General features: G+C 62.7%; 107 protein-coding genes, 2 pseudogenes and 1 riboswitch (1 of these 110 running past the window's edge). Of the genes and pseudogenes, 46 read left to right on the top strand and 63 right to left on the bottom strand.

What is annotated here, in order from left to right:
• Together ACEN84_RS29595 and ACEN84_RS29590 are read left to right on the top strand one after the other, a co-directional pair.
• Positions 1–610 carry the 3' portion of a response regulator gene (locus ACEN84_RS29595; RefSeq protein WP_112712141.1) on the top strand. It extends 110 nt beyond the left edge of the window, so 610 of the gene's 720 nt are visible here — the last part of the coding sequence; its start codon lies off the left edge, out of view; its stop codon occupies positions 608–610.
• Between the two features lie 99 nt (positions 611–709).
• Complete coding sequence (locus ACEN84_RS29590; protein WP_413711551.1) at positions 710–1399, top strand: CBS domain-containing protein; 690 nt, start codon at positions 710–712, stop codon at positions 1397–1399.
• A 209-nt stretch (positions 1400–1608) separates the two neighbouring features.
• On the opposite strand, the gene ACEN84_RS29585 is transcribed toward ACEN84_RS29590, so the two are convergent.
• Positions 1609–3261: a tetratricopeptide repeat protein gene (locus tag ACEN84_RS29585; RefSeq protein ID WP_413711550.1), complete on the bottom strand. Its 1653-nt coding sequence runs from the start codon at positions 3259–3261 to the stop codon at positions 1609–1611.
• Positions 3262–3542: 281 nt separating this feature from the next.
• Between ACEN84_RS29585 and ACEN84_RS29580 the strand changes: the two genes are divergently transcribed.
• Together ACEN84_RS29580 and ACEN84_RS29575 are read left to right on the top strand one after the other, a co-directional pair.
• Positions 3543–4478: a hypothetical protein gene (locus ACEN84_RS29580; protein ID WP_413711549.1), complete on the top strand. Its 936-nt coding sequence runs from the start codon at positions 3543–3545 to the stop codon at positions 4476–4478.
• 147 nt (positions 4479–4625) lie between these two features.
• Entirely contained in the window at positions 4626–7457 is a 2832-nt protein-coding gene (locus tag ACEN84_RS29575; protein ID WP_413711548.1) for an autotransporter domain-containing protein, read from the top strand.
• A 102-nt stretch (positions 7458–7559) separates the two neighbouring features.
• Here the strand turns inward: ACEN84_RS29575 and ACEN84_RS29570 are convergent, their stop codons facing one another.
• Complete coding sequence (locus ACEN84_RS29570) at positions 7560–8051, bottom strand: hypothetical protein (protein ID WP_413711547.1); 492 nt, start codon at positions 8049–8051, stop codon at positions 7560–7562.
• Positions 8052–8259: 208 nt separating this feature from the next.
• On the opposite strand from ACEN84_RS29570, the gene ACEN84_RS29565 reads away from it, so the two are divergent.
• From ACEN84_RS29565 to ACEN84_RS29545, 5 genes are all read left to right on the top strand, one after another.
• Positions 8260–9786, top strand: coding sequence for an ABC transporter substrate-binding protein (locus ACEN84_RS29565; protein WP_413711546.1), 1527 nt, complete (start codon positions 8260–8262; stop codon positions 9784–9786).
• 228 nt (positions 9787–10014) lie between these two features.
• Positions 10015–10956 carry an ABC transporter permease gene (locus ACEN84_RS29560; RefSeq protein ID WP_162708614.1) on the top strand — a complete coding sequence of 314 codons (942 nt, stop codon included), beginning with the start codon at positions 10015–10017 and terminating at the stop codon, positions 10954–10956.
• Positions 10956–11825 carry an ABC transporter permease gene (locus tag ACEN84_RS29555; protein ID WP_413711545.1) on the top strand — a complete coding sequence of 290 codons (870 nt, stop codon included), beginning with the start codon at positions 10956–10958 and terminating at the stop codon, positions 11823–11825. Before ACEN84_RS29560 ends, ACEN84_RS29555 begins: the two co-directional genes overlap by 1 nt.
• Positions 11826–13034 (top strand): amidohydrolase/deacetylase family metallohydrolase, encoded by a 1209-nt coding sequence (locus ACEN84_RS29550; protein ID WP_203431007.1) that lies wholly within the window; start codon positions 11826–11828, stop codon positions 13032–13034.
• A gap of 20 nt (positions 13035–13054) precedes the next feature.
• Entirely contained in the window at positions 13055–13567 is a 513-nt protein-coding gene (locus ACEN84_RS29545) for a RidA family protein (protein WP_130283713.1), read from the top strand.
• A 9-nt stretch (positions 13568–13576) separates the two neighbouring features.
• Here the strand turns inward: ACEN84_RS29545 and ACEN84_RS29540 are convergent, their stop codons facing one another.
• A complete protein-coding gene (locus tag ACEN84_RS29540; RefSeq protein WP_130283715.1) occupies positions 13577–14419 on the bottom strand; it encodes an IclR family transcriptional regulator in 843 nt (280 codons plus the stop codon).
• 105 nt (positions 14420–14524) lie between these two features.
• On the opposite strand from ACEN84_RS29540, the gene ACEN84_RS29535 reads away from it, so the two are divergent.
• On the top strand, positions 14525–15721 hold the full coding sequence (locus tag ACEN84_RS29535) for an aminotransferase class V-fold PLP-dependent enzyme (RefSeq protein WP_413711544.1): 1197 nt from the start codon (positions 14525–14527) through the stop codon (positions 15719–15721).
• 123 nt (positions 15722–15844) lie between these two features.
• Positions 15845–17677 carry a dipeptide ABC transporter ATP-binding protein gene (locus ACEN84_RS29530; RefSeq protein ID WP_413711543.1) on the top strand — a complete coding sequence of 611 codons (1833 nt, stop codon included), beginning with the start codon at positions 15845–15847 and terminating at the stop codon, positions 17675–17677.
• A gap of 1 nt (position 17678) precedes the next feature.
• Here ACEN84_RS29530 and ACEN84_RS29525 read toward each other — a convergent pair whose 3' ends face one another.
• Positions 17679–17831: a type II toxin-antitoxin system Phd/YefM family antitoxin gene (locus ACEN84_RS29525; protein WP_413711542.1), complete on the bottom strand. Its 153-nt coding sequence runs from the start codon at positions 17829–17831 to the stop codon at positions 17679–17681.
• A 134-nt stretch (positions 17832–17965) separates the two neighbouring features.
• Positions 17966–18184: a hypothetical protein gene (locus tag ACEN84_RS29520; protein WP_112712111.1), complete on the bottom strand. Its 219-nt coding sequence runs from the start codon at positions 18182–18184 to the stop codon at positions 17966–17968.
• A 128-nt stretch (positions 18185–18312) separates the two neighbouring features.
• On the opposite strand from ACEN84_RS29520, the gene ACEN84_RS29515 reads away from it, so the two are divergent.
• Both ACEN84_RS29515 and ACEN84_RS29510 read left to right on the top strand, forming a co-directional pair.
• Positions 18313–18936 (top strand): TetR/AcrR family transcriptional regulator, encoded by a 624-nt coding sequence (locus ACEN84_RS29515; RefSeq protein ID WP_413711541.1) that lies wholly within the window; start codon positions 18313–18315, stop codon positions 18934–18936.
• Between the two features lie 75 nt (positions 18937–19011).
• Complete coding sequence (locus ACEN84_RS29510) at positions 19012–19200, top strand: hypothetical protein (protein ID WP_112712107.1); 189 nt, start codon at positions 19012–19014, stop codon at positions 19198–19200.
• Here the strand turns inward: ACEN84_RS29510 and ACEN84_RS29505 are convergent.
• Positions 19197–19634 (bottom strand): DUF1810 domain-containing protein, encoded by a 438-nt coding sequence (locus ACEN84_RS29505; RefSeq protein WP_413711540.1) that lies wholly within the window; start codon positions 19632–19634, stop codon positions 19197–19199. The two genes, ACEN84_RS29510 and ACEN84_RS29505, sit on opposite strands and share 4 nt — an antisense overlap.
• 61 nt (positions 19635–19695) lie before the next feature.
• A complete protein-coding gene (locus tag ACEN84_RS29500) occupies positions 19696–19971 on the bottom strand; it encodes a hypothetical protein (RefSeq protein WP_112712103.1) in 276 nt (91 codons plus the stop codon).
• 232 nt (positions 19972–20203) lie between these two features.
• Between ACEN84_RS29500 and ACEN84_RS29495 the strand changes: the two genes are divergently transcribed.
• The 3 genes from ACEN84_RS29495 to ACEN84_RS29485 are packed head-to-tail and all read left to right on the top strand — an operon-like array spanning position 20204 to position 23284.
• Entirely contained in the window at positions 20204–21571 is a 1368-nt protein-coding gene (locus ACEN84_RS29495) for an amidase (protein WP_413711539.1), read from the top strand.
• A gap of 39 nt (positions 21572–21610) precedes the next feature.
• Positions 21611–22468, top strand: a complete 858-nt coding sequence (locus tag ACEN84_RS29490; RefSeq protein ID WP_413711538.1) for a sugar phosphate isomerase/epimerase family protein — start codon at positions 21611–21613, stop codon at positions 22466–22468.
• Between the two features lie 18 nt (positions 22469–22486).
• Entirely contained in the window at positions 22487–23284 is a 798-nt protein-coding gene (locus tag ACEN84_RS29485) for an HpcH/HpaI aldolase family protein (RefSeq protein ID WP_413711537.1), read from the top strand.
• On the opposite strand, the gene ACEN84_RS29480 is transcribed toward ACEN84_RS29485, so the two are convergent.
• The 11 genes from ACEN84_RS29480 to ACEN84_RS29430 form a co-directional block, all read right to left on the bottom strand.
• A complete protein-coding gene (locus ACEN84_RS29480; protein ID WP_413711536.1) occupies positions 23281–23958 on the bottom strand; it encodes a spermidine synthase in 678 nt (225 codons plus the stop codon). The two genes, ACEN84_RS29485 and ACEN84_RS29480, sit on opposite strands and share 4 nt — an antisense overlap.
• 50 nt (positions 23959–24008) lie before the next feature.
• Positions 24009–24908 (bottom strand): ABC transporter ATP-binding protein, encoded by a 900-nt coding sequence (locus tag ACEN84_RS29475; protein WP_413711535.1) that lies wholly within the window; start codon positions 24906–24908, stop codon positions 24009–24011.
• Positions 24905–25708, bottom strand: coding sequence for an ABC transporter ATP-binding protein (locus tag ACEN84_RS29470; RefSeq protein WP_413711534.1), 804 nt, complete (start codon positions 25706–25708; stop codon positions 24905–24907). Before ACEN84_RS29470 ends, ACEN84_RS29475 begins: the two co-directional genes overlap by 4 nt.
• The gene (locus ACEN84_RS29465) at positions 25705–26583 is read right to left on the bottom strand and encodes an ABC transporter permease (RefSeq protein ID WP_413712516.1); all 879 of its coding nucleotides are present in this window, start codon (positions 26581–26583) and stop codon (positions 25705–25707) included. Before ACEN84_RS29465 ends, ACEN84_RS29470 begins: the two co-directional genes overlap by 4 nt.
• Before the next feature lie 13 nt (positions 26584–26596).
• Entirely contained in the window at positions 26597–27574 is a 978-nt protein-coding gene (locus tag ACEN84_RS29460) for an ABC transporter permease (RefSeq protein ID WP_112712088.1), read from the bottom strand.
• A gap of 56 nt (positions 27575–27630) precedes the next feature.
• Complete coding sequence (locus ACEN84_RS29455) at positions 27631–29280, bottom strand: ABC transporter substrate-binding protein (RefSeq protein ID WP_413711533.1); 1650 nt, start codon at positions 29278–29280, stop codon at positions 27631–27633.
• 39 nt (positions 29281–29319) lie between these two features.
• A complete protein-coding gene (locus tag ACEN84_RS29450) occupies positions 29320–30342 on the bottom strand; it encodes a glycoside hydrolase family 3 N-terminal domain-containing protein (RefSeq protein WP_413711532.1) in 1023 nt (340 codons plus the stop codon).
• A gap of 25 nt (positions 30343–30367) precedes the next feature.
• The gene (locus ACEN84_RS29445; RefSeq protein ID WP_112712082.1) at positions 30368–30850 is read right to left on the bottom strand and encodes a GNAT family N-acetyltransferase; all 483 of its coding nucleotides are present in this window, start codon (positions 30848–30850) and stop codon (positions 30368–30370) included.
• 185 nt (positions 30851–31035) lie between these two features.
• Positions 31036–31677, bottom strand: coding sequence for a ThuA domain-containing protein (locus ACEN84_RS29440; RefSeq protein ID WP_413711531.1), 642 nt, complete (start codon positions 31675–31677; stop codon positions 31036–31038).
• Positions 31678–31694: 17 nt separating this feature from the next.
• Complete coding sequence (locus ACEN84_RS29435; RefSeq protein WP_413711530.1) at positions 31695–32795, bottom strand: Gfo/Idh/MocA family protein; 1101 nt, start codon at positions 32793–32795, stop codon at positions 31695–31697.
• Positions 32796–32830: 35 nt separating this feature from the next.
• A complete protein-coding gene (locus ACEN84_RS29430) occupies positions 32831–34030 on the bottom strand; it encodes an ROK family transcriptional regulator (RefSeq protein WP_130283750.1) in 1200 nt (399 codons plus the stop codon).
• A gap of 206 nt (positions 34031–34236) precedes the next feature.
• On the opposite strand from ACEN84_RS29430, the gene ACEN84_RS29425 reads away from it, so the two are divergent.
• The 4 genes from ACEN84_RS29425 to ACEN84_RS29410 all read left to right on the top strand — a co-directional run bounded on the left by ACEN84_RS29425 (position 34237) and on the right by ACEN84_RS29410 (position 38067).
• Positions 34237–35544, top strand: coding sequence for an ABC transporter substrate-binding protein (locus tag ACEN84_RS29425; protein WP_413711529.1), 1308 nt, complete (start codon positions 34237–34239; stop codon positions 35542–35544).
• A 71-nt stretch (positions 35545–35615) separates the two neighbouring features.
• The gene (locus ACEN84_RS29420; RefSeq protein WP_413711528.1) at positions 35616–36554 is read left to right on the top strand and encodes a carbohydrate ABC transporter permease; all 939 of its coding nucleotides are present in this window, start codon (positions 35616–35618) and stop codon (positions 36552–36554) included.
• Positions 36547–37395: a carbohydrate ABC transporter permease gene (locus tag ACEN84_RS29415; RefSeq protein ID WP_413711527.1), complete on the top strand. Its 849-nt coding sequence runs from the start codon at positions 36547–36549 to the stop codon at positions 37393–37395. Before ACEN84_RS29420 ends, ACEN84_RS29415 begins: the two co-directional genes overlap by 8 nt.
• A 63-nt stretch (positions 37396–37458) precedes the next feature.
• Positions 37459–38067, top strand: a complete 609-nt coding sequence (locus ACEN84_RS29410; protein WP_413711526.1) for a YdeI/OmpD-associated family protein — start codon at positions 37459–37461, stop codon at positions 38065–38067.
• A gap of 3 nt (positions 38068–38070) precedes the next feature.
• Here ACEN84_RS29410 and thiD read toward each other — a convergent pair whose 3' ends face one another.
• The 9 genes from thiD to ACEN84_RS29365 all read right to left on the bottom strand — a co-directional run bounded on the left by thiD (position 38071) and on the right by ACEN84_RS29365 (position 46898).
• On the bottom strand, positions 38071–38883 hold the full coding sequence (gene thiD, locus ACEN84_RS29405; protein ID WP_413711525.1) for a bifunctional hydroxymethylpyrimidine kinase/phosphomethylpyrimidine kinase: 813 nt from the start codon (positions 38881–38883) through the stop codon (positions 38071–38073).
• The gene (thiE, locus tag ACEN84_RS29400; protein WP_413711524.1) at positions 38880–39515 is read right to left on the bottom strand and encodes a thiamine phosphate synthase; all 636 of its coding nucleotides are present in this window, start codon (positions 39513–39515) and stop codon (positions 38880–38882) included. Before thiE ends, thiD begins: the two co-directional genes overlap by 4 nt.
• Positions 39512–40315, bottom strand: a complete 804-nt coding sequence (gene thiM, locus ACEN84_RS29395; RefSeq protein ID WP_413711523.1) for a hydroxyethylthiazole kinase — start codon at positions 40313–40315, stop codon at positions 39512–39514. Before thiM ends, thiE begins: the two co-directional genes overlap by 4 nt.
• Positions 40316–40368: 53 nt before the next feature.
• A riboswitch (TPP riboswitch) is annotated at positions 40369–40465 on the bottom strand.
• A gap of 41 nt (positions 40466–40506) precedes the next feature.
• Positions 40507–41568, bottom strand: coding sequence for an ABC transporter ATP-binding protein (locus tag ACEN84_RS29390; protein WP_413711522.1), 1062 nt, complete (start codon positions 41566–41568; stop codon positions 40507–40509).
• 22 nt (positions 41569–41590) lie between these two features.
• A complete protein-coding gene (locus ACEN84_RS29385) occupies positions 41591–42445 on the bottom strand; it encodes a sugar phosphate isomerase/epimerase family protein (protein WP_413711521.1) in 855 nt (284 codons plus the stop codon).
• A 34-nt stretch (positions 42446–42479) separates the two neighbouring features.
• Complete coding sequence (locus ACEN84_RS29380; protein ID WP_112712058.1) at positions 42480–43718, bottom strand: ROK family transcriptional regulator; 1239 nt, start codon at positions 43716–43718, stop codon at positions 42480–42482.
• Positions 43719–43758: 40 nt separating this feature from the next.
• Positions 43759–44604 carry a carbohydrate ABC transporter permease gene (locus tag ACEN84_RS29375; protein ID WP_130283764.1) on the bottom strand — a complete coding sequence of 282 codons (846 nt, stop codon included), beginning with the start codon at positions 44602–44604 and terminating at the stop codon, positions 43759–43761.
• Positions 44601–45530: a carbohydrate ABC transporter permease gene (locus ACEN84_RS29370; protein WP_413711520.1), complete on the bottom strand. Its 930-nt coding sequence runs from the start codon at positions 45528–45530 to the stop codon at positions 44601–44603. Before ACEN84_RS29370 ends, ACEN84_RS29375 begins: the two co-directional genes overlap by 4 nt.
• A gap of 69 nt (positions 45531–45599) precedes the next feature.
• The gene (locus ACEN84_RS29365; protein WP_112712052.1) at positions 45600–46898 is read right to left on the bottom strand and encodes an extracellular solute-binding protein; all 1299 of its coding nucleotides are present in this window, start codon (positions 46896–46898) and stop codon (positions 45600–45602) included.
• A gap of 278 nt (positions 46899–47176) precedes the next feature.
• Between ACEN84_RS29365 and ACEN84_RS29360 the strand changes: the two genes are divergently transcribed.
• Positions 47177–48223, top strand: a complete 1047-nt coding sequence (locus ACEN84_RS29360) for a Gfo/Idh/MocA family protein (RefSeq protein ID WP_112712050.1) — start codon at positions 47177–47179, stop codon at positions 48221–48223.
• 2 nt (positions 48224–48225) lie between these two features.
• On the opposite strand, the gene ACEN84_RS29355 is transcribed toward ACEN84_RS29360, so the two are convergent.
• Positions 48226–49359, bottom strand: coding sequence for an ROK family transcriptional regulator (locus ACEN84_RS29355; protein WP_112712048.1), 1134 nt, complete (start codon positions 49357–49359; stop codon positions 48226–48228).
• A gap of 219 nt (positions 49360–49578) precedes the next feature.
• On the opposite strand from ACEN84_RS29355, the gene ACEN84_RS29350 reads away from it, so the two are divergent.
• From ACEN84_RS29350 to ACEN84_RS29340, 3 genes are read left to right on the top strand one after another with little or no spacing between them, the layout of a single operon-like run.
• A complete protein-coding gene (locus ACEN84_RS29350) occupies positions 49579–50046 on the top strand; it encodes a hypothetical protein (RefSeq protein WP_413712515.1) in 468 nt (155 codons plus the stop codon).
• 12 nt (positions 50047–50058) lie between these two features.
• Positions 50059–50553 (top strand): NUDIX domain-containing protein, encoded by a 495-nt coding sequence (locus ACEN84_RS29345; protein WP_413711519.1) that lies wholly within the window; start codon positions 50059–50061, stop codon positions 50551–50553.
• Positions 50550–50807 carry a hypothetical protein gene (locus ACEN84_RS29340; RefSeq protein ID WP_413711518.1) on the top strand — a complete coding sequence of 86 codons (258 nt, stop codon included), beginning with the start codon at positions 50550–50552 and terminating at the stop codon, positions 50805–50807. The genes ACEN84_RS29345 and ACEN84_RS29340 overlap by 4 nt, the downstream gene beginning before the upstream one ends.
• 21 nt (positions 50808–50828) lie before the next feature.
• Here ACEN84_RS29340 and ACEN84_RS29335 read toward each other — a convergent pair whose 3' ends face one another.
• Complete coding sequence (locus ACEN84_RS29335; RefSeq protein ID WP_413711517.1) at positions 50829–51029, bottom strand: hypothetical protein; 201 nt, start codon at positions 51027–51029, stop codon at positions 50829–50831.
• Positions 51030–51330: 301 nt separating this feature from the next.
• On the opposite strand from ACEN84_RS29335, the gene ACEN84_RS29330 reads away from it, so the two are divergent.
• On the top strand, positions 51331–54357 hold the full coding sequence (locus ACEN84_RS29330) for an alpha-mannosidase (protein WP_413711516.1): 3027 nt from the start codon (positions 51331–51333) through the stop codon (positions 54355–54357).
• A gap of 21 nt (positions 54358–54378) precedes the next feature.
• On the opposite strand, the gene ACEN84_RS29325 is transcribed toward ACEN84_RS29330, so the two are convergent.
• From ACEN84_RS29325 to ACEN84_RS29315, 3 genes and pseudogenes are all read right to left on the bottom strand, one after another.
• Positions 54379–56259 (bottom strand): response regulator, encoded by a 1881-nt coding sequence (locus ACEN84_RS29325; RefSeq protein WP_413712514.1) that lies wholly within the window; start codon positions 56257–56259, stop codon positions 54379–54381.
• A 189-nt stretch (positions 56260–56448) separates the two neighbouring features.
• Positions 56449–57921: pseudogene (locus ACEN84_RS29320) on the bottom strand (PAS domain-containing protein); the annotation flags it as partial.
• 314 nt (positions 57922–58235) lie between these two features.
• Positions 58236–58733, bottom strand: a complete 498-nt coding sequence (locus ACEN84_RS29315) for a cupin domain-containing protein (protein ID WP_413711515.1) — start codon at positions 58731–58733, stop codon at positions 58236–58238.
• A gap of 132 nt (positions 58734–58865) precedes the next feature.
• On the opposite strand from ACEN84_RS29315, the gene ACEN84_RS29310 reads away from it, so the two are divergent.
• From ACEN84_RS29310 to ACEN84_RS29275, 8 genes are all read left to right on the top strand, one after another.
• Positions 58866–59393, top strand: a complete 528-nt coding sequence (locus ACEN84_RS29310; protein ID WP_203430971.1) for a hypothetical protein — start codon at positions 58866–58868, stop codon at positions 59391–59393.
• A gap of 161 nt (positions 59394–59554) precedes the next feature.
• Positions 59555–59875: a hypothetical protein gene (locus tag ACEN84_RS29305; RefSeq protein WP_199625306.1), complete on the top strand. Its 321-nt coding sequence runs from the start codon at positions 59555–59557 to the stop codon at positions 59873–59875.
• A gap of 77 nt (positions 59876–59952) precedes the next feature.
• Positions 59953–61008, top strand: coding sequence for an Ldh family oxidoreductase (locus tag ACEN84_RS29300; protein WP_413711514.1), 1056 nt, complete (start codon positions 59953–59955; stop codon positions 61006–61008).
• A 108-nt stretch (positions 61009–61116) separates the two neighbouring features.
• Positions 61117–61875 (top strand): FadR/GntR family transcriptional regulator, encoded by a 759-nt coding sequence (locus tag ACEN84_RS29295; RefSeq protein ID WP_413711513.1) that lies wholly within the window; start codon positions 61117–61119, stop codon positions 61873–61875.
• A 24-nt stretch (positions 61876–61899) separates the two neighbouring features.
• The gene (locus tag ACEN84_RS29290; protein WP_130283782.1) at positions 61900–62874 is read left to right on the top strand and encodes a sialic acid TRAP transporter substrate-binding protein SiaP; all 975 of its coding nucleotides are present in this window, start codon (positions 61900–61902) and stop codon (positions 62872–62874) included.
• Positions 62875–62937: 63 nt separating this feature from the next.
• Positions 62938–63510, top strand: a complete 573-nt coding sequence (locus ACEN84_RS29285) for a TRAP transporter small permease (protein WP_112712026.1) — start codon at positions 62938–62940, stop codon at positions 63508–63510.
• A gap of 3 nt (positions 63511–63513) precedes the next feature.
• On the top strand, positions 63514–64920 hold the full coding sequence (locus ACEN84_RS29280) for a TRAP transporter large permease (protein WP_112712024.1): 1407 nt from the start codon (positions 63514–63516) through the stop codon (positions 64918–64920).
• Between the two features lie 9 nt (positions 64921–64929).
• The gene (locus ACEN84_RS29275; protein ID WP_413711512.1) at positions 64930–65964 is read left to right on the top strand and encodes an L-idonate 5-dehydrogenase; all 1035 of its coding nucleotides are present in this window, start codon (positions 64930–64932) and stop codon (positions 65962–65964) included.
• Here the strand turns inward: ACEN84_RS29275 and ACEN84_RS29270 are convergent.
• The 6 genes and pseudogenes from ACEN84_RS29270 to ACEN84_RS29245 form a co-directional block, all read right to left on the bottom strand.
• On the bottom strand, positions 65961–67013 hold the full coding sequence (locus ACEN84_RS29270) for an Ldh family oxidoreductase (RefSeq protein ID WP_413711511.1): 1053 nt from the start codon (positions 67011–67013) through the stop codon (positions 65961–65963). The genes ACEN84_RS29275 and ACEN84_RS29270 overlap by 4 nt on opposite strands.
• A 24-nt stretch (positions 67014–67037) precedes the next feature.
• Positions 67038–67998: pseudogene (locus ACEN84_RS29265) on the bottom strand (hydroxyacid dehydrogenase).
• A gap of 54 nt (positions 67999–68052) precedes the next feature.
• Entirely contained in the window at positions 68053–69039 is a 987-nt protein-coding gene (gene pdxA, locus ACEN84_RS29260) for a 4-hydroxythreonine-4-phosphate dehydrogenase PdxA (protein WP_413711510.1), read from the bottom strand.
• A 13-nt stretch (positions 69040–69052) separates the two neighbouring features.
• Positions 69053–70186 carry an iron-containing alcohol dehydrogenase gene (locus tag ACEN84_RS29255; protein WP_413711509.1) on the bottom strand — a complete coding sequence of 378 codons (1134 nt, stop codon included), beginning with the start codon at positions 70184–70186 and terminating at the stop codon, positions 69053–69055.
• 308 nt (positions 70187–70494) lie between these two features.
• Positions 70495–71685, bottom strand: coding sequence for a sialidase family protein (locus ACEN84_RS29250; RefSeq protein WP_413711508.1), 1191 nt, complete (start codon positions 71683–71685; stop codon positions 70495–70497).
• A 10-nt stretch (positions 71686–71695) separates the two neighbouring features.
• A complete protein-coding gene (locus ACEN84_RS29245) occupies positions 71696–72601 on the bottom strand; it encodes a dihydrodipicolinate synthase family protein (RefSeq protein ID WP_413711507.1) in 906 nt (301 codons plus the stop codon).
• A gap of 283 nt (positions 72602–72884) precedes the next feature.
• Here ACEN84_RS29245 and ACEN84_RS29240 point away from each other — a divergent pair, with 283 nt between their 5' ends.
• From ACEN84_RS29240 to ACEN84_RS29210, 7 genes are all read left to right on the top strand, one after another.
• Complete coding sequence (locus ACEN84_RS29240) at positions 72885–74525, top strand: ABC transporter substrate-binding protein (protein ID WP_130283800.1); 1641 nt, start codon at positions 72885–72887, stop codon at positions 74523–74525.
• 138 nt (positions 74526–74663) lie between these two features.
• Positions 74664–75620, top strand: a complete 957-nt coding sequence (locus ACEN84_RS29235) for an ABC transporter permease (RefSeq protein WP_413711506.1) — start codon at positions 74664–74666, stop codon at positions 75618–75620.
• Between the two features lie 2 nt (positions 75621–75622).
• Positions 75623–76582 carry an ABC transporter permease gene (locus ACEN84_RS29230; RefSeq protein ID WP_130283804.1) on the top strand — a complete coding sequence of 320 codons (960 nt, stop codon included), beginning with the start codon at positions 75623–75625 and terminating at the stop codon, positions 76580–76582.
• Positions 76582–77586 carry an ABC transporter ATP-binding protein gene (locus ACEN84_RS29225; RefSeq protein ID WP_413711505.1) on the top strand — a complete coding sequence of 335 codons (1005 nt, stop codon included), beginning with the start codon at positions 76582–76584 and terminating at the stop codon, positions 77584–77586. Before ACEN84_RS29230 ends, ACEN84_RS29225 begins: the two co-directional genes overlap by 1 nt.
• Positions 77586–78578, top strand: a complete 993-nt coding sequence (locus ACEN84_RS29220; RefSeq protein ID WP_130283806.1) for an oligopeptide/dipeptide ABC transporter ATP-binding protein — start codon at positions 77586–77588, stop codon at positions 78576–78578. The genes ACEN84_RS29225 and ACEN84_RS29220 overlap by 1 nt, the downstream gene beginning before the upstream one ends.
• Entirely contained in the window at positions 78575–79636 is a 1062-nt protein-coding gene (locus tag ACEN84_RS29215) for a four-carbon acid sugar kinase family protein (protein WP_413711504.1), read from the top strand. Before ACEN84_RS29220 ends, ACEN84_RS29215 begins: the two co-directional genes overlap by 4 nt.
• A gap of 26 nt (positions 79637–79662) precedes the next feature.
• Entirely contained in the window at positions 79663–80430 is a 768-nt protein-coding gene (locus ACEN84_RS29210; RefSeq protein WP_130283810.1) for a FadR/GntR family transcriptional regulator, read from the top strand.
• Here the strand turns inward: ACEN84_RS29210 and ACEN84_RS29205 are convergent.
• The 5 genes from ACEN84_RS29205 to ACEN84_RS29185 all read right to left on the bottom strand — a co-directional run bounded on the left by ACEN84_RS29205 (position 80423) and on the right by ACEN84_RS29185 (position 85107).
• Positions 80423–80815 (bottom strand): DUF779 domain-containing protein, encoded by a 393-nt coding sequence (locus ACEN84_RS29205; RefSeq protein WP_413711503.1) that lies wholly within the window; start codon positions 80813–80815, stop codon positions 80423–80425. The genes ACEN84_RS29210 and ACEN84_RS29205 overlap by 8 nt on opposite strands.
• Positions 80816–80977: 162 nt before the next feature.
• The gene (gene adh / locus ACEN84_RS29200) at positions 80978–82486 is read right to left on the bottom strand and encodes an aldehyde dehydrogenase (RefSeq protein ID WP_203430960.1); all 1509 of its coding nucleotides are present in this window, start codon (positions 82484–82486) and stop codon (positions 80978–80980) included.
• A gap of 135 nt (positions 82487–82621) precedes the next feature.
• Complete coding sequence (locus ACEN84_RS29195) at positions 82622–83584, bottom strand: helix-turn-helix domain-containing protein (RefSeq protein WP_413711502.1); 963 nt, start codon at positions 83582–83584, stop codon at positions 82622–82624.
• A 125-nt stretch (positions 83585–83709) separates the two neighbouring features.
• Positions 83710–84711: a dicarboxylate transporter/tellurite-resistance protein TehA gene (gene tehA, locus ACEN84_RS29190; protein WP_413711501.1), complete on the bottom strand. Its 1002-nt coding sequence runs from the start codon at positions 84709–84711 to the stop codon at positions 83710–83712.
• A gap of 57 nt (positions 84712–84768) precedes the next feature.
• Positions 84769–85107 (bottom strand): carboxymuconolactone decarboxylase family protein, encoded by a 339-nt coding sequence (locus ACEN84_RS29185; RefSeq protein ID WP_199625288.1) that lies wholly within the window; start codon positions 85105–85107, stop codon positions 84769–84771.
• Between the two features lie 116 nt (positions 85108–85223).
• Here ACEN84_RS29185 and ACEN84_RS29180 point away from each other — a divergent pair, with 116 nt between their 5' ends.
• Entirely contained in the window at positions 85224–86138 is a 915-nt protein-coding gene (locus tag ACEN84_RS29180; protein WP_413711500.1) for an AraC family transcriptional regulator, read from the top strand.
• An 18-nt stretch (positions 86139–86156) separates the two neighbouring features.
• Here the strand turns inward: ACEN84_RS29180 and ACEN84_RS29175 are convergent, their stop codons facing one another.
• From ACEN84_RS29175 to ACEN84_RS29150, 6 genes are all read right to left on the bottom strand, one after another.
• Entirely contained in the window at positions 86157–87878 is a 1722-nt protein-coding gene (locus ACEN84_RS29175) for an ABC transporter ATP-binding protein (RefSeq protein WP_413711499.1), read from the bottom strand.
• A gap of 250 nt (positions 87879–88128) precedes the next feature.
• The gene (locus ACEN84_RS29170) at positions 88129–88986 is read right to left on the bottom strand and encodes a transporter substrate-binding domain-containing protein (RefSeq protein WP_112711982.1); all 858 of its coding nucleotides are present in this window, start codon (positions 88984–88986) and stop codon (positions 88129–88131) included.
• Positions 88987–89020: 34 nt separating this feature from the next.
• The gene (locus ACEN84_RS29165) at positions 89021–89785 is read right to left on the bottom strand and encodes an ABC transporter ATP-binding protein (RefSeq protein WP_413711498.1); all 765 of its coding nucleotides are present in this window, start codon (positions 89783–89785) and stop codon (positions 89021–89023) included.
• A complete protein-coding gene (locus ACEN84_RS29160; protein WP_413711497.1) occupies positions 89782–90522 on the bottom strand; it encodes an ABC transporter permease in 741 nt (246 codons plus the stop codon). The genes ACEN84_RS29165 and ACEN84_RS29160 overlap by 4 nt, the downstream gene beginning before the upstream one ends.
• Positions 90522–91241, bottom strand: a complete 720-nt coding sequence (locus ACEN84_RS29155) for an ABC transporter permease subunit (RefSeq protein WP_130283832.1) — start codon at positions 91239–91241, stop codon at positions 90522–90524. The genes ACEN84_RS29160 and ACEN84_RS29155 overlap by 1 nt, the downstream gene beginning before the upstream one ends.
• Complete coding sequence (locus ACEN84_RS29150; protein WP_413711496.1) at positions 91238–92662, bottom strand: M20 family metallopeptidase; 1425 nt, start codon at positions 92660–92662, stop codon at positions 91238–91240. Before ACEN84_RS29150 ends, ACEN84_RS29155 begins: the two co-directional genes overlap by 4 nt.
• Between ACEN84_RS29150 and ACEN84_RS29145 the strand changes: the two genes are divergently transcribed.
• A complete protein-coding gene (locus ACEN84_RS29145) occupies positions 92661–92843 on the top strand; it encodes a hypothetical protein (RefSeq protein ID WP_413711495.1) in 183 nt (60 codons plus the stop codon). The two genes, ACEN84_RS29150 and ACEN84_RS29145, sit on opposite strands and share 2 nt — an antisense overlap.
• Entirely contained in the window at positions 92836–93471 is a 636-nt protein-coding gene (locus ACEN84_RS29140) for a GntR family transcriptional regulator (RefSeq protein WP_413711494.1), read from the top strand. Before ACEN84_RS29145 ends, ACEN84_RS29140 begins: the two co-directional genes overlap by 8 nt.
• Positions 93472–93518: 47 nt before the next feature.
• Here the strand turns inward: ACEN84_RS29140 and ACEN84_RS29135 are convergent, their stop codons facing one another.
• The 9 genes from ACEN84_RS29135 to ACEN84_RS29095 form a co-directional block, all read right to left on the bottom strand.
• The gene (locus ACEN84_RS29135; protein WP_413711493.1) at positions 93519–95243 is read right to left on the bottom strand and encodes an ABC transporter substrate-binding protein; all 1725 of its coding nucleotides are present in this window, start codon (positions 95241–95243) and stop codon (positions 93519–93521) included.
• A 79-nt stretch (positions 95244–95322) separates the two neighbouring features.
• Entirely contained in the window at positions 95323–95604 is a 282-nt protein-coding gene (locus ACEN84_RS29130) for a DUF2160 domain-containing protein (protein ID WP_112711968.1), read from the bottom strand.
• 13 nt (positions 95605–95617) lie between these two features.
• Positions 95618–96445 (bottom strand): carbohydrate ABC transporter permease, encoded by an 828-nt coding sequence (locus tag ACEN84_RS29125; protein ID WP_413711492.1) that lies wholly within the window; start codon positions 96443–96445, stop codon positions 95618–95620.
• A gap of 14 nt (positions 96446–96459) precedes the next feature.
• Positions 96460–97326, bottom strand: coding sequence for a carbohydrate ABC transporter permease (locus ACEN84_RS29120; protein ID WP_112711964.1), 867 nt, complete (start codon positions 97324–97326; stop codon positions 96460–96462).
• 2 nt (positions 97327–97328) lie between these two features.
• Positions 97329–98399, bottom strand: coding sequence for an ABC transporter ATP-binding protein (locus tag ACEN84_RS29115; protein WP_112711962.1), 1071 nt, complete (start codon positions 98397–98399; stop codon positions 97329–97331).
• A gap of 9 nt (positions 98400–98408) precedes the next feature.
• Positions 98409–99488, bottom strand: a complete 1080-nt coding sequence (locus ACEN84_RS29110) for an ABC transporter ATP-binding protein (protein WP_413711491.1) — start codon at positions 99486–99488, stop codon at positions 98409–98411.
• Positions 99489–99530: 42 nt separating this feature from the next.
• Entirely contained in the window at positions 99531–101060 is a 1530-nt protein-coding gene (gene glpD, locus ACEN84_RS29105) for a glycerol-3-phosphate dehydrogenase (RefSeq protein ID WP_413711490.1), read from the bottom strand.
• A gap of 199 nt (positions 101061–101259) precedes the next feature.
• Positions 101260–102492, bottom strand: coding sequence for a peptidase T (gene pepT / locus ACEN84_RS29100; protein ID WP_413711489.1), 1233 nt, complete (start codon positions 102490–102492; stop codon positions 101260–101262).
• Positions 102493–102569: 77 nt separating this feature from the next.
• On the bottom strand, positions 102570–103463 hold the full coding sequence (locus ACEN84_RS29095; protein ID WP_413711488.1) for a LysR family transcriptional regulator: 894 nt from the start codon (positions 103461–103463) through the stop codon (positions 102570–102572).
• A 128-nt stretch (positions 103464–103591) separates the two neighbouring features.
• Between ACEN84_RS29095 and ACEN84_RS29090 the strand changes: the two genes are divergently transcribed.
• The 3 genes from ACEN84_RS29090 (at position 103592) to ACEN84_RS29080 (ending at position 106734) form a co-directional block, all read left to right on the top strand.
• Positions 103592–104203 (top strand): glutathione S-transferase family protein, encoded by a 612-nt coding sequence (locus ACEN84_RS29090; RefSeq protein ID WP_413711487.1) that lies wholly within the window; start codon positions 103592–103594, stop codon positions 104201–104203.
• A 51-nt stretch (positions 104204–104254) separates the two neighbouring features.
• Positions 104255–106309 carry a pyridoxamine 5'-phosphate oxidase family protein gene (locus ACEN84_RS29085; protein ID WP_413711486.1) on the top strand — a complete coding sequence of 685 codons (2055 nt, stop codon included), beginning with the start codon at positions 104255–104257 and terminating at the stop codon, positions 106307–106309.
• Positions 106310–106386: 77 nt separating this feature from the next.
• Positions 106387–106734 carry a hypothetical protein gene (locus ACEN84_RS29080; RefSeq protein WP_413711485.1) on the top strand — a complete coding sequence of 116 codons (348 nt, stop codon included), beginning with the start codon at positions 106387–106389 and terminating at the stop codon, positions 106732–106734.
• A gap of 671 nt (positions 106735–107405) precedes the next feature.
• Here ACEN84_RS29080 and ACEN84_RS29075 read toward each other — a convergent pair.
• From ACEN84_RS29075 to ACEN84_RS29055, 5 genes are all read right to left on the bottom strand, one after another.
• On the bottom strand, positions 107406–108044 hold the full coding sequence (locus ACEN84_RS29075) for an alpha/beta family hydrolase (protein WP_413711484.1): 639 nt from the start codon (positions 108042–108044) through the stop codon (positions 107406–107408).
• 40 nt (positions 108045–108084) lie between these two features.
• On the bottom strand, positions 108085–108282 hold the full coding sequence (locus ACEN84_RS29070) for a hypothetical protein (protein ID WP_112717644.1): 198 nt from the start codon (positions 108280–108282) through the stop codon (positions 108085–108087).
• A 92-nt stretch (positions 108283–108374) separates the two neighbouring features.
• Complete coding sequence (locus ACEN84_RS29065; RefSeq protein ID WP_413711483.1) at positions 108375–109754, bottom strand: aspartate aminotransferase family protein; 1380 nt, start codon at positions 109752–109754, stop codon at positions 108375–108377.
• 36 nt (positions 109755–109790) lie between these two features.
• Positions 109791–111287, bottom strand: coding sequence for an NAD-dependent succinate-semialdehyde dehydrogenase (locus tag ACEN84_RS29060; RefSeq protein WP_413711482.1), 1497 nt, complete (start codon positions 111285–111287; stop codon positions 109791–109793).
• 119 nt (positions 111288–111406) lie between these two features.
• Complete coding sequence (locus tag ACEN84_RS29055) at positions 111407–111904, bottom strand: Lrp/AsnC family transcriptional regulator (protein ID WP_112717883.1); 498 nt, start codon at positions 111902–111904, stop codon at positions 111407–111409.
• Positions 111905–111971: the final 67 nt, after the last annotated feature.

The following is a 111971-nucleotide window of genomic DNA, read 5'->3' as shown; positions in this document are numbered from 1 at the left end:
CGCGATGCGCTCCGAGCTTGCCAAGGGCAGCTATGCCGCGATCTTCCTCGACCTTGTTCTGCCCAATGGCGAGAACGGGCTGGAGCTGCTGAAGGAGCTGCGCGCCACATCCGATGTGCCCGTGCTGATGCTGACCGGTCAGGACGACGTCACTGACAAGGTGGTCGGCCTCGAGATCGGTGCCGATGATTATATCGCCAAGCCCTTCCACCTGCGCGAACTGTTGGCGCGGCTGCGCACTGTGCTCCGGCGCCGCGTGCCTGCAGATCAGACCGTTCGGCCGGCGGGTGGCGACGAGGAAGTGCTGCAGTTCGACGGCTGGCGGCTCGATGTCGCCCGGCGGCGGCTGACCTCTCCCGGCGGGGACGACGTTGCGCTGACGACGGGCGAATTCGACATGCTGCTCGTGTTCGTGCGCAATCGCGGCCGGGTTCTGTCGCGCGAAACGCTGATGGATCAGACCAGAAACCGCAATCTCGAAGCCTTCGACCGGGCAATCGACGCCCAGATCGTCCGGCTGCGCAAGAAGATCGAAACGGACCCCAAGGAACCGGCGCTGATCCAGTCGGTGCGCGGCGTCGGCTATGTCTTCACCGGCAGGCCGCAATAGCGCGCGGCCAATGCGCGCATTTGACAGAAATCAAAGCGGGGCCTTCCGACGCCCGCTAACCTCGACGCCATCGATATTCAGGGCGAGTGAGGCACCGGCATGCAGGCGAAGGACATTATGACCACAGACGTGGTGTCGATCAGCCCGGCAGTCGGCATCCGCCACGCCGTGGCCGTCATGATGCAGAGGCGGGTCAGCGGTCTTCCTGTCGTCGATGACGAGGGCCGGGTCTGCGGCATGCTGACCGAGGGCGATCTGCTGCTGCGCCGGGAGATCCGCGTTTCGCCGCGCATGGCGCGGACTGCGGAAGTGATGTCCGAGACCGATCTCGAGCGCTATATCGCCAGCCATGGCTGGTCGGTCAGGGATGTGATGTCTGAGGATGTCATCGTTGCCCGCCCCGACAGCGAGGTGGCCGATATCGCCGAAAGCCTGCAGGCGCATCGCATCAAGCGGCTGCCGATCGTTGAAGACGGCAGGTTGGTCGGCATCGTCAGCCGCAGCGATATCCTCGGCATGATCCTCGACGCCTCGACAACGGCGCTGCCGCGCGAGGACGAGGCGATCCGTCTCGCGGTGCGCACGCGGCTGCGTTCCGATCTCGGCCTGACGCCGCAGAAGGTGCAGGTCTCCGTGCGTAGCGGGCAGGTGACGCTGGAGGGACAGGTGGAATCCGAGCTGAAACGCAAGGCCGTCCGCACCCTCGTCGAAGCCCTCGGGCTTGGCGGCTACCGGGATCAGCTGCGCGTGGAAATGCCGAAGGCGGAAGCCGAGCTTGCGATCATGTAGGGCGGTGAAGCAGGCGATTGCGCCGCTTCATCGTTTCCGCGTTGTGCAGCGAAGGAGAGCGGGGACGCGGAGGCTTGCCCGGCGCCATGCCCCTGGACCGGCCAAGCCTCTGTCAAGTTGCCCCACTTGACGCGGGCGCTCCCGGCCCGCGAGACAAACCTAGCTGCTCAGGAACCGGCTTCCTTGATCGAGATCAAAATCCCGCAATTTCAGCCAGGCGGCAGCCCGAGTTCGATGAGGATGTTGCTGATCTCCTGGCGCTTGTCGAGATAGATTTGGCTGACATTTTCCGCAGGAAGCGAGATGTTGCTGGCGGTCGAGCCCGGGCGGAGCTTGAGAGCCTGGGCAAGCGCATTCTTCGCATCCGCCGTCCGGCCGAGCCTCTGATAGGCGACGGCGAGCAGCATATGCGCCCGCCCGGTGCCCGGGGTGATGGCGATGGCGCGCTGCAGCCAGGTCAGGGCTTCCTCGTCGCGCTCGAGCATCACGTTTGCCCAGCCGGCGCCGAGCAGCCAGGTCCAGCGGGAGACATCGGGCGTATTGAATCGGTCGGCCCGCTGGAATGTCGAGAGCGCATCCTCGAAGCGGCCGAGCTGGATCTGCGTCAGCCCCAGATTGAAGAGCGCTCCGCCGTCCCACGGATTGAGGTCCAGGTCACGCGCGCAAGCGACCAATGCCTCGGAAAACGCGTTCGTCGCCGCGAGAAACCGGCAATAGGTGCCGAGCACATTGGCCGACATCGGGCGGCTCTTCAGCGCGTTCTCGATCAGCGCGCGGGCATCCTCTTCCTTTTTTGCCTTCTCTGCCTCGCCGTACCATGAGAGCTGGATGCCGCGCAGATGCAGGGCGGCAAGCGCGACCTGCAGATCGACATTGTCGGGCTGCTGGGCGAGATAGGTTTCTAGGATCGATCGCGCGGTCGCGAACCGCTCCTTGGTCGTCTGGTTGATCGAGCTGATCGCCTGCTCAATGGCCGCGTTCGCGGCGTCAGGGCTCCTTCTGAAAGGAGCTTCCCTCTGCTGGTCGAGCCAGGTGGCGATGGCGTAACCGGCGCTCGCCGCAAGCCGGGTCTGGCCGAGCGCCTCATCGGTAACATCAGCGTCAAGCGCAGCTTCGCTCGAAAAGCGAATTTCGCGGGTCGAGGCATCGATGATCCGCGTTCGGAGCGTCCATGCCTGAGCGCTGCGTTCAAGCTCTTGCTGTAGCTGGAAGCCGGGGTGAGGATTATCGCCGCCGGAGGACGCGGGTTCCGGCGGTCTCACCTGCACGCCGCCGGTGCGGGCGAGCCCGTCCAGCAATTGATTGGTGATGCCGCGGATCATCGGCCCGCTCTGCGGATCGTCGGTCAGATCGGCGATCGGCAGGATGTCGATCACGGGTGGCGACGACGGCTGCGTCTGGTCGCTTGCGATGAAGTGATAGGTCAGTCCTGCCAGCGCCGCTATGACGATGAAGGCGCCTGATAGAAGCTTTGTCCGCGAGACGAAAGGCCTGGAGGCTGCTCTACGCGGGGAGGGGAGCCGATCCGCATCGCCGCGATCGGGTGCTGCTTCCGGCCCATCGAAGATCGCGGTCGCCGAGAGAATATAGCCGCGGCGCGAGACGACCCTCAGCGTCTGCCGCGCTTCGTCTCCGAGTGCCTTGCGGATTTCCCGGATGCATTGAAACAGGCTGTCTTCGGCGACGTGAATGCCAGGCCAGCCCGCTTCCATCAGGTCATGTTTGCTGAGGATGCGCTTGTTGTTGTCGATGAAAAACTGCAGCAGCGCGCTCGCCTGCGGCCGCAGGCGGATCGTCTGTCCGTCGGGGCGCAGGAGCTCGGCGCGATGTGGATCGAAAGCAAATTCAGTAAAACGAAACACCCGATCCTACCGTGAAGCGGCCGCGACATGAGCCCCTACATAGGAAAGGTGGAGCTCAGCCGTCAACTCGTACCGGCGGCCATCATCGGGAGAGTTCCGCTCCTGCGGTGCATTCAGAAAAATTCAGAAGTTTTTCAGAACACCGCCAGTCCTATTCAGGACGTCCCGCAGTGGCTCGCCTATCAACTGCATCGACCCTGCCGGCAGCGAACGCCTTGAACGAAGCGGCGGGTGGCCGCTCGCGCAAATCGCCTGGCGGTTTCAAACGAAGACGCGAAGGGATGACGGGCCTGCATTACAATTCTTCTGCAGCGCGGGCGCTTGAGCCGGACGTCGTCCGGCATGATGGCCAGACGATGGCGGCTCTCGATCCCTTCGATCCGGTCTTTTCCGAGGCGCTGCAGCGCCTGGCGCAGGCTTTCGTCGCAACACATCAGGCGGAGCCGCGCATTGCCGCGCTGTTTGCGACCGAACAGCGCTGGCTGCTCTGCCATGCGGCGCTCGGGGCGCATTTCAGGACGAGTGGCATCGGCCGCGGTCTGACGCGGCCCGTTCTGGTGGAGATGTCGGACCGCTACGCGATCGCCAGCCGCAACACCGTGCATGCCTTCATCGATGAGGCGCTGAAATACGATTTCGTCCGGCTGGTGACGCTGCGCCGGCCCGGCGGCCATCACCGGTTCGTACCGTCGCCGAAAGTCATCGGCATGCTCGCCCATTGGTATGGCCTGCATTTCGAAGCGCTCGATGTCATCGACGGCGGCAGCCGCGCCGGCCTGTTCCGCGCCGATGCGGACAGCCTGCTGTTGCAGATGCAGCCGGATGTGGCCGACGGCCTGCTGGCGGCTCCGGGGATCCGCAACTCGGGCCCGCTCTATGCCACGTTTTCGCGTGTCGATGCCGGTGGCCTGATCATGGACCGGCTCTTCGGCGGCATCGACGTGACGATCCCTGCGACATTCGATCGATACGAGACGGATATCACCTCCATCTCCTCTCTCGCGAGCTTCGCCGGCCTGTCGCGCGCGCATGTCAGCCGCAAGCTTTCGGCGGCCGAGGCTGCGGGAGGCGTCGGCTGGAGCGGTTTGCGCGGGCGCTCGCCTCTCTGGATCTCTCACGATTTCCGCAGCCAGTATGCGCAAGCGCAGGCGACCAAATTATCCATTCTCGACGCGGCCTTTTCCAGGGCTTTAGCGGCCAGGGCGGAGACGCCATGAGGCGCAACCGTCCATTTTTGACGCATGCGTTGTCGAAATCGGGCCGTCATGAGATTTCCGTTTCCACACAAGGCGCTCACCGGAGCGCTGACTCGATTGGGCAAGACTGCGGGCCTTGAATTTCGCCCGTGACAGGGGATTTTGAAAATGAGCAACTCTACTCTGAGCGAAGGCGGCCAGGTAATTCGCGGCGGACGAAATCGCGCTTTGACGGCGGTCTTCCTCGCAGGTGTTTCGTCGGTCGCGCTTTTCGCGACGATGCCGCCGAATAGTGCGATGGCGGCTGATTGCGTTGTATCCGGCAATGTCATTGCCGACCAGACTGACTGTACCGTCGAGAATTCGGGTACGATCTCTTCGCCTGAGGCTGCGGTCCACGTCGCTCCCTCTTCCGACGGTATCTCGATTAGCAATCTGGCTGGCGGCGAGATCTCCGGTAACTGGTCTGGCGTGATGATCGACCGGTCTAGCAACAACACTATCACCAATGCTGCCGGTGCCACGATTTCCGGCACTGATGGCGTATCCGGCTCAGCAGGCATCTCCGTCACGAGCATTCCGGGGGACGGTTCGGAGCCTGATGGGACGGTGATCAACAATGCCGGTACGATCAGCGGCCATGATTTCGGTGTCGGTTTTGGATATGTCTTCGATTTCTCGATCAGCAATAGCGGCACGATTGCCAGTACGGGGGCTGACAATTTCGGTAGCCATTACGCCGGCAGCAGTGCCGGTATCTATGCATATAACACCTTCGATATCGCGATCACCAATAGTGGCACGGTGTCGAGCGTCGCCGGCACAGGCATCGATCTCTATCGCATCGGAGGCGGCGTCATTTCCAACAGCGGTACGATCTCGGGCGCTTACAACGGCCTGAATATCGACTCGGGCGGATGGGATGATTCAACGATCGCCATCACCAATAGCGGCACGATTTCGGGCGAAACGAATTCCGGAATCAACCTTGCCGACATCAACGGGCAAAGCATTTCCATTCAGAACAGCGGAACGATCTCCGGTGCCCAGAACGGGATCTATGCTGAAGACGTACAAGCAGAATTTTCGCTCGAGAACAGCGGCAATATCTACGCAGCCGGCGGCATCGGCTATCTTTATGGCGTAAGCCTTCAACGTGTCGACAACGCCACGATCGTCAACAGCGGCAAGATTTCCGGCGACTATTACGGTCTCTTCCTGAATGGCGACGAGTCTGTTGCGAGGGTGACCAATACCGGGACGATTTCCGGCTACAGCTATGGCATCTGGTCCAGCAACACCAGCCTTGATCTTGTAAACTCCGGCACGATAAGCGGTGGAATCAATGCCTTCGGCGATGACCTCAGGATTGCCAACAGCGGTTCAATAATGGGGGATCAGGCCCTGAATTTAAGTGGTGATCAGATCAGCATGACCAATAGCGGTCGGATTGCCGGTGACGACCACGGCTTGAATGCCGGCTACGGTGGGGACGTCTCGCTGATGAACAGCGGCACGATCTCCGGCGGAGATACCGCGTTGAACTCGTACAACAATACTTCCGTCTCCCTCAATAATGCCGGCACGATTTCGGGAGGTGCTTACGGGATCACATCTTCAGGCGACGGCGCTTTGTCCATTGACAATAGCGGCACGATTTCCGGTGGGCAGCTCGGCATTGTCGCCGATGCTCCCACAACGATCACCAATAGCGGCACGATCTCCGGCGGCGTGAACTCCATCCAGTTCAGCTCCAACGGAAACACGCTTAACCTCCTGCCGGGCTCGGTCATCAAGGGCGCGGTGGATTATAATTCTACCGAGAATAACTCTACGAACTTCGGTTCCGGCAGCTATTCTCTCGCCGTTGACAATTACGAGACGGCGCTCAACCAGATCAGCCTGAGCAACTCTCGCCAATCGCTGATCGTTTCCGTGGATTCGAATAGCAACAACGGCAGGCTCGAGGTCGTCGATCCCGGCGCTTCATCGATGGACGCGGCAGTTCGCGGCTATACGAATTCCGTCGGCAATGTCATCGGCTCGATCCTCAATATCGATGTCGGTTCTTCCGCAGGCGGCGATAGCGGATCGTCGGGCACCAGCGCTCTCGGCTATGCCGAGGAAAAGAAGCCGACGGGTTCGGCAGCCGCCGTTCAGAAGCTTGGCGAGGGCACGGCTGTCGACCGCTTCGGCAACCTGTTCTGGATGCGCGCCTTCGGCGGCCAGACCTTCGACAACGATAGCGACACGCGCTCCAGCAACTACGGCGTGGCTGCCGGTGTCGACCGGCAGTTCGACGATGGCCGCTTCGGCGTGCTCGCCGGCTACGGCCGCATCATCAACCGCGCCGACGACGGCTCCGGCCAGACGGCGGGCAATACCGGCTTCGGCGGCGTCTATATGCGCAACGATTTCAGCGGCGTGACGCTCGATAGCTCGCTGGTGGCCGGTGGCATCGAGAATGACAGCCGCCGCGAGATCTTCGGTTCCGATCCGGCCCGCGGCTCGTTCGCCGGCTGGTACGTCTCGCCGGAGATCGCGATCTCGCAGAAGCATGAAGTCGCTCCGGGCTGGACCTTCACCCCGGCGGCACGGCTGCGCTACACGGCAGGCTTCTATCAGGGTTATTCCGAAACCGGCTCGACGCAGAACATCTCCTACGACGACCGTACTTCACACACGCTCGAAGGCATTCTGGAAGGCAAGCTGACCAACCAGACGAAGCTGACGAACGGCATGGTGGCGAATGTCTCGCTGAGCGCTGCCCTCGTCGACACGCTGAACCTCGGGGCTTCCGGCCTGAACGCCAGCCTGAGCGGCACGGACTTCATGGTCTCCGCCATCAGCGACCGTAATCTCGTCGGCGGCCGTTTCGGACTGTCGGGTGAATTGCAGGTCAACCCGCAGACGACGCTCTACAGCGGCGTCACGCTCGGGACCTATACCAGCGAGGTCAACTCCTGGTCGGCAAATGCGGGCGTGAAGGTCGAATTCTGAGATCGGCCTGAAGCATCTGCATGTTCTCGAAGAGCGGATCGGCAAGATCCGCTCTTCGGTTTTTCTATGCGCTGCGTGGCCGGGCCATCGCGCGCGGGCGTCTCATTTCCATTCCCAGAGCCGCTTCGACGCATAGGGTCTGCTGCTGACGACTCCGCGCGGCTCTCCGCTCGCCGCCACATAGCGCCCGGCATCTTCGGCATCGTCGACGCCGACGAGGATCATCCTGGTGGAGCTCTTCGACGGCGCGCCCTTCGCTCGCAGTTCGACATTGATCACCGCATGCGGATAGTCCTCGTGCAGCTTGATCATCGGCTCGCCCGACAGCGCGATATGGTGTTGCATCGCCAGAAACGACAGGACGCGCTCATAGGCGGCCGCGGGAGAAACCGGTCGGTCGCCATCGGCCGTGCGCGCATAGGCCATCGTATCGACCTGCCCCTTCTGCTTGCGCATTTCATAGACGAGCAGATTCGAGCCCATGGCGAGCTCCGCGTGGAGATCGAAGGTCTGGTAACGGTCTCCGCGCTCGTGAAGATCGGCCAAACGGGCCTTCATGTCCTCGGCAAAATCGGAATATCGGGATGGTGTCATAGCTTGTCCGCCTTCAAATACTGCCGCGCAATCGCATGGCGCTCCCCTCGGCGCAAGAGGGGCGATGCCCGGCATCTCCGTCCATAAGCGGACTCTTTTCATTTCTGCTCATAGAGCCACTTTCCCGGTTGACAGGACCACTTCCGCAGATATTCTATTATAAAACCTGATATAACATAATTGCGGAACAACAAACCGGGAGCATGAAATGAAGACTCTTGTCGCTTTCCTTCTCGGCACTGCGCTGGTCGCTCTGCCGACAACGATGATGGCTCAGGAAAAGGGTGGCGTCATCAACGTCGCGACGATCGGCGAGCCGCCGACGCTCGACCCGATGTCCTCGACCGCCGATCTGGTCGGCATCGTCACGCAGCACATTTTCGAAACGCTCTACACGTTCGACAAGAGCTGGAACATCACGCCGCTGCTGGCCGAAAGCCTGCCGGAAATCAGCGCTGACGGTAAGATCTATACGATCAAGCTGCGCACCGGCATCAAGTTCCACGACAATACGGACATGACCTCCGACGACGTCGTCGCCTCGCTCAATCGCTGGACGAAGATCGCTTCGCGCGGCAAGCAGGTGGCGGGCTTTATCGATTCCATCGCCGCCGTCGATCCAGCGACCGTCAAGATCACGCTGAAACAGCCCTATGCGCCGCTGACCTCGCTGCTCGCCTTCAACAACTCCGCCGCCATCATCATTCCGTCCGAAAAGCAGGACGAGCCGATGAAGGAATTCATCGGTACCGGCCCCTACATGCTCAAGGAGCGCAAGGCGGACCAGTATATCCAGCTGGTGCGCTTCGACGGCTACAAGTCGCGTGATGGCGAGAGCAATGGTTACGGCGGCGCCCGCCACCAGTATCTCGACGAAATCCGCTTCGTGCCGGTTCCGGATGCCAATACCCGCGTTGAGGCTGCCGTCTCCGGACAGTATGATTATGTCGACTCCATCCCGGTCGAATCCTTCGACAAGCTGAAGGGATCGAGCGCCTCGCAGCCGGTCATCCTGAAGCCCTTCGGCTATCCGGTCTTCGTCTTCAACACGAAGGAAGGCATTGCCAAGAATGTCGAGGTCCGCAAGGCGATCCGCCAGGCGCTCAGCATGGAAGACATGCTGGCAGCAGCCTTCGGCAGCACGGATTTCTACACGCTCGACGGCGATATCTATCCGAAGCCCTTCGCATGGAATACCGATGCAGGCGTCGAAGGCAATTACAACGTCGCCGATCCGGAAGGCGCTGCGACGGCCGCCAAGGCGGCCGGCTATAATGGCGAGCCGATCCGCATCCTGACGAGCCGTCAGTACGAGTTCCATTACAAGATGGCGCAGGTTGCCGCCGAATACCTGAAGATGGCGGGCTTCACCGTCGACCTGCAGGTCGTCGACTGGGCAACGCTGACGCAGCGCCGCACCGATCCCAAGCTCTGGGATATCTACATCACCCACAGCCCGTTCCTGCCCGAACCGGCGCTGATCGGCTCGCTCTCGCCGAGCTCGCCCGGCTGGTGGGATACGCCGGCCCGCAAGGCGACCGTCGATGCCTTCACCTCGGAAGTCGATCCGCAGAAGCGCATCGCGCTCTGGGCCGATGTCCAGAAGGCGATGTATGACGAGCTGCCCTACATGAAGATCGGTGATTTCAACGCTGTTTCGGCGAAGTCGAACAAGCTCGAAGGCGTCGATCCGGCTCCGTGGCCGTACTTCTGGAACGCGTCCATCAAGAAGTAAGCTACAGGGTCCGACGATGATCGCGGCGGCAACCTCTCACTCCCTCATCCCTGTGCTTGTCACAGGGATCCAGCCACGGCGCGTCTGCGCCGTGAATGACCTGAATTCTTGCAAGGAGTCTCTTGCGCCCAAGGACTTGGGCGCGCTGGATTCCTGTGACCAGCACAGGAATGAGGGAGAGATTGTTGCCGCCGTCTACTTCCAACCGTGTGCGGGGTTCATGCCTCAATGATACGCTACATCCTCCAGCGCCTTGCGGGCATGATCGTCGTGATGTTCCTCGTCGTCACGATCGTCTTCGTCATCGTGCGCGTCACGCCGGGTGATCCGGCGGCCGTGATGCTCGGTCCCGATGCGACGTCGCAGGATATTGCCGATCTGCGCGCCAGCCTCGGTCTCGACCGGTCTCTCGGCGTCCAATACATCTATTATGTCGGTCAGCTCCTGAGGGGCGATCTCGGCCAGTCGATTTTCCTGAATATGCCTGTCACCTCGGCACTTCTCGATCGCGCCGAGCCGACCTTCTTCCTGACGATCTTCTCGCTTGCCATTGCCAGCATCATCGCCCTGCCGATCGGCATCTACGCCGCCTACCGGCGCGGTTCCTTCGTCGACCAGGCGGCGACGACGCTTGCGATGTTTGCGGCGAGCATTCCGAGCTTCTGGCTCGGCCTGATCCTGATGCAGATCTTCGCCGTCCGTTTCGGCATGTTCCCGGTCTCGGGCTATGGCGGTCCGGGCTCGACATTCCTTGACCGGATGTATCACCTGACGCTGCCCGCCTTCGCGCTCGGCATCGTCTCCTCGGCACTGATCCTGCGCTTTACCCGCGCCTCGATGCTGGATGTGCTCGGCGACGATTACATCCGCACGGCGCGCGCCAAGGGTCTGATCGAGCGCAAGGTGATCCTCAAGCACGCGTTGAAGAACGCGCTGATCCCGATCCTGACCGTGCTCGGCCTGACGGCTGCCGTCCTGATCTCCGGCGCGGTGGTGACCGAGACCGTCTTCGGTCTCCCCGGCGTCGGCAATCTCGTCGTCTCGGCCGTTCTGCGCCGCGACTATCCGGTGATCCAGGGTGCGTTGCTCGTCATAGCCGCGCTCTACGTCTTGATCAATTTTGCAATCGACATGCTCTATTTGCTGGTCGATCCGAGGGTGCGCTACTGATGAGCGATATCGCGATCAAGCCGGCCGAAAGCGAAGGCCGCAAGTTCCTCCGCCGCTTCCTGAAGCGCAAGACGGTCGCCTTCGGCGTCCTCATCCTCGTCGTCTTCGTGCTGCTGGCGATCTTCGCGCCTTGGGTTGCGCCCTATTCGCCCTCGAAGCTCTCGATCGTCAACCGGCTGAAGCCGCCGAGCGGAACTTATTTCTTCGGCACCGACGAGTTCGGTCGCGATGTCCTGTCGCGCACGATCTTTGCCGGGCGGCTGTCGCTGCTGGTCGGTGCCGCCGTCGTGGCGCTCTCTGCGGTCATCGGTGTGACGCTCGGCCTGCTCGCCGGCTTCTTCAAGAAGCTCGACACGCCGATCGCCCGCCTGATTGATGCGATGATGGCATTCCCCGACATTCTTCTGGCAATCGCACTCGTCGCGGCACTCGGCCCATCGCTGACGACCGTCATCGTCGCGCTGTCGATCGTCTATGCGCCGCGTCTTGCCCGCATCGTTCGCGCCTCGACGCTTGTCATCCGCGAGCTGCCCTATGTCGAGGCGGCCCAGGCGCTGGGCATCTCGACCTTCCACATCATGACGCGCCATGTGCTGAGGAACCTCCTGTCGCCGATCCTGGTGCAGGCGACCTTCCTGTTTGCCAGCGCCATGCTCGCCGAGGCCGGGCTCTCCTTCCTCGGCCTCGGCGTCAGCCCGGAAATCCCGACCTGGGGAACCATGATTGCGGCCGGCCGCCAATATATCGGCCAGGCCGACTGGATGACGCTGTTTCCGGGTGTCGCCATCATTCTCTCCGTGCTCTCGCTCCAGATGGTCGGTGACGGTCTGCGCGACATGCTCGATCCCAAACTTCGAAAGGACTTGTAAATGACCGGTGATAAAGCGGCCAAGCCGCTCCTCCTCACCAATGTGAAGCCGATGGCATTCGGCGCCGATACGCCCGCTGGCGCCGTCGATATCCTTGTCGATGGCGAGGGCAAGATCGCCAAGATCGGCCAGCAGCTCGCCGTTGGCGATGACGTGACGCGCGTCGATGGCAAGGGCGCCTGGATTTCGCCCGGCTGGGTCGATCTGCACGTCCATATCTGGCATGGCGGCACCGATATCTCGATCCGCCCGTCCGAATGCGGCGCCGAGCGCGGCGTCACCACCCTCGTCGATGCGGGATCGGCCGGCGAAGCCAATTTTCACGGCTTCCGCGAATACATCATCGAGCCATCCAGGGAGCGCATCAAGGCATTCCTGAACCTCGGGTCCATCGGCCTCGTCGCCTGCAACCGCGTGACCGAACTGCGTGACATCAAGGATATCGATCTCGATCGCATCCTCGAATGCTATGCCGAAAACAGCGAGCATATCGTCGGCCTGAAGGTGCGCGCCAGCCACGTCATCACCGGCTCCTGGGGCGTGACCCCGGTCAAGCTCGGCAAGAAGATCTCGAAGATCCTGAAGATCCCGATGATGGTGCATGTCGGCGAGCCGCCGGCGCTCTATGACGAAGTGCTGGAAATTCTCGGTCCTGGCGACGTCGTCACGCATTGCTTCAACGGCAAGGCGGGTTCGAGCATTATGGAAGACGAGGACCTCTTCAATCTGGCGGAGCGTTGCGCCGGCGAGGGCATCCGCCTCGATATCGGCCATGGCGGCGCCTCCTTCTCCTTCAAGGTGGCGGAAGCAGCGATCAATCGCGGCCTGTTGCCCTTCTCGATCTCGACCGACCTGCACGGCCACTCGATGAACTTCCCGGTCTGGGATCTGGCGACGACGATGTCGAAGCTGCTCTCGGTCGGAATGCCCTTCGACAAGGTCGTCGAAGCCGTCACCCATCACCCGGCATCGGTCATCAAGCTGTCGATGGAAAACCGCCTGGCCGTCGGTCAGCGTGCCGATTTCACCATCTTCGACCTGATCGATTCCGACATCGAGGCGACCGATTCCAACGGCGACGTCTCGGTGCTCAACAAGCTGTTTGAGCCGCGCTACGCCGTCATCGGCAGCGAGGCGATTACCGCCAGCCGTTATATCCCCCGTGCCCGCAGGCTGGTTCGTCACAGCCACGGCTATTCCTACCGCTAAGAGAAGAAAACAGAAATCGCATGACAGGAGCCTACGTGAACACGTCTCCAGCTACCGCCAAGATCTCGGGCACGCCTGCCGAAAGGCTGGCCGCGCTCGGCATCGCCCTGCCGCCGGCGCCGCCGCCGATCGCCAACTTCGTGACACATGTCATCGAGGGCAATATTCTCTATCTCTCCGGCCAGGGGCCGCGGGAAGCCGATGGCTTTCTGCACACCGGCAAGGTCGGCGGCACTGTCGGCGTCGAGGACGCCTACAAGCATGCGCGGCTGACAGGCATCAACCTGCTCGCCGTCATGCAGGATGCGCTGGGCGATCTCTCGCGCGTCAAGCGCGTCGTCAAGCTGCTCGGCATGGTCAATGCCGTACCCGACTTCCTCGATCATCCGAGCGTCATCAACGGCTGCTCCGACCTCTTCAACGACGTTTTCGGCGAAGAGGCCGGCCAGCATGCGCGCTCGGCGGTCGGCTTCGGCTCTCTGCCCGGCAATATCACCGTCGAGATCGAAGCGATCGTCGCCCTGCGCGACTAGAGGAGGATGTCAGTGGTTGCGCCAGCCCATGATCTTTTCGATGCGTTCCGCCGACGCGCGCACATGCGCCGTGTAGCGGTTCTCGTCCGAAAAGGCCTTCTGTTCGGGAAGGACGATGGAAATGGTGGCAACGCATTCGCCGTCACGGTCGCAGATCGGCGAGGCTATGCAGGCAACCGCATAGTCCGATTCACCGGCCTGGATCGACAGGCGCGCGTCGAAAGCGGCGCCCGCCGAACTCGACAGCACTTCGGCATCCATCTCGGCGCGTCCCGTCGGCGAGGTCTTGGCGCAGCGCTTGAAGAGCTCGACACGCTCGGCCTCCGGCAGGTGGCCTGCCAGCAGGCGGCCGGATGCCGTCCAGTTCAGCGGCACGCGCGTTCCGACGCGCGATGCCACCTGGAAATGGCTCGGGCCGTCGGCCATGGCGAGCACCAGCATGTAATCGCCGTCGCGGCCGCAGACCTGCACGGTCTCGCCGGCTTCGCGGCAGAGATCGTGCATTTCATGGGTGGCAACGCTCATGAAATCCAGCGAGCGGGCATAGGCCAGGCCGTAGTGGTAGAGCCGCGGTCCAAGCCATACGGAGCCATCCGTATTGCGCGTCAACATGTTCTTTTCGACCAGATCGTCGACGATCACATAGACCGTCGACAGCGGTGCCTTGACCGCCTTGGCGATCGCGTAGACACCCGCGGGCGATCCGGTTTCGTAAAGGTAATCAATCACCTGCAGAGCACGGTCGATGCCGCTCACGCGCGAGCGGCGTGCGGTCTTTTCGCTGCCGGTCTCTTCGGCGGAGGTGTTGTCTTCGGAGTAAACCGGAGATGATGTCTTGCCGTCCAATTCCACGTCCCTCGTATGCAGATGCGAGTTTATTACATTACTATGGCATAGCCGTCACTGAGGCAAATCGCAACACCCCATGTGACCAGGCACTCGAAATTGGAGACAACAATGTCTGATGACATCCGCCCGTCGATCGGCCTTCGCCCGGTCATCAACGTTTCCGGCACCATGACCAGCCTCGGCGCATCGATCGTCGTTCCCGAGGCGATCGCCGCCATGTCGTCGATCCTGCCGCAGTTCGTCGAGGTCAACGATCTGCAGCGCAAGGCGAGCGCCGTGATCGCCCGGCTGACGGGCGGCGAGGCCGGTTTCGTCACCGCGTCCTGCTCGGCTGGCATTTCGCTGGCGGTCGCCGGCACCATCACCGGCAACAATCTGCTGGCGATCGAAAAGCTGCCTGAGGTCATCACCGACAAGAACGAAGTTCTCGTGCAGATGGGTCATGTCGTCAGCTACGGCGCGCCTGTCGATCAGGCGATCCGTCTGGCCGGTGGCAAGGTCGTGCTCGTCGGGCAGGCCACCTCGACGCATCGCTTTCACATGGAAAATGCGATCACCGAAAAGACGGCGGCCGCCGTCTATGTCGTCTCGCATCACGTCGTCGATTACGGCCTGCTGAACCTCAAGGAGTTCGTCGAGATCGCCCATGCCAAGGGCGTGCCCGTCATCGTCGATGCGGCCTCGGAATATGATCTGAAGATCTTCCTGGAGCAGGGGGCCGATATTGCGCTCTATTCCGGCCACAAGTTCCTGGGCGGCCCGACCTCCGGCATCGTCGCCGGCAAGAAGGAACTGGTGCGCAACGCCTTCCTGCAGAACATGGGCATCGGCCGCGGCATGAAGGTCGGCAAGGAAAGCATTTTCGGCGTCATGGCGGCGCTCGAAGCCTGGGAGAAGCGCGATCACGCCGGCATCCGCGAGCGCGAGACGGGTTATCTCAATCTCTGGAAGCAGACGCTGGACGGCCGCCCCGGCGTCACCGCCCTGATCGAGCCCGACCCGACCAACAACCCGCTCGACCGCATGCGCGTCATCGTCAAGGCCGATGAGGCCCATATCACCGCCTGGGATCTCGCCGATGCGCTGGCGCGCGGCACGCCGCCGATCATCGTGCGCGATCACGAAGTCGAGCATCACTATTTCTACCTCGACCCCTGCAACCTGCATGCGGGCCAGGAAAAGATCGTCGCCAGCCGTATTGGCGAGGAACTCGACAAGGCGCGCGCCTCCAACGAGATCATCGCGACGCCGATCGAAAACCGCAGCAAGCACCGCTTCGACGGCGCCCTGCGCTGGCCGGACTAAAAAGCGACGGCGGGGCGGTCTCCATACCCCTCCCGCCTGCCGGCCACCCTCCCCACGAGGGGGAGGGTTAAGACTGCCGCAGTGCCGAGCCTGCCGGGAGCAACAGAAAACGAAGGAACGACGATGAACGCGGAAGCTCAGAAAAGTCAGGCCACGGAACCGGTTCTCTCCGTCCGGAATCTGACGACATCGTTTCTCGTCGATGGCGCCTGGAAGCCTGTCGTGCGCGATGTCTCCTTCGATGTGGCACCGGGCGAGACGGTCGCGATCGTCGGCGAGAGTGGTTCGGGCAAGAGCGTCACCTCGCTCTCGATCATGCGTCTGCTGCAGGCCGATTCCAGCCGCATCGAGGGCAAGATCATGCTCGGCGGCCGCGATCTGCTTGCTTTGCCGGAAGAGCAGATGCGCAAGGTCCGCGGCAATGACGTCGCGATGATCTTCCAGGAGCCGATGACCTCGCTCAATCCGCTCTTCACGATCGGCGACCAGATCTCGGAAGCGCTGCTCTGCCACAGGCCGATGTCGAAGGCCGAGGCGCGCGCCGAAACCATCCGCCTACTTGAGAAAGTCCGCATCCCCTCTGCCGCTTCGCGTTTCGACGACTACCCGCATCGCTTCTCCGGCGGCATGCGCCAGCGCGTGATGATCGCCATGGCGCTGGCTTCGCGCCCGAAGCTGCTGATCGCCGACGAGCCGACGACGGCGCTCGACGTGACCATTCAAGGGCAGATTCTCGACCTCATCAAGATGCTGCAGGAAGAGGAGGGCACCTCGGTTCTCTTCATCACCCACGACATGGGTGTCGTCGCCGAAATCGCCGACCGCACCGTGGTCATGTATCGCGGCGAACAGGTAGAGACCGGCGAGACCGCCGATATCTTCCATCGCGGCAAGCATCCCTATACGCGCGCGCTGCTCTCGGCTGTGCCGGTTCTGGGCTCGATGACCGGCTACGAGCGCCCGCTGCGCTTTCCCGTCGTCAACACTGCGACCGGCGAATCCGACAAGCCGGTCGAAACGGCCGATACCGTTGCCTCGACCGCCCGTCCGGTTCTGGAGGTCAGGAACCTCACCAAGCGCTTCGACATCCATTCCGGCCTGTTCGGCAAGCTGACCGGCCGCGTCCATGCCGTCGAGAATGTCTCCTTCGATCTCCACGCCGGAGAGACTCTGTCGCTGGTCGGCGAATCCGGCTGCGGCAAGTCGACGACCGGCCGCGCCATCATGCGGCTGATCGAGGCGCAGAGCGGCTCAGTCATCGCCGACGGCAAGGATGTGCTGTCGCTTGACAAGGCGGGCATGCGCGAGATGCGCAAGACGGTGCAGATGATCTTCCAGGATCCCTTCGCCAGCCTCAACCCGCGCATCCGCGTCGGTGATACCATTGCCGAGCCCTATCTCGAACACAGGATGGGGACCGCAAAGCAGGCGAAGGAACGCGTCGCCGATCTCCTGACCAAGGTCGGGCTGTCGCCGGACATGGCCTCCCGCTTTCCGCACGAATTCTCCGGCGGCCAGCGCCAGCGCATCTGCATCGCCCGCGCGCTTGCCCTGGAACCGAAAGTGATCGTCGCCGACGAGAGTGTTTCCGCGCTCGACGTCTCGATCAAGGCGCAGGTCATCAACCTGATGCTCGACCTGCAGCAGAGCCTGAACCTCGCCTTCCTGTTCATCTCCCACGACATGGCTGTCGTCGAGCGCGTCAGCCACCGGGTCGCCGTCATGTATCTCGGCGAGATCGTCGAAATCGGCCCCCGCGCCGCCGTCTTCGGCAATCCGCAGCACGACTATACGAAGAAGCTGATGTCGGCGGTGCCCGTTCCCGACCCGGATCGTCGGCGCGAGAAGCGGTCTGCGGCGAACGACGAGCTTAGGAGCCCGATCCGGCCGGTCGATTATGCGATCAAGCCGCTTGAATACCGGGAAGTGTCACCGGGGCATCTGGTGGCGGTGTAAGCTAGGCGGCAGATGGGGTCTTGCAACGTTCAACCGGAACGATTTCCGCGACCGGTTGACCGTCTCTGAATATCCGTACGGTCTCGCCACCCTCGACCAGGCGGACGAGTTCGCTCAGGCGCTTTTTCGCTTCAGCTATCGTGACCTCGATCATCGCCTACCATTTCATCGCTGACGTTGGCATGATGCACGAAAAGGTTGCGGAACTCAAATGCACAAAAACAGCAAAAGCCGCCGCATGGGGGATTGCGGCGGCTTTCGCACGGGGGCAGGGAACATCCCCGGAGGTCAACCGAAGCAGCAAGCGGAGGGCGGGTTGCTTTTTGCCCGGTTGGCGATGGCGTTGATGAAATTGCCTACCTTCGAGGTGCTGGCCTCGCGTTTGCGGGCTGCCGTCTCAAGGAGTTGCTTGAAGTCTTCAAGCTTGACGCCATCGGCGCGCATCACCATGGCGATCATCGGGTCGCGAAGAGCTTCGGAAATGGTCAGGTCTCTGTTCTGTGTCATGGTAAGTCCTCCTTTCGTGGGCAGCTGCCCGTGTTCCGCTGTCGCAGCCTGCCCTCTCGGCATTGACTTTGGCGATCAGCGGTGTTACCGGTAAGTAACAATGCATTTGTTACCGATCGGTCACATCGATGTCAAGGACTTCGTCCTCAAAAAAATCAGAAACTTCGAATGAAATCTCCTTGGGCATGACAGACGAAAAGATCCCCCCGCGGGAGCGTATCGTTTCGACCGCTTCGGAGCTTTTCCGCGAGCACGGCATCCGTGGCATTGGCGTCGACGCCATTGCCGATGCGGCGCTTACGAACAAGATGACCCTCTACAGGCACTTTGGCTCCAAGGACGAGCTGATCTGTGAAACCCTGCGGCGGGCATCGGAAAAGGCCGAGCAAATCTGGCGTGATCTGGAGACTGCTCATCCCGGCAATCCGCGCGCTCAGCTTGATGCCTGGGTCGAAGGCCGCGCGCACTGTCTGAACGGCGAGCCGGCGGGCTGCGATCTTGCCAATGCGGCGATCGAGCTGAAGGGCGAGGGCCATCCGGCCTATGGCGTCATCGAGCGCCACAAGGCCGATCAGCGCCACCGCCTCGTTGCCCTCTGCGCCGCAGCCGGTGCCAGCGAGCCGCAGCTCCTGGCCGATACGCTCACGCTTCTTCTCGAAGGTGCGCGCGTGACGCGCCAGGCAATGGGCAGCGGCGGTTGCTGCAGCCATTTTGCCAAGGCGGCCAGCGCCGCCATCGCTTCTTACTGCTAAAGCGCAGCGCCGCCGTGGAACCTCCGCGGCGGCGACGCGTTACCTTCCTGGTCAGGAAGAACCCGTGGCAGTGAGATGAACTACACTTACCTCCATCGCCTGTATGCCAAGCGCGCCGAGCTGGAAGCTAAGCTCGAGCTTCATGAAGCGCGCGACTGCTTTGGTGACGAGGAGGTTGAAGACGGCACCGAAGCCGATCTGCGCCAGCGCCTGAGTGAAGTCACCCAGGAAATCGACAATCTGGAACATTCCCCTGGCCGCTAGTTGGCGGCGTCCAGAAGCTCGACGGTGCGTTTGTCGAATTCCCCCGCATAATATTTGTCGATCGCCCGGTGAAAGGGAGACCCGTGGTCGCTGATTGCGGCAAAGAGCGTGAGCGACGACCGGAACTTCAGGTCGTCGGGCGAGCCCAGGATATCGTGCGCGCTGCGATCATTGACCGAGAGCATCGCATCGACACAGCGAAGCAGCCGCGTTCCGAGAATCGGATCGGCGAGATAGGCGGCGGCTTCCTCGGCGGAACGGACGGCGTATTTCTCCGCCATCGACGATGTTCCGAGGCCCGCGATTTGCGGGAAGATGAACCACATCCAGTGCGATCGCTTGCGCCCGGCCTTCAGCTCCGACAGAGCCTGGCCGTAGAGGCCGTTCTGCGCGTCGATGAAACGGTCGAGATCGAAATTGAGATCACTGGACATGGGGCGCCTCCCTTATGCGGGGAAGATATGGGAGGCCGCGTGGATTTCCATGTCGCTGCCGTCAGCAGCCTTTTTCCGCGTAGGGGCTGTATTCGCGGCAGGAATCGAGATGGTGATGAGGGTGTGGAACGGAAGTGACCGGCGCGGCGATTGCCGAGGTCGTCACCGGATCGGTTGCGACCGGTGTGGTGAAGTGGCCGGTGAGGCCGACGATCGCAAGGAGCGCGATCGCTGCGACGACAACGAGCCGCTCTATGCCGGAAAGCCGCTGGGCCTTCACATGTTCGGCATAATCCTGCTCGCCGTCGCCGGCGCTAAAACTGTCAAAATTGGTCATGGCATGAACTCCGAATATTGCCGCGAGACCTGATATGAGCCACCGCTCACAGCAGGTGGGAGCCCGCGTGCGCCACACATTTATGTAGCCGCCTCATCAAATTTAAGCCGTCGCTTGGCAAACGCAGTGTTCAGAAAATGACATCAATAGACGTTATTGCCCGATCCGGTACTGGCGATGACGGGCGATCCGCGGTAGGTCTTTGAGCCAGCAGAGATTGCGGATTTTCTCCATGACCAAATCATATGGCGCAATGTCCATTGCGCAGCTTTCTGTCCTTATTCAAAGCGGTGAAGCGGATCCCGTCGAAGTGACGGAATCGATCCTTTCAGGCATCAAATCCTATCCGGATCAGGCGATCTTCATCTCGCTGACCGAGGATCGCGCCCTTGCCGAAGCCAAGGCGTCGGCCGCGCGCGTTAGGCAGGGCCGTTCGCTCGGCGTGCTCGATGGCATCCCGATCGCCTGGAAGGATCTCTTCGACATCGAGGGCATGGCGACGACGGCAGGTTCGAAGATTCTTGCCGGCGCGCCGGCTGCAAAGCGCGATGCGGCGATCGTCACGGCGCTGAAGCAGGCGGGGATGATTGCGCTCGGGCGGACCAACATGAGCGAGTTTGCCTTCTCCGGCCTCGGCGTCAATCCGCATTACGGCACGCCGCACAATCCCCACGGCAAGGACCAGCCGCGCATACCGGGCGGTTCGTCGTCCGGCGCAGGCGCGGCCGTTGCCGCCGGTCTGGTGCCGGTGGCGATGGGTACGGATACCGGCGGCTCCGTCCGCATCCCCGCCGCGCTGAACGGCATTACCGGCTACAAGGCGACGCGCGGACGCTACGATATGGATGGCGTGTTTCCGCTGGCCAAGAGCCTGGATTCGCTGGGGCCGCTCTGCCGCACCGTGCAGGATGCCGTCTGGATCGACGCGGCGATGCGTGGGCGAACGGCGTCCGAAGTCCGCCGCCGTGGTATTGACGGCCTGGAGATCGTCATTCCCGAGAACATCGTCTTCGACGGTGCCGAACCGGGCGTGGTTGCGGCCTTCGAGGCGAGCGTCGAACGGCTTTCGCGCGTCGGCGTGAAATTCGCCAGGATCGCAATGCCGGTCTTCGACGAGATCATCGCGCTGATGGCGAAACATGGTCCGCTGGCTTCGGCGGAAGCCTTTGCGCTTCATCGCGAGCGCCTTTCCGGCCCCGAGGCCGATGGCATGGACCATCGCGTCGTGTTGCGCACCCGGCTTGGCGAGCGCACCAGCATGGCCGACTACGTGGCGATCCTGGAAGCGCGAGCCAAGATGATCGCCGCCTCGGAATCGCTGATCGGCAATCGTCTTCTGGCCTTTCCTGCCGTCGCCCACGTTGCCCCGCCGATCGCGCCGCTGGAACAGGACGACGATCTGTTCATTGCGACCAACGGCAAGACGCTTCGCAACACGTTGCTCGGCAATTTCCTGGACTGGTGCGGCGTCTCGATGCCCTGCGGCCGCGGCGATGCCGATATGCCCGTCGGTTTCCTGCTCTCGGCGCCTGCAAACCACGACGAAGCGCTGCTTTCGGCGGCGCTGGCGATCGAGCCGGTGGTGCAGGAGGGGTTCTGAGACGGCCCGAAAGTTATCTGAAATCGGAGGAGTAAGATAATGACGTCATTGCCGAACGGCCGCTTCGCGGTCTCCACCTGGTCGCTGCACCGCCTGCTCGGGCCGACCTATCCCTATAGCCCGGATCCGGCAAAGAGCGCCGCTCGCCAGGAGCCGTATGGCGCTGGCGGCGCCTCGCTGATCGAGCTGCCGAAGCAGCTTGCCGAGCGCGGTATCTACCGTCTGGAGCTCTGCTCCTTTCATCTGCCGAGCCTCGATCCGGCCTATCTCGCCGAGTTCCGCGCGGCGATGAAGGCATCGGGCGTCTTGTTCCAGACGCTGCTCGTTGAAGACGGCGACCCGAGCCATCCCGAAACCGGCGAGCGCGATATCCGCTGGATTGCCGGCTGGATCGAGATCGCCAAGGCGCTCGGCGCGGAGAACATGCGCGTCATCGCAGGCAAGCAGAAGCCGTCGCAAGACAGCCTGCAGCGCGCGCTGACGAACCTGACATGGCTAGCCGCGCAGGCCGAAGGCAGCGGTATCCGCGTCGTCGTTGAGAACTGGTTCGACCTGCTGCCGGCACCCGAGCAGATGAACTGGCTGCTTGACGGTCTCGAAGGCAAGATCGGCCTCAACGGCGACCTCGGCAACTGGTCGGCGCCTGCGAAATATGCCGGTCTCGCCGATATCATGGGCCGCGCCGAGCTTTGCCACGCCAAGGCCGACTACAACGCATCAGGCCTCGATGCTGACGACTACGGCAAGTGCCTGGAAGCCTGCCGTGCCGCCGGTTATGCCGGCCCCTTCACGCTGATCTACGACTCACCCTTCTTCGCCGACGAGTGGGACGGCATCCTTTTGCAGAAGGCCTTTATCGAGGACTTCTTGGAAACGCGCCAACGCGCAATCGCTTGAAATGCAAGGAGACATGACATGAGCGCCCCATCGCCAATCGACGGCTTCGCAGCAAAGATCAGGAAGGGCGGCCATGGCGGCCTGGTTTCGGCCTGGATCGGCATTCCCTCGCCGCTGATGGTCAATCATCTGGCGCAGGAGGACTTCGACTCCCTCGTCCTCGACATGCAGCACGGCATGTGGGACCTCGGCACTGCTGCGGCCGCCGTAGCCCAGGTGCGGGTTGCCGGAAAACCGGCGCTGGCGCGCATTCCGGTCGGCGACTTCTCGGCCGCCTCGCGGCTTCTCGATGCCGGTTTCTCCGGCATCATCGCGCCGATGGTCAATTCCAAGGCGGATGCCGAAGCGCTCGTCAGCTTCACCAAATATCCGCCGCTCGGCGAGCGCAGCTGGGGTCCGAGCCTGGCGCTCAACCATGTCGGCATTCCGGCCTCCGAGTACCTCAAGACGGCAAACGACCTGACGGTGACGATCGCCATGGTCGAGACCCGCGCTGCGCTCGAGGCTGTCGACGACATTCTCGGCGTCGAAGGCATCGACGGCATTTTCGTCGGTCCTTCGGACCTGTCGATCGCGCTCTCGAACGGCGCCAAGGTGGCGCCGGATACGCCTGAGGTCGACAAGGAGCTGTCGCATGTGATCGCCCGCTGCCGGGCGCACAAGAAGTTCGTCTGCGCTTTCGGCAGCGACGGCGCACGCGCCGGCGAGATGCTGACGCTGGGTTGCGATCTGGTGATTGCGGCAGGCGATTCCACGCAGATCCGAAACGGAGCCGCCCGCGAGATCGCGGCAGCCCGCAAGGGTTTCAAGCGCTAACGGCCGGGCTTCACCGCCAGCCAGATGACATGGCGCGCGCCGCGTCCCTTTCCGGCGCGCGTGCTGACCGCTTCGGTGGCAAAGCCGCCATCCTTGAGGCGCCGGGTAAAGCTGGTATCCGGGCCTGACGACCAGACGGCGAGAACGCCGCCGCCGCGCAGCGCGGCCTTGGCGGCGTTGATGCCGCCGTAATCGTAGAGCCGGTCGTTGGATTTCCGGGTCAGTCCATCCGGACCGTTATCGACATCGAGGAGGATCGCATCGAACCCGGCCTTCGCGGCGCGGATCGCTTCGCCGACATCGCCTTCGAAGATCGCCACGCGCGGATCGTCGAGGCATCCCTTGAAGACTTCGGCCATCAGGCCGCGCGCCCAGGCGACAACAGCTGGCACAAGCTCGGCTACCACCACTTCGGCATCATCGGGAAGGACGGCGAGCGCTGCCCGGAGCGTAAAGCCCATGCCGAGACCGCCGATCAGCACCTTCGGCCGCTTGCGGCCCTTGATGCGCTCGTAGGAGAGGGTGGCCAGTGCTTCTTCCGAACCGCTGAGACGGCTGTTCATCAGCTCGTTGGCGCCGAGCATGATGGAGAATTCCGAGCCGCGTTGCTTCAGCCGCAGTTCGCCGCCGTCGCCGGGAATGGTTGCCTTGTCGAGTTCGATCCAGGGGAGCATGCCGTTTGCCTTCTATTCGGCCGCTCCCCTAGCATAGGCAAGGGCGCAAGTCACAGGCTGCGGGCAAAATGTCCGGCCGATGCCTCGACGATGGTGTCCTGCGTCGCGGCGGCAGCCTTGCGGATGCCGTCGACCTCTTCCGGCTTCAGCCGCGTCTTCGGATCGTCGAAGCGCACATCCGGATCCGGCACGGCGGAAAGCAGCAGCCGCGTATAGGGATGGATCGGGTTGTCGATGACATCGGCTGTCGGTCCCCATTCGACGATCTGGCCGGAATACATCACGGCGATATCCTCGGCGACATAGCGTGCCGTGGCGATATCGTGGGTGATGTAGAGAAGGCCGAGATTCATCTGCTGCTTCATCTCGTTCAGCAGGTTGAGGACGCCGAGACGCACGGAAACGTCGAGCATCGAGGTCGGCTCGTCGGCGACGATAATCTCCGGCTTTGCCGCAAGCGCACGCGCAATGTTGACGCGCTGGCGCTGGCCGCCCGAGAGCTCGTGCGGATACTTGGCGGCAACGATATCGGGGTCGAGCCGCACACGCTGCAGAAGCTCGCGCACGGTCGCATCGATCGCCGATGCCTTGATGTCGGGACGATGCAGCTTCAGCGGCCGCGTCAGGTGATAGGCGATCGTGTGCGCTGGGTTCAGCGAGGCGAACGGATCCTGAAAGATCATCTGTACCGAGCGCCGGTAGTCGGAGAGTTCGGCACGGCCGGCGGCGTCCACCGGCTTTCCCTTGTATAGGATCTGGCCTGTCGTCGGCGCATATTCGCGCATCGCCATGCGGGCGCAGGTGGTCTTGCCGCTGCCGGATTCGCCGACCAGTGCCAGCGCCCGGCCGGGATGCAGCGAAAACGAGATCGAGCGCGCCGCATGCACCGTGGAGCTGCCGTGGCCGAAGGTCTTGTTGACCTTGTCGAGAGAGAGGATCGCTTCGCTCATGCGAGCACGCCTCCATGCAATGAGGGGAAGGAGGCCCAGAGCTTCTTGGTGTAGTCATGCTGCGGCGTCTTGTAGATCGCCTCGGCCGTGTTCTGCTCCACAAGCTTGCCGGCGAGCATGATGCCGATGCGGTCGCAGAACTGCACCATCAGCCCGAGATCATGGGTGATGAACAGCACCGAGAAGCCGAACTGGCGGCGGAGCTCGTTGATGCGCTGCAGGATTTCGCGCTGGACGACGACGTCGAGCGCCGTCGTTGGCTCGTCCATGACGACCAGCTTGGGATCGAGCGCCATGCAGATGGCGATGACGATGCGCTGGCGCATGCCACCGGAAAACTGGTGCGGATAGTTGCGCATCCGGTCCGGGGCGATATCGACGAGCTTGAGCATCTCGGCTGCGCGCTCGCGCGCCTGCGCCTTGGTCATGCCCTTGTGCGTCTTCAGCACGTCATAGAACTGGTCCTCGATGCGCAGCACCGGGTTCAGCGAGTTCATGGCGCTCTGGAACACCATGGCGACTTCGCGCCAACGGAAATTGGCAAGCGCCTGCTTGTCGAGATCGAGCACGTCGCGGCCGGCGAGAAGAATTTCGCTGCCCTTGCGGATCAGCGCCGGCGGCTTGTGCAGGCGGCTGATGGCGAAGGCGATGGTGCTCTTGCCGCAGCCGGATTCGCCGGCGAGCCCGAAGACCTCGCCGGGGGCGACGTCGAAGCTCACATCGTCGACGGCGCGGAAGTCCTTTTCCTCGCCGATATAGTCGATGGTCAGGTTCTTGACCGAGAGAAGCGGCTGGCTCACAGACGGCCCTCCCCGGTGCGGATCAGTGCCTTCCAGCGGCCGAGCTGGCCACCGGTGCGAAGCCGCGGATTGGCGACCTCGTCGACCGCGAAATTCAGGAGCGACATGCCGATGCCGAGCAGTGCAAGAGCAAAGCAGGGCGTCAGGATGTCCCACCAGGCGCCGACCGAAAGGGCGGATGCCTTCTGTGCATTGTAGAGCATGGTTCCCCAGGACACGACCTTGGGATCACCGAGGCCGAGGAATTCCAGCGTCGCTTCCGTGATGATCGCGAAGATGACGCTGCCGATGAAATTGATGCCGACGATCGAGATGACGTTCGGGAAGATCTCGAACATCATGATGCGCCATTGCGGCTCGCCCATCGTTTCGGCCGATTTGACGTAATCCTTCTGCTTCACCGAGAGCGTCTCGGCGCGGGTGACACGCGCGCCCCAGGCCCAGGAGGTGCCGCCGAGGATCAGCGCGATGACGAGCGGGCTGGCCTGGCCGATGAAGGCGGCGAGCACGAGGAGTAGCGGCAGGTTCGGAACGACGAGCACCATGTTGGTGAAGAAGCTGATGACTTCATCGGTCTTGCCGCCGCGATAGCCGGCGATGATGCCGAGCGCGGTGCCGACGATGGTGATCAGCAGGCCGGCGCCGAAGCCGACGGCAAGCGAGGTGCGCGCGCCGTAGATCAGCCGCGAGAACACGTCCTGGCCGATGCGCGTCGTGCCGAGCAGGTGATCGAGCGATGGCGCCTGGTGCGGCCGGCCGGTGCGGGCGGTCGGGTCATATTGCGTGATCAGCGGCGCGGCGATGGCGACGATGATGATGAACAGGATGATGGCGACGCCGACGAGCGCCTTGCGATTACGCAGGAGCCCGGAAATGAGGGTCTTCATGTCACGCTCCCTTCAGCCGCGGATCGAGCAGCACATAGCTGACATCGACGATGAAATTGGCGACCAGCATGGTCGTGGTCATGATCAGCAGCTGCCCCTGGATGACGGGATAATCGCGTGCCAGGATCGCCTGATAGAGAATGTTGCCCATGCCTGGGTAGTTGTAGACCACCTCGGTGACCAGCGAGCCGCCGAGAATGGTGCCGATGGCGATCGCCAGCGACGAGACGGTCGGAAGCAGCGCGTTGCGGGCCGCATACCAGATCATCACATGCCGGTCGGAGAGGCCCTTGGCACGAGCCATGACGATATAGTCTTCGCCGAGCAGGTTGATCATGTTGTTGCGCATGGTCACGGCAAAGCCGCCGGTCATGACGGCGCAGAGCGTCATCATCGGCAGGAAGGCATGGTAGAGGACGCTGCCGATGTATTGCAGCGTGAAGGCCGGATCGAGCGACGGATCGGCGGCATAGCCGTTCGGAAACCAGCCGAGCGTGAAGCCGAAGATGAAAACGACGATCAGCGAGGTGACGACGGCGGGAACCGAGGTCGCGAAGATCGCGACGACCGAGACGATGACGTCGAAAGCGCTGCCGCGGCGCCATGCGGCGAGAATGCCGAGGAAGCTGCCGATGGTGAAGCTGATGATCGTGGCGCTGCCCATCAGGCCGACGGTCCAGACGAGCGCGTGACCGAGCACGGAGGTGACCGGCAACGGGAAATACTTGATCGACCGGCCGAGATCGCCGGTGAAGATGCTGCCGAGATAGGTCAGATATTGTTGCCAGAGCGGGCCATCGACGAAGCCGAAGGTGAGCTTCAGCGCGTTCAGGCTCTCGGGCGGCAATTCGGCGCCGGCGCTGGAGAACATGATCTGCACCGGATCACCCGGCATCAGGCGCGGCAGGAAGAAGTTGATCGTCGCCGCCGCGATGAAGGCTGCCAGATAGAAGGCCAGGCGGCGTAACAGGAAAGCCATGGAAACTCCGTGAAATCGGGAGCGGCGTAGGGGCGCCGCTCCCGAAGCTCCGTTGCTTACTTGACCGGCTCGAGGGCGAGCAGGTTCAGAAGGCGAGCGGGGTTGGTGCGCGAGATGGACGGATTGACGAAGGGGTTCTCCTTGGTCGACCAGCCGGTGAAGCGCTTGGTGTTGTACTGATACCAGTTCGGATTGTTGAAGACCGGGATCATCGGCAGGTTCTCGGCGACGATGCGCTGAGCCTTGTTCATCGCTTCCTTCTGCTTGTCGAGATCGGCAGTGTGCGTGAACTGGGTGACGAGGTCTTCGACTTCAGGGCTGAACCAGCGCTGCGCCGTGAAGCGCGTCTTGCCCTTGTCCGAGGCGCTGAAGGCGCGCTTGTAGGGATAGTACGGCGAAGACGATGCCGGCAGGCTGTTGATCGCGGCGTCGAACTTGCCTTCGATCAGGTCCGAGGTCCAGACGGCTTCCTCGGGGGTTTCGATCTTGGCGTCGATGCCGACCGCCTGCATGCCTTCGATGGCGATGTTGACGGTGTCGATCCAGTCGGTCCAGGAATTCGGAACGATGATCGTGAACGAGATCTTCGAACCATCCGGGTTGTCGCGGAAGCCGTCGCCGTCCTTGTCCTTGTAGCCGGCCTCGTCGAGCAGCGCCTTTGCGGCGTCGGCATCATAGGCGGCGAACTTGCCGAAGTCGGCCTTCACGGACGGATCCGCCCAGCTCTTGTAAAGCTCGCCCATCAGGCCCGGGTCTTCGTTCAGCGTCGGGTAGCCGTAGCCGGCAACGTCGATCATCGTCTTGCGGTCGAGCGCCATGGAGACCGCGCGGCGGAACTTCACGTCGTTGAAGGCCTTCTTGTTGGCTTCGTTGCCCGTTTCCAGGTTGAACAGGAAGGCAACCATGCTGCTCGGCGAATACCAGTAGTGATAGTGGTCCGGGTCCTTCGAGACATAGACGTTGTCGATGTCAGGAATGAAGGAGACGCCCCAGTCCAGCGTGCCGTCGGCGGTCGCCGTCAGGATCTGGTTGTTGTCGGCGAGCTGCGGGAAGCGCATGCAGTCGACCTTCAGGTGCTCGGCATCCCAGTAGTTCGGGTTGCGGCACTGGTCATAGGTCTGGCCGGTAAAGCGCGGAACTTCGGTGAGCGGGCCGCTGCCGACAGGGGTCTCGTTGGCGAAGGTGACCGGATCGGCAACGTCCTTCCAGACATGCTCGGGAACGATCGGCAGCTGCGACAGCTGCTCGGCGGCGAGCGAGCTCGGGTCCTTCAGCGTGAAGCGGACGGTCTGGCCGTCGACGGCCTCGACGCCGGTGATGAAGCTCCAGATGCTGACGAAATCGAGCGCCGGGAACTTCTTCAGATATTCGTAGGTGAACTTGACGTCTGCGGAGGTCAGCGGCTTGCCGTCCGACCACTTGAGGCCGTCGCGCAGCTTGAACTCGATCGTCTTCAGGTCATCCGACTGCTTGAAGCTTTCGGCGAGGCGATAGACCGGCTTGTTGCTGTCGAAGCGGTTGAAGATGACGAGCGGCTCGTAGATGAAGTCGAGCGTCGACTGGCGCGAGGACGTCTGGTTGAACGGGTTGAAGTTGCGCACCCAGGTCGTTGCCGGCTCGATGTTCGCGGTCAAAACGGTTTGCGCCATGGCGGTGCCGGACAGCAGTGACAGAGCTGTCGCGGCGGCGAATATGTATTTTTTCACTTTATTCCCCTTGCTTGGTTACTTCGCGATCCGTGCTGGTCAGGCGGCCAGCACGGTCTTGAACATGTCCTCGACTTCCGCATGCGCGGCGCGGACGTCGATCTTGAGATTGCCGAGGCGGGCCTTGCCGGCCTCGATGCGGGCGATCGCTGCGTCGGTCAGCGGGCGGGCGGCCTTGGCGGCCGCTTCACTTTCCGGAATGTCGCCATGGCTGTGGAGCGCGATGTCGAAGCCGGCATCCAGAACCTGAGCGACGCGCTCCGGCATGGTGCCCTGCAGCGATTCCATGAAGATGCAGTCGGAGATCAGCACGCCCTCATAGCCCATGTCCTTGCGGATCACGTCATGCATGACAGGCGAGATGGAGGCGGGCAGTTCCTTGTCATAGGCCGAATAGACGACATGGGCGACCATGGCCCAGGGCGTATCCTTCAGCGCGACGAAGGGCTTGAAATCGGTCGCTTCGAGCGTTTCGCGGGAGGCGTCGACGACAGGGCGTTCCTTGTGGGAATCGAGCGTCGCGCGGCCGTGGCCGGGGATATGCTTCATGACAGGCATGTTGCCGGTTTCGAGCAGACCATCGACGACCTCGCGGCCGAGGGCGGCGATGAAATCTGGATCCGGGCCGAAGGAGCGGGCGCCGATGACGGCGCTCGTCGTCGAAAAGACGAGATCGAGCACCGGCGAGCAGCCGCTTGAAAGGCCAAGTTCCGTCATCATCGCCCCCATGGCCTGGGAGGAAAGACGAAGGGCCCGCTTGCCGAGTTCGAAATCACGTCCGGCGAGCTCGGCAAAGGCGCCGAAGCTGCGGAACAGCGGCCAGGGACCGGCGTCCAGATGCTGAACGCGTCCGCCTTCCTGGTCGGTGAAAACAGGCGCGTCCTCGCGGCCGACGGCTTCGCGGAAGCGCTCGATCAGGATACGGACCTGTTCCGGGTTCTTCTGGTTGCGGCGGCCGACGAAGAGGCCGAGAGGATTGGTTTCGCGAAACATCGCAAATTCGTCGTCCGACAGGGTGGGATTCGGCATGCCGACGAAAAGGGCGAGGGGGGTCTTGGACACTCTTTATGCTCCGGTCTTGAAATGTTCAGGTCTTCGGCGCGCTTCTGAGCATGCCTTCGTAAACGCCCTTGTCAGGCGCGGGGATCGGCACGGCGCCGGCGGTCTTGGCGTAGAAATCGACGGGCCCCGCATCGCCGATGAAGGCGTAGGCGTGGCCGAGGGTCTTCATGGTCTGCAGGGAGGCGGAAAACAGCGCCAGGCCGATGCCCTTGCCGCGAGCCTCCCTGGCAACGCCCGTCGGGCCGAAGAAGCCGCGGGCAGTCGTGTCGTAGCAGGCGAAGCCAAGCAGCTTTCCGTCCTCGACGGCAATCAGGCAGGCATTCGGCTGGCGGGAGAAGGCGACGGTAACTTCGCTTGCCCAGTTCTCGCTGAAATGTTCGCGGACCCAGGAGGTGACGACATGCATTTCCGGCGGCAAGGCAGGCCGGATTTTGACGCCGGTTTCAACCGCCTTTGATTTGAGTTCGTCGAGCTTTTTCGAATATAAGCTCACCAGCAGGTCGGGCACCTGTGATCCTCCATATATTCCGTTATTACGGAATGTATCCCCTTTTAATGACATAGACTTCGCGATTTCGAGCAGTCTTGTCAACAGGGAATCTGGCGGATGACAGAAGGCCGCGCCGTGCCGCGCCCAATGAAAATGGCCCGGCGCAGGGCCGGGCCATCAAAGAAACGCGAAAGATCAGATATTTACCTGGCTGCCCAGTTGGCGCCGCGGCGGAAGATCGTCTTCATCTGCGGCACGCTGAATTCCTTGGCCTGGTGGCCGAGCGAGGAATAGAAGACGCGGCCCTTGCCATATTTGCGCTTCCAGACGACGGGCATGACGACTCCATCGATCCAGTAGGCGTGGTCGCCGGTAAACGTCGTCGTCGCCAGCACCTCGTTCGACGGGTCGACATGCATGTAATATTGCTCCGACGCGTAGGGGAAGTCGGTGATCCCCTCCATGACCGGATCGTCCGGGCGGGTGATATTGACCTTGTAGTCGATGATATTGCCGGGGTGGGCGACCCACTGGCCGCCGATCATGAACTGGTATTCGACGCACTCGCGAAAGCTGTCGCCGGCGCCGCCATGATAACCGGCAATGCCGACGCCATTTTCGACGGCGGCCGCGAGATTCTTGATCTCTTCCTTCTCGATCTTCGACATCGTCACGATCGGCACGACGAGGCTGAGGTCGTGCACGGATGGGTCGGCGAAAGCCTCGGTGCTGTGCTCGACATAGACCTTGAAGCCGTCCTCCTCCAGCATGTCCTTGATGATGGCGGCGCATTCCTGCGGCTCGTGGCCGCTCCATCCGCCCCAGACGATCAGTGCTTCACGCATTTCCATTCCTCCTGAAATTACTTGGCGAGCCGCCCGTCGACGAGCGATTCCGAGAGCGGCGCGGGCCGCTCGGTTGCCGTGGTGATGGTGACCGTGCGGCCGCTCTCGGACGCCGTATGGAAGGCTTCCATGACCTCGAGCACATGCAGCGCCAGGCTGCCATTGGCGCGGTGCGGCCGGTTCGAGCGGATGGCATGGGCAAGATCGGCGACGCCGATCGAGCGGTAATTGCCGTCGGCGTAAGGCGAGGTCAGTTCCTGCGGCTCGAAGCTGCCGCCCTTCTTGAGGAACTGCACTTCGCCGCCGAAATGGTTGGGATCCGGAACGATCAGCGTCCCCTCGGTGCCGTAGACTTCCAGCGGCACATGCTTGTGCCCGGCGACATCGAAGCTCATGCCGATCTGCACGACCGCACCATTGGCAAACGCCATGACGCCTGCGACATGGGTCGGCACGTGAACCGGGATTTTTTCGCCGTTGCGCGGCTCGCTGGTGATGACGCGCTCCTTGCGCGGTGAGACAGCGAAGCCCGCGACCTGCGCCACCGGGCCGAAGAGATTGACGAGGTCGGTAATGTAATAGGGACCCATATCGAGCATCGGCCCGCCGCCGACCTCATAATAGAAGGCCGGGTTCGGATGCCAGCGCTCGTGGCCGGGGCACATGAATGTGGCGGTGCCGCCGACCGGCTGGCCGATCACGCCTTTGTCGATCAGTGTGCGGGCCGTCTGGTGGCCGCCGCCGAGGAAGGTGTCGGGTGCTGCGCCGATACGCAGACCCTTGGCCTTGGCGGCCTCCGCCAATTTTTTCCCTTCCGCGAAATTAATGCCGAGCGGCTTTTCCGAATAGGTGTGCTTGCCTGCCTCAAGCGCCTGCAGCGCAACGGCGACATGGGCTTTCGGCACCGTCAGATTGACGATGATCTCGATCTTGGGATCGGCGAAGAGCTCATCGATATTCTTTGCGGGAACATTGAATTCAGCGGCCTTGGCGTCGGCGAGTTCGCGGTTGAGGTCGGCCACGCCCCTGATCTCGAGGATCGGGAAGGAGGCCATCGCCTTCAGATAGGCGCCCGAAATATTGCCGCATCCGATGATGCCGATACCGACCTTTTCCATGCTTTCCTCCCGATGGATATTCTGTTGTCAGCGCCCTAGAGCGCCGGCCCCGTGGTGCTCCAGGGCGATTCATAGAGTTCGTAGAGCGCGACGGCGGCAGCACCCTGTGCCCAGAAATCGTCGCTGGAATCGTCGAAGACGAGTTCGGTGACGCCCTTCAGCGACGGCGGGATCGCTACCGCATAGGCATCCCGCAGGCTGTTCAGGAACGGTTCGCCGAGCGCCAGGCTGGAGCCAACGAGAATGACGCGCGGTGGGGCGAACAGGGTGACGATATTGGCGATCGTCAGACCCACGGCCTCACCGGCGCGGATCGCCGAGGCGATCAGCGTATTGTCCTCGGCCTTGATCAGCGCCTGGGCATGGGTCATGCCGCGGCCGAGACGGATCGCTTCGGCGAAACGTCCGTCCGCCTGCTGGTCTCCAAGGATGGCGCTCTCGCCCGCCTGGGTCGAAAGCCGGACTGTTCCTTGCGGTCCCATGCCGAGCACGAGGTCGCCGAGATTGTGGCTGAGGCCACCGGCGCCGCGGAACAGCTGGTTGCCGTGCAGCACCCCGAGCCCGAGCGTTTGTTCGAGCGAAATCAACACCATGTCTTCGAGATCACGGGCCTTGCCGAACCAGTGATGGGCAAGCGTGATCGCATGGGCGTCGCTCTCGACGATCGTCGATGTGCCGAGGCGCGCCGTCATCTCGGCCGCGAAATCCACGTTCACATCGCGGAAGATCGGGCTGCTGCGCACATGGCCGGTGCGGTGCTCGATGACGCCGGGCAGGCCGAGGCAGACGGTATCGACATCCTCCAGCGACAGCCCGGCATCGACGACGCAGCGGCGCACGCCATCCTCGACGAGATCGGCGATCACGGCGATCGGCTGGCGGTCGATGCGGATCGGCAGCGTCAGCTTCGAGAGCACGTCGCCGCGGAAATCGGTGACGACGAAGATCATCCGGTTGGCGGCGATCTTGGCGCCGACGACGCGCGCGGCATCCGGGTTCAGTTCCAGCATGACACGCGGCCTGCCGCGCGCCGCCTCGTTGCGGATATCGCCTTCGTGGCGCGGCAGGATCAGGCCGTCGTCGAGCAGCGATGCGGTGATTGCCGAGACGGTTGTCGTCGACAGTTCGGTGCGCTCGCTGATCTCCACGCGCGAAATCGGCCCGTGGCGCCGGATCGTGTCCAGCACGTTCAAGCGATTGATTGCACGCATCAATTCGGGATCTGCGGTCTTCATGAAAAACTAGCCGGGCAATCGCATCTCTGGCCGAAACAGCCACATAATTTCGTCGGGGTACGAATTAAATAACAGGCACATCCTGCCCACTGTCAAGCGTGAATGGCAAAAAATCAGGCGGTCGGGTTGACAATCGGGTCAAGCTCCATTGAATTATTCCGCATTGGGGAAAAATTGGTGAGGACAGTTCCCCTGGGAGGAAAATCATGACGTATATGCACAAGGGCCTGGCCCTTCGCGGCAAGCGCATTGCATTTCTGGCCGCCGCCGCAGGGGTCTCGCTGATGCTCGGCGCCGGTGCCGCCTCGGCCAAAACGGTCGTCAAATGGCTGCATCTGGAGCTCGATCCGAAATTCGTGGCGAAGTGGGAAGAGATCGTCAAGAAATACGAAGAGCTGCACCCCGATGTCGATATCCAGATGCAGTTCCTGGAAAACGAGGCCTTCAAGGCCAAGCTGCCGACGCTTCTGCAGTCGGATGACGTGCCCGATTTCTTCTACACCTGGGGCGGCGGCGTCCTGAAGCAGCAGTCGGAGACCGGCGCGCTGCAGGAGGTTACCCCCGCGCTTGACGCTGACGGTAGCAAGCTGCGCAACCAGTTCACCCCGGCCTCCGTCAACGGCATGTCCTTCGACGGCAAGGTCTGGGCGGTTCCCTACAAGGTCGGTCTGGTCAGCTTCTTCTACAACAAGGAGCTTTTCGCCAAGGCAGGCGTGAAGGCCGAGGATATCAAGAGCTGGGCGAACTTCCTCGATGCGGTGAAGAAGCTGAAGGATGCCGGCGTCGTGCCGATCGCCGGTGGCGGCGGTGAGAAATGGCCGATCCACTTCTACTGGAGCTACCTCGTCATGCGCGAAGGCGGCCAGAAGGTCTTCGATGCCGCCAAGAAGGGTGAGGGCGAAGGCTTCCTCGATCCCGCCATCATCAAGGCCGGCGATGATCTGGCCGAGCTTGGCAAGCTCGAACCGTTCCAGCCCGGCTATCTCGGCGTGACCTGGCCGCAGGCGCTCGGCGTCTTCGGCGACGGCAAGGCGGCGATGATCCTCGGCTTTGAAAACACCGAAGCTAACCAGCGCAAGAATGCCGGTGACGGCAAGGGTCTCGCCCCCGACAATATCGGCCGCTTCGCCTTCCCGACCGTCGAAGGCGGTGCCGGCAAGGCAACCGATACGCTCGGCGGCCTGAACGGCTGGGCGGTGACCAAGAAGGCATCCAAGGAGGCGCTCGATTTCCTCGCTTACCTGACCAACGCCGACAACGAACGCGAGATGGCAAAGAACGCCATGCTGCTGCCTGTCGCCGTCGGCGCCGATGATGGGGTCGTCAACCCGCTACTCGGCGAATCCGCCAAGCAGCTGGCTGGATCCACCTGGCATCAGAACTTCTTCGACCAGGATCTCGGCGCTGCCGTCGGCCGTGTCGTCAACGATGTCTCGGTGGAAATCGTCTCGGGCCAGATGAGCTCCAAGGACGGCGCCCAGCAGATCCAGGACGCTTTCGAACTGGAGCAATAAGCCTCCCGCCTCCCACTCCCGGCGCCGCCTCTGGCGCCGGGACCTGACAAGCGCATGCGAAAGCAGGGCATATGGCGAATATTTCCGTTTCAACAGGCGTCAGGCCGGCAAACCCAAGCAAGGCCGCCCGAAAGAACCGCAGTTCGATCGCCCACGACCGCTGGGCCGTGCTCCTGCTTTTCCTGCCGCCGGCGCTGATCCTCTTCACGCTCTTCGTCATCATGCCGATGGGCGAGGCTGCCTGGTACAGCCTCTACAAGTGGAACGGCTACGGCACGCCGACCGAGTATATCGCGCTCAAGAATTTCCAGGTGCTGTTCCGCAATGCCGCCTTCAGCCAGGCGCTGATCAACAACGGCCTGATCATCGTCGTTTCCATCGCCATCCAGGTGCCGCTGGCGATCTGGCTGTCGACGATGCTGGCGCATCGCATCCCCGGCGTCGTCACCTACCGGCTGATCTTCTTCCTGCCCTATGTTCTTGCCGATGTCGCCGCCGGCCTGATCTGGCGCTTCGTCTATGACGGTGACTACGGGTTGTTCGCGGCGATCGCCGGGTTCTTCGGCATGGCCAATCCCTATGTTCTGGCCGACAAGGACGTGGCGATCTATGCAGTGCTCGGCGTCGTCGGCTGGAAATATTTCGGCTTCCACATGATGCTGTTCATCGCCGGGCTCCAGTCGGTGGACAAGAACGTGCTCGAGGCTGCCGATATCGACGGCGCCTCCGGCTGGCAGAAATTCCGCTATATCACCTTGCCGCTGCTCGGCTCGACGCTCAGGCTTTCGATCTTCTTTGCCGTCATCGGCTCCCTGCAGCTCTTCGACATGATCATGCCGCTCACCGGCGGCGGCCCGTCGAACTCGACACAGACGATGGTGACCTTCCTCTACACCTACGGCGTCATGCGCATGCAGGTCGGCCTCGGCAGCGCCGTCGGCGTCGTGCTGTTCATCATCTGCGTCACGCTCGCCTTCGGCTACAAAAGGATATTCATGCGCAATGACTGATACGACCGACACCATTCGCATGCCCGCGACGACGAAGATCTATCTCTACGTCTCGCTGACGCTGATCGCCGCCCTCGTGCTGATCCCGCTTCTGACGACTGCGCTCGGCGGCTTCAAGACGCTCGGCGACCTGCGCGTCAATCCGTTCGGCCTGCCCGCCACATGGCAATGGTCGAACTATACGGATATCCTGTTCGGCGAGCGCTACTGGCTGCAGATCTTCAATTCGCTGGTGATCGCCGTGCTCACGGTGTCGCTGACGCTGATCGTCTCGTCGATGGCGGCCTTCACCTTTGCGCATGTGCGCTTCTTCGGCTCGTCCTTCCTGTTGAACTACTTCCTGCTCGGGCTGATGTTCCCGGCGGCGACCGCCATCCTGCCGCTCTTCATCCGCATCCGCGACTTAGGACTGCTGGATACCTATTGGGGCGTGGTGCTGCCGCAGGTGGCCTTCGGCCTCGGCATGAGCATCCTGCTTTTTAGAAACTATTTTCGCAACCTTCCGGAAGAATTGTTCCAGGCGGCGTTCGTCGATGGCTGTGGCTACATGCGCTTCTTCTGGTACATCTCGCTGCCGCTGTCGCGGCCGATCATCGCCACCGTCAGCATCATCTCCTTCGTCGGCAGCTGGAACAGCTATATCCTGCCGCTGATCATGCTGAATTCGGAATCGAAATATCCCTGGCCGCTCGGCATCATGGTCTATCGCGGCGAGTTCGGCACGGAATGGCAGCTGGTGCTGGCCTTCATCACGTTGACGATCATGCCGACCGTCATTGTCTTCTTCCTGGCCCAGAGACACATCATCGCCGGGCTGACGGCGGGTGCGGTCAAATCCTGATGTTGCCGTTTGTGCCGCGGCCGCTAACATGGCCGCGGTCAGGCATCATGGGAGAGCAGACGGTTGGCGCCGATAAAGGTCGATCCGGAGAAGGTTCGCGAATTCAAGACGAAGCAGGATTTCTACGACTGGCTGGCTGCGCATCACGACCGTGAAAGCGAGGTCTGGATCCGTATCTTCAAGGTCGCATCCGGCTTGCCGTCGATCACGCCGGTCGAGGCGATCGACGCGGTGCTCTGCTGGGGCTGGATCGATGCGGTCAAGAAGAGCCTGGACGAGAAGAGCTACCTCCAGCGTTACACGCCGCGCGGCAGGAAGAGCATCTGGAGCCAGATCAACGTCAACAATGTCGCCCGCCTCGTCGAGGAGGGACGAATGACCGAGCACGGCCTTCGCGAGGTCCAAGCCGCGAAAGCGGATGGCCGGTGGGGTCGGGCTTATGGCAGCGGCAAGGACCTGAAGATCCCCGACGATCTGCAGGCGGCGATCGATGCCGATCCCAGCGCGCAAGCGATGCTTGCGGCGCTCAGCGCGCAGAACCGCTTCGCGCTCGCCTTCCGCGTGCACAATATGAAGACGCCCGCGGGCCGCGAGCGGAAGATCGCGGCCTTCGTCGAGATGCTGGCGAAGGGCGAGACGATCTATCCGCAGAACAAGAAGCCGAAGGTCTGAACCTCATAGATCGGCCTTGTCCCAGAGCGCGTGGAAATGCTGGACCGGGCCGTGGCCGGAACCGACGGTGAGCGTATCGGCAGCCGCGACGGCATCGGCGAGATATCGCTTGGCGATCGCGACGGCTGCCTCCGGCGTCTTGCCCTTTGCAAGCTCGGCGGCCAAGGCGCTCGACAGCGTGCAGCCGGTGCCGTGCGTATTCTTCGTCGGAACCCTTGGCGCCTCGAACCAGGTGATATGGTCCGCGCTTGCCAGCACATCGGGGCTGTCAGTGCCGCCGAGATGGCCGCCTTTCAACAGTACCATGCGCGGTCCGCGATCCAGCAGTTTGCGCGCCTGCTGCTGCATGGCATCGCGGTCTTGGGCGTGGTCTTCGCCGAGCAGCGCTGCCGCTTCGGGCAGGTTCGGCGTCAGCATCGTTGCCAGCGGCAGAAGACGGTCGGTGAGCGCGCCGATCGCGGCGATGTCGAGCAGCGCCGCTCCGCCCTTGGCGATCATCACGGGGTCGAGCACCAGCGGGATGCCGTGATGCGGATGCAGCGCATCGGCAATTGCCTCGGCGATCCCGGCATTGGCTATCATGCCGATCTTGACGGCATCGACGCGGACATCGGCAAAGACCATGCGGATCTGCTCGGCGACGAAATCCGGCGAGACGGTCTGCACTGCCGAGACGCCGGTGGTGTTCTGCGCAGTCAAGGCGGTGAGCACAGCCATGCCATAGGTGCCGCGGGCGGAGAATGCCTTGAGGTCGGCCTGGATGCCGGCGCCGCCCGATGGGTCGGAGCCGGCGATCGAGAGAACGTTGCGGATCATTGTCCTGCCTTTCTGATGCGTTCGGCGATTGCAGCCGTCGCCGCTTGCGGATCCGGCTGGCCGCAGATCGCCGAGACGACCGCAAGCCCTTCCGCGCCCGTCGCGAGCACCGGCTCCACATGTTCGGCCTTCAGGCCCCCGATTGCCACTGAGCGAACCGGGCAGGCGCGAACCAGTTGCGCCAGGCCTGCGATGCCGATCGGTTGCTTGTGATCCGGCTTGGTCGCCGTCGCGAAAACAGGACCGATGCCCGCATAGTCGACGATCGCGGGATCGACGGCTGCGGCAAGTTCAGGCGTCTCGACGGAGAGGCCGAGGATCATATCAGGGCCGATGCGGCGACGGGCCTCGGCGGCGCCGAGGTCCTCCTGGCCGATATGCAGCCCATCGGCGTTGAGCGCGATTGCCGCTTCCACATCGTCGTTGACGACAAGCAGTGCTCCACTTCCGGATAGGACCCGTTGCAGCGCCCGGCCGGTCTCGATCATCTGCCGGGTGTCTGCCGTCTTGTCGCGCAGCTGCACGATGGTCGCTCCACCGGCGACGGCTGCGCGGGCGGTCTCGACAAGCCCGTACCCGGCGCAAAGCTCCGGGTCGAGGACGAGATAAAGGGAGAGGTCGAAGCTCTTCACGCCTGGCTGATCCTTGCTGCGGCGTCGAGTGCCGGACCATCGAGCGCGGCAAGAGCATCCAGGAAGCGCCAGGAGAATGATCCGGGCCCCTTGGCTTCCTGTGCCGCCTGTTCGCCGGCAACGGCAAACATTGCGAGAGCGGCAACCGTCGCATCGAAGGTCTCGTCAGAGGCGATCGCGGCGAAGGCGCCGGTCAGGCAGGTCAGCGAGCAGCCGAGCGCGGTGATCTGCGGCATCAGCGGCGAGCCGCCGGAAATGCGAACGGCGCGGGTGCCGTCGGTGACGAAGTCGACCGGGCCGGTGACCGCGACAACGGCGCCATATTGCGCCGCGATGCTGCGGGCAGCACCTTCCGCCTGCTCGACGGGATCGCGGCTGTCGACGCCCTGGCCACGGCTTTCGCTGCCGGCCAGCGCGATGATTTCGGATGCATTGCCGCGGATGATCGCCGGGTTGAGGTCGAGAAGTGCCGCGACGCTTTCGCGGCGGAAGCCGGTGGCGTAATGCGCCACGGGGTCGAGAACCCATGGCTTGCCGTTGCGCGCGGCAGCCTTCGCCGCCTGTTTCATGCCGCTGACCCAGGCGGGCGAGAGCGTGCCGATATTGATGGTCAGTGCACCGGAGAATGCGGCGAATTCACCGGCTTCCTCTTCGGCATGGACCATGGCGGGCGAGGCGCCCGCGGCCAGCACGACATTGGCGGCGATATTCATCGCCACATAGTTGGTAATGCATTGAACGAGCGGCGGTGCGGCGCGCAGCGCGGTCAGCAATTGCCCGGGTGATCTCGAAGTCGTCATCTTGCGTCCCTTTTGGGGCGGGGCAAGACGCGGGAGGCCAGGCACATGGAAGCGAAGGGCCTCGAGCGACTCCCTCCGCCAGCATTATCTGGTTCAGGTTCGAAGGGTACTTCTCAGCCCGCCTTTCGGCGAACGCCCCTGTCTCTCAACACCACGGTCATCGCAAATTATCGGCGGCTTGTCACGCCCTATCAGTTGAGCCGGGCTTCCCCGCTGGCGATGCGCTGCTCGTCGGCGCCGAAGAGGTGCACCGCATCGTGAATGGGCGCCACCTTCAGGACATCGCCGGGTGCTGCCCTGATCCGCTCGCGGAAGACGCAGCTGATCGTCTGCGCGCCGAGCCGCGCAATCACCAGTGTTTCCGATCCGGTGGGCTCGACGACGACGGTGGTGATCTCGATGCCATTGGGGTCGAGCTGCAAATGTTCCGGCCGGATCCCGTAGGTCACCGCATCCGCGGGGCGACGGTCGCTCGGCAGGGTGATGCCATCCTCGGTGCGGAAGCCCGTATCCGTCATGCCGCCCTTGATGAAGTTCATTGCGGGTGAGCCGATGAACCCGGCGACGAAGAGATTGTTGGGGCGGTCATAGAGGTCGAGCGGCGAGCCCGCCTGCTCGATGCGCCCGTCTCTCATGACGACGATCTTGTCGGCCATGGTCATCGCTTCGATCTGGTCATGAGTGACGTAGATGGTCGTCGTCTGCAGCCGCTGATGCAGCTCCTTGATCTCGGAGCGCATCTGCACGCGTAGCTTGGCGTCGAGATTGGAGAGTGGCTCGTCGAACAGGAAGACGGCGGGATCGCGCACGATCGCCCGGCCCATGGCAACGCGCTGGCGCTGCCCGCCCGAAAGCTGCTTCGGATAGCGTTCGAGCAGGCTTTCGAGGCCGAGGATCTTTGCGGCATTGCCGACCCGCTTGTCGATCTCCGCCCGCGGCATGCGCTTCAGCCGCAGCGAAAAGCCCATGTTCTTGGCGACGGTCATATGCGGGTAGAGCGCGTAGTTCTGGAACACCATGGCGATGTCCCGGTCCTTCGGCGCCAGTTCGTTGACGACATGCTTGCCGATCTGGATTTCGCCCGACGTGATGCCCTCGAGCCCGGCGATCATTCTGAGCAGCGTCGATTTTCCGCAGCCTGACGGGCCGACGAGGACGACGAATTCGCCGTCGCGGATATCAACCGAGACACCCTTGATAGCCTTGAACGCGCCGTAGTCCTTGCGAGCATTATTGACTGAAACATGAGCCATTATCGTCCTCCCCAGGCTGCGATCAAAGCTTGTCCAAGACGGTTCTGAGATAGCCGAGGCCGACGCGTTCGCCCTCCTTGCGGGCCTCCAGGTCCTTGCCCGGCCAGCCATAGGCGGCGTCCTCGTGCTCGATGGAAATCGTGCCGTCGAAGCCGTAGCTGCGCGCCTGCTTCAGGAACCTCGACCAGTCGAGCAAGCCGAGGCCCGGCAGCTTGTACTGCCACCAGCCCTTGCCGTGGTAGCCGACGGCCTGCAGCGCTGTCGCATCGACCGCCGTGTCCTTGGCATGCAGGATGGCGATGCGATCCTTGACGGCATCCAGCGCCAGATAGGGATCGATACCCGTCCGCAGAAAATGCGAGGGGTCGAATTCGAGGCCGAAACGCCGGTCGGGAATGCGCTTGAAGAGCTCCTCGTAGCCCTTTGGCGTCGTGCCGACGAAATTGTCTTTCGGCCCTGGCCAGTTCTCGATTGCAAAGGTGAGGCCGCTGGAAGCGGTCTCGGCGATCAAACCGTTCACATAGGTTGCAAAATCGTCGTAGTTGGCCTCGTCGCTGGCATCGTCATTGCGGCCGGGGAAGATGACGAAAACCGGCACGCCGGTTTCGCCGATCGCCTGGGCGAATTCCGCGGTGCGCGAGCGCAGATCCTTGCGCTTGGCATTATCGGCGTCGAGCTGGTTGCCGAAATAGGTGATCGAGGAGACGAAGAGGTTGCGCTCGCGGGCAAGCGAGACGGCGGCCTTCACCCTGTCAGGGGTCTTGATGTGCCCGCCGACATCGATCTCGATGGCATCGAAACCGGCGGAAGCCGCGAAATCCACCACTTCTTCAAGCGGCCGGTCGTTGAACGTCGACGTATAGAAACCGATCCTCATCAAAATCCTCCCATGCGCCGCCGCAGCGGCCGTGCTAATTGTTCAGGCGATCCATGTATTTCAGCGGTGAACGGGTACGTTGAACCTCATCCGATGACGCCAGCATCAGCGCCGCGGCCATCGGCATGGCGGCCGCCCCGATCGCCGAGGCATCCTCGCCGAGCGAGGCGCGGTGGATCGAGGGCAGGGCGCCGTCGCTGGCGTCCAGATGCTCATGCACATAGCGCAACAGCTCGTCGATCATGCGGATCGGCAGCCGCCCGCCGACCAGGATGGCATCGGGATCGACGATCATGCCGACATGTCGGACGGCGACCGCGAGATGCGCGCTCATCTCCTTCAGCCATTGCGAGACCAGCCGTTTGCCGCGGGCATCGAGCGTCAGGAGATCCTGGGGCACGCTGACCTTGATGCCATGCTCGGCAAGGAACTGATAAAGGCAGAACAGCGAGAAGATCTCGCCGAGCAGGCGAACCTTCTGCGTGCTTTCGTCCTTGCCGTCGGCGATCGGCACCCAGCCGATTTCCCCGCTGAGGCCCATGGCGCCGCGATGGCCATTGCCGTCGAGAACGAGACCGCCGCCGGGGCAGGCGTTGACGGCGATGTAGAGGAAGCTCCGGCTCTCGGCGCCGAGCCCGTAATCGAGCTCGGCCAGTGCGGCAGCGTTGGTTTCGTTTTCGATGAAAACAGGATGCTGCGTCAGCTCCTCGAGAGCGGCGCGCACATCGAATTCCATCCATTCCCAGTAGTCGGCAGGCCTGCCGGGGAAGGCGATTTCGCCGAGCCAGTCGGGCATCGCCAGGCCGATGCCGGCCAGATGTGCGTCATCGATCAGGCGGCTGCGCTGGAAATGCGATATCGCGTCCGCCGACAGCTGCATGAATTCGGCCGGCAGGATGTAGCGCTTTTCGTGATGGACCCGGGCGCGCACATTGCCGACGGCATCGACCGCAAGGATGGTCAGATGGTCACGGTCGATATTGATGCCGATCGCGAAGAAGGCGTCAGGATTGATCTCGAGCTCGATTGCCGGCTGGCCGCGCAAACCGTGGCGGCGCCGCGCCTCGATGATCAGCCCCTCATCGAGCAGGCGGTCGACGATGCGGGCGATCGCCGGCTTGGTGAAGCCCGTCTGTCTGGCGATCTCCGCCCGCGAAATCGGCGCCTGCCGGTGGATGCAACGCAGCACGACCGCGCGGTTATGCTCACCTGCATCCTCGACATTGGCCCCGCTGAGATCGGGGGAGAGCTTGACATCAGGGGTCTGGTTCATGATCGCGATCCTTCGTCTTCCATCGACATCAGAGCCGCTCTCATCCCTTCACCGCGCCGCTTGTCATCGCGCCCAGGATCAATCGCTGGAGCGAGAGGAAAGCCACGATCGCCGGTACGACGGAGATCAGGCAGGCGGCGGCGAGCAGCTGGATGGACGAGTCGGTCTGCATGCCACGGAAGTTAAAGATCCCGACGCCGATCGGCATCAAGTTGTTTTGCGTCAGCAGCAGAAATGGCACGAGGAACTGCGACCAGCCCGCAATGACGGTGATGATGAAGACGGACGCGATGCCCGGCGCCGAGAGCGGCAGGACGATCCGCCAGAAGACCGAGAAGCGATTGCAGCCATCGATCATCGCCGCCTCGTCGAGGCTGCGCGGAATGCCGTCGACGGTGCTCTTCAATAGCCATGTCGCGAGCGGCACGCCGAGCGCGATATAGACCATGACCACGGCGAAATGCGTGTCGAGCAGGCCGAGCTTGTTCATGTAGCGGTAGAGCGGAACCATGATGACCAGCGGCGAGATCATCTGGAAGAGCAGAAGACCCATCATCGACAGGCCCTTGCCGCGGAACTGGAAGCGCGAGAAGGCATAGGCCGCAGGCAGCGCGACGATCAGCACCCCGAGCCCGCTGAGGGCGGCTAGTTTCAGGCCGTTCCAGAGGTAGATGGGGAAGTAGCTGTTGTTGAGAACCGTGACGAAGTTCTCCATCGTCGGGTTGTGCGGAATATAGCGGGCGACGCCGCGATAGATTTCCCGCCGGTCGCGAAGCGCCATCGACAGGAGATAGCTGAGGGGGCCGGCGAAGAAGACGAACATCGCCAGCATGAACAGATAGCTCAGAAAGTCGCCGAGGCGGGTGCCGGTACGCCTGCTGCTCATTGCTCTTCCTCCTTCGGTAGGAACGACGCATAGACGAAGGCAAGCCCGAGGCTGATGATCAGCATCAGCACCGACAGCACGCTGCCTCCCGACAGATCGTAATTTCTGAAGACGATGTTGAAGACATAGAGCGAGATCACCTCGGTCGCCCGGCCCGGTCCGCCGCCTGTGAGCGTGATGATCGCGTCGAAGGTGTTGAGCGTCATGATCGTGATCAGGATCATGTTGACGAGGATCGCGGCGCGCAGCTGCGGAATGGTGACGAAGAAGAACTGCTGCGTGCCCGTCGCGCCATCGACTTCGGCCGCCTCGTAGAGCGAAGGATCGATCGCCTTCAGCGCCGCATACATGACGACCATCGAGAAGGCCGTGCCGCGCCAGATGTTGGAAATCAGCGCCGACCAGGGCGCGATCGACGGATCGGAAAGCCAGGCGACAACGGGCAGATGCATCATCCGCAGGACACTGTTCAGCGCGCCGTATGGCGCTTCGGAAAACAGCATCTGCCAGATGATACCACCGGCAATTCCGGGCACGACCCAGGCGACGAGGGCGGTGGTTCTGAGAATAGTTGTGCCGAACAATCCGCGCTTTTCGCCGCGAACGACCACGACGGCGACGGCAATGCCGAGGATCTGTTGGCCGACGACGCTGCCGCCGACGAAGACGAGGGTCGCCCACATGATATCGGGCAGCTGCGGCGAACTCAGCGCGTTGGTGATCGAGCCGAGCGTATATTCCTGGTTATCGCCAATCAGCGTCGCATTGGTGAAGGACAGCCGGAAGACGTCGATCACCGGGTAAAGATAGAAAATGCCGATGACGATGATGACGGGCATGATCCAGGGCAGGGGCGCCCCGGCGAAACGGTGCATGAACGATCTGCTGTGAGGCGGGCTGGCAGCCTCGATGGCGATGGGGCTCATTGGGCTTCTCTATCCGGGTTTGACGGGACCGGCGGCGCCCGTCATGGGCGCCGCCGCGATCTCAAATCGTTAGAGACGCTTGTAGGCCTCCAGCGTCGCGTTGAACGCGGCGTTCAGAGCATCTTCGGGCTTCTTGGTGCCGGACAGCACGTCGCCCATCATGATCTGGATCTGGTTGGAGATCTCCGGATAGATCGGCGCACCGGGGCGAGCCTGGCCATTCACCAGGGCATCGGCGAAGGTCTTGTTGGCTTCGGTCGCGAAGACATCGTACTTCGTGAACAGCGACTTGCGCGTCGGCAGCTGCTGCTGCAGCGCGTTGGCCGGCCCCATATAGACCTCGCGGGCGAGGTTGGCGCACATCTCGACCTTGTCCTTGTCCTTGGCAAAGGACGCGATCGTCCAGCCGCCTGTGCCGGTCGAGCGCTGATCGGCGGTCGGGCCGGGGATCGGCGAGAAGGTCCAGTTCTTAAACTCGTCCTCGTCGAGCGTTGCCTTCAGCTGCGCGTATTGCCAGTTGCCGCCGATGAAGAGCGCCGTGGTGCCCGCCGCAGCCGCGGCGTTCAGGTCGTCGTAATTGCCGATCGTGGTGACACGCTTCGGCGCAGCGCCTGAATCGACGAGGTCCTTGTAATAGTTGAGGGCCTTGAGGAATTTCTCCTTGTTGTCGCCTTCGCCGAAGACGGGTTTTCCGGAATCGTCGACGAGCTTGCCGCCGAGCGCCCAATAGTTTGCGAGCCAGTCGAAGGTCGAGCCTTCATAACGGCCGGCATTGAAGAGGATACCTTCCATGCCTTCGCCAACGGACGCGATGCCTGCTTTCTTCAGGTCGTCCCAGGTCTGGGGTGCATCAGCCACGATCGACTTGTTGCGATAGAGGACGCGCAGATCGGTGTCCCACCACCAGGCGCGGATCGTCTGATCCTTGTCGGTGATGCCGCTGCGGATGAAGGGGAAGAGGTCGTCGATTTCTTCCTTCGAGAAATAGGGCGTGAAGTCGGCGAGAACCTTGTTGACCATGAACTGCGACAGCACGAAGGAGTCGACGGCGGCGCAATCGGGCGCGTTGCCGGCCTTCGCCTGCTCCAGCATCTTGGCCTGTTCGGTGCCGATATCGGCCGACATGAACTGCATCTGCAGCTTCCAGTCGGGATGCTTCTTGATGAATTCGACAAACAGCTTCTGGTAGCCTTCGGCAATCGCCGGGTCGGCATTGTTGGGACTATCGTTAGTCAACCGCACGATGAGCGTCTTCGGGGCATCGGCAGCGCCGATACGGTCCTTGGTCGCCAGTTCTTGGGCAAATGCGGCAGGCACTGAAAATAACATTGTGCTCAGCGCTAATGCGCTGACGAACGCTCTCTTCATGATGGGTCTCCTCCCCATTTTCAACGGATACAGCCTGGTGGTCAGTTGACCTCTCCTCAATTCCATGCTGCATTAATTAGATTAAGTTACTTTGATTTGATGTCAAGCCAGACTTGGGAGGAATGAGATGCTGGCGACATTCAATACAAGCTAGGCGGGCTGAACCGCACTTTCCAACGAGATCGACAAGGCGTTTTGCGGAGGCCCGCAACACGCAAAGGATGTGTTTTGCCCGGCTGCCGTGGCGGCAGCCGCACCCGATATCTATGGAGGATAGAATGCGATTACTCATTCTCGGCACTGGCGGAATGGCCAATCAGCACGCCATGCGGTTCAAGGAGATCGAAGGCGTCAGCGTCGTCGGCGGTGTCGATGTCGTGCCCGAGCGGCTGGCGGCTTTCTGCAGCGAACACGGTATCGCCCATCAGTTCAGCTCGCTCGAGGACGCGCTTGCCTGGGGCGAATTCGATGCGGTGGCGAATGTCACCCCCGACCGCATCCACCACCCGACGACGCTGCAGGCGGTTGCCGCCGGAAAGCATGTCTTCTGCGAGAAGCCGCTGGCGACCGACGCCACCAAGGCAATGGAGATGACCGAGGCGATCGAGAAATCCGGCAAGGTCGGCATGGTGAATTTCACCTACCGCAACTCGCCGGCACTGCAGAAGGGCAGGCAGATGGTGCTGGCCGGCGAGATCGGCGAAGTCAGGCATGTCGAGGCCTCGCATCTGCAGAGCTGGCTTGTCGGCCGCCACTGGGGCGACTGGAAAAGCGAGAGCAAATGGCTGTGGCGCCTTAGCAAGAAGCACGGCTCGAACGGGGCGCTCGGCGACATCGGCATCCATATCGTCGACTTCGCCTCCTATGGCTCCGGTCTCGACGTCGCGCATGTCTTTGCCCGGCTGAAGACCTTCAACAAGGCGCCGGGTCACAAGATCGGCGAATACGACCTCGACGCCAATGACAGCTTCACGATGAATGTCGATTTCACCACCGGCGCAATCGGCACCATCCAGGCAACCCGCACCGCCGCCGGCCAGATGGACCAGCTGCGCCTTCGCGTCTATGGCGAGACCGGATCGATCGAGATGATCTACGACACCGGCAAGTCGACGCTGCGCGCCTGCCTCGGCGAGGACGTCCACACCGCGACCTGGCGCGATGTTCCCTTCGATCCTGTCGAGACCAACTACCAGCGTTTCGTGCAGGCGGTTCGCGCCGGCAAGACGCAGGAGCCGTCCTTCCGGCGGGCTGCCAATATCCAGAAGGTTCTGGACAAGGCGCTCGCTTCCGACCTCAGCCATACGGACGAGGCACTGGCCTGAGATCAGGCCGAGACCGGCGGCAGCAGCGTGTTGAGGAAGGGCAGGAGTGCTGCCCCCAGCGCAACGCCGCCGCCGCTGAAGCTTGCCGGTTTCATCGGCGAGATCCAGGGTGTCAGGAAGGGGCGCTTCGAGGTATCGCGGCGCTCCACCGACAGCTGATGGATCAGCGCCTCGATGACGCCGCGCGGCAGATCGCTGCCGATCATGATGACGCTAGGCGCGACGAAACCGGCAATGCCGATGATCGGATCGAGCAGGTGGCTCGCCACATCGCGGATCCATTGCGCCAGCTCGGGCGAGGCGATCTCCTCGCCTGACAGGAGCCGCGCGCAGTCTTCCTTGCCGACGGCAGCGCAAAGCGAGCCGAAGCCGGCAACCTTGTTCAGCGAAACGTTATCCGGCCCGGTCCGCATCTCGCCGATACCGCCGGCGCGGCCGTGAACGCCGGAATAGGGAACGCCGCGAACCAGAAATCCCGCCTGCACGTCGTCATCGAGCACGATCATCGCCAGGCCGCCCGCGGGCGCCGGCGTGCCGATCGTGCGCTCGGCGAGCAGGCCCGCGGTGCATTCGTTTTCCGTCTCCGGCCTTGGCAGGCCGGATAGAGCGGCGAGCTCTTCGCTCTGAGCCTCGCTCCAGATGTTTGAGGCAATGCCGACGCCGACGATCGGCAGATCGGCATGGCGCTCGATCATCGATCCGATGGCCTCGCTGACAGATGCCGTGGGGGCCGCCGGATCGAGAGAGAAATAGATGCGGTCGTGAACCTGGCCGCTGAGATCGATCAACACCGCCTCGCTGCGGCGGGCGCGCACCCGGATGCCGATCGAATAGGCGCCTTCCGGCCGCAGCGCGAATTCCGTCGCGGTCGGACCTCCGCCGGCGCCATTGCGCCGGTTCGAGATGACCAGTCCTTCTTCGCCAAGGCGGCGCAGGATATTGGTGATGCCGGGGCCGGTCAGGCCGGAATGCTGGCCAAGCTCCATGCGCGTCAGCGGCCCATGCCGCCGGATTGCCTCCAGGATGACGCGGATATTCCGGTCGGCGATCTCTCCGGATCGCAACCCCACCGTTTTGCCTCGCGCAACGCCCGTCTCCTGGGCCTGACGCCGCGGCCCTGATCGAAGATACCGCATGACCGACTTCCTTGAGCGCTTCACTGCTCTTTAGCCGAGAAAGTGATGAAAGTAACGCCCACCCTATCGTAAGTATCTGATTTCCTGCCGAAGAATTCCAAGTCTTTGCATGCGGGCAATTGGCGCCTTGCTTATGGCACAAGCGCCTGCGAATCCTAGGTAAGGACGGCGGCCTCACAAAACGGCCGCTGCTGCGAGGAGAATGCAATGCGCAGATCGATGAACATGCTTGCCGCCGCGGCCTTGATCGCACCGATGACCATCCCCGTTCCGGCAAGTGCCGCAAATGCGCTTGAGCGCGCCATCGGCGAAGCCCAGCCCTGCCGATCGCTGAAGGCCAAGGCATCGAGTTTCGGGGTCAGCGTCGAGATCGGGGTCGACAAGCTCGACTATGTGAAGATCGACCAGCTGCAGCTATCGGTGAACGGCAATCTTGCCGACGCCAAGGTTCGCGGCACGCTCGCCTGCAAGACCTCTGATAATGCCATGGTCCAGGGTGGCTTCTCGGCGACCGCCGATGTCAGCGTTCATGTCGATCTCGCGACCTGCAAGACCACCGAAAGCTCGATCGAGATCACCGATACCGGCGGCAATCTCGGCGACGTGGTCAAAAGCCTCAAGGACGAGATCTCCGGCGCGCTGCGCCGCGGCCTCGAACGCAACATGTCCAAGCTCTGCCAGAAGTGAAGGGCGTATCCGATGGCGGTGCGTAGCGCAGGCCTACTCATCCATCGCGCCGCCGCCGGCGGCCCCGAAGTGCTGCTCGCCCATCCCGGCGGCCCCTTCTGGGCGCGAAAGGATGAGGGCGCCTGGTCGATCCCGAAAGGCATCGTCGAAGCCGGAGAGGAGGACCTCGAGGCGGCGATCCGTGAAACGCGCGAAGAACTCGGCGTCGTCATCGACGGCGACTTTCTCCTGCTCGGCGAATACAAGCAGCCGGGCGGCAAGATCGTCGTCGCCTGGTCGGTCGAAGCCGATCTCGATGCCGATCATATCGAGAGCATGGAATTCGAAATCGAGTGGCCACCGAAATCCGGCAAAAGGAAGCGCTTTCCCGAGGTCGACCGCGCCGGATGGTTTTCGCTTGAACAGGCGGCGGAAAAGATGCTCAAGGGACAAAGGCCAATGCTGGACGACCTCCAGAAACAGCTGGCATTGTCACCAAAACCACAGTCCCGGAGGACGCCGCATTGAGAACGATCATCATCGAATGGGAGTCGATGAATTCAGGTGCGCTCTACGTCGCTCACTTTCCGGAACCCTTCCCGATGTCCGATGCCGACTACCGGGCATTCGAGGCGGTCTTCTCCAACTGGCAGCGCCGCTACTGGGAAGGCGTCGGCGAGACGAGGGTGGAGGAAACCAAGGGACCGCAGGCGCTCGTCCGCGCGCTCCGCGGATTGGGATATGAGGTCGCGAGCCGGGGGACTGTGCCGCCGGGTGTGTAGCGGCTCAGCTATCGAGCGAAGCTAGCGATCCTTCTGCGCTCTCCACCGAAGGAGATAGGCGAACCCCGGGGCAATCAGCGCTCCCGCCAGCATCCATTCCATCAGCGTCAGCGGCGTCTCGTCCGGGTCGTGCCCGGTCAAGAAGAGGAAAAGAAAGAACGCAAGAACGCCTGCTACGATCAGAGCGAGTGAGAAAAACAGGCTCTTGCGATGGCTTTGCATGGGTCGGCCTCTCCGGGAAGTGCAGATCGGCTGAAAGCTAGTAGTCGTTCGTTCTTTGGCAAGCGAGTTTATAGCAGGTGTTCGACAGCGAATAGGCGCGGGTCCGTGAGGCGTCGGATGCCACCACTCACGCAAATCTCCCATAACCGATCTCATCCGTCCTTGACGTGAAAACAAAGTTACTTAATCTAAGAGGCGTGGCGCGATCCGATGGAGGAGACGGATGCGCGGCGCGCTTTTTTGTGCGTGATCCCCCGTTCTCCCCGATGATCCGTTGCTGACATTTCCGATAGGACACGCCATGTCTCTGACCATTGCCCAACGCCTAGACAGCCTGAAGGCCCGCACCGCCGAGCTTGCGCATTGGCGCGACAGGCGCAGTGTTTCGATCGATGGCTGGACCTTCGATGGCGAGCCGATCGCCCACCGTCAGGACTGGCCGCATCGCAACGGCACGGTGCATTTCCAGGCTTCGGCAAAGGCGCCGGCCGATTGGCCGCTCGACAAGATCCGCCTGCAGCTCGATCTCGGCGGCGAGAGCCTGATCACGCTGAACTATGCAGGCGGGAAAGCCGAGACATTCGGTCTCGATCCCTATCACCAGGAATTTCCGGTCAAGGACCGGGTGTTTTCGATCACCACGGAGAGCGTCGCGCGCTTCCCCTTCGGCGAGCCGAACCGGGCGCCGCGGCTGAACAGGGCGCGGCTGATCTGGCTCGACGAACCGGTGCACCGCTTGCATCTGCTCTTGCGGCAGATTGCCGAGGCCGCTGGCGTCCTCGGCGAGCATGAGGCGGTTCCCTATCTGCTCGAAGCGGCCGAGCAGGCGCTCGCTTCGCTCGATTGGCCCTCGGATACCGCGGCCTATGTGTCGCGCACGTCGGGCGCCGTCATGCAGCAGAAGATCTGGGAGCTGCCGGAGCTGCAGGCCGACCCCGCCGGTCTTGATGACGAGCAGAGCGGTCTGGCGCAATCGGCCCATGATGCGCTGCTGGCCCGGCTGAAAGAGTTGCAGAAGCGCTTCCCGCCGAATGGCGAGCTGCTTCTGACCGGCCACGCTCATATCGATCTTGCCTGGCTCTGGCCCTATCGCGAGACGCGCCGCAAGATGCGCCGGACCTTCAATACGGCACTGTCGCTGATGGAGCGTTCCGCCGATTTCCGCTTCAACCAGTCAACCGCGCATTATTACGCGCAGATGGAAGAGGACGATCCGGAACTGCTGGAGCGGATCAAGGAAAAGGTTACCGAAGGCAAGTGGGAAACGGTCGGCGGCATGTGGGTCGAGCCCGATACCAATATGCCGACCGGCGAAAGCCTGGCGCGCCAGGTGCTTTATGGCCAGCGCTATTTCGAGAAGATGTTCGGCACCCGCCACACCGTCTGCTGGCTGCCGGATTGCTTCGGCTTTTCAGGCGCCTTGCCACAGATCCTCAGGCTCGGCGGCATCGACAGCTTCTTTACGATCAAGGTCAATTGGAGCGAGACGAACCATATCCCCTCCGACCTCTTCTGGTGGAAAGGGCTGGATGGCAGCCAGGTGCTGACCCACACCTTCGACAATCCGATGCATGGCTATAACGGCTTCGTGCAGCCGGATTGCTTCGTGCCGACCTGGAAGAATTTCCGCGGCAAGACGCAGCACGACACGTCGCTGCTTGCCGTCGGTTACGGTGACGGCGGTGGCGGCGTGACTCCTGAAATGGTGGAGCGCGAAGTGCAGCTGCGCGACTTCCCGGCAATTCCGCAGGCGCGCTGGGGCCGGGTCGAAGACTTCTATAAGCGAGCGCATCAGGCCGCAGGCGAAAAGCAGCTTCCGGTCTGGGACGGGGAGATCTATCTCGAACTGCACCGCGCGACGCTGACGACGCAGAGCGGCGTCAAGCGCAAGCATCGCCAGGCCGAGCGTGCCCTGGTCACCGCCGAAACCATCGCCTCGCTCGCCCATATGCTGGGGGCCGAGAAGCCGCGCAGCCTCGAAAGCGACTGGCGCGTGGTGCTGAAGAACGAGTTCCATGACATCCTGCCGGGGTCGAGCATTCGCGAGGTCTACGCCGATGCCGAGCACGAGCTCGACGGCGTGATCGGCAATGCGCGCCAGGAACAGGCCGCGGGTCTTAATGTACTCACCGGCGTGTTGCCGAAGGGTGGCGTGTCCTCCGCTCTCGTTGCCGTCAACCCGTCACTGTCGCCGCGGCCGCTGAATGCGACGCTTCCCGATGGCACCGTCATCTCGTCTGCCGATATCGTCGCGCCGCTCTCCGTCGCGGTCTTTGATCGCAATGGCCTGAAGCCGGCCGGCGCCTTGAAGGCGACCAAGCAGGGGCTGGAGAACGACCATCTTGCTATCGTCATCGGCAAGGATGGTTCGGTCACCAGCCTGGTTCACAAGGCAAGCGGCCGCGAGGCCATCGATGGTTCGGCGAACCAGCTCTGGGTCTATCCGGCCGACAAACCGCGCAATTGGGATGCCTGGGATGTGGACGTCGACTATACGGCGAAGGCCATCCGCCTGGAGACGCCTGAGAGCATCGAGCTGGTCGAGAGCGGTCCATCGCGAGCGTCGATCCGCGTCGTCCACCGCTACCGGAACTCGCGCGTCACCAATACCTATGTGCTGACGGCCAATGGAAAGCGGCTCGATATCGAGACGGAGATCGACTGGCATGATCGGCGCACGCTGCTGCGCACGCTAAACCCCGTTGCCGTCAGCGCCCGCACGGCGACGTTCGAATGCGCCTATGGCGTTGTCGAGCGCGCGACGCATACGAACACCTCCTGGGAGCAGGCGATGTTCGAGGCGGCGGCTCACCGCTTCGTCGACATCAGCGAGCCGGGCTTCGGCGTCGCGCTACTCAACAGTGCCAAATATGGCCACAGCGCCCGCGGCAATGTCATCGGTATGAGCATCGTGCGTGCTCCGGTCTATCCCGATCCGCTCGCCGACGAGGGATCGCAGAAGTTCACCTATGCGCTGATGCCGCATGAAGGGGCTTGGCATGAGGGCGGGGTGCTCGACGAGGCGCTCGACCTCAACCAGCCGCTGATGACGGTCGAGGCCAGCGGATTGGCCGTAGGCACGGTGTCTCCCGTCGCGGTTGAGGGGACTCCGGTTGCCTTTTCGGGGCTGAAGTCTGCGGAAGAAGGCGAGGGGCTTGTGCTTCGCCTCTACGAACCGGCAGGGCGCCGTGGCAAGCTTTCTCTGTCGCTGCCGTCGGGCTGGAAGGCATCCGGACCGCTGAACATTCTCGAAGAGCCGATGGAGCGTAAAGGCACGGCCGATATCATGCCCTTCGAAATCAGGACCTGGAAGCTGCAGAAGGTCTGAGAAAAAATAGCGGCGCGCTCGCTACCGCGAGCGCGTCTGCTTCACGACGGCAGCCGTGAGATCGGCCTGGCTATAGGGTTTGACCAGCACGATGGCGCCGGCATCCGCCTCGAAGCCGGCGACGGATGAATTGCCGGTGGCGAAGATCACCGTGAGCTCAGGGTCGATCGCCCGCGCCTGCTTTGCGAGCTCCGCGCCCGAGATACCAGGCAAGCCGACATCGGTCAGCAGGATATCGAAGCTGCCGGGGCCGAGCTTCGGCAGGGCCTCTTCGGCGCTGCCGGCTTCGCTGACGGCATGGCCGGATTGCTGCAGCATTTCCGACGTATCCATGCGGATGAAGGCATCGTCCTCGACATAGAGAATGCGTAGCGCCGTCGCCTCGGCGGGTGCTTCCTGAGGCGAGGTCCGGCGCTCATGGTGGGACGCCTTGGCCATATTGCGCTGGCGCTGGTTGTTCAGCACATGGCGGATCTTTCGGGCCAGCGCATCGCGGCTATAGGGCTTCGACAGCAGATCGACGCCGGCATCCAGCCGTCCGCCATGGACGATCGAGTTTTCGGTATAGCCGGATGTGAAGAGTACGGCGATCTCGGGCAGCCGTTCCTTCGCCTTGCGCGCCAGCTCCGAGCTTTTGAGCGGGCCGGGCATGACGACGTCGGTGAACAGGAGATCGATCGCGATGCCGCTTTCGATAACGGTCAGCGCACTCGCCGCATCTTTCGCCTTGAGAATACGGTAGCCCAGATCGGCCAGCATCTCGACGACGGTGGCGCGCACCTCCTCGTCGTCCTCGGCGACCAGGATCGTCTCCTTGCCGCCGGTCGCCGGGCCATGATCGCCCTCGGCGAGCAGGTCCTCTTCCTCAAGTGTGCGCGGCAGATACAGGCGCACGGTCGTGCCCTGGCCGATCTCGGAATAGATCTTCACGTGACCGCCGGATTGCTTGACGAAGCCATAGACCATCGACAGGCCGAGTCCTGTGCCCTTGCCGACGGGCTTGGTGGAGAAGAACGGTTCGAACACCTTGGTGATGATATCCGCCGGCATGCCGGAGCCGGTGTCGCTGACCGCCAGCATGACATATTGACCGGGCGCCACGTCGACATGCTTGCGGGCATAGTCGTCGTCAATCGAGGCATTGCCGACCTCGATCGTCAGCTTGCCGCTGCCGTCCATCGCGTCGCGCGCATTGATCGCCAGATTGAGGATGGCGTTCTCGATCTGCACCGGATCGACGAAGGTGTTCCATAGGCCACCGGCGCGGATCGTCTCGATCTCGATGGCCTCGCCGATCGTCCGGCGCAGCATCTCGCCCATATTGGCAACGAAGCGGCCGACATTGACCACCTTGGGTTCCAGCGGCTGGCGGCGGCCGAAGGCGAGCAGCTGGCTGGCCAGCTTCGAGCCGCGGTTGACGCCGGCGAGTGCGTGCTCGATGCGCTTCTGGGCGCGCTCGTTGCCGCCTACATCCTTGCTCAAGAGGTAAAGGTTGCCGGCAACGACCTGCAGCAAGTTGTTGAAATCGTGGGCGACGCCGCCGGTCAACTGGCCGATCGCCTCCATCTTCTGCGTCTGGCGGATCAGCTCCTCGGCATCGCGCAGCGCGGCAGCCTGTTCCTTCTCTGCGGTGACATCGCGGCCATAGGCGAAGACCATGTTGCTTTCGAAGGAAAAACGCCAGGAAACAGTGCGTTGGCCGCCGTTCTTATGGTTGAGGCTAAGCTCCAGCCCCTGCATCTCCTCGCCCGATACAGCCTGCTTCAGTGCCGCATCGAAGAGCGGCGGATCGCCGTCGACGAGGAACTCGCAGAGGCGGTGACCGGCAACTTCCTTGCGCCGGTGGCCAAGCAGATCGGACCAGGCCGGATTGATGGCGCGGACTTCGCCATCGGGACGCATGACGACGAGGATGTCGCCGGAATTGCGCCAGACGCGGTCGAGTTCGGCGCTGCGTTCGGCGACCTTCTTCTCCAGCGACGAGGCGAGTTCCTGCAGTGCCTGCTCGGCCCGGCGGCGCTCGACAGCGGTACGCGTGCGCTCGGCAAAGTCGCGGATGAAATCGAGCTCGACCTCCGGCCATTCGCGGGGTACCGCATTGTTGAGGAAAAGGACGGCGGCGATCTGGCCCTCTTCTGTCAGCGGTACGGTGACGGCCGAATGGACGCCGATGCCCTTCAGCGCATAGGAGGTCGCGGCCGTACGCGGGTCCTTGTCGACATCGGCGAAGACGACGGTTTCGTTGCGCTTGAGGTCGTCGATATAGGTGCCATATTCGCGAAAATGCAGCGTGCCTGCGATGCTCGGATTGCCCGGCACATTCCAGTCGCGCTCGATCGTCACCGTTTCGGCAACCGGATCGATCGTGCCATAGCCGGCGCGCGTGACATGCAGCGCCTTGCCGAGGATTTCGGCGGCGGCATAAGCAATTTCGGCGGGTTCGGTGGTCTGGCGGATGCAGTCTGCGAGTTCGATCAGCGCCATGCGCCGCGTCTCCTCGCTGCGCGCGTCGGTGATATCGCTGTTGACGCCGATCATGCCCAGGAATTCGCCGCGCACATCGAAGCGCGGCCGGGCGTCGGTATGCAGCAGCCGGTATTCGCCGTCCGAATTGCGATAGCGGGCCTCGACGCCGAAGGCCTCGCGCTTGGCGACGGCCTTGCTGACGAAAGCCATCAGCGGAGCGACGTCGTCAGGGTGGATCGTGGCGTTCCAGTCGAAGGCCGAGACATCGGCTTCGCCCACGCCCCAGAACTGGCGCATCGCGGCGTTCAGATAGAGGCAGCGCATCTGGTCGTCGCTCATCCAGAGCATGACCGGCGCATTCTCGGCGACCAGCCGGAAGCGGGACTCGCTCTCGCGCGCCGCGTCTTCTGCCTCTTTCCGCTCGGTCACGTCATAGCCCTGTACGAAGATGCCGGAGACGCGGGCATCTTCGCCAAGGAGCGGCTGATAGATGAAATCGAGATAGCGCTCGATGAGCTCCGCATCCGGCTTCTGCTGCAGCTTCACCAGCTGTTCGGAGCCGATATAGGGGATACCCGTCCTACGGACCTGGTCGAGCAGCGCCACGAAACCCTGCTCCTCGACTTCGGGCAGTGCCTCGCGGATCGTCTTGCCGACGACGTCGCGATGGCCGACGAGCTGCTGGTAGGCGGCGTTGGCGATTTCGAAGCGATGCTCGGCGCCGCTCATCGTCGCGACGAAACCGGGGGCCTGCTCGAACATCTTTTGCAGACGGGTCTTCTCGGCGCGTAGCTGCTGCTCTGCCTTCACCTTTGCGGTGGTCTCGACGACGATCGCCATGACGGCAACCGGCGTGCCGCTCTCGTCGCAGATCGGCGAGTAATCGAGCTTGGTCCAGAGCCGCTCGGGCTCGCCGCTGCCTCCGCGATAGAGGATCAGTTCCTGATCCTCGTAGGCGAGCGTGCCGCCGGCAAGGCCGACCTTCATCACATGATCGTTGAAATCGGCGACCTCCGGCCAGCCCTCGCGCACCTTCGAGCCGAAAAGCTCCGGGTGACGGCGTCCGGCAAAAGCCGAATAGGCGTCGTTGTAGATCATCACGCCATCCTCGTTCCAGAGGGTGACGATCGGCACCGGGGAATGGAGGATGAGGCTGCAAACGCTTTTCAGGGTCGGCGACCACTCGCCGATCGAGCCGAGCGAGGTCTTGGACCAATCGAAATTGGCAATGATGTCAGCGGCCTCGCTTCCCTTTTTCAGAAAGGAATGCCCGCTCATGCTGTTTTGATGCATCTCGACCGACCCGGGTTTCCTCTCGGAAACTGTCCATGAACACGCCAATAAGTATAGGGCGAATGCAAACCGGCAAGGGGCTGAAAAAGATAGGCGGTAAAACCGGTTAACGCCCGTTCTTAAGCCTTGTGGATCGGGTCGATCCAGGCGACCTGTTCGGGCTTTTCGACCGGCTCGATATCGAGATTGACGACGACGGGCTCCTGGCCGGAGCGCACTAGCACGCATTCCAGTGTCTCGTCGCGGCTGGCATTGATTTCCTGGTGCGGCACGAAGGGCGGCACATAGATGAAATCGCCGGGGCCGGCCTCGGCGACGAATTCCAGGTGCTCGCCCCAACGCATACGCGCCTTGCCCTTGACCACATAGATGATGCTTTCGAGATCGCCGTGATGGTGGGCGCCGGTCTTGGCATTGGCGTGGATCACGACCGTGCCTGCCCAGATCTTCTCGGCGCCGGCGCGGGCATTGTTGATCGCGGTGGCGCGGTTCATGCCCGGGGTTTGCGCCGTGTTTGGATCGAGCGAATTGCCGGGAATGACTTTGACGCCGTGCTCGCGCCAGTCGTCAGGGCCGTCATCATGGCGATGGGGGTGGTCGTGGTGGTCATGGCTCATTCGTGGTCCTCCGTTGCGCCGATTGTGCCCGCCGTTCGGCCGCCGAGGCAAGAGCGGAAATGCGCCATGGAGTTTGACGGCCTGGGCTGCTATCCCATCGGCAGCAATGATGAAAACCACGAGTGCGATGCAATGAGCCACATTCCCCAGATCGACTACGAAACGGCATCGGCGGAGATCCGCGAGGCGCATGACGAGGAGGTCAAGGTTCGCGGCCGGATGACCAATATGAAGCGCACGCTGCTGCATTCGCCAGCCGCCCACCGTATCTATGCCGAATGGTTCACGCTGCGCGCCGAGCTCAACCCCGCCGTCAACGACCGGGAGATCTGGATCTTCTCGCATGCGATCTCGAAAGCCAGCAAATCGAAGATCGCCATTACCTTCTTCCGCCGGGCGCTGATCAATGCCGGGTTTGACCCCGATGCGCTGACGCTGTCCGATAACGAGCAGCTGCTCGCCCGCTTCGGAACCGCGATCGTCGCCGATTCCAATGCCATCCCTGCCGAGATCTGGGAGGCACTGAAGGCGCGCTATCCGGCCAAGGTTCTGGTCGATCTCGTCGCCTTCGCCGGGATCATGCTGGCGACCGCCGTCTTCAACAATGTCGTCGACGTCGATTTCGATCCGGAGCTCGAGGCTTTTGCCGAGCACAGCTGACTGCCGTTACGTCAGGTTGAGAAGCGCCCGGTATCATTTCTGTGCAAATCCGACCGGCATCCCCAAAAAGCGGGATATCGCCGGCTCTTGAATGGTAAGATAACCCGCCCTGGTTGAGCGGCGATTCGGTATCCAACGCCGCTCCCATAGGGGGAGTGAGCATGATGTCAGATGTGATCGCACAGATCGCCCGCGCGGCGGCAGAGCTTGAGGCCGAGCTTCGAGCGTTGCTGCAACTCGAGCAGGATGCGCCGCCATCCCTCCGAGACGATCTTGATGTTCTTCCTTGCCTTCTCGTTGAGCGCTTTCCGCAATTGTGCGACGAGCGTGCCGAGCTGCGCGGCCTGCTGAAAATCGGCCGGGCGGCCAGCCGCTCCGAACATCTCTCTCCAGCGGTTGCCGCCGCTGCGCTGGCGATGGTGGCGGAGTTCCGGGCGATCATCGCAAGGCTCAGCGCAAGGCCGGTGGTGATCGGCGTCTGATCTATCTCAGCCGCTTTACGGCGAGCGGGAGCTCGCCTAGTTCTGTCGTGACGCGTGACAGCAACGGATAGAGCGGCATGCCCCATGACACGACTTCCCCCCGCGGCGGCCTGACGGCGCTCGTTTCGATCGACAGTTTTTGCCGCAAGGTCTTTCTTGCCGCCGGCGCCGACGAGGCGACCGCCGATGCCGCGACGCGGGCGATGATGCACGGCACCCGCCATGGCATCGATAGCCACGGCGTCCGTCTCCTCGGCCATTACGTGAAGGGGCTCACCGAGGGCCGCCTCAATCCGCGGCCGCAGATCGCCGTCGCCAGCAACCTCGGCGCCATCGCTTCGCTCGATGCCGATAATGCCCATGGGGCGCTCGCGACCTATACGGCGATGGCGCATGCCTCGCGTCTGGCCGTCGATTTCGGCATCGGCGCCGTCGCGGTGCGCAATTCTTCGCATTTCGGACCGGCCGGAGCCTATGCGATGACGGCGGCCGGTCATGGCCTTATCGGCTTCGCCTTCTGCAATTCCGACAGCTTCGTTCGCCTGCATGACGGGGCGATGCGCTTCCACGGAACCAACCCGATCGCCTGCGCCGTACCCGTCAGAGGCAGCGATCCCTGGCTGTTCGACATGGCGACCAGCGCCGTGCCCTATAATCGCGTGCAGCTCTATCGCAGCCTCGGCCGCGAACTGCCGGCCGGCGTTGCCTCCGATGAGCGCGGCTATGACACCCGCGATCCAGATATCGCCGACATGCTGGCGCCGCTCGGCGGCGAATTCGGCTTCAAAGGGGCCGGTCTCGCCGGCATTTCCGAAATCCTCAGCGCCGTGCTGACGGGCATGAAGCTCAGCTTCGACATCGCGCCGATGCCCGGTCCGGATTTTTCGACGCCGCGCGGCCTCGGCGCCTTCGTCATCGCGCTCAACCCTGAGGCCTTTCTCGATCTCGAGACCTTCGACGCGGGAATGAAGCGCTACGTCGAGACGCTCAGGAATTCGCCCGCGCGCGACGGGTTCAAGGTCATGGCGCCGGGTGACCGGGAATGGGCCGAACGCGGTGTCGAACTCGATCCGGCAACCGCTGACAGTTTCCGCACGCTTTCCGCACAATACGGTGTGGACTTCCCGGCCTGATTTCATGCGGCGCATTGACGCACAACCGCCCCGATGTTACGCATGAGTCAATTGGTCAGGCCAGTTGACCAGTTGTGCGCTTGAGGAGAAGCGTGCCGGGGAGGCCACATGTTTTCGGCTGTTGAATCACGCCGCCTCTACAGGCAGGTGGCGGACCAGATTCGTTTGATGATAACCAGCGGCGAGCTTGCCGTCGGGCAACGCCTGCCGGCCGAGCGCGACCTCGCCGAGCAGCTGTCCGTCTCGCGCCCGACGGTACGCGAGGCCCTGATCGTTCTTGAGGTCGAAGGCCTCGTCAACATCCGCATGGGCTCCGGCATCTATGTCGTGCGCCAGCACAGCGTCGGGGCAACGCCCGCCGAGCCGGAGCCGGTCGAAGGCCCGTTCGAGCTGCTGCAGGCCCGCGCCGTCATCGAATGCGCCATTGCCGAAGAGGCGGCGAAGGCCGCGACCCCAGCCGATATCGCAGCGCTCGACGATGCCTTGAACAGCATGAGTGGCCTGGTCGGCGACCCCAGTGCCGTGATCGCCGCCGACCGCGCTTTCCATACCGGCATTGCCGCGATCGTCCGCAATGCGGCGCTGATCCGCGTCACCGGCGAAATGTTCGACATGCGCATGACGCCTTATTTCGAAAAGCTCGCGAGCCATTTCGAGGGGCCGGCCACGTGGCTCAGCGCCCTTGAGGAGCATCAGGCCATTCGCGACGCGATCGCCGCCGGCGATCCTGATGCCGCGAAGGCTGCGATGCGGGCGCATCTTGCCATGTCGCAGAAGAGATTTTCCGAAAGCTTCGGGGAGGAGTTTCCGGGAGAGGAGGGGCGCGGCCATCCGGCCGGTCCGAAGAAAGGAAATGCAGTCACTTAAACCAGAGCTCGGGAGGAGAGAGCGATGAAGATGAAATTGGCAACAATCCTTTGCACCGCGGCGGCGATCATGGCGTCGACGGCAATTGCGCATGCGCAGACGGTCCTGAAATGGGCCCATGTTTACGAGACGTCGGAACCCTTCCATACGGAATCGGTCTGGGCCGCAGGCGAGATCAACAAACGCACCAATGGCCGCTACAAGATCGATGTCTTCCCGGCCTCGCAGCTCGGCAAGGAAGCCGATATCAACCAGGGCCTGAAGCTCGGCACCGTCGATATCATCATCTCCGGCTCGAGCTTTGCCGCCCGCGACTACAAGCCGATCGGCGTCACCTATTTCCCCTATATCTTCCGCAGCCCGGAACACCTGATCGCCTATACCAAGAGCGACGTCTTCAAGCGCCTTGCCAAGGGTTATGAAGACAAGACCGGCAATCACATCGCCGCCGTCAGCTACTACGGCACCCGTCACACGACCTCCAACAAGCCGATCGCCAAATGCGCCGATATGGCCGGGTTGAAGATCCGCGTGCCTGACGTGCCGGCCTATCTCGCCATGCCGCGCGCCTGCGGCGCCAACACGACGCCGATCGCCTTCGCGGAGGTCTATCTTGCCCTGCAGAACGGCACGGTCGAAGCGCAGGAAAACCCGCTGACGACGATCGAGGCGAAGAAGTTCTACGAGGTGCAGAAGAACATCATCCTGACCGGCCACATTGTCGACCATCTCAACACGGTGATCTCGAAGACGCTGTGGGCGAGCCTCTCCGACGAAGACAAGAAGATCTTCGGCGACGTCATGCAGGAAGCTGCCGAGCGCACCACCAAGACGATCGAAGGCAAGGAAAACAGCCTGATCGCCACCTTCAAGGAAAAGGGCCTGAATGTCGCCGAGATCGACAAGGCCGACTTCGAGAAGACCGTCATGGAGAAGGTGAAGTTCGAGGACTTCGGCTACGAAAAGGCCGATTGGGAAGCGATCCGCGCGATCCAGTAAAGCCCGCGGTGCGGCGCTTTCGGGCGCCGCGCTCATTCTTTCCGCAGGGGATCAACGCCGCCCATGACGCAAGAAATCCATACGCCGGTGACCGCCGAAGAGATCGGTCACGAATTCGAAGGCCATGCGCCGACTGCCAATATCTCCGATTATGCGATCGAGGACTGGATCACGCTGATCATCTTCTGGCTGATGGCGGGCTGCGTCTTCCTGCAGTTCTTCACCCGCTATGTGCTGAACGACAGCTACGCCTGGACCGAGGAAATCGCCATCAACTGCCTGATCGGCGTCGTCTTTCTCGGGGCCGTCATGTGCGTGCGGACGTCACGGCACATCCAGGTCGATGTCTTCTATCACTATATGCCGGCCGGCCTGGCGCGCGTGCTCGCCACCTTCGTCGATATCGTCCGCATCGGCTTCCTGGCCTATGGCTGCTACCTGATGTGGCGCTATGTCGGCATCGTCGCCGACGAGCAGATGGTTACCATCGATCTGCCTCGCAACATCGTCTTCTACAGCGTGCTGATCGCCTTCGTGCTGATGCTGATCCGCGCCGTCATCGTCTTCATCGCCAATATGCGCCGCGGCTACTCGGTTCTCGAGCGCCCCGAAGAATTCCAGACTGTAGAGGGTTGACCAATGCTGCTGCTTCTTGGCTCGTTTCTGCTGCTGATGGTGATCGGCGTTCCCGTCGCCATCTCGATGGCCGTCGCATCGGTTCTCTACATCGTTCTCTACGGCGTCGCTCCCGATATCATCGTCGCCCAGCGCATGATCGCCGGCGTCGAGAGTTTTCCGCTGCTTGCGGTTCCCTTCTTCATCCTTGCCGGCAACCTGATGAACTCGGCAGGCGTCACCGGCCGCATCTATTCCTTCGCGGTCGCGCTCGTCGGCTGGATGAAGGGCGGCCTGGCACAGGTCAATATCATCGGCTCGGTGATCTTCTCCGGCATGTCCGGCACGGCGCTCGCCGATGCCGCGGGCATCGGCACGATCGAGATCAAGGCGATGAAGGATCACGGCTATCCGGTTGAAGCCGCCGTCGGCGTTACCGCGGCATCAGCGACGCTCGGCCCGATCTTCCCGCCGTCTCTGCCCTTCGTCATCTACGGCATGATGGCCAATGTCTCGATCGGCGCGCTGTTCATGGCCGGCATCCTGCCGGGCATCGTCATGACGCTGTTGATGATGGTGACGGTCGCCGCTTTCGCCTACCGCAAGCGCTGGGGCGCGGATGCGCCCTTCGACGTCAAGCAGCTGGTGTCGGCGGGCATGGAAATCGTCGTCGTACTGCTGGTGCCGCTGTCGATATATCTGATGATGCTTGCCGGCCTTTCGATGAATGCCGCAGCCGGTATTGCCCTGTTGGTACTTCTCGGCCTCGACTGGTATTTCGGCTTCTCCGCCGTCATGGCGCTGATGACGCCGGTCATCCTGATCGGCGGCATGACGATGGGCTGGTTCACGCCGACTGAGGCGGCGGTCGCCGCCGTTCTCTGGTCGCTGTTCCTCGGTCTGGTGCGCTACCGCACGATGACCTTCTCGACGCTTGCCAAGGCAAGCTTCGATACGATCGAGACGACCGCTTCGGTGCTCTTCATCGTCACGGCGGCCTCGGTTTTTGCGTGGTTGCTCACCGTCAGCCAGGCGGCCCAGCTCCTCTCGGATGCGATCCTGTCGATCACCGACAACAAATGGGTGTTCCTGATCCTGGTGAACCTGCTGATGCTGTTCGTCGGCTGCTTCCTCGATACGATCGCGGCGATCACCATTCTCGTGCCGATCCTGCTGCCGATCGTCGCCAAGTTCGGCATCGATCCGGTTCAGTTCGGTCTGATCATGACGCTCAATCTGATGATCGGGCTGCTGCATCCGCCGCTCGGCATGGTGCTTTTCGTGCTGTCGCGGGTCGCCAAACTGTCGGTCGAGCGCACGACGATCGCCATCCTGCCCTGGCTGGTGCCGCTCTTCGTCGCATTGATCTTGATCACCTTTGTCCCTTCCATATCTCTCTGGCTGCCGCAGCAGCTCGGTTTGCTACGGTAGGAGGAACAGATGCAGACACGTCTCGCGCGCCTTTATGGCAAGGGTGATCTCAGGATCGAAAGTGGGGCCGTTCCGTCGCCCGGACCGGGAGAGGTGCTGCTGAAAATGGCGGCCGCAGGCATCTGCGGCTCCGACCTGCACTATTACCAGGACGGCGGCTTCGGGCCGGTGAGGGTCCGTGAGCCGATCATTCCCGGCCATGAGGCGGCGGGTGTCGTCGAACAGGTGGGCGCAAATGTAAAGCTGAAACCCGGCACGCTCGTTGCCGTCAATCCGAGCCAGCCGTGCGGCCATTGCGAATACTGCCGGAAGGCGATGCCGATCCACTGCCTGGAAATGCGCTTCATGGGGAGCGCCATGCGCCTGCCGCATGAACAGGGCATGTTCCGCGAATGGTTCGTCGTGCCGGAAAAGCAGTGCTTCGAGGTTGCGGCGGGAACGAGTGCGGCGGAAGCGGCCTGCAGCGAACCGCTCTCCGTCTGCCTGCACGCCGCGTCACGGGCAGGCGAAATCCGGGGGAAACGCGTCCTTGTGACAGGCGCCGGGCCGATCGGCTCGCTGATGGTTGCAGCTGTCAGGCACCACGGCGCAGAGGAAATCGTCGTCACCGACCTTGCCGATGCGGCGCTGCAGCGGGCGACCGCGATGGGCGCGACGCGGGCAATCAATGTCTCCGCCGGGGCTTCGTCACTGGCGGAATTCGAGGCCAACAAGGGCTATTTCGATCTGGTCTTCGAATGCTCGGCCGCACCACCGGCCATCCGCAGCGCAATCGCCACCGTCAAGCCGCGCGGTACGATCGTCCAGGTCGGCGTCTCCGGTGAAGTGCCGGTACCCCTGAACGCCATCGTCGCCAAGGAGCTGCACATCCACGGCACGCAACGCTTCCACGAGGAATTCGCGACCGCGGTCGCGCTGATCTCCAGCCGCGCCATCGACGTCCGCCCGATCATCAGCCACAGCATGCCGCTGGAGCAGGCCGACGCGGCCTTCGTGCTTGCAGGCGACCGAACCGCCGCCTGCAAGGTACAGCTGACGTTTTAGGCGGGTAGTGCGACACCCAGCCGCTCGGCATGCGGCTTCAGCGAAGCCATGATCCCCGGGAAGAGGGCGACCCCATCCGTCAGCGCCTTGCGCTTGCGGGCGAGGCCGTTTTCGCCAGGCAAGCGCACGCGTGGGACGCCGGGGCGTGGTGGGTTGCTGTGGCAGGCGTCAGCGAGCCAGCCGGTCTGGCGGAGAAACGCGTCGCGGCCGCCGAAGGCTTCGGGATCGAAGACCTGCACGGTGACGGCGGCATTGGTACCCTTCGGAGAATCGACGCGGCCATAGCCGGCAAGACCCTGCGTGAAGGCTTCGACATGCAGGGCCATGCCGTAACCCTTCTGGCCGTGATCGAGGCCGCCGGTCGGCAGCAGCGTACCGCCGCGCTCGATGACGCGAGGATCGCGGCTCGGGTTGCCGTTTTCGTCGAGCAGCCAGTCGTGCTCGTATTGCCTGCCTTCGCGGATGAGCCGCTGCGCCATGTTGACGGTGGTGATCGAGGCGCTGATGTCGATGAGGATCGGATCGCCAGGCGTCGGGATGCCGTGGGCGACCGGGTTCGGCGTATAGACGCCCCTTGTGCCGCCGAAGGGAGCGACCTGGGCGCCTGATGGGCTGGAGCTCGCGATGCTGACCATGTAGCCGCGATCTGTGGCGAGCGTGAGATAGGCGGCGAGGCAGCCGATATGGTGGCTGTCGGCGATTGCAATGGTTGCGGTGCCGTATTGCGCGGCGCGATCGCTGGCGAGCTTGACGGCTTCCGACGTCAGCCATGCGCCGGGCAGGCGCTTGCCGTTCCAGGCGATCGCCGGGCCGCGGTCGGAGATGACATCGGGCGCACCGGATACCTTCATGACGCCGTCGGCGATGCTTTGCAGATACCAGCCGGCGAGAGCCAGGCCATGTGTCGTATGGCCGAGAAGGTCGGCTTCTACCAAAAAGCGGGAGACGGCTTCGGCCTTGTCGTCTTCGAGGCCGGCCGCCGCAAACAGCGATGTCGCGAAGGCGCGCAGCTTGTCTGCCTGATAGAGGGTCTCAGTCGTATCGGCCATGGGAGCCTCCGGATCGTTGAAAGGTCAGCGGGCGAGGAAACGCGGATGCAGCGTCTCGCCGCGCAGCGTCGCCAGCACATGTTCGGCTGAGATAACCGACATGGCGCGCTTGGCATCGAGCGTAACGCCGGCGACATGCGGCGTGACGATGGTGTTCGGCAGCAAGAAGAGCGGGTTGTCCTTTTCCGGCGGTTCGACGGCAAAGCTGTCGAGGCCGGCTCCGGCGAGATGGCCGCTCTGGAGCGCTTCGACCAGCGCCGTCTCGTCGACGACTTCGCCGCGCGGTGTTAACGAGGAAGGCGCCGCGCTTCATCAGGCCGATGCGGCGCGCATCGATTAGGTCGCGCGTCTCTGGCGTCAGCGGGCAGTGCAGGCTGACGATATCTGATGTCGACAGAAGCTTGTCGAGATCGGTCTCGCGGGTAAAGCCGTCGAAGGCTTCGGCGGGCGTATGCGGATCGAAGGCGGAGACCTCCATGCCGAGCGCCTTCGCCATCTTGCCCAGCGTCTGGCCGATGAAGCCGAAGCCGACGAGGCCGAGGCGCTGGCCGCGCAGTTCGCGGCCTTGATACTGGCCCTTGTCCCAGGTGCCGGAGCGGATCAGTGCATCCTGCCGGGAGAAATCCTTGACCAGCGCCATGATCAGCGCCAGCGCGTGTTCGGCAACGGAGATGCCGTTGCTGCCCGTGGTCATCGAGACGGGAATGCCCAGTTCGGTGGCAGCCTTGACGTCGATATCATTGGTACCGACGCCATGCTTGGCGATGTGGCGCAGACGCCCGCCGGCATTCATTTCCTCGGGGCCGAGAACATCGGAAAGCAGGCGGATGATGGCGCCGTCCGGTTGATGTTCCCGCATCAGGCCGATCACCGTCTGGCGGTCGATATAGGGCTTGGTCTGGACGACCTTGACGCCTTCCTTCTCCAGCACATCCCGGCCTTCGGGCGCGAGTTCTCCTCCGAGAACGAGTACGGTTCTCTGCATGCCTGCCTCCTCATTTTCCCCCGGCAGAGCGGCGCGCTGGCGCCACCCTATCCGCTATGCGGCCTTGCGCGGCGAGCGCGCCATCATCCGGGCGTAAGCGATGGCCGAGAGCATGTTGACGTGATTGGCCTTGCCGGTTCCGGCAATATCGAAGGCCGTGCCGTGGTCGACCGAGACGCGGTCGATCGGCAGGCCGAGCGATACGTTCACGGCGGTCTCGAAGGCCACGAGCTTGATCGGGATATGGCCCTGATCGTGATACTGGGCGATGACCAGATCGAAGGCGCCGTTATAGGCGCGGGCGAATACCGTATCGGCGGAGATCGGGCCGACGACATCGATGCCCTTGGCCCGCGCCAGTTCGACGGCAGGCGCCAGGAATTCGGCATCCTCGGTGCCGAATAGGCCGTTTTCGCCGCAATGCGGATTGATGCCTGCGACAGCGATGCGTGGCTTCATCCCGAGACGCATGAAGTGGTTATGACCTGCCTCGATCGTCGCCAGCACGCGTTCCGTCTTGGCGCGCTCGATGGCGCCGCGCAGCGATACGTGGGTGGAGACGTGGATGGTGTTCAGCCGCTCGGAGGCGAGCAGCATGAAGGAGCTCTTCGAGCCCGTCAGATGCGCGAGCAGACCGGTGTGGCCGTCGAAATGATGGCCGGCGAGGTTCATCGCTTCCTTGTTGATCGGCGCGGTGACGATGACATCGGCTTCGCCGGACATGGCGAGATCAACGGCGCGGCTGATGTATTTCACCGAGGCGTCGCCGGCGACCGGGCTGACCTTGCCGATCTCGGGCAGGGGCGCGCCGAGTTCGACTTCATCGACTGCGATGGTCGAACCGTCTTCGGAGGCGGCGGAGCCGAAGCGCAGACCGGTGCCGGTGGCGCGGTCGGCGCGAACAAGTGCTTCCGTGTTGCCGACAATGACGAAATCCTTGCGCTCGCCGACAGGCATGGCCGCCAGCGCCTTGACGATCACTTCGGGGCCGACGCCTGCGGGATCGCCAAGCGTCACAGCCACTTTTGCATTCTTCGTCATCGGTCAAATTCCCTTAAAAAGCAGCTTGATAAATGGCGCGGATGTCGTCGCGGGCGAGATCGCGCGGATTGTTGTCGAGCAGGCGGCGGATGGCAAAGGCGTCGTCCGCCATCGCGTCCAGATCGTCGGCGGGGACGCCGAGGCCCGAAAGCTTCATCTCGATGCCGAGATCGGCGCAGAAGGCATAGGCGGCATCGAAGACCGAGCGGACGTCATCCGATGTCTGGTAGCCGAGCGCTGCCATGACGGCGCGGGTCTTTTCCGGCACCGACGGCGTGTTGAAGGCCAGGACATGCGGGAAGATCAGCGCATTGGCGGCACCATGCGCGACATGCCAGCGGGTGCCGAGCGGATAGGCGAGCGCATGGCCGCCGGCTGTGTTGACCGGACCAAGGCAGAAGCCGCCATAGAGCGATGCAAGCGAAAGACCGGCGCGCGCTTCCGCATCCGAGCCGTCCTTGACGGCGCGGGCGAGATACTTGCCGACGAGACGGGCACCTTCGATCGCATAGATGTCGATCATCGGGTGGGCCTTGCGGTTGGTGAAGGCCTCGACGCAATGGGCCATGGCATCGACGCCGGTTGCGGCCGTCGTGCGGGCGGGGACGGTGAAGGTCAGCGCCGGATCGATGACCGCGATATCGGCCAACATGTAAAGGCTTTCGACCGCGAGCTTCGCCATCGTCTTCGGATCGGTGACCAGTGCGCGGGTCCCGGCTTCACTGCCGGTGCCTGATGTCGTCGGCACCTGTGCCAGCGCGACCTTGCGCGGACCGGTGACCTTGTGCGGGCCGACCACCTCATGAAGCGTCTGCGACGAACCGGCGAGAACCGCGGCGAGCTTGGCGAGATCCATGGCACTGCCGCCGCCGAAGCCGACGATCAGCTCGGCCTGTGCGGCATTCGCGGCATCGAGAACCTTGTCAAGATTGGGGATGTCCGGCTCCGGCGTGACATCGGCGAAGACCGAGACATGGCCCGGAAGTTCGAGCACATCGACGCGCGAGGCATTGAACGCATCCGAGATGACAAGCGTACGGGCATAGCCCTTGGCGGCGGCCCATTTGCCGAGCTTGCCCGCCGTGCCGACGCCAAACTCGATGATTTCAGGCCTGACAACCGTGATAGGCGAATCCAGACTGACCATGACACGGCTCCTCCATGATTACGGCCAAAGCCGCTATTGATGTAAAGTTGTTATATCAACTGTATGTTTCTGGCAATAAGGCGGGCGATGGTTTTTGAGCAAATTCGCAGAAAACCTATGCGGTAGCTATCGATCGGCCATCTGGGTGCACTCAATAAAGCATTGATTTCTTGTTGTTTTACGAACGGAAGGGGCGCTCTATCCCCTAGTGTCCCTGTTATTGCCGAGGCAAGAGACGCGCCCCATTCACTTGTAAATACGATCAAGAGTTTCGCGCCAGATGGCGCGAAATCCAGTCGTTCAGGGCCTTAGATCGCCACATCACTTGGCAGGCGAACATATTTGATCGCCCGTCGATAGTAGGTGTAGGCGATGTGCAGCGTTCCATCTGGCCCCTCGGTGATCGAGGGATAGGAGAATTCGCGGTTCAGCGAGTCCTTGGAATTGTTGCTGAGGCAGTAGCCGTCGCCGGTGTCGAGATCGATGTGAGAATCGAAGCTCTGGCCGCCATTCGTCGAGATCGCCAGGCTCAGAGGCGCACGCGGAACGCCCCAGACGGCCTTGCGGCGCGTCGCAACCGGTGTTTCCGCAGCCTTTACGTCGTCCTTGTCGCTTTCGATCTCGTCATAGAGCGACTCGCGGCGGGCGTCCGATGTCTCGGCGTTGCTGTGGTTGTAAACCATGGCAATGCGGCCGTCTCCAAGCTTTGTCGCCTGGATCGAGGAGTTGTTGTTCGGCAGGTTGACCGGCTTCGGTGTCGACCAGCTCTCGCCATTATCCCCGGATTCCGATGACAGGACATGTTCGGAGAAACGGTTGCGGAAGAAAGCGACCATTTTGCTTCCGTTCAGCGGGATGATGTTCATGTGCACGGCGCCGAGGCTCTCCGGCACATCGACCATCGCCCAGCTCTGGCCCTGATCCCGCGAGACCAGAACGCCTGCCGTATCGGCATCGCCGCTCCAGCGCTGGCCGGGCAGGCTGACACAGCGGAACGCCGGCAGGAGCCAGGTGCCCGCGGAATTGAAGATGACAGGCTGGCGCACGAAAGTGCCCGGCAGATCGCAGAGAAGGCGGACGGCGCCGAAGGTCTTGCCGCCATCTTCGGAGATCCGGCACTTTACAACTGAGCCGTCCTGGTCGCCAGATGTCTGCGAGGTGTAAAGCAGCCAGACATTTCCGTCCGGCGCATTGAAAATCAACGGATTCTGTTCGGATTTCGCCGGATCGTCAGAGAGTTTTTCCGCTTCGGACCATTGATCCGCGCCGGGCGTCAGCCGGGACATGTAAACGGAAATGTCGCCCATTCCTTCCATCGTGCCGCCGAACCAGACGCAGGTCAGCGTGCCATCCGGCAGGAAGGCCAGATTCGCAGCGTGGTTCTGAATGCAGGGGGAGGGCAGAAAGGCGTCGGCCCGGCCCGGCTGGGCCGGGTTCGGGGCGATCTTGCCGGTCATCAGCGCCGGCACGGCTTCCGGCGGGAGCGCGGTGAAGCTCATGGCATCCTCCTTACGGCAGCTTTGCGTAACCTTCGGCGAGTGCTGCATATTCCGCGTCGGTGAGGGCGACGAGCGGCGGGCGCGTGCGCTTCCAGGCGGCATTGCCGGTCTTCAGGCCAACCATCGCCTTGATCGTCGGGATCTGCACGTAGGAATTGGAAAGCGTGCGGTAGCCGTTGATGCGGGCCTGCGCGGCATCGACCTTTGCCGTCTGGGCTTCGTCGTGGACGTGGTCGTAAACGGTGCGCAGCGAGTCGGCCACGAGGTTCGAGGTTGCGGTGATGCAGCCTGCACCGCCGGCCTTCAGCAGCGGCAGCAGCAGCGGATCGGCGCCGCAGAGTACGGAGAAGCCCGGGTAGGCCGCGATGATCGCCTGCATGTTATTGAAATCGCCTGCAGATTCCTTGATGCCGACGACGGTTTCGGGGAAAGCTTCGACCAACCGGCCGATCAGCGGCACGGAGAGCGGAATGCCCGAAACCTGCGGGATGTGATAGAGGATCACCTGCAGACGGTTGTCGTTGACGCCTTCGAGGATCGCCGAATAGGCGTTGAACAGGCCGTCGTCGGAAACGCCCTTGTAGTAGAAGGGCGGCAGCATCACGACCTTGGTGACGCCGAGCGACAGCGCATGCTTGGTGAGTTCGATGGTCTCGGGAATGGCGGCAACGCCGGTGCCCGGCAGCAGCTTGTCCGGCGAAATGCCGGCCTTCAGTGCGGCTTCGAGCAGCATGCGGCGCTCGCCCATCGAGAAGGAGTTGGCTTCGCCCGTCGTGCCGAGCAGGGCAACGCCATGGCAGCCTTCCTCGATCAGGCGCTTGCAGTGCTCGGTAAACAGGCCGACATCCGGGCTGCCGTCGGCGTTCAGGGGTGTCGTAGCGGCGCTGAAAACGCCCGTGATCTTGTGATTGCTCAACGCATCCTCCTCTGCAGCGCAAGGCCGCTCCTGGCTATATCAGTGCGTGACTTTTCCTCGAAATGATAAGTTGTTGTCAATCTTACAAGCTGCGTCAGAATGACATGCGTATTTTATCCTATTGAAATTAAATAAAAAAATTTTTTGTCCAAAGTTTGGAAGTTGAAATCTGTAAATTTGGATTGACAGATTTACATTATCGCGCAAATCTCTGGAGCATTGTAAAGCGCCCGGCTCGGGGAGGGTTTTCGAGTACGCGCTGTTTTGCCCATGGGAGGAATGTATGACAGACCGCAATGACAAGAATGCTTCCACGGTGTCGCGCCGCGATGCGCTGAAGCTCGGCCTCGCCGCCGGCGTCGGCTTCACGCTGTTCGGCATGAGCGCCCGCATCGTCATGGCCCAAGAAGGCCAGGTGCTGAAGGCCATCAACCCGGCCTTCGACCAGGATTGGTCGCCGCTGCGCGGCGGTGGCCGTACGTTCCGCTGGAATTCCTTCTGGTGGGCCTCGCCGATGTATTTCGACGCCGAAGGCAAGCTCAACCCCTACGTCTTCACCAGCTGGGAATCGCCGGACAAGAAGGTCTGGACCTTCAAGATCGACCCGAAGGCAGTCTTCTCCGACGGTAGCAAGATCACCGCGGCTGACGTCAAGGGTTCCTGGGAAGTCGCTTCCCGCCCCAACACCAAGAGCCAGCGCGCCGATCAGGTCATGGGCAAGGTCGAAGGCTACAAGGATGTCGCCGGCGGCTCGGCCACCGAGATCTCCGGTGTCGCAACGCCTGACGAAGGCACCGTCGTCGTCACGCTGACGGAAGCTGATCCGATCTTCTTCATGCGCCTTGCCAACCACATCATCCCGATCACTAAGGCTTCGCAGTCCAAGGGCAGCGATGGCGAGGAAGTGGCTGACTGGTACAAGCCGGATAACAGCGCCGTCTATTCCGGCCCGTTCAAGCTGACCGCGATCGATATCGATGCGGGAACGCTGACCTTCGAGCCGAACGAGAACTTCTTCGGCACCAAGCCGAAGCTTGCCCGCATCGAGATCGCCTCGATCGAAGACAACGTCACGGCAACGCAGCTCATCAAGTCGGGCGAATACAACGCCCATACCGAGCTCGTCACTTCGACGATCATCCAGGATCTCGGCCCGGAATTCTCCGCCGGCCCGATCATTCCGACCAGCCAGCACTTCTGGTTCAACGTCAAGCGCGCGCCGATGGACGATCCGAAGGTTCGCCAGGCGCTGATCATGGCGATCGATCGCGACGGTCTCTTCAAGGCATCCTATCCGGATGGTCCGCACAAGAAGGCCGACCAGATCCTGAACTCGGTTCCGGGTGCCGACAATTCCGGCTTCGAGCCCTATCCGTACGATCCGGAAGGCGCCAAGAAGCTGCTTGCTGAATCGAGCTACGGCGGTCCCGATCGCCTGCCGAAGATCATGTTCGTCGGCATCTCGGCTCCGGCCATTCAGGCAGCGGCCCAGTTCATCGCCGAGCAGTGGCGCCAGAACCTTGGTATCACCGCCGTCGACATGAAGCCGCAGCAGGACTCCTATGCCGGTCCGGACCAGAACTCGGTCCAGATCTTCCGCGACGACGTCGGCACCCGCGTTCCGGATGCCGTGTCCTATCTCGCAGGCTGCATCGCCTCCACCTCGTCCAACGCCCAGAACAAGCTCGGCGGTTACAAGAACGACAAGGTGGATGCGGCTCTGGCAGAGGCAGCAACCAAGGCTGCCGACGATCCGGATCGCGTCAAGCTCGCTCAGGATGCCCAGAAGGCATTCCGCGACGATTGGGCGTTCATTCCGTGGTATTCTCAGGCCATGTCCCGCTGGGCAACCAAGGACGTCAAGGGCATGGAGAAGAACCTCGACTGGCAGGTCGTCGCTCCCTGGGATGTATCGGTCGGCTGATTGAGACGGTAAAGCCGGTCTCTCCAGTCCTCAAGCAACCGCGCGAAGGCCGCAAGGTCTTCGCGCAAGTTTCAAGAAGAGTAGGCGCGTTCCGCGCAGTTTGCGGTAAACGCGCCTGATAACAGGTGGGAGGTGGCCTTGCTTCGCTATGTACTAACGCGATTTGCCATCTGGATTCCGTCGGTTCTGGTCGTGATGCTCGCCGTCTATGCGATGGCCTTCTACGGCGCCGGCGATCCGATCAAGCTGATCTTTCTTCGTGCGCCGGGCGACGTCGCCTATAATCCGGAGCGCATCGAAGCCATCCGCGAAAGCGCGGGCCTCAACAAACCCTTCATCGAGCAGTTCGGCTATTACATCTGGAACCTGCTGCATGGCCAGTTCGGCAATTCGCTGACCTCGGGCCGTTCGGTCTGGGCGATGGTCTCGGCCGCTGCCCCGGTTTCCTTCAAGCTGGCGCTCTGTTCCATCATCCTGACGGCTGTCGTGGCGATCCCGCTCGGCATGCTGGCAGCGCTGAACCAGAATTCCCGCGTCGACTACACGATCACCGGTACGGCGCTGTTCCTCTGGGCGATCCCCGCCTATGTCGCCGGTCCACTGCTGATGGTCGGCCTCATCGTGCTGCTGCCGATGATCAAGGTGCCCTATGGCTGGGGCGGCGTCTTCGATGTTCGCATCATCCTGCCGCTCATCGTGCTTTCCTTCCAGCCGATTGCGCTGATCGTGCGCCAGACGCGCGCCGCCGTCATCGAAGTCCTATCGGAGGATTTCGTCCGCACGGCCCGTGCCAAGGGCGTGCCTGAGATGGTCGTTGCCATCAAGCATATCCTGCGCCCGGTGCTGACGCCCGTCGTCACCCAGCTCGGCCTCATCATGATCACCATCGTCAATGGCGCGATCTTCGTGGAGCTGGTCTTCGGCCTGCCGGGCCTCGGCCGTCTCACGGTGCAGGCGCTGACGAATTCCGATTATCCGGTCATCCTCGCCATCACGCTCATCGGATCCTTCCTGGTGATGATCTCGAACCTGCTGGTCGATGTGCTCTACCCGATGCTTGACCCGCGTGCCAACGACGCAAGAAGGAGCCGCTGACCATGTCCGCCATCCCTCTCTCGACAATCGAAACCGCCGACGAACTGCCGGTCAACCTGTGGCGCGACGCCTGGTACCGCCTGAAGCGCAACAAGCTTGCCGTCTTCGGCCTGATCGTCGTGCTGATCCTCGCCTTCGCGGCAATCTTCGGGCCGTATCTGACGCCCTATGATTACCTGACGCAGGATCTGCAGGCCCGCAATGCCGCGCCGTCGCTGGCGCATCTCTTCGGCACCGACGATCTCGGCCGAGACGTCTTCAGCCGCGTCGTCTTCGGCACGCGCACCGCCTTCCTCGTCGCCGTCATCGTCACCTTCATTGCCGTGATGATCGGCCTGACGCTCGGCGCCATCGCCGGCTTCTTCGGCAATCCGTTCGACCGCGTCATCATGTGGCTGACGGATGTCACCATGTCGGTGCCGAACCTGCTGCTCGTCGTCGTCATCAACGCTTCGCTGAAGTCGCCGATCACCAACTGGATGGAGGCCCAGTATCAGGCGACCCTCAATCCCTTCTATCGCCAGACGATCTGGGTCGACTTCCTCCTGGTCTTCGGTTCGATGGCGCTGATCTCCTGGCCGCCCTATGCGCGTCTCGTCCGGGCCCAGGTCCTGTCGATCCGCAGCCGTCCCTATATCACGGCAGCCCAGGCGCTCGGTCTTTCCAACTGGGTGATCATCAAGCGCTATGTCATTCCGAATGCGCTTGGCCCGCTCATCGTTTCGGTCAGCGCCGGTCTCGGTACCGCGATGGTGCTCGAAAGCGCCTTCAGCTTCCTCGGCGTCGGCGTCAACCCGCCGACCCCCAGCTGGGGCAACATGATTTCGGATGGTCTGCGTGTCTGGCAGCACTATCCGCATCTTCTCGCCGCTCCGGCGGCCGTGCTCGGCCTCGCTTCGGTAGCCTTCAGTTTCCTCGGCGACGGTCTCAACGACGCGCTCAACCCGCGGGGCAGCAAGTGATGAACACGAAGACATCTGAACGCCTTCTCGATGTTCGCGACCTGACGGTCGAGATCGATACCCGCCGCGGTCCGGCCGTCGTCGTCGATGGCATCGACCTCTACGTCAACAAGGGCGAAACGCTCGGCGTCGTCGGCGAATCCGGCTGCGGCAAGAGCCTGACCATGCTGTCGCTGATGCGGCTGCTGCCGAACAAGATCAAGGTCACCAAGGGGACGGCGCATTTCGACGGCCGCGACCTGCAGAAGATGTCGAATGGCGATCTGCGCAAGGTGCGCGGCGGCGATATCGGCTTCGTCTTCCAGGATCCGATGACCTCGCTGAACCCGGTCATGCGCGTCGGCGACCAGATCTGCGAGCCGCTGATCTATCATCGCAAGATGAGCAAGGCGGATGCCCGCGCCCGTGCTGTGGAACTGCTGCGCCTCGTCGGCATTCCCGGGCCCGAAGAGCGCCTGATGGCCTATCCGCACGAGCTTTCGGGCGGCATGCGCCAGCGCGTGATGATCGCGATCGGCCTTGCCTGCAACCCGAAGCTCCTCATCGCCGACGAGCCGACCACGGCGCTCGACGTGACGATCCAGGCCCAGATCGTCGATCTGGTGAAGGATCTGCGCGCCAAGCTCGGTATGTCGGTCGTCTGGATCACCCACGATCTGGCGCTGATCGCCGGTCTCGTCGATCGCGTTGCCGTGCTCTATGCCGGTACCGTTGTCGAGGATGCGCCGGTCGACGAGCTCTATGCCCGTCCGAGCCATCCCTACACGCGCGGCCTGCTGTCCTCGATCCCGAAGCTATCGGATTCGCCGGCAAGCCGTCTCTCCTCGATCGGCGGAACGCCGCCGGAACCCGGCCGCCGCCCGAAGGGTTGCCCCTTCGCACCGCGTTGCCCGCTCGCCGAAGCCGTCTGTCATGAGCGCGTGCCGAAGCTCGAGCCTGTCGCGGGCGCGGGCAATCACCGTGCCGCATGTTTCGTCGTCCAGAAAATGCAGGAGGCCGCGTGATGGGTGCCCAACCGCTTCTGAAAGTCGAAAACCTCGTCAAGCATTTCCATGTCAAGCTCGGCGCCTTCGGCGAGCGCTCGGCGACGGTCTATGCGCTCGACAATGTCAATCTCGACATCATGGAAGGCGAGACGCTGTCGCTCGTCGGCGAGTCCGGCTGCGGCAAGTCGACGACCGGCTTCACGATCCTCAACCTTTACAAGGCGACATCCGGCAGGGTGGTCTACAAGGGCCAGGATATCGCGACGCTTGATGAAAAGCAGATGCGCCCCTTCCGGCGCGACCTGCAGATCGTCTTCCAGGATCCGTATTCGACGCTCAACCCGCGCATGACGATCGGCGAAGCGATCGGCGAGCCGATCCTCTTCCACAAGCTCGCCACCAAGGCGGAGCTGAAGGGCAAGGTCGATGCGCTGCTGACCGATGTCGGCCTGCCGACCCGCTTTGCGCAGCGCTATCCGCACGAGCTCTCCGGCGGCCAGCGCCAGCGCGTCGTCATCGCCCGTGCACTCGCCTGCCAGCCGAAATTCATCGTCTGCGACGAGGCGATCTCGGCGCTCGACGTGTCGATCCAGGCGCAGATCATCAACCTGCTGCTCGACCTGCAGGAAAAATACGGCCTCACCTATCTCTTCATCGCCCACGATCTGGCCGTTGTCCGCCACATCAGCACGCGCGTCGGCGTCATGTATCTCGGCCGTCTGGCCGAACTCGCGAGCCGCGAAGAGCTGTTCGACAACCCGCTGCATCCCTATACGAAGGCGCTGCTCTCGGCCGTTCCGGAAACCGATCCGGAGCATGAGCGCACCCGCCAGCGGCAGATCCTGCAGGGCGACGTTCCGAGCCCGCTCAATCCTCCGACCGGCTGCCGTTTCCACACGCGCTGCCCCGTCGCCATGGACGTCTGTTCGAAGATCATTCCCGAGTGGAAGGAAGCAAAGCCTGGCCATCTGGTTGCCTGCCACGCCGTCAACACGGGACAGACTGCATGACGTTGAAAGCCGCCATCATTGCCGACGACCTGACGGGAGCGCTGGATACCGGCACGCCCTTCGTGGACGCTGGGCTTTCGGTGGCGGTGGCGATCGATGTCGAGACGGCCGATGAGGCGCTTGCGGCGGGGACTGATGTCGTCGTGATAAACACCGCCTCGCGTGCTTTGTCGGAAGACGATGCGACGCGCCGCGTGCGCCAGGCGGCAGACGCTTTGAGCGCGCGGCAGCCGGCAATCGTTCTGAAGAAGATCGACTCCCGGCTGAAGGGCAATGTGGCGGCCGAAAGTGCTGCACTCGCAGACGCGCTCGGTCTTGCCAGGATCGTCGTGGCGCCTGCAATCCCCGATCAGGATCGAACCACCTATCGCGGCTTCGTCGTCGGCCGCGGCGTCGAAAAGCCGATTGCCGTCGCCGATCTCTTTACCGGCCGCGATATGGATGTCGTGGTCGCCGACGCAGAGAGCGATTTCGATCTCGATGATATCGCCCTTAGCAATGACTGGAATAGCGTTCTGGCTGTCGGAGCCCGTGGTCTTGGCTCGGCGCTCGCCCGCAAGATCGGCCGTGCCGGCGGGCATCCGCTGCCCTTTCAGGCATCGCGCCGGACGCTCTTTGCCTTCGGGTCCCGTGACCCGATCACGGCGGCGCAGATGAACCGCCTCGAAGCCGCAGGTGCGCTGCGCGCCATCATCGACGCGCCGATGGGCAGCGTCGAGTGTGGCGAGGGGCTGGCGTTGCCGCTGCTTCTGCGCTGCACCGGCGAAATTGCCGGAGAGGGCGCAACGGTTGCCCGCCGCTTCGCAGGCGGTGTAAAATCGGTGATCGATGATACCAGGCCGGACATGTTGATGGTCGGCGGTGGTGACACGGCGCTTGCGGTCTTCCGCGAACTCGGCATCAAGACGCTGATGCCGAAGGGAGAAATCGAGGCAGGCGTGCCGTGGTTTGACGTAACGGCCGCCGACGGGCGGCATTTCCGGTGCGCGGTCAAGTCTGGGGGCTTCGGCAATACCGAGAGTCTGCTAAGACTGGTTCCACGGAATCAGGCGGCTTAAGCATGGTGCCGGCGGGGAGAACAGGTGTGGATGAAGCAAATGGCGCATCGTTGAATGCGGGTAACGGTCCGGCTGCAAAGCCCGAGCGCGGCAAGGCGGTGAAACTCGTCGACCGCGTCTTCGACCAGATCCTCGAGCGCATCCGCGCCGGCAACTATCCGCCGGATTCGCGCCTGCCGGGCGAGCACGAGCTTGCCTCGATGCTCGGCGTTTCCAGGCCGATCGTGCGCGACGCGCTCGCCAAGCTTCGCGAGCAGGGGACCGTCTACGCCCGCCAGGGCGCCGGCACTTTCGTCAGCGCCCATGGTTCGCCGACCACGCAGCTTGCCTATTCGCCGGTCAAGACGATCGCCGACATCCAGCGCTGCTATGAATTCCGCCTGACGATCGAGCCGGCGGCAGCCTTCTTCGCCGCCAAGCGGCGCGACGAGCCGGCGATCCAGAAGATAGCCTCCGCGCTGTCAGACCTGCGGGAAGCAACCAGCCACCAGCTGCACCGCAGCGACGCCGACTTCGTCTTCCATCGCGCTGTCGCCGAAGCTGCCAACAATCACTATTACACCGCTTCGCTCGATGCGCTGAAGCCGCATATCGCCGTCGGCATGCATCTGCACGGCCTGTCGCTGCTTGGCCCGCGCCAGGGGCTGGAGCAGGTCTACGAAGAGCATAACGAGATTTACCGGGCCGTTGCCGAAGGCCGCGCCGATGACGCGCGCAACCTGATGCAGACCCACCTCGAAGGTTCCCGCGACCGCCTGTTCGAAGGGCGTGTCCTCGATCTTTCGTTCAAATAGCCCGTCTGCCGATATCCGGAATGGCGCAGGCCTCGCCGCCGCCGAAGATGCGCGAGCGGGTGAGGAAGCGCTTCTCGCGTCCGTTGTCCAGCGAGAACATCCCGCCGCGGCCGGGTACCACGTCGATGATCAGCTGCGTATGCTTCCAGGCCTCGAACTGGCTGCCGCTGATATAGACGGGGACGCCGGCGATCTCGCCGAGTTTGACATCAGTTTCCCCCACCCGGAATTCATCTGCCGGATAGCACATCGGCGATGAACCGTCGCAGCAGCCGCCGGACTGGTGAAACAGGATATCCGGATGATCGGCGCGGATTTCGCCGATCAGGTCGATTGCGGCGTCGGTGGCGAGCACGCGCGGTTCGCCGTTGAGTGTGTCGTCCATGTTGTTCCTCCCATTGAGCGTGTGACCCCCTCATCCGCCTGCCGGCACCTTCTCCCCGAGGGGAGAAGGGAATATGCGGTCGCCGCATTCGCGTCCCCTCTCCCCTCGGGGAGAGGGTTAGGGTGAGGGGGCGGCTTGCACCGCCCCGTCATGATTTCGCTCTCAAAAGAACCCAAGCGCCTTCGGGCTGTAGCTCACCAGCATGTTCTTGGTCTGCTGGTAGTGGTCGAGCATCATCTTGTGGGTCTCGCGGCCGATGCCGGATTGCTTGTAGCCGCCGAAGGCCGCGTGAGCAGGGTAGGCGTGGTAGCAATTGGTCCAGACGCGGCCGGCCTGGATTTCGCGGCCGAAGCGGTAGGCGCGGTTGCCGTCGCGGGTCCAGACACCGGCGCCGAGGCCGTAGAGCGTGTCGTTGGCGATCTCAAGCGCTTCCTTTTCGTCCTTGAAGGTGGTGACGGAGACGACCGGGCCGAAGATCTCTTCCTGGAAAACCCGCATCTTGTTGTGGCCCTTGAAGATCGTCGGCTTGACGTAGTAGCCGTTCGCCAGCTCGCCGCCGAGATCGTTGCGGGCGCCGCCGGTCAGCACCTGAGCGCCTTCCTGCCTGCCGATATCGAGGTAGGCGAGGATCTTTTCCAGCTGCTCGCTCGATGCCTGGGCGCCGATCATCGTCGCGCTATCGAGCGGGTTGCCCTGCTTGATGGCTTCGACGCGCTTCACCGCCTTTTCCATGAAGCGGTCGTAGATCGACTCCTGCACGAGCGCGCGGCTGGGGCAGGTGCAGACTTCGCCCTGGTTCAGCGCGAACATCGCAAAGCCTTCGAGCGCCTTGTCGAGGAAGTCGTCATCCTCGGCCATCACGTCGGCAAAGAAGATGTTCGGCGACTTGCCGCCTAGTTCCAGCGTGACGGGAATGAGGTTCTGGCTGGCATATTGCATGATCAACCGGCCGGTCGAGGTCTCGCCGGTAAAGGCGATCTTGGCGATCCGCGGGCTCGTTGCCAGCGGCTTGCCGGCTTCGAGGCCGAAGCCGTTGACGATGTTGAGCACGCCGGGCGGCAGGAGATCGCCGACAAGCTCCGCCCAGACGAGGATCGAGGCAGGGGTCTGCTCGGCGGGCTTCAGGACGACGCAGTTACCCGCGGCAAGCGCAGGCGCGAGCTTCCAGGCAGCCATCAGGATCGGGAAATTCCACGGAATGATCTGGCCGACGACGCCGAGCGGCTCATGGAAGTGATAGGCGACGGTGTCATTGTCGATCTCGCCGATCGAGCCTTCCTGGGCGCGGATGCAGGAGGCGAAGTAGCGGAAATGGTCGATCGCCAGCGGAATGTCGGCTGCCATGGTTTCGCGGATCGGCTTGCCGTTGTCCCAGGTTTCTGCCTGCGCGAGAAGCTCCAGCTTGTCTTCCATGCGCTGGGCGATCTTCATCAGGATATTGGAGCGTTCGCCCGGTGCCGTGCGGCCCCACTTGTCCTTGGCCGCATGGGCAGCATCGATCGCCGCGTTGATATCCTTCTCGTCGGAACGCGGGATCTCGCAGAGTTTGCCGCCGGTCACCGGCGTGATGTTGTCGAAATATCTGCCGCCGATCGGTTCGCGCCACTCGCCGCCGATATAGTTGCCGTATTTGAGCTTGAACGGCGACTCGACGATTTTCTGATGCAGCATGTCATCCTCCCTTGATGATGCCTGGTTCAGGAGTGAACCGGTGGAGGAAATCTGCTCGTCTTTTGCTCTTCGAAATACCCGCCCGGAGCAATGCCGCACTGCACACTGTCGCAGCGCTGCGACAGGCGGGAGCCCTCAGTGGAGGTTCAATCGCTTCATCTTGCGGTGAAGCGTGGCGCGGCTCATGCCGAGATTGGCAGCCGCCTGCGAGACATTGCCGTTGGTGCGTGTCAGCGCCCTGAGGAGAGCGGCGCGCTCCGCATCCATCAGCGCTTCCTCGCCATCTGCCGGGCGGCTTTCCTGCAGGGCGTCGGCGGCTGGAATACCAGCGGCGATCCGGCGGTCGTCGAGTTTCAGGGCCAGCCGGGCGGCGCGGGTGGCGCCAAGCACGAGGTCGTGACGGTCGACGGCAAGCAGCGCCGCAGCCGAATTCGTACCGGAGGGCACCATCAGGAAGCGCGAACCGGCAAAGGCACTGCGGAAGATGTTGAGCTCGATGCGCATCGCCGCGTCGCGCACGGCTTGTGCCAGGATCGACAGGGTCATCTCGTTGACGTCGTCGCGGCAGGTCGAGATGTCGAGTGCTGCAGCCAGCTGGCCGCGATGGTCGCGGATCGGCGCGGTGGTACAGCTGAGCTTGATATTCGAGGAAAGGAAGTGCTGGTCGCGAAAGATCGAGACGGAGCGCTCGTCGGCGAGCGCCGTGCCGATGCCGTTGGTGCCGATGCTCGCTTCGGTCCAGACTGAGCCGGTCCAGAGGCCGAGGTCGTTGAATTCCTTGTCGTCGGCACTCGCGCCGCGCCGCTCAAGCGCGACGCCCTCGCGGCAGGTCAGGAGCAGGCAGCAGCCCGCCTTGCCGACCGTCAGGAACAGCTTGTCAAGCTCGTCGCTGGCGTCGCGGATCAGCTGTTCGGATTGTTGGCGGGCGAGGCGGAATTCTTGCTCGGTCAGGCGCAGCGGCGCGCGCTTCTCTTCAGGGGTCAGCTGATGCTTGTCCATGCAGCGGCGCCAGGAGGCGACGATCGGGGAGCTGGCGGCGGCAGAGTTCTGCTGCGCCCACGTATAGACATGGTCGGCATGCGCTGTGAATTCGTGCATCTGCTCCTCCCACGGAACGTAGACCGCAGTCTGGGGCAAATACCGTCTCATTGCAATTCTGCTTAATTAAGCAGCCCATTCCATGCCGCAGGGGAACTGTCGCAGATCTGCGACAGTTCGATGCGTCAGCTGGCCTTCGGCTGTGCGGCAGGCAGAAGCTTGCCGCGGGCGATGAGCCAGAGCGTGCCGATCGCGATAAAGCCGACGATGGCGTTGACGGCGATGAAGATCACCACCGCAAGGCCCTGGAGTGCGGCATCGCTGCTGTGGCTTGCGACGCGGATGGCGGCTGTCGCCAACGCCGTGGCGCCGAAGGTGAAAGCCCAGTAAGAGCCGGTGAAAGGCTGCTTGGTGATCCACGGCAGCAGGCGCAACAGGATGGCGGCCTCGAGGATGGCGTAACCCAGCATCGCATGAAGCAGCATATCCGGCGTTCCGCCATTGACGCTCAGATAGGCGACGCTGCCGACGGCCGGAGGGGCAAGCTGGATGCCGAGCGTCGGGCGCAGCTGTACCGCAAGTTCCGGTGCCGTCAGCAACCGGTGCAGCAAGACCGAGTCGATCGCCAGCCAGGCGAAGAAACCGGCGCCGAAGGCGAGCTGACCGAGCTCCTGAAAGCCGAGCGCACCGAGAACGATAGCGGTGACGAAAGAGCCGGCAACGGTCGGCAGGTAGAGGACCGGCGTCGTCGTGGTCACGTCGCGGCCGCCCTGCCACAAGGCTCCGGTCCGCCACAAGGCGAAAGCGAAGGTGAAGACGAAGCCGACGGCAAAGAGGATTTCGGTCGCCGGCCGCGAATAGGGCAGCAGCGCGAGCCCTGCGAGCATGGTCGCGACACCGGCGAGGCCGACGAAGCAGCATTGCACCGCATGTTCCAGCTCCGCCAGCGCTTCGCCGCGGGCGTTCAACCACTTCAGGCCATAGAGAACGCTGACGACGAACCAGACGGCGACTGCCAGCAGGCTGAGGATCTCGCCCGGTGCTGCGGGCAGGCCCCACACGGAGGCGGCCGCCCGCCAGCTATTGCCGAGCCCGGCAATGCCGAGCACCATGCCGAAGAAGGATGCCGGGACGCGCGGCATCTGAAAACCGGTCCTTGCCGGCATGTCTGCAGCTTGCATTGCCATGACCTCGCTTCATCAGGGGAGCGGAAGGCGGCGCGCCTCCCGCATCGTCGAATGCACTTACTTGGCGATCGCCTCGGCGGCGTCGAGAACGCGGGCAGAATAGACCATGGCGGCGCCGGCATTGATAGCCACCGCAACACCGAGCGCTTCGGAGATCTCCTCCTTGGTCGCGCCCTGCTTCAGGGCTTCGGTCGTATGGACGGCGATACAGCCATCGCAACGCACCGTGACTGCGACTGCGAGCGCGATCAGCTCGCGGTGCTTCGCATCCAGGTAATTCGTCTTCTGCCCGGCGGTCGAGAGCGTCTGGTAGCCCTTCACTGTCTCCGGAACGGTCTTGCCGAATTCACCGATCCGGGCGATCAGCTGGCTACGATATTCTTTCCAGTTCAACATGACTTTGCCTTTCCATCATCTGCAGCAGCTCTCTCGCTGTCTGTTGAGATGGAATATGGATTTTTCGTGTGATCCGATGAATGTTTCAGAAGTTCAATTTCTAGCGCGATCGTCTCATGGATATTCTCAGCCGCCTTATCGACCTTGCCGGGCTTCGCACCAGCCTGGACATCCGCTGCCGCCTCGAAGGCGCCTTCGAGATCGACCACGAACCGGCCGGCCGTGGCGTCATCCCGTTTCATGTGGTCCTGTCCGGCAACTGCCGCCTGCGGCTTCCCGACCGGCGGGTGGTTGAGCTGACCGCAGGGGATTTCCTCATGCTGCCGCGCGGCGAGGCGCATCTGATTGTCGGCCGGGAGGGCGGTGCCGGGCCGCGCCCGGTGCGGTTGACACATGACGGCATGCTGCCGGTGCGCGAGAACGGGGAGGGAGCGCCCGATGTGGATCTGCTTTGCGGGCATTTCGATTCGGCTACCGGGTCGTCGTCGCTGCTGCTCGATACCTTGCCCGATGTCTTTCATGCCTCGCTTGCCGGAGCGCAATCGGAGGAGACGCTGAAGCTGCTGGTCGGCATCCTGCGCGACGAGGCGATGCATCAGGAAGCCGGCGCGCTGACGATCGCGACGGCGATCTGCCTGGCGCTGCTGACGATGGCACTCAGAGCGCAGAATACGGCCGCGCTCGGCACCGCGGGTCTCCTGGCGCTGATCGCCAATCCGCGTTTCTCGCGGGCATTGAAGGCTGTGATCGCGAACCCGGCGGAGGATTGGACGATCGACCGGCTGGCCTCGCTCAGCGCCATGTCACGCGCCACCTATGCCAGACAGTTCAAGGAAACGTCGGGGATGACGGTGGCGGGCTTCGTGACCGATCTCAGGATGACGCTCGCCAGCGACCTGCTGATCCGCACCCGCCGAACAGTCGCCGATATCGCCGCCGAGGTCGGCTATGACTCGGAGGCGGCCTTCGGCAAGGCATTCAAGGCAAGGCGTGGAGTGCCGCCGGCGCGCTTCAGGCAGCAGATGGTCTGAAGCGCGCCGGGCTTTTCGTCAGGCGACGGCGCCGAACTGGGCGTTGTGCAAGCGGGAATAGGCGCCATTGCGGGCAAGAAGTTCGGCATGCGTGCCTTGCTCCTCGATGCCGCGGGGACCCATCACCACGATCCGGTCGGCGTTGCGGATGGTGGCCAGGCGGTGGGCGACGACGAGCGTCGTGCGTCCTTCCGACAGTTCCGAAAGCGCCTGCTGGATCGCATATTCCGTTGCCGTATCGAGCGCCGAGGTCGCCTCGTCGAGGATCAGGATCGGCGGGTTCTTCAGGAATATACGGGCGATTGCCAGGCGCTGCTTCTGGCCGCCCGAGAGCTTGACGCCACGCTCGCCGGTCGGCGTATCGAGACCCGCGGGAAGCGAACGGACGAACTCGTCGAGCGACGAGCGCCTGAGTGCTTCCATGATGTCCGCATCCGATGCGCCGAGACGGCCATAGGCGATATTCTCGCGGATGGTCGAGCCGAACAGGAAAACATCCTGCTGCACGATGCCGATCTGGCTGCGCAGCGAGGCCTGCGTCATGTCGCGGATATCGATGCCATCGATGGTGATGGCGCCCGATGTGACATCGTAGAAGCGCGGCAGTAGCGAGCAGATGGTCGTCTTGCCGGCGCCCGACGGACCGACGAAGGCGACGGTCTCGCCTGCAGAGATCGTCAGGTTCAGCTTGTCCAGCACCTTGCCGTGATCGGAATAGCCGAAGGAGACGTCCTTGTAGGCGATATCGCCGTGCAGCGACCTAACGGCGACGGCATCCGGACGGTCGGCGAGATCCGGCTCGGTGTCGATCAGCGAGATGAAGCGCTTAAAGCCGGCAATCCCCTTCGGATACATTTCGAGCACTGAGGTGATCTTGTCGATCGGGTGGAAGAAGACGTTGACGAGCAGCAGGAACCCGACGAAGCCGCCATAGGTCAGCTCGCCATTGACGACGTAGAAGGTGCCGGCAACCATGATGACCAGCTGCACCAGCCGGGTGCTGAGATAGCTGAGCGCAATACTCGCCGTCATATAGCGATAGGCGCTGAGCTTGGTCTCGCGGTAGCCTTCGTTATTGAGGGCGAAGAGCTCGCTCTCATAGCCTTCGTTGCCGAAGGCCTTGACGACGCGGATGCCGCCGACGCTTTCCTGAACGCGGGTGTTGAAGTCGCCGACCTTGCGGAAGAGGTTGCGCCAGGTGACCGTCATCTTGGCGCCGTAGCGGCTGACCAGCCAGGTCATGAACGGAACGATCGTCGTCGTCAGCAGCGCCAGCTTCCAATGCACCGTGAACATCAGGATGAAGGCGCCGATGAAGGTCATGATGGCGATGAACACGTCTTCGGGACCGTGATGGGCGACTTCGCCCACCTCTTCGAGATCCTTGGTGACGTGGGTGATCAGATGACCGGTCTTGTTGTTGTCGAAATAGCTGAATGACAGCTTCTGGATGTGGTCGAAGGCTTGGCGGCGCATGTCCGACTCGATCGAGATGCCGAGCGCATGACCCCAATAGTTGACCACAGCCATCAGGCCGGTGTTGACGGCATAGACAGCGAGCAGTGCAGCCGCGACGGCGGCGATCAGCCCCCAGTCACGGCCGGGAAGCAGCTCGTCGACGAAGAGTTTGACGGCAAGCGGAAAGCCGAGTTCCAGGAGGCCGGCAATGACGGCGCAGCCGAAATCAAGGAAAAACAAGCGCTTGTAACGCGCATAGTAGGAGAAGAAGCGACGAAACATGAGTGCCCTCCAGGGCAATATCTGTCAGGATCGTAGGATGGGAAGCGGGCCGAACAGACGAGCCCAATCGGCACCGCTGTTCAGCGTTGTGTTGTGCCGAGATTTCGCATCGTGACGATCCTCCTTCATGAGTCGCTGCAGGGACTTATAGTATGACAGCATCGCGCTGTCACTATAGATTGTGCTGAAAACAAGAAAGCCCGGCGAGGCTGCGCGCCGCCGGGCTCTGAGAATGCAAAGCGTCAGTGCCTCACTTCGGGGTAACGTCGAAGCCGAACCACTTTTCCGACAGCGTCTTGATCGTGCCGTCTGCCTTGGCGGCGGCGATTGCTTCGTTGAACATCGCCTTCAGTTCGGTGTCGTCCTTGCGCAGGCCGACCGAGCTGCCGCGACCGAGGAAGCCGCCCTGGAAGCGCGGACCGGTCGTCGTCATGTCCTCGTTGCCCGGCTTCTGCGAAGCGGTGGTGAGATAGGCCATCGAGGCCATCACCAAATCGACACGGCCGGCCTTGAGGTCGAGGTCATGTTCTTCGGTGGTCTTGTACTCGCGAACCTCGACGACGCCCTTCAGGTACTTGTCGACGAAGGCGGCGGCGGTGGAAGCGGTCTGCACACCGATGGTCTTGCCCTGCAGCGCCGGCTTGATCTTGTCGATCTCGGCGGCGGCACCAGCCTCGTCGCTGGCGAGCGAGAAGACCTGGCCCTTTTCAGGCAGGCCTGCCAGATCGCTTTCCTTCGAGGTGGCGAAAGCCTGGCCGGTGGAGCCGTAGGAATCGCTGAAGGCGATCACTTCCTCGCGCTTGGCGGTCGCCGACATGCCGGAGATGATGGCGTCGAACTTGCCGGCATTCAGGCCCGGGATCATGCCGTCGAAGTTCTGGACGACGACCTTGCACTCGACCTTCATGTGGGCGCACAGATACTTGGTGAGCTCGATCTCGTAGCCGTCAAGCGTGCCGTCCGGCTTGGTGAAGTTGTAAGGCTTGAACGCACCTTCGGTGGCGATCGTCACCGTCGTCCACTTCTTGTCGTCGGCATGGGCGATGCCTGCGGTAGCAATAACCGCCGTTGTGGCTGCTGCGGTCAGAACCCGCGAAAGAATTGTCATTTTAGCTCCCCTTTTCTTGGTTTGGGCTGAGAGATTATTTGCTGATGAACTGCCGGAAGCGTTCCGAGCGCGAATTGGCAAAGACGTCCTGCGGGCGGCCGTCTTCCTCGACGACGCCCTGATGCAGGAAGACGACGCGGCTGGAGACGTCGCGGGCAAAGCCCATCTCGTGGGTGACGACCAGCATCGTGCGGCCTTCTTCGGCGAGCGCGCGCATGACGCGCAGCACTTCGCCGACGAGTTCCGGGTCGAGCGCCGAGGTCGGCTCGTCGAACAGCATCACCTTCGGGCGCATGGCGAGCGCACGGGCAATCGCGGCGCGCTGCTGCTGGCCGCCGGAAAGGTGGGCCGGGTAGAAATTGCGCTTCTCTGCGATACCGACCTTGGCAAGCAGCGCCTCGGCTTCTTCGATGCATTCGGCGCGGTTGCGCCCCTGCACGTGAACGGGCGCCTCGATGACGTTTTCGAGCACGGTCTTATGGGACCAGAGATTAAAGCTCTGGAACACCATGCCGAGCTGCGAGCGTATGCGGTCGACCTGCTTGCGGTCGGCCGGACGGCTGCCGCCCTTGGCGTCGGGCAGCATGCGGATCGTTTCGCCGGCCACCGTCACTTCGCCGGAATTCGGCGTCTCCAGGAGATTGATGCAGCGCAGGAAGGTTGACTTGCCGGAGCCGGACGAGCCGAGGATCGAGACGACGTCGCCCTCGTGGGCATCGAGCGAAATGCCCTTCAGCACTTCGACATTGCCGAAGCTCTTGTGCAGGTTCTTGACGCTGAGAGCGGTTGCCGCGGTCATCGGGCGTCTCCTTCAAGTGCGGGTGCAGCTTTCACTGCCGGATGATAGGGAACGGGCTGGCGCAGATGCGGGCTCAGCCAGTATTCGACGAGATGGACGAGGCGGGTCAGCAGGAAGTTGATCGCCAGATAGATGGCTCCGGCAACGATGAAGACTTCGATCGCCCGGTAGGATTCCGAGATGATGCGGGCGGCGACGCCGGTGACTTCCATCAGCGTGATGATCGAGGCGAGCGAGGTGGCCTTGACCATCGAGATCATCTCGTTGCTGTAGCCGGGCAGGGCCTGGCGAACCGCGAGCGGCAGCACGATGCGGCGGAATTGCATCAGCCGTGGCATGCCGCAGGCGCGGGCCGCTTCGATCTGGCCGAAGGGAACCGAAAGCAGGCCGCCGCGGATGATTTCGCTGGCATAGGCGGCGGTATTCATGGTCAGCGCCAGCACGGCGCACCAATAGGGCTCGCGCAGAAACGGCCAGAAGATGCTGTGGCGGACGGCCGGGAATTGGCCGAGGCCGTAATAGAGCAGGAAGATCTGGACAAGCAGCGGCGTGCCGCGGAAGACGAAGACATAGCTTCGGGCGAACCACTCGAGCGCCTTGTTGCCGGAAAGGCGGCAGAGGGCGATGGCCAGCGCCAGGACGGCGCCGAGCGCAATCGAGGTGGCAGCAAGCTCGAGGGTCAGCGGAATGGCTGAAACCAGGCTGACGAAGGTCTCAAACAGAAATTGCCAGTCCATCAGCCTCTCCTCACGCCACGCGAAAAGTGCTTTTCGGCACGCCGCAGAAACAGGCCGGAGCCGGTGGAGATGACGAGGTAGATCGCCCCGGCGATAACGTAGAAATCGAAGGGCAGGCCGGTCGAGCCGGCGGCGATCTGCGTCTGGCGCAGCAACTCGGCGACGCCGGTGATGGAAACGAGGGCGGATTCCTTCAGGACGACCTGCCAGACGTTGCCGAGGCCGGGGAGCGCATGGCGCAGCGTCAACGGCGCGACGATGCGGCGGAAGCGCAGGGCGCGGCCCATGCCGCAGGCGATCGCCGCTTCGATTTCACCGGGATGGACCGCCTTGAAGGCGCCGCGGAAGACTTCGGTGAACTGGGCGCCGGAGGTGACGCCGACGGCGAGCGAACCGGCCAGAAAGCCCGGAAAACCGAGAAAGCCCTCGGCGCCGAACAGCTTGCCGATCGCGGTGACGGCAGCGCTGCCGCCGAAATAGAAGAGGTAGATGACGAGCAGATCCGGGATGCCGCGAAGGACTGTCGTATAGGTATCTGCCGCGATCTTCAGGCCGCGGCCACCCGATATTTTCGCCCATGCGCCGAAGGAACCGATCACGGCGCCGGTCGAATAGCCTGCGAGCGCGATCAGAACGGTCATCCACGCGCCTGCAAGCAGCGCCTTGCCCCATCCGTCGGGGCCGAAGCTGATAAGCTCGAGGATGCCCGGCTGGTTCATGATGCCTGCCTCTCGGGAAGCGGTGGCTGCACGTCGTCAGGGATCGGGTTGACGAAGGGCGTCCCATCGAGGCGGCCCTTCAGGTCCGCCTTGGCCGCCTCGATGAGATCGGGATTGCGGATCAGGTCGATGGCGGTGCTCGCCATCACCTTCGCCGCGTGTTCCGTGCCCTTGTGGGCAGCCGGAAGTTTGCCCTGGGCAACGAGCTGCCAGGAATGGCCGGGCGTGCCGATCGCATAGGTGGCGCCGCGCATCTGGACGGTCGGAACCACCCAGCTGACGCTGCCGACATCGGTGGAGCCGACGATGGAGCTGTCGCCGGCATAAAGCGGGAAGATTTCCTCGCAGAGCGGCTGGTCCTTCTTCGGCTTCAGGCCGAAGCGGGCATAGGAGGAGGCGATATCCTCGGGGCTCATCGTCGCCTGGAACTTGCGGGCCGTCTCGCGGTCGGCATCGTCGAAGACGGGCGCGCCGAGGCGCTGGAGATTGGCAAACATCAGGTCCTCGAGCGGCACGTTGCCGACGAGATTGGCGTCGCCGCTGATCACTTCGCTGCGCACCGTGGTCTCGGTCATCAGCGCAGCACCCTCGGCAACCTTCTTGACGCGGGCGACCAGCGACAGCAGTTCGGGGAGGTTGCGGGCGCGCACGAGGTAGCGCACCGTTGCCTTGGCCTGCACGACATTCGGAGCCGAGCCGCCGGTATCGGTCACGGCATAGTGGATGCGCGCGCTCGACGGCATATGCTCGCGCATATAGTTGACGCCGACATTCATCAGCTCGACGGCATCAAGCGCGCTGCGTCCGAGATGCGGGGTGGCGGAGGCATGCGAAGCGCGGCCGCTGAAATGGAAGTTCAGCTCGTTGCAGGCGAGCGAGACCGGATTGTTGACGCCGGCAAAGGCTGCCGGATGCCAGCAGATGGCGATATCGACGTCATCAAAGACGCCGGCGCGTACCATGAAGCCCTTCGACGAACCACCTTCTTCGGCCGGGCAGCCGTAATAGCGGATGCGGCCCTTCAGGCCGTTCTCGGCGAGGAAATCCTTGACGGCGGAAGCCGCCAGCATCGATCCGGCGCCGAGCATGTTGTGCCCGCAGCCATGGCCGTTGCCATTCGTGGAGGCTTCGCGCTTTTCCGCGAGGCCGGCAACCTGGCTCAGGCCGGGCAGGGCGTCGAATTCGCCGAGAATGGCAATGACCGGGCCGTCTTCGCCGGCTTCACCCATCACAGCCGTCGGCAGGCCGGCAATGCCGCGCTCGACCCTGAAGCCCTCGGCTTCCAGCTGGCGGGCATGCTCTTCGGCGGAGCGATACTCTTCGTAATTCGTCTCCGGCATATCCCAGATGCGATCGCTCAATGCGGCGAAAGCTTCGCTCTTGGCTTCGACGATGTCCCAGACGGCTTCGGTGTTTTTCATGGCTTTCAAAACGGCTTCGTTTCGCATAGTATCCAAAATTGGCGCCAATTTAGGTTACAAAAAATCTTTGCGCAATCCATGGGTATCAATAAATTTTGGACGAACTCAAACGGTTGCCACGCCTACAGAATTTGAAACAGGCGTGTTATCGGTGATGAAAAAGGGGATTGGAAATGGCTGACGTCGTGATCGAAGAAGAGCCGGAATCGGCCAGCGCGCGCGACGTGACGGACTTCATCCTGCAGGATATTCTGGCCGGCGTTCTCTTGCCCGGCACCTGGCTGAAGCAGATCGATCTCGAGCGCCGCTATAAGTGCACGCGCCCGGAAGTGCGCCGCGCGCTTGACCGTCTGGCGCAGAAGCGCCTTGTCGAGCATGTCCCAAACCGCGGCTACCACGTCTATGAGCCGGATGGCCGCCGCGCCCAGGAAGTCAGCGAAATCCGCATCATCCTGGAAACCGCGATCGCGGCAACGATCGTTTCGAACGCCGCGGCCGACGAGATCGCAAAGCTCACGAAGCTTGCCGATCACTTCGATCTGATGGTGCTGAACGGAACGATGCTGGAGCTCTACGAAGCCAATCTGGCCTTTCACCGCCAGCTGCTGACGCTCGGCGGCAATATCGAACTCGTCGACCTCATCACCGAGATCCGGCAGAGAACGTCTTCAGCACCAGTCTCGCAATGGCGCACGCGCGCCCGGGTCGAACAATCAGGCCGCGAGCATCATCAGATGATCGATGCGATCGCGGCCGGAAATGTCGAAAAGCTGAAGGAGTTGGTCCGCCAGCACATCCTGCAGCGTTGATGAAAGCGGGCCGGGAGCCTCGTCTCCCCCGGCCCGCACGGTCATGATCAGTTGGACTGCCAGCTCTTGACGAGCTCGTCGTAATTGACCGTGACCGGCTTTTCCTTCTCGTTCTCGATCTTCAGCTGCGGAGCGAGGTTGCCCTTGGCGACGGCATCCTTGTTCCAGTATTCGAGATCGTGCTCCTCGGCGAGCTTCGGTCCGATGTCACCCTGAACCTTGGCGCGTTCGAGGCGCTGCAGCACCTTTTCCTGCTCGGAGCAAAGCGAGTCCATGGCTTCCTGCGCGGTCTTTGCACCGGAAGAGGCGTCACCGACGGCCTGCCACCAGAGCTGTGCGAGCTTCGGATAGTCAGGAACGTTGGTGCCGGTCGGCGACCACTGGACGCGGGCGGGCGAGCGATAGAACTCGATCAGGCCGCCGAGCTTGGGAGCGCGCTCCGTGAAGCTCTTGTCGCGAATGGTCGACTCGCGGATGAAGGTGAGCCCGACATGGCTCTTCTTCACGTCCACGGTCTTCGACGTCACGAACTGCGCGTAGAGCCATGCGGCCTTGGCGCGGTCGTCAGGGGTCGACTTCATCAGCGTCCAGGAACCGACGTCCTGATAGCCGAGCTTCATGCCGTCCTTCCAGTAGACGCCGTGCGGTGAGGGCGCCATGCGCCATTTCGGCGTGCCGTCCTCGTTGACGACGGGCAGACCCGGCTTGACGGCATCAGCCGTGAAAGCCGTGTACCAGAAGATCTGCTGAGCCACTTCGCCCTGCGCCGGAACCGGGCCGGATTCGGAGAAGTTCATGCCCTGCGCTGCCGGCGGGGCATAGGCCTTCAACCAATCCAGATATTTCTGGATCGAGTAGACGGCGGCCGGGCCGTTGGTATCGCCGCCGCGAGCGACGCACGAGCCGACGGGACGGGAGTTCTCGTCGACCTTGATGCCCCATTCGTCGACCGGAAGGCCGTTCGGGAGGCCCTTGTCGCCGTTGCCGGCCATCGACAGCCAAGCGTCGGTGAAGCGCCAGCCGAGCGACGGGTCCTTCTTGCCGTAGTCCATGTGGCCGAAGACCTTCTTGCCGCCGATGTCGCGGCCGGTGAAGAATTCGGCGATATCCTCATAGGCCGACCAGTTGACCGGGACGCCGAGATCGTAGCCGTACTTCGCCTTGAAGTCGGCCTTGTTCTTCTCGTCGTTGAACCAGTCGTAGCGGAACCAATAGAGGTTCGCGAACTGCTGGTCGGGAAGCTGATAGAGCTTCTTGTCCGGCGCGGTCGTGAACTTGGTGCCGATGAAGTCGTCGATGTCGAGACCGGGATTGGTGACGTCCTTGCCTTCGTTCGCCATCCAGTCGGTTAGCGAACGGGCCTGCTGATAGCGCCAATGCGTGCCGATCAGATCCGAGTCGTTGACATAGGCGTCGTAGATGTTCTCGCCCGACTGCATCTGCGTCTGCAGCTTTTCGACGACATCGCCTTCGCCGATCAGGTCGTGGGTAATCTTGATGCCGGTGATCGCCGTGAAGGCGGGCGCCAGAACCTTGGATTCATATTCGTGGGTCGTCAGGGTTTCGGAAACGACCTTGATGTCCATCCCGGAGAAGGGCTTTGCAGCGTCGATGAACCACTGCATTTCCTTTTCCTGGTCGGCGCGCGGGAGCGACGATAGATCGCCGATCTCCTTGTCGAGGAAGGTCTTCGCCTCGTCCATGCCGGCATAGGCAGAGCCCGTCATTGCCAGCAAAATGCCTGCTGTCGTCGCTAGTAGATGCCGTCGCATAATATCCTCCCAGGGTTTGCGATTGCAGTCTTCACGTCTCAGGCGGCCAGTACCCCCGGCCATCTGTCTCACCTTGGCATCACACGTATCGGAACACGCCGATGGCGTAGATCACGGAGATGCCAAGAGCCCACCACAGGCCGGGTCCGACAAGACCCAGCCATGCCAGATGAATGAACGCTGCCCCGAGCAGCGAAATGAAGAGACGGTCGCCGCGCGTCGTCTCGAAGCGCAGCAGGCCGGTGCGCGGCGAGCCGCCGGGCACGAAATATTCCCAGACGCTCATGCCGACGAGCAGCATCAGGATCGTCAGGAAGAACAGCGCCGTCGGCAGCGTCCAGGCCATCCAGGAAAAGGTCATGGTCGTCTCCTCCTCAGACGCGGCCCAGGGCAAAGCCCTTGGCGATGTAGTTGCGGACGAAATAGATGACGAGGGCGCCGGGCACGATGGTCAGCACGCCGGCCGCAGCCAGCACGCCCCAGTCCATGCCCGCTGCCGAAACGGTGCGCGTCATGATCGCCGAGATCGGCTTGGCGGCCGTCGTCGTCAGCGTGCGGGCCAGCAGCAGCTCCACCCACGAGAACATGAAGCAGAAGAAGGCGGCGACGCCGACGCCGCTGGCAATCAGCGGCATGAAGATCTTCACGAAGAAGCGCGGGAAGGAATAGCCGTCGATATAGGCCGTCTCGTCGATTTCCTTCGGCACGCCGGACATGAAGCCTTCGAGGATCCAGACCGCCAGCGGCACGTTGAACAGGCAATGCGCCAGCGCCACCGCGATATGCGTGTCGATCAGCCCGAAGGCCGAATAGAGCTGGAAGAAGGGCAGCGCGAAGACCGCGGGCGGCGCCATGCGGTTGGTCAGAAGCCAGAAGAACAGATGCTTGTCGCCGAGGAATCGGTAGCGCGAGAAGGCATAGGCGGCAGGCAGGGCCGCCAGAACCGAAATCACCGTGTTCATAACGACATAAATGATCGAGTTGATATAGCCGTTATACCAGGACGGGTCGGTGAAGATGACCGTGTAGTTCGCGAGTGTCGGATTCTGCGGCCAGAGCGAAAAGGCGCCGGTGATCTCCGAATTCTCCTTGAAGCTCATGTTGACGAGCCAGTAGATCGGCAGCAGCAGGAAGACGATGTAAAGCGCCGAAACCACCCAGGAGAAGTTTCCGGCGGGCTTGTATTTCATTGTCTGAGCCATGGTCCTCTCCTTTCTCAGCTGTTGGCGTCGCTGCTGGTCATGACCGTGTAGAAGATCCATGACAGCAGCAGAATGATCAGGAAGTAGATGATCGACATCGCCGCAGCCGGGCCGAGATCGAACTGGCCGACTGCCATCTTCACGAGGTCGATCGACAGGAAGGTCGTCGAATTGCCGGGACCGCCGCCTGTAACGACAAAGGGTTCGGTGTAGATCATGAAGCTGTCCATGAAGCGCAGCAGTACGGCGATCAGCAGTACCCGTTTCATCTTCGGCAGCTGGATGTAGCGGAAGACGGACCAGCGCGAGGCGCCGTCGATCTTGGCGGCCTGGTAATAGGCATCCGGGATCGAGACGAGACCGGCATAGCAGAGCAGCACGACGAGGCTCGTCCAGTGCCAGACATCCATGACGATGACGGTGATCCAGGCATCGACGGGGTCACGGACGTAATTGTAATCGAGGCCGATCGCTTCCAGCGTATGGCCGAGCAGGCCGATATCGACGCGGCCGAAGACCTGCCAGATGGTGCCGACGACATTCCACGGAATGAGCAGCGGCAGCGACATCAACACGAGGCAGACGGGAACGCCCAGACCCTTCTTCGGCATGTTCAGCGCGATGAAGATGCCGAGCGGGATCTCGATCGCCAGGATGATCAGCGAGAAGGCGAGGTTCCGCTGCAGCGCTTCCCAGAAGCGGTCCGATTCCAGCGTCTGCACGAACCAGTCGGTGCCGGCCCAGAAGAACTCGTTGTTCCCGAACGTATCCTGCACCGAGTAGTTGACGACGGTCATCAGCGGGATGACGGCCGAGAAGGCGACGAGCACCAGCACCGGCAGAACCAGAAACCAGGCTTTGTTGTTCCAGGTCTTTTCCATGTTCAGCCCTCCCTGCCGACGCGCCAGGAATTGGCGTAGATGCTGATCGCCGCGGGATCGAAACGAACCCGCGCATCTTCAGGAATTTCCGCATCCTCCGGGACGACGATCGCCAGCGGCTGATCGGCGAAACGGGCGCGCACGATCTTCTGGCGGCCGATATCCTCGACCTTGGAGATCGAGACCGGCATGCCCTCGCGCCCGAGCCGGATGAACTCAGGGCGGATGCCGAGCTCGACCTTGGCTGCGCCTGACGTATTTGGCGCGTAGTCGAGGCTGATCGCTTCCTGCCCGACATTGACGACGTTTCCTGAGACCTTGGCGGGCATGACGTTCATACCGGGCGAACCGATGAAATAGCCGACGAATGTGTGGCTTGGCCGCTCGAAGAGCTCGGCCGGCGTGCCGATCTGCACGATCTCGCCGTCATACATGACGACGACCTTTTCGGCGAAGGTGAGCGCCTCCGTCTGGTCATGCGTGACATAGACCATGGTGAAGCCGAACTGCTTGTGCAGCCGCTTCAGCTGCGAGCGCAGCACCCATTTCATATGCGGGTCGATGACGGTCAACGGCTCGTCGAAGAGGATGGCGTTGACATCGTTGCGAACGAGGCCGCGGCCGAGCGAGATCTTCTGCTTCTGGTCGGCCGTCAGCCGCTGCGCCTTGCGCTTTGCCCAGTCGGAGAGGTCGATCATCTCGAGGATCTCGCGAACGCGCCTGTCGACTTCAGGCTCGGCGACGCCGCGGTTGCGCAGCGGGAAGGCCAGATTGTCGTAGACGGTCATCGTGTCGTAGATCACGGGAAACTGGAACACCTGCGCGATGTTGCGCGCCTGTGTCGAGAGATCGGTGACATCCTTGCCGTCGAACAGGATGCGGCCATGCGATGGCTGAAGAAGTCCTGATATGATGTTGAGAAGCGTGGTCTTTCCGCAGCCGGACGGGCCGAGTAGCGCATAGGCGCCACCATCGGCCCATTCGTGATCGACTTCCTTCAGCGAATAGTCCTTCTCCGACTGCGGATTGGGGCCGTAGGCGTGGCGGATATGGTCGAGCGTGATGCGTGCCATGTGAGCCTCCTAAGCCGCCTGGTTGCCGGTTGCGATCGCCCGGCCATCCGGCCCGAAGGCCATGAGGTGGCGGGTGTCGAGATAGACGGCGATCTCGGTATCCGGATCGATGTCGTGGATGCCGTGTGCCAGCATCACCCAGCGCACGCCGTTGAAATCCACATGCACGAAGCTTTCCGAGCCGGTGATCTCGGAGATCTGCGTTTTCGCGATCAGCTTCGGCGACGCCTGCGTTTGTGCGGCCAGCGCCAGATGGTGCGGGTGGAAAGCGATGGTCGCGGCCCCGTCGGCCATGCCGGAAAGATGCGCCGGCGCGGCGAACTCGACGCCGCTTGCGTGCCGCAGGATCGGGCCGCTCTTGACGACATCGATGAAATTCAGCGGCGGGTCGGCGAAGGTTTTGGCGGTGACGAGATCGACGGGGCGGCGATAGACGTCGATCGTCTTGCCGAATTGCGTGACCCGGCCTTCGTTCAACGTCGCGGTATTGCCGCCGAGGAGAAGCGCCTCGGAAGGTTCGGTCGTTGCGTAGACGAAGATCGCCCCGGAGGCTGCGAAGATGCGCGGCAGCTCTTCGCGAAGCTCTTCTCGCAGCTTATAGTCGAGATTGGCGAGCGGCTCGTCGAGCAGCACCAGGCTGGCATTCTTGACGAGGGCGCGGGCAAGCGCCGTGCGCTGCTGCTGGCCACCGGAAAGATTAAGGGGCGTACGGTCGAGATAGGGCGTCAGCTTCATCAGGTCGGCGGCCTTGCGCACCTCGATGTCGATGGTCTTGGCATCGCGGCCGGCAATGCGCATCGGCGAGGCGATGTTCTCGTAGACCGACAATGCCGGGTAGTTGATGAACTGCTGGTAGACCATCGCGACATTGCGCTTCTGGACCCGCACGCCGGTCACGTCGGCGCCGTCGAAATGCACCGATCCGCTGGTCGGGCGGTCGAGCCCGGCCATCAGCCGCATCAGCGATGTCTTGCCGGAGAGCGTCGGTCCAAGCAGGACGTTCAGCGACCCCCGTTCGAGTGTCAGATCGGTTGGGTGAATATGGTATTCACCCCCCACCATCTTGGCGGCATTGCGCAGTTCGAGCATTCCGGTTCCCGTGCCTCCTCAAGACGGGGACCACATGCCGTCCTACCCGGCGAGCTGTGCGGGCAGGGCGGCGATGTACTCCTCCAATGTCTGCATCTGTTCCGTCGTCATGTGTAGTCCGGCCTTCGTCCGCCTCCAGAGAACATCCTCAGCGGTGAAGGCCCATTCGTTCTGCATGAGATAGCGCACTTCGGCCTCATAGAGATCCGACCCGAAATGCCGGCCGAGATCGGCGGTCGAGGCTGCCTTGCCGAGCAGGATGGTGGCCTTGGTGCCGTAGCGGCGCGTCAGCCGCCGCGCATGGGCCGGCGCCAGGAACGGATAGGCCGCCTGCAGCCTGGCCACTTCCGCCTCAAACCCCTGCGCTGGAAAATCCCCGCCCGGCAGATGGCTCTTCGCCGTCCAAGGGCTGCCCCTCATGCCGATCGCCTCGCCGATCTTCTCCAGCGCATGTTCCGACAGACGCCGGTAGGTGGTGAGCTTGCCGCCGAAGACATTGAGAAGCGGCGCCGCATTCGCCTCGCTGCCGTCTTTGCCTTCAAGCTTCAGCACGTAATCGCGCGTCGCCTCCTGCGCCTTCGAGGCGCCGTCGTCGAAGAGCGGGCGGACGGCGGAATAGGTCCAGACGATATCGTCGGCCGTGACCGGCTCCTTGAAGTATTCGCTGGCCGCCTTGCAGAGATAATCCGTCTCTTCAGCGGATATCCTGACATCCTTGGGATCGCCGCCATAATCCCGGTCGGTGGTGCCGATCAGGGTGAAGTCGTCCTCATAGGGAATGGCGAAGATGATGCGGTTATCAGGGTTCTGGAAGAAATAGGCCTTGGGACCGTCGAACTTCTTCCTGACGACGATATGGCTGCCCTGCACGAGGCGGACATGGCGGGCCTCGTTCTGGCCGAAGGCGGCGCGGATGACGTGATCGACCCAGGGACCGGCGGCATTGACCAGCATGCGGGCCTGATGCGTCTCGCTGCGGCCCGAGAGCGTATCCACCGTCTCGACGACCCACAGCCCGTTCTCGCGCCGCGCCGACACCACTTTGGTCCGCGGCATGATCAGCGCGCCCTTGTCGGCTGCATCCCGGGCGTTCAGCACCACCATGCGGGCATCGTCGACCCAGCCGTCGGAATATTCGAAGGCTTTCGTAAACAGCGCCTTCAAGGGCTTGCCGGCGGCGTCGCGGCGCATGTCGAGCACTGATGTCGGCGGCAAGAGCTTGCGGCCGCCGAGGTGATCGTAGAGGAACAGTCCCAGCCGGATCAGCCAGGCCGGGCGGATGCCGCCCTTGTGATAGGGCAGGACGAAACGCATCGGCCAGATGATATGCGGCGCCATCGCCCAGAGCACTTCGCGCTCCATCAGCGATTCCCGGACAAGGCGGAACTCGTAATGTTCGAGATAGCGCAGGCCGCCATGGATCAGCTTGGTGGCGCCCGACGAGGTGCCGGAGGCGAAGTCGTTCATCTCCGCCAGCGCCACCGAATAGCCGCGCCCCGCCGCATCACGCGCGATCCCGCAGCCGTTGATGCCTCCGCCGATCACGAATAGGTCGTGCAGTGTTTGGCCCACATTCCCCTCCCGTGCGTGCCATCAGTTTCGATTACCCTCCCCGGCAAACCGAAACTTGAGAGACTAGAAGTGAAGACGAACCGAATGTCAAACGAATGTTTGCGGGGGCCTAAAACGATCTTAGAGGCGTGAAATATTGCTCAGCTGTGCAAAGAGCGAAAATCCAGCTTTCGGATTGAGTTAGCGGTTTGGCGGGCCCTCAGGCCCGCTCTTCCCATATCTTCGCAGTTTCGACGATCGTCGCCACGGCCTTCTCCATATCCTGGATGCTTACCCATTCGAGCGGCGAGTGGAAGGCATGGCCGCCGTCGAAAATGTTGGCGGTGGGCAGTCCCATGAACGAGAGGCGCGACCCATCGGTGCCGCCGCGGATGCTGCCGCGCACCGGATTCATCCCGGCACGGCGGATCGCCTCGATCGCGTGTTCGACGATCTCCGGATTGCGGTCGAGTACCGATTTCATGTTGCGGTACTGGTGCTTGACCTTGAACGTGTAGGAGGAGCCGGGATAGGCGGCGATGACCTCCTTGACGATCCCTTCGAGCAGGACCTCCTTCTCGGCAAGGCCCTCATCGACGAAATCGCGGATGATGAAGCCGAGCTCGGCCTTTTCCATCGATCCCGTCACGCCGGTCGGGTGGATGAAGCCTTCGCGGCCGGATGTGGTCTCGGGGGCGATATGCTTCGGCAGCTTGGCGATGATCTCGCCGGCGATTTTGATGGCATTCTCCATCTTGCCCTTGGCAAAACCCGGATGCATGGCGACACCCTGGATCGAGATCTCGACGCCGTCGGCCGAGAAGGTCTCGTCTTCGATCTCGCCGGCGGTCGAGCCGTCGATCGTATAGGCAAATTCGGCGCCGAGCTTCTTCAGATCGACCTTGTCGACACCGCGGCCGATTTCCTCGTCGGGCGTGAACAGGATCTTGATCGTGCCGTGCTTGATCGAGGGATTGTCGACCAGGAACTTCGCCGCGGTCATGATCTCGGCAAGGCCGGCCTTGTCGTCGGCGCCGAGCAGCGTCGTGCCATCGGTCGTGATGATATCGTTGCCGATCTGATCCTTCAGCGTCGGATGGTCGGCGACGCGGATCACCTGTTGCGTATCGCCGGTCAGCGTAATGTCGCCACCCTGATAGTTGCGGACGATCTGCGGCTTGACATTGGTGCCGGTGAAATCAGGCGCGGTGTCCATATGCGAACAGAAGCAGATGACCGGAACGGTCTTTTCCGTGTTGGCCGGGATCGTCGCGTAGACATAGCCATGTTCATCCAGATGCGCGTCCGAAAGGCCGATCTCCAGCAGTTCTTCGACCAGCACGCGCCCGAGATTCTTCTGCTTTTCGGTCGAGGGCTGGCTCTTCGATGTCGGGTCGGACTGCGTGTCGATGACGGCGTAGCGCAGGAAGCGGTCGAGAACGGAGCTGGTCATGGGGTCATCCGGTGATTGTCTGTGGGGAAGACCGGTATAGACCGTGACGGCGCCAAGGTGAACGGCGTTTTGTGCCGTCAGCGCAGGACAGCGCGCAGGCGCGGCGCGGCGAAATCCAGGAATACCCTGAGCTTCAGCGGCAATACGCCCTGCGACAGATGTACAAGATGGACGGGCGAGGGCTGCTGCTCGAACTCTTCCAGCAGCGGTACCAGCAAGCCGCCTTCGACGGCACGCTTTGCCTGGTAAGAGAGCACCCGGGTAATCCCAAGGCCCGCCACCGCGGCATCGACGGCGGCCTCTGCCGTGTTGACCGACAGCCGCGGGTGGATCGGCGCGGCGATCTCCTGATCGTTTTCCCGCAGCGTCCAGAACTGCGCCGAAAAGATGCCCTCGAAGGAAACGCAGGCGTGATTGGCAAGCTCGCGCGGATGCGCCGGACGGCCGTGGCGCCGGAGGTAATCGGGACTGGCATAGATCGTCCGGCGGATACTGCCGAGCCGGGTGGCGATCAGATTGTTTTCCGAGAGAGTGCGGATACGCAGCGCCACATCGATATGCTCGTCTGCCAGGCTGACCGGCCGGTCGCTCATCGTCAGCCGCATGTTGATGTCAGGGAATGCCTTTAGGAAGTCGGTGATTACGGGCAACACATGCAGCCGTCCGAAAACGATCGGCGCCGTCATCGTCAGATCGCCCTTGGGGGAGAGGTACTCGCCCGAGGCGCGCCGCTCCGCTTCCTCGACGCGGCCCAGGATCTCGCGCGCCGCGCTCACATAGCCTTCGCCTGCTTCCGTCAGCGAGATCCGGCGATTGGTGCGCCTGATCAACCGGATGCCGAGATGCGCCTCAAGCTCCGAGATCTTGCGGCTGACCGTCGGCAGTGGCGAATGCAGGGCGCGCGAGGCTGCGGAGAGGCTGCCGTTCTCCACCACTGCCAGAAGCACGCTCATCGCATCGAGACGATCCATCTTTCCTTCCAGAAAATGAGAGGATGATTATCGAAATCACTATCTACTACAGGAAATCGGAAATCACTAGGTTTCTTCGCAGGTCATCAGGGCCAACCGCTTCAACCCGCTGCAAAAGGAACCCCGCTATGAAACTCTATCACTTCCCGCTCTCCGGCCATGCGCATCGCGCCGTGCTCTTTCTCTCGCTCCTCGGGGTCAAGGCGGAGCTGATCGAAGTCGATATCCCCAATGGCGAGCACAAGTCGCCGGAATACCTCAAGATCAATCCGTTCGGCCAGGTGCCGGTGCTCGACGACGATGGCGTGATCGTCAACGATTCCACTGCGATCCTCGTCTATGTCGCCAAAAAGCTCGGCCGCAAGGATTGGCTGCCGGATGACCTGCCGTCGGTTGCCAAGGTGCAGAAGTGGCTTGCCGTGGCGGCAGGCGAGATTGCCTACGGCCCGGCCGCGGCCCGTCTGATTACGGTGTTCGGCGCGAACTTCCGTCCTGAAGAAGTGATCGCCCGTGCGCATCGCATCCTGACGCTGATCGATGCCGAGCTCGAAAAACACCGCTTCATCATCGGCGACCGTCCGACGATCGCAGACATCGCGCTCTACAGCTACATCGTCAACGCACCGGAAGGGAATGTCGATCTGACGCCCTACCAGGAAGTGCGCAGCTGGCTCGCACGGATCGAAGCCCTGCCGGGCTTCGTCGAGTTCCGCAAGACCGCAGCCGGTCTTGCTGCCTGATCGCAGGCTGCGGCCGGAATTGTCCGGCCGCTTTTCTCATAGGAGGCACCAATGCTTGATGGCGTCGAAAAACCAGCTTCGCCCTGGCATGAGGGCGAAATCGAGTTGCAGCGGAGCGTTGGCGTCGCCGAACAGATGGAACCTGTCGGCCGCCGGGTGCTGCGCACCTTCCTGCTCGATCAGCATCGCGAGTTCTATCCGCTGCTGCCCTTCATCGCGATCGGCAGTGTCGATCCCGATGGTTGGCCCTGGGCGACGATCCGCGCTGGAAAGCCGGGTTTCATGCATTCGCCCGATCCGCTGACGCTGACCGTCGAAGTCGGCCGCGACTCAAGCGATCCGGCAGAGCGCGGCATGGAAGATGGCGATCCGATCGGCCTCGTCGGCGTCGACCTCATCACCCGCCGCCGCAACCGTCTGAACGGCACGGTCAGCCGCAGCAGCGACGATCGCTTCGATGTCAGCGTCGGCCAGAGCTTCGGCAACTGCCCGCGCTACATCCAGAACCGCTATTTCGAGTTCGTCCGCGATCCGGCCGCACCGTCTTCCTCGACGGCAATCGCCTCCGACGGGCTGGATGCGGCAGCGCGCAAGATCATCGAAGAGGCCGACACATTCTTCGTCGCCTCCTATGCCGATCGTCCCGATGAAGGGCGGCAGGTCGACGTCTCGCATCGCGGCGGCAAGCCGGGCTTCGTGCGGATCGAAGCCGATGGCAGCCTCACGGTGCCCGATTTCAATGGCAACCTGTTCTTCAGCACGCTCGGCAATTTCATCGTCAACCCGCGCGCCGGCCTCGTCTTCGTCGATCACGACACCGGTACCGTGCTGCAGCTGACGGGCAGCGTCGAGGTCATTCTCGACTCGCCGGAGATTGCTGCCTTCGAGGGGGCGGAACGGTTGTGGCGTGTCAAACCTGAGCAGGTCGTGCTGCGGCCGGATGCCTTGCCGCTACGCTGGACCTTCGCCGAAAACGGCTTCTCGCCGAGCAGCCTGATGACCGGCAGCTGGGTCGAGGCCGACCGCCGCCTGAAGGCGGCGGCCAAGGCCAGGGCATGGCGGACATTCCGCGTCGAGAAGGCCGTCGACGAGAGCGAGACGATCCGCTCGCTCTATCTGGCGCCCGTCGATGGCGACGCCTTGATCCCTCATCTGGCCGGTCAGCATCTGCCGGTGAAGATCACCGATGGCGACGAGGCGCTGCGCCGCAGCTATACGATCTCAAGCGCGCCATCAGACGGTTATTACCGGCTGAGCGTCAAGCGCGAGGGCCGGGCATCGCAGCGGCTTCACGCACTGCAGCCGGGCGACGAGATCGAGGCGATGGCGCCCGGCGGCGCCTTCACGATCGAGGCCATGGAGCGCAAGCGGCCGGCCGTGCTGCTGGCCGCCGGCATCGGCATCACGCCGCTTCTGTCGATGCTGCGTCACGTCGTTCACGAAGGCGACCGCACGCGCCACCGCCGCCCGATTTGGCTGTTCCGCTCGTCGCGGACGCGCGCCGAACGCGCCTTCGATCGCGAGATTGCCGAGCTGGTCGAGCGCAGCCAGGGCACCGTCCACGATATCCGGGTGCTGAGCACTCCCGCCTCCGGTGACGAGGGCAGCTATGACGCTGCAGGCCGGATCGATATGGATCTGTTGAAGGCACATCTGCCGTTCGGCGATTATGATTTCTACCTCTGCGGCCCGGCGGCCTTCATGCAGTCGGTGCACGATGGCCTGCGTGGGTTGAACGTTGCGGAAGAGCGTATCCATGCGGAAGCCTTCGGTCCCTCGGCGCTGAAGCGTGATGCCAAATCGGCCGCTGCAGCAGCAGTGCCCTCGAAACCGGCGGCCACCGAGCCGTCGCGGGTGATCTTCACGCAGTCGGCCAAGGAAGCACGCTGGAAGCCGGGTGACGGATCGCTGCTGGAATTTGCCGAAGCGCGCGGGCTGATGCCCGCCTATGGCTGCCGCGCCGGCAATTGCGGCGATTGCAAAACGCGGATCGTCAAGGGAGATGTCAGCTATATCACCGAGCCGAGCTATCCCGTCGAAGCGGGCGAAGCGCTGATCTGCAGTGCGGTTCCGGCCGAAGGCGGTGCCCTGCATCTGGAGCTCTGAGGCGCGCTCACTGCCTTGTGAACGAACAAACCTCCCGGTCGCCGGTTAGCCAGATGACATCAGAGGAGTTTTTCGAGATGTTGAAATCGCTCATCACAGCATCTTTCATCGCTGCTTCCATCGCATCCGCGGCGCTTGCCCAGACGACGGTCAGCCCCCCGGGTGGTGCATCCGGCAGTGGCATGACCGGATCGCACCAGTCGATCAGCCCCAATATCGGCGGCGGCACGACCGGTCGAACCGCAACCGATCCCGGCATCACCAACAGCACTATCAACCCCGGCACCGTCGATCTCAACAAGGGTGGCCGGACCATCAATCCGGGTGGCGTCAACCGGGCCATTCCCCCGTCTATCCCGTGCGCCGGACAGCAAAACAATAGCGGCGATGCTGCCGGCACAATGGCGCCCGATTGCGCGCAGTAAAAAGCTTCGAAACGATGATAAAGGCCCGCTCTAACATGCGGGCTTTCTTGCATTAACCTGGCCTATACCAAGAAATGCGATACTCGTTTTGCGTTCTTTACCAGGTGGCACACGTTGATGGAAAATCTGTCCCACTATCAAACAGGAGGGACAGCATGAACGCTGCACCAAATTACGGTCTGATAGGTCTGGTAAGCGTAACAATGATCGTTATTGCTGCCGCCGTTTTGACTTACGCCGCGTGAGTCAAACAGACCATGTCATATCGCGCCAAATCTCATAAGGCGCTTGGCGAAGGCATCTCCCGGGCCTCGTTAAGCTTACCCCGTAACCACCATATCAGCATTCGCTTGAATCCTTGATATTTCAGGGCATTCTCCGGCCGTGGCCACACAGCCGGTTGAAGTATTGCGTACCGGCTTCCTAATACGCCCGCCTCCCTGCTTTACCGGGAGGCGGGTGTCCTTTGGGCAACAGCTCTATGCATTCCGAAGAATCGGCGCAAAGGCGAATAGACCCTCTTGAAATTCCAAAACCGTGACGCTATTTAGCGCTCACCACCCGTATCGATGGCCTGCGCGGCTGACCTCTGGTCCGCTGAGCTTTCGCCGTCCGGGCAATAAAGAAAAGGCGCTCCCCTCTGGGTCGAGCGCCTTTTTCTTTTTCCGCAGTTATTTCAGGTTCGCCGCCCAAGCGGAGACTTCGCGGCCCAGCGTCTGCAGATGATCGGCGGCCGAGAAGCCTGAGAGCTTCTTGCGCGGCACCAGATCGTGGTCGCCATCGTCGAGCCAGAGTATGCGGATCGCCTTGGAAAGTGTGTAGCCCTCGACCTCCGGCCGGGTGCCGAAAGGATCGCGGGTGCCCTGGACGATCAGCGCCGGGGTATGCAGGTTTTCCAGATGCGCGGTGCGCAGCTGCGCCGGTTTTTCCGGCGGATGGAAGGGATAGCCCAGGCAGAGGAGACCGGCGATCTCCCCGGCGGCATGAAGCTCGTCGGCCAGCATGCTAGCAACCCGCCCGCCCATCGACTTGCCGCCGATCACCAGCTTGCTCTTAGCGCCGAGCGCCGCAACGGCATCGCGATATTCCGGCTGCAGCGTTTCGGCCTTCGGCGGCGGCTTTCGCTGATCCGAGGTGCGGCGCGCCGCCATATAGCCGAATTCGAAACGGGCGACGCGGAAACCGGCATCGGCGAGTGCTGCCGCGGCAGCGTTCATCGACTTGGAATCCATCGGCGCACCCGCGCCGTGGGCGAGTAGAATGGTGGTTCCGGCATCATCGGGGCCGGTGATGAGAAGGCGGCTGTCCATCAGGACGTTCTACCGCCTGACGAACTGTCCGGCCAGTCCCTCAATGGAAACGCGGCAGGTCGGGAAGGTTGGAAAATTCCTCGGTGAGGATCTCGGTCAGCGCCACCAGCACTTCCTTGCGCGAAAAGCCGGCTGCCTCGAAACGATCGATCAGATCGACGGCGTCAAGTTCCACTTCGCCGCGGCAGTGCTCGACGCGATCTGCAGATACCAGCATTGCTTCTTCAAGTGTCAGCATCTTCGTGCTCCCTTCTGAATAAGCAACTTTCGAGAGCGCAGTTGGTTCCGCGCTCTCGAAGGGGAGCCCGCGCGCTGCGGGCTCAGTCAAGCTCAGAGAGACTTGAAGACCGTGTCGATGGCGCCGGCTGCCGCCTTGACGACGATATCGGCCTCCTCGCGGGTCAGGCAGAGCGGCGGTGCGAAGCCCAGGATGTCGCCCTGCGGCATAGCGCGGCCGATGACGCCGCGCTCGAGAAGGGCGGCGGCAATCTGCGGGCCGACCTTGCGGGAGACGTCGAAGAATTTGCGGTCGTCCTTGTCCTCGACGAATTCGATCGCCGCCATCAGGCCGTCGCCGCGCACTTCGCCGACATGCTTGTGAGAGCCGACGGCCTTGGCAAGCTCGCTGCGGAAGTAAGCGCCGGTCTCGCCGGCATTCTTTACGAGATCGAGCTCGTCGATCAGTTCGAGATTGGCGATGCCGGCCGCCGCGCAGATCGGGTGCGCCGCATAGGTCCAGCCGTGGCCGATCGCGCCCATCTGGTCGGAACCCTGGACCAGCACCTGCCAGACCTTGTCGGAAACGATGGTGCCGGAAAGCGGGGCGTAGGCCGAGGTGAGGCCCTTGGCGATGGTGATGAGACCTGGCTTCATGCCGTAGTGATCGGAGCCGAACATGGTGCCGAGGCGGCCGAAGCCGGTGACGACTTCGTCGGCGACGAGCATCACGTCATACTTGTCGAGAACTGCCTGGATCTTCTGCCAGTAGCCCTTCGGCGGCGGCACGATACCGCCGGTGCCGAGGATCGGCTCGCCGATGAACGCGGCAACCGTATCCGGGCCTTCGGCAAGGATCATCTCTTCCAGCTTGTCGGCGCAATATTGCGAGAACTGCTCCTCATCCATCGAGCGGTCGGGGCGGCGGAAGTAATAGGGTGCCTCGGTGTGCAGAATCGGCGCACGCGGCAGATCGAAAGCCTTGTGGAAGAGTTCGAGCCCGGTCAGAGAGCCGGTCATGACGCCGGAGCCGTGGTAGCCGCGCCAGCGCGAGATGATCTTCTTCTTCTCCGGGCGGCCGAGGATGTTGTTGTAATACCAGATCAGCTTGATGTTGGTCTCATTGGCATCCGAACCCGACAGGCCGAAATAGACGCGGCTCATGCCTTCAGGTGCCCGGTCGATGATCATCTTCGACAGCGTGATCGACGCTTCCGTGCCGTGGCCGACATAGGCGTGGTAATAGGCGAGGTTCTTCGCCTGGTTGGCAATCGCATCGGCGATCTTCTGGCGGCCGTATCCGACATTGACGCAATAGAGACCGGCGAACGCATCCAGGCTGGTGCGGCCGTTGCTATCGGTGATGTAGGCGCCTTCACCCGAGGAAATGACGCGCGTCGGCGTCTCGCCGCGGGCATGCATGCCCATATGCGTCGAGGGGTGGAAGAAGTGGTCGCGGTCCCAGGCGTTGAGTTCGTTGCTTCTGTCGAGCATGGCTGATGTCCTTGATGTCTGGATTGGGAGGGCCGCTTACGCGGCAGTGTCGATGCAGAGATATTTGAGCTCGGTGAAGGCCTCGATGCCGTGGCGCGAGCCCTCGCGGCCGATGCCGGATTGCTTCCAGCCGCCGAAGGGGATCGGGCCGCCGGTGATCTTCACACGGTTGATGGCGACCATGCCGTATTCCAGCGCCCGGCCGAGCCGCATCTGGCGTGCGCCATTGGCGGTCACGACATAGGCGACGAGGCCGTATTCGGTATCGTTCGCCTTGGCGACGACTTCCTCTTCGGTATCGAAGACCGTGATCCCAGCGACCGGGCCGAAGGTTTCTTCGCGCATGATCAGCGCGTCGGCCGGAATGTTCGAAAGCAGGGTCGGCTCGTAGAACAGTTTGCCGGCCTTGTGGCGCTTGCCGCCAGTGATGAGCTTGGCGCCGCGCTTCAGGGCGTCCTCGACCTGTTCCTCGACCTTGGCGACGGCCCGCTCATGCATGAGGGGACCGATCTCCGCATCCGCCGAGAAGCCGTCACCGACCTTCAGCTGGCGGATGCGCGATGCGAAAGCCTGTTCGAAACGCGGGGCGATCGAGCGATGCACAAAGATCCGGTTGGCGGCGAGGCAATCCTGCCCCGACGTCGCGAACTTGGCGTCGATGGCGATCTTCACCGCCTGCTCGATATCGGCATCCTCGAAGATGATCAGCGGCGCGTGGCCGCCGAGTTCCATCACCAGCCGCTTCATGGTCGGCGCGCATTGTGCCGCAATCAGCCGCCCGATACCGGTCGAGCCGGTGAAGCTGACGGCACGCACCCGGTCGTCCTCGCAAAGGCGCCCGACGATAACAGCGGCATCGCCGGTAACGACGTTGAAGACGCCGGCGGGAATGCCGGCACGCTCGCCGAGTTCGGCGAGAGCCAGTGCCGAGAGCGGCGTTTCGGAGGAGGGGTGGGCAACGACGGTGCAGCCTGCTGCAAGTGCCGCGGCCGCCTTGCGGGTGACCATAGCAGAGGGGAAATTCCAGGGGGTGACGATCGCGGTGACGCCGAGCGCCTCGCGGCGCACGATCATTTCGGCGCCCGGAAGATGGCTCGTGACATTCTCGGCATTCAGCCGTTTGCCTTCCTCGGCATACCATTCGACGAAGGATGCGGCATAGTCGATCTCTCCGAGAGACTCGGCGAGCGGCTTGCCCTGCTCGAGCGTCATGATCAGCGCCAGATCGTCCTTGGCGGCGAGCATCAGTTCGTACCATTTTCTGAGGATGCGGGCGCGCTCCTGCGGCAGCAGTCCGCGCCAGGCGGGCAGCGCCCGCGAGGCGGCATCGATGGCCGCGGTGGTCTCGGCGGCGCCGAGGCTTGCGACCCAGGCGACGGTCGCGCCGCTTGCCGGGTCGGTGACCTCGAAGCTCTTGTTATCGGCAGCGGACGTCCAGCGGCCATCGCAATAGGCGAGGTCGCGCAGCAGATGCCTGTCCTTGAGACGCGAAAGCGCCTGATGAAAATCGGGGCGGGCAAAAACCGCGGTCATGTCCTGTCTCCTCGTTACCGACACCGAAGTCTTTCACGGGAGGAGGCGAGATTTTGTCCTTTGAGGGCGCTTCAAACAGAGAGATTGTCTAAGGCTGAGGGCCGGGCCGCATGATCTCTCTATGCGTCGTTCGAGGTTTCGCCCGGCTGTACCAGAGCGGCGACTGGCAGTACGGTCTCGTCCTTGACCGTCTTGGTGACGATGTAGGTGAAATAGCGCTCGATCCCGAGCTCGCGGTCGAGCAGCCCGTCGATCAGCCGCTGGTAGGCATCGATATCGGGGGCGGCGATCCGCAGGAAGTAATCGACCCCGCCGCCGACGGACCAGCAGCCGACGATCTCCGGGATGCCGGCGATCGCCCGCTCGAAGCGCTCGAAATCGCTCTGACGGTGGTTGGCAAGCGTGACCTCGACCATGACGCTGGCGACCGGGGCGATTTTGCGCAGCGCGATGCGTGCGTGATAGCCGGTGACGATCCCTGCCTTCTCGAGCTTGCGCAGCCGCATCCAGCAAGGCGTCGGCGAAAGGCCGGCCTTTTCTGCCAAAGCAAGTTTGGTAATGCGGCCATCCCGCTGAATCGCATCGAGAATTCTGAGGTCGATGGCGTCTAACTTCATGATCTTTCCGGGCTTGCAAATCATTTCATGAGCGAAGCGCGACAATGGAAGCGCATTTTGCCGCCGT

This window comes from Rhizobium sp. Rhizsp82 (genome assembly GCF_047325115.1).
Classification (GTDB): Bacteria; Pseudomonadota; Alphaproteobacteria; order Rhizobiales; family Rhizobiaceae; genus Rhizobium.
Note: the sequence above shows the minus strand (reverse complement) of the source record. Positions and strands in the feature narration are given on the sequence as shown.

Coding starts and splice junctions, on each gene's coding strand:
- ACEN84_RS29090 (WP_413711487.1), top strand. CDS start 103,592: ATGAAACTCTATCACTTCCCGCTCTCCGGCCATGCGCATCGCGCCGTG.
- ACEN84_RS29550 (WP_203431007.1), top strand. CDS start 11,826: ATGACCGGTGATAAAGCGGCCAAGCCGCTCCTCCTCACCAATGTGAAG.
- ACEN84_RS29415 (WP_413711527.1), top strand. CDS start 36,547: ATGACTGATACGACCGACACCATTCGCATGCCCGCGACGACGAAGATC.
- ACEN84_RS29365 (WP_112712052.1), bottom strand. CDS start 46,898: ATGAAGAGAGCGTTCGTCAGCGCATTAGCGCTGAGCACAATGTTATTT.
- ACEN84_RS29425 (WP_413711529.1), top strand. CDS start 34,237: ATGACGTATATGCACAAGGGCCTGGCCCTTCGCGGCAAGCGCATTGCA.
- ACEN84_RS29170 (WP_112711982.1), bottom strand. CDS start 88,986: ATGACAATTCTTTCGCGGGTTCTGACCGCAGCAGCCACAACGGCGGTT.
- ACEN84_RS29575 (WP_413711548.1), top strand. CDS start 4,626: ATGAGCAACTCTACTCTGAGCGAAGGCGGCCAGGTAATTCGCGGCGGA.
- ACEN84_RS29380 (WP_112712058.1), bottom strand. CDS start 43,718: ATGAACCAGACCCCTGATGTCAAGCTCTCCCCCGATCTCAGCGGGGCC.
- ACEN84_RS29115 (WP_112711962.1), bottom strand. CDS start 98,399: ATGGCACGCATCACGCTCGACCATATCCGCCACGCCTACGGCCCCAAT.
- ACEN84_RS29505 (WP_413711540.1), bottom strand. CDS start 19,634: ATGTCCAGTGATCTCAATTTCGATCTCGACCGTTTCATCGACGCGCAG.
- ACEN84_RS29240 (WP_130283800.1), top strand. CDS start 72,885: ATGACAGACCGCAATGACAAGAATGCTTCCACGGTGTCGCGCCGCGAT.
- tehA (WP_413711501.1), bottom strand. CDS start 84,711: ATGGCAATGCAAGCTGCAGACATGCCGGCAAGGACCGGTTTTCAGATG.
- ACEN84_RS29135 (WP_413711493.1), bottom strand. CDS start 95,243: ATGCGACGGCATCTACTAGCGACGACAGCAGGCATTTTGCTGGCAATG.
- ACEN84_RS29285 (WP_112712026.1), top strand. CDS start 62,938: ATGACGCAAGAAATCCATACGCCGGTGACCGCCGAAGAGATCGGTCAC.
- ACEN84_RS29345 (WP_413711519.1), top strand. CDS start 50,059: ATGGCGGTGCGTAGCGCAGGCCTACTCATCCATCGCGCCGCCGCCGGC.
- ACEN84_RS29125 (WP_413711492.1), bottom strand. CDS start 96,445: ATGGCTCAGACAATGAAATACAAGCCCGCCGGAAACTTCTCCTGGGTG.
- ACEN84_RS29510 (WP_112712107.1), top strand. CDS start 19,012: ATGAACTACACTTACCTCCATCGCCTGTATGCCAAGCGCGCCGAGCTG.
- ACEN84_RS29360 (WP_112712050.1), top strand. CDS start 47,177: ATGCGATTACTCATTCTCGGCACTGGCGGAATGGCCAATCAGCACGCC.
- ACEN84_RS29180 (WP_413711500.1), top strand. CDS start 85,224: ATGGATATTCTCAGCCGCCTTATCGACCTTGCCGGGCTTCGCACCAGC.
- ACEN84_RS29130 (WP_112711968.1), bottom strand. CDS start 95,604: ATGACCTTTTCCTGGATGGCCTGGACGCTGCCGACGGCGCTGTTCTTC.
- ACEN84_RS29460 (WP_112712088.1), bottom strand. CDS start 27,574: ATGGCTTTCCTGTTACGCCGCCTGGCCTTCTATCTGGCAGCCTTCATC.
- ACEN84_RS29480 (WP_413711536.1), bottom strand. CDS start 23,958: ATGCTCCCCTGGATCGAACTCGACAAGGCAACCATTCCCGGCGACGGC.
- ACEN84_RS29140 (WP_413711494.1), top strand. CDS start 92,836: ATGGCTGACGTCGTGATCGAAGAAGAGCCGGAATCGGCCAGCGCGCGC.
- ACEN84_RS29325 (WP_413712514.1), bottom strand. CDS start 56,259: ATGCGTCCCGATGGCGAAGTCCGCGCCATCAATCCGGCCTGGTCCGAT.
- ACEN84_RS29560 (WP_162708614.1), top strand. CDS start 10,015: ATGATACGCTACATCCTCCAGCGCCTTGCGGGCATGATCGTCGTGATG.
- ACEN84_RS29060 (WP_413711482.1), bottom strand. CDS start 111,287: ATGACCGCGGTTTTTGCCCGCCCCGATTTTCATCAGGCGCTTTCGCGT.
- ACEN84_RS29145 (WP_413711495.1), top strand. CDS start 92,661: ATGGCTTTCAAAACGGCTTCGTTTCGCATAGTATCCAAAATTGGCGCC.
- ACEN84_RS29430 (WP_130283750.1), bottom strand. CDS start 34,030: ATGAAGACCGCAGATCCCGAATTGATGCGTGCAATCAATCGCTTGAAC.
- ACEN84_RS29290 (WP_130283782.1), top strand. CDS start 61,900: ATGAAGATGAAATTGGCAACAATCCTTTGCACCGCGGCGGCGATCATG.
- ACEN84_RS29535 (WP_413711544.1), top strand. CDS start 14,525: ATGTCTGATGACATCCGCCCGTCGATCGGCCTTCGCCCGGTCATCAAC.
- ACEN84_RS29270 (WP_413711511.1), bottom strand. CDS start 67,013: ATGGCCGATACGACTGAGACCCTCTATCAGGCAGACAAGCTGCGCGCC.
- ACEN84_RS29075 (WP_413711484.1), bottom strand. CDS start 108,044: ATGGACAGCCGCCTTCTCATCACCGGCCCCGATGATGCCGGAACCACC.
- ACEN84_RS29300 (WP_413711514.1), top strand. CDS start 59,953: ATGCCCCATGACACGACTTCCCCCCGCGGCGGCCTGACGGCGCTCGTT.
- ACEN84_RS29565 (WP_413711546.1), top strand. CDS start 8,260: ATGAAGACTCTTGTCGCTTTCCTTCTCGGCACTGCGCTGGTCGCTCTG.
- ACEN84_RS29590 (WP_413711551.1), top strand. CDS start 710: ATGCAGGCGAAGGACATTATGACCACAGACGTGGTGTCGATCAGCCCG.
- ACEN84_RS29500 (WP_112712103.1), bottom strand. CDS start 19,971: ATGACCAATTTTGACAGTTTTAGCGCCGGCGACGGCGAGCAGGATTAT.
- ACEN84_RS29175 (WP_413711499.1), bottom strand. CDS start 87,878: ATGTTTCGTCGCTTCTTCTCCTACTATGCGCGTTACAAGCGCTTGTTT.
- ACEN84_RS29375 (WP_130283764.1), bottom strand. CDS start 44,604: ATGAGCAGCAGGCGTACCGGCACCCGCCTCGGCGACTTTCTGAGCTAT.
- ACEN84_RS29555 (WP_413711545.1), top strand. CDS start 10,956: ATGAGCGATATCGCGATCAAGCCGGCCGAAAGCGAAGGCCGCAAGTTC.
- ACEN84_RS29355 (WP_112712048.1), bottom strand. CDS start 49,359: ATGCGGTATCTTCGATCAGGGCCGCGGCGTCAGGCCCAGGAGACGGGC.
- ACEN84_RS29155 (WP_130283832.1), bottom strand. CDS start 91,241: ATGAACCAGCCGGGCATCCTCGAGCTTATCAGCTTCGGCCCCGACGGA.
- ACEN84_RS29255 (WP_413711509.1), bottom strand. CDS start 70,186: ATGGTCAGTCTGGATTCGCCTATCACGGTTGTCAGGCCTGAAATCATC.
- ACEN84_RS29310 (WP_203430971.1), top strand. CDS start 58,866: ATGAGCCACATTCCCCAGATCGACTACGAAACGGCATCGGCGGAGATC.
- pepT (WP_413711489.1), bottom strand. CDS start 102,492: ATGACCAGCTCCGTTCTCGACCGCTTCCTGCGCTACGCCGTCATCGAC.
- ACEN84_RS29160 (WP_413711497.1), bottom strand. CDS start 90,522: ATGGACTGGCAATTTCTGTTTGAGACCTTCGTCAGCCTGGTTTCAGCC.
- ACEN84_RS29080 (WP_413711485.1), top strand. CDS start 106,387: ATGTTGAAATCGCTCATCACAGCATCTTTCATCGCTGCTTCCATCGCA.
- ACEN84_RS29525 (WP_413711542.1), bottom strand. CDS start 17,831: ATGATCGAGGTCACGATAGCTGAAGCGAAAAAGCGCCTGAGCGAACTC.
- ACEN84_RS29305 (WP_199625306.1), top strand. CDS start 59,555: ATGATGTCAGATGTGATCGCACAGATCGCCCGCGCGGCGGCAGAGCTT.
- ACEN84_RS29220 (WP_130283806.1), top strand. CDS start 77,586: ATGGGTGCCCAACCGCTTCTGAAAGTCGAAAACCTCGTCAAGCATTTC.
- ACEN84_RS29280 (WP_112712024.1), top strand. CDS start 63,514: ATGCTGCTGCTTCTTGGCTCGTTTCTGCTGCTGATGGTGATCGGCGTT.
- ACEN84_RS29085 (WP_413711486.1), top strand. CDS start 104,255: ATGCTTGATGGCGTCGAAAAACCAGCTTCGCCCTGGCATGAGGGCGAA.
- ACEN84_RS29440 (WP_413711531.1), bottom strand. CDS start 31,677: ATGCGTGAAGCACTGATCGTCTGGGGCGGATGGAGCGGCCACGAGCCG.
- ACEN84_RS29530 (WP_413711543.1), top strand. CDS start 15,845: ATGAACGCGGAAGCTCAGAAAAGTCAGGCCACGGAACCGGTTCTCTCC.
- ACEN84_RS29520 (WP_112712111.1), bottom strand. CDS start 18,184: ATGACACAGAACAGAGACCTGACCATTTCCGAAGCTCTTCGCGACCCG.
- ACEN84_RS29070 (WP_112717644.1), bottom strand. CDS start 108,282: ATGCTGACACTTGAAGAAGCAATGCTGGTATCTGCAGATCGCGTCGAG.
- ACEN84_RS29330 (WP_413711516.1), top strand. CDS start 51,331: ATGTCTCTGACCATTGCCCAACGCCTAGACAGCCTGAAGGCCCGCACC.
- thiM (WP_413711523.1), bottom strand. CDS start 40,315: ATGACGACTTCGAGATCACCCGGGCAATTGCTGACCGCGCTGCGCGCC.
- ACEN84_RS29390 (WP_413711522.1), bottom strand. CDS start 41,568: ATGGCTCATGTTTCAGTCAATAATGCTCGCAAGGACTACGGCGCGTTC.
- ACEN84_RS29120 (WP_112711964.1), bottom strand. CDS start 97,326: ATGGAAAAGACCTGGAACAACAAAGCCTGGTTTCTGGTTCTGCCGGTG.
- ACEN84_RS29275 (WP_413711512.1), top strand. CDS start 64,930: ATGCAGACACGTCTCGCGCGCCTTTATGGCAAGGGTGATCTCAGGATC.
- ACEN84_RS29570 (WP_413711547.1), bottom strand. CDS start 8,051: ATGACACCATCCCGATATTCCGATTTTGCCGAGGACATGAAGGCCCGT.
- ACEN84_RS29150 (WP_413711496.1), bottom strand. CDS start 92,662: ATGAAAAACACCGAAGCCGTCTGGGACATCGTCGAAGCCAAGAGCGAA.
- ACEN84_RS29485 (WP_413711537.1), top strand. CDS start 22,487: ATGAGCGCCCCATCGCCAATCGACGGCTTCGCAGCAAAGATCAGGAAG.
- adh (WP_203430960.1), bottom strand. CDS start 82,486: ATGCTGCATCAGAAAATCGTCGAGTCGCCGTTCAAGCTCAAATACGGC.
- ACEN84_RS29420 (WP_413711528.1), top strand. CDS start 35,616: ATGGCGAATATTTCCGTTTCAACAGGCGTCAGGCCGGCAAACCCAAGC.
- ACEN84_RS29435 (WP_413711530.1), bottom strand. CDS start 32,795: ATGGAAAAGGTCGGTATCGGCATCATCGGATGCGGCAATATTTCGGGC.
- ACEN84_RS29370 (WP_413711520.1), bottom strand. CDS start 45,530: ATGAGCCCCATCGCCATCGAGGCTGCCAGCCCGCCTCACAGCAGATCG.
- ACEN84_RS29250 (WP_413711508.1), bottom strand. CDS start 71,685: ATGAGCTTCACCGCGCTCCCGCCGGAAGCCGTGCCGGCGCTGATGACC.
- ACEN84_RS29110 (WP_413711491.1), bottom strand. CDS start 99,488: ATGCTCGAACTGCGCAATGCCGCCAAGATGGTGGGGGGTGAATACCAT.
- ACEN84_RS29225 (WP_413711505.1), top strand. CDS start 76,582: ATGAACACGAAGACATCTGAACGCCTTCTCGATGTTCGCGACCTGACG.
- pdxA (WP_413711510.1), bottom strand. CDS start 69,039: ATGACGAAGAATGCAAAAGTGGCTGTGACGCTTGGCGATCCCGCAGGC.
- ACEN84_RS29495 (WP_413711539.1), top strand. CDS start 20,204: ATGACCAAATCATATGGCGCAATGTCCATTGCGCAGCTTTCTGTCCTT.
- ACEN84_RS29315 (WP_413711515.1), bottom strand. CDS start 58,733: ATGAGCCATGACCACCACGACCACCCCCATCGCCATGATGACGGCCCT.
- ACEN84_RS29230 (WP_130283804.1), top strand. CDS start 75,623: ATGTCCGCCATCCCTCTCTCGACAATCGAAACCGCCGACGAACTGCCG.
- ACEN84_RS29215 (WP_413711504.1), top strand. CDS start 78,575: ATGACGTTGAAAGCCGCCATCATTGCCGACGACCTGACGGGAGCGCTG.
- ACEN84_RS29195 (WP_413711502.1), bottom strand. CDS start 83,584: ATGCACGAATTCACAGCGCATGCCGACCATGTCTATACGTGGGCGCAG.
- ACEN84_RS29205 (WP_413711503.1), bottom strand. CDS start 80,815: ATGGACGACACACTCAACGGCGAACCGCGCGTGCTCGCCACCGACGCC.
- thiD (WP_413711525.1), bottom strand. CDS start 38,883: ATGATCCGCAACGTTCTCTCGATCGCCGGCTCCGACCCATCGGGCGGC.
- ACEN84_RS29165 (WP_413711498.1), bottom strand. CDS start 89,785: ATGACCGCGGCAACCGCTCTCAGCGTCAAGAACCTGCACAAGAGCTTC.
- ACEN84_RS29475 (WP_413711535.1), bottom strand. CDS start 24,908: ATGAGCGAAGCGATCCTCTCTCTCGACAAGGTCAACAAGACCTTCGGC.
- ACEN84_RS29055 (WP_112717883.1), bottom strand. CDS start 111,904: ATGAAGTTAGACGCCATCGACCTCAGAATTCTCGATGCGATTCAGCGG.
- ACEN84_RS29065 (WP_413711483.1), bottom strand. CDS start 109,754: ATGCTCGACAGAAGCAACGAACTCAACGCCTGGGACCGCGACCACTTC.
- ACEN84_RS29095 (WP_413711488.1), bottom strand. CDS start 103,463: ATGGATCGTCTCGATGCGATGAGCGTGCTTCTGGCAGTGGTGGAGAAC.
- ACEN84_RS29335 (WP_413711517.1), bottom strand. CDS start 51,029: ATGCAAAGCCATCGCAAGAGCCTGTTTTTCTCACTCGCTCTGATCGTA.
- ACEN84_RS29350 (WP_413712515.1), top strand. CDS start 49,579: ATGAACATGCTTGCCGCCGCGGCCTTGATCGCACCGATGACCATCCCC.
- ACEN84_RS29545 (WP_130283713.1), top strand. CDS start 13,055: ATGACAGGAGCCTACGTGAACACGTCTCCAGCTACCGCCAAGATCTCG.
- ACEN84_RS29490 (WP_413711538.1), top strand. CDS start 21,611: ATGACGTCATTGCCGAACGGCCGCTTCGCGGTCTCCACCTGGTCGCTG.
- ACEN84_RS29185 (WP_199625288.1), bottom strand. CDS start 85,107: ATGTTGAACTGGAAAGAATATCGTAGCCAGCTGATCGCCCGGATCGGT.
- ACEN84_RS29295 (WP_413711513.1), top strand. CDS start 61,117: ATGTTTTCGGCTGTTGAATCACGCCGCCTCTACAGGCAGGTGGCGGAC.
- ACEN84_RS29515 (WP_413711541.1), top strand. CDS start 18,313: ATGTCAAGGACTTCGTCCTCAAAAAAATCAGAAACTTCGAATGAAATC.
- ACEN84_RS29385 (WP_413711521.1), bottom strand. CDS start 42,445: ATGAGGATCGGTTTCTATACGTCGACGTTCAACGACCGGCCGCTTGAA.
- ACEN84_RS29580 (WP_413711549.1), top strand. CDS start 3,543: ATGACGGGCCTGCATTACAATTCTTCTGCAGCGCGGGCGCTTGAGCCG.